This window comes from Cupriavidus sp. DL-D2, assembly GCF_039710735.1.
In the GTDB taxonomy this organism is placed as follows: domain Bacteria; phylum Pseudomonadota; class Gammaproteobacteria; order Burkholderiales; family Burkholderiaceae; genus Cupriavidus.
In genome coordinates this window covers 340,149-453,875 of sequence record NZ_JBDKXK010000004.1, presented here as the reverse complement: position 1 = coordinate 453,875, position 113,727 = coordinate 340,149, and the positions used below count along the sequence as shown (strand labels likewise).

At 64.9% G+C, this 113,727-nt stretch carries 103 protein-coding genes (2 of these 103 running past the window's edge); 56 read left to right on the top strand and 47 right to left on the bottom strand.

Annotation, left to right across the window (positions count from 1 at the left end; translation table 11 throughout):
* From ABDB81_RS04990 to ABDB81_RS04980, 3 genes are all read left to right on the top strand, one after another.
* Positions 1-912, top strand: the end of a protein-coding gene (locus ABDB81_RS04990) for an ATP-binding protein (RefSeq protein ID WP_137927520.1). The gene continues 981 nt to the left of window position 1, outside the view; the window shows 912 of its 1,893 coding nt (coding positions 982-1,893); the start codon falls outside the window, past its left edge; the stop codon is at positions 910-912.
* Positions 902-2,251, top strand: a complete 1,350-nt coding sequence (locus ABDB81_RS04985; protein WP_137927521.1) for a sigma-54 dependent transcriptional regulator — start codon at positions 902-904, stop codon at positions 2,249-2,251. Before ABDB81_RS04990 ends, ABDB81_RS04985 begins: the two co-directional genes overlap by 11 nt.
* Positions 2,252-2,706: 455 nt before the next feature.
* Entirely contained in the window at positions 2,707-3,303 is a 597-nt protein-coding gene (locus tag ABDB81_RS04980) for a helix-turn-helix domain-containing protein (protein ID WP_137927522.1), read from the top strand.
* Positions 3,304-3,486: 183 nt separating this feature from the next.
* Here ABDB81_RS04980 and ABDB81_RS04975 read toward each other — a convergent pair whose 3' ends face one another.
* Positions 3,487-4,650, bottom strand: coding sequence for an ornithine cyclodeaminase (locus tag ABDB81_RS04975; protein ID WP_346810032.1), 1,164 nt, complete (start codon positions 4,648-4,650; stop codon positions 3,487-3,489).
* 25 nt (positions 4,651-4,675) lie between these two features.
* The gene (locus tag ABDB81_RS04970) at positions 4,676-5,554 is read right to left on the bottom strand and encodes an arginine deiminase-related protein (RefSeq protein ID WP_346810003.1); all 879 of its coding nucleotides are present in this window, start codon (positions 5,552-5,554) and stop codon (positions 4,676-4,678) included.
* A gap of 160 nt (positions 5,555-5,714) precedes the next feature.
* Between ABDB81_RS04970 and ABDB81_RS04965 the strand changes: the two genes are divergently transcribed.
* Positions 5,715-6,137, top strand: a complete 423-nt coding sequence (locus ABDB81_RS04965) for an Lrp/AsnC family transcriptional regulator (RefSeq protein ID WP_137928498.1) — start codon at positions 5,715-5,717, stop codon at positions 6,135-6,137.
* On the opposite strand, the gene ABDB81_RS04960 is transcribed toward ABDB81_RS04965, so the two are convergent.
* Entirely contained in the window at positions 6,125-7,924 is a 1,800-nt protein-coding gene (locus ABDB81_RS04960; protein ID WP_346810001.1) for a chloride channel protein, read from the bottom strand. The two genes, ABDB81_RS04965 and ABDB81_RS04960, sit on opposite strands and share 13 nt — an antisense overlap.
* A 159-nt stretch (positions 7,925-8,083) precedes the next feature.
* Here ABDB81_RS04960 and ABDB81_RS04955 point away from each other — a divergent pair, with 159 nt between their 5' ends.
* From ABDB81_RS04955 to ABDB81_RS04910, 10 genes are all read left to right on the top strand, one after another.
* Positions 8,084-9,229, top strand: coding sequence for an HPP family protein (locus ABDB81_RS04955; protein ID WP_137928496.1), 1,146 nt, complete (start codon positions 8,084-8,086; stop codon positions 9,227-9,229).
* Between the two features lie 152 nt (positions 9,230-9,381).
* A complete protein-coding gene (locus ABDB81_RS04950; RefSeq protein ID WP_137928495.1) occupies positions 9,382-10,485 on the top strand; it encodes an AI-2E family transporter in 1,104 nt (367 codons plus the stop codon).
* On the top strand, positions 10,482-11,165 hold the full coding sequence (locus ABDB81_RS04945; protein ID WP_137928494.1) for a paraquat-inducible protein A: 684 nt from the start codon (positions 10,482-10,484) through the stop codon (positions 11,163-11,165). The genes ABDB81_RS04950 and ABDB81_RS04945 overlap by 4 nt, the downstream gene beginning before the upstream one ends.
* Positions 11,162-11,944, top strand: coding sequence for a paraquat-inducible protein A (locus ABDB81_RS04940; RefSeq protein ID WP_346809999.1), 783 nt, complete (start codon positions 11,162-11,164; stop codon positions 11,942-11,944). The genes ABDB81_RS04945 and ABDB81_RS04940 overlap by 4 nt, the downstream gene beginning before the upstream one ends.
* Complete coding sequence (locus ABDB81_RS04935; protein WP_137928492.1) at positions 11,931-13,565, top strand: MlaD family protein; 1,635 nt, start codon at positions 11,931-11,933, stop codon at positions 13,563-13,565. Before ABDB81_RS04940 ends, ABDB81_RS04935 begins: the two co-directional genes overlap by 14 nt.
* Entirely contained in the window at positions 13,562-14,167 is a 606-nt protein-coding gene (locus tag ABDB81_RS04930) for a PqiC family protein (RefSeq protein ID WP_160471596.1), read from the top strand. The genes ABDB81_RS04935 and ABDB81_RS04930 overlap by 4 nt, the downstream gene beginning before the upstream one ends.
* A 477-nt stretch (positions 14,168-14,644) precedes the next feature.
* Entirely contained in the window at positions 14,645-15,223 is a 579-nt protein-coding gene (locus ABDB81_RS04925) for a fimbrial protein (RefSeq protein WP_346809997.1), read from the top strand.
* 96 nt (positions 15,224-15,319) lie between these two features.
* Positions 15,320-16,096, top strand: a complete 777-nt coding sequence (locus tag ABDB81_RS04920; protein WP_346809995.1) for a fimbria/pilus periplasmic chaperone — start codon at positions 15,320-15,322, stop codon at positions 16,094-16,096.
* The gene (locus tag ABDB81_RS04915) at positions 16,093-18,684 is read left to right on the top strand and encodes a fimbria/pilus outer membrane usher protein (RefSeq protein WP_346809993.1); all 2,592 of its coding nucleotides are present in this window, start codon (positions 16,093-16,095) and stop codon (positions 18,682-18,684) included. The genes ABDB81_RS04920 and ABDB81_RS04915 overlap by 4 nt, the downstream gene beginning before the upstream one ends.
* Entirely contained in the window at positions 18,684-19,712 is a 1,029-nt protein-coding gene (locus tag ABDB81_RS04910) for a fimbrial protein (RefSeq protein ID WP_137926863.1), read from the top strand. Before ABDB81_RS04915 ends, ABDB81_RS04910 begins: the two co-directional genes overlap by 1 nt.
* Before the next feature lie 4 nt (positions 19,713-19,716).
* Here the strand turns inward: ABDB81_RS04910 and ABDB81_RS04905 are convergent, their stop codons facing one another.
* Together ABDB81_RS04905 and ABDB81_RS04900 are read right to left on the bottom strand one after the other, a co-directional pair.
* Positions 19,717-20,268, bottom strand: coding sequence for a nucleoside 2-deoxyribosyltransferase (locus ABDB81_RS04905; RefSeq protein WP_160471592.1), 552 nt, complete (start codon positions 20,266-20,268; stop codon positions 19,717-19,719).
* Between the two features lie 112 nt (positions 20,269-20,380).
* On the bottom strand, positions 20,381-21,199 hold the full coding sequence (locus tag ABDB81_RS04900) for a tetratricopeptide repeat protein (protein WP_237380031.1): 819 nt from the start codon (positions 21,197-21,199) through the stop codon (positions 20,381-20,383).
* A 275-nt stretch (positions 21,200-21,474) separates the two neighbouring features.
* Here ABDB81_RS04900 and modA point away from each other — a divergent pair, with 275 nt between their 5' ends.
* The 3 genes from modA to ABDB81_RS04885 are packed head-to-tail and all read left to right on the top strand — an operon-like array spanning position 21,475 to position 23,711.
* Positions 21,475-22,245, top strand: coding sequence for a molybdate ABC transporter substrate-binding protein (modA, locus tag ABDB81_RS04895; RefSeq protein ID WP_137926861.1), 771 nt, complete (start codon positions 21,475-21,477; stop codon positions 22,243-22,245).
* 19 nt (positions 22,246-22,264) lie between these two features.
* Entirely contained in the window at positions 22,265-22,981 is a 717-nt protein-coding gene (gene modB, locus ABDB81_RS04890; RefSeq protein ID WP_137926860.1) for a molybdate ABC transporter permease subunit, read from the top strand.
* A 7-nt stretch (positions 22,982-22,988) separates the two neighbouring features.
* Positions 22,989-23,711: an ATP-binding cassette domain-containing protein gene (locus ABDB81_RS04885; RefSeq protein ID WP_137926859.1), complete on the top strand. Its 723-nt coding sequence runs from the start codon at positions 22,989-22,991 to the stop codon at positions 23,709-23,711.
* Here the strand turns inward: ABDB81_RS04885 and ABDB81_RS04880 are convergent.
* From ABDB81_RS04880 to ABDB81_RS04860, 5 genes are all read right to left on the bottom strand, one after another.
* Positions 23,708-24,220, bottom strand: coding sequence for a class IV adenylate cyclase (locus ABDB81_RS04880; RefSeq protein WP_137926858.1), 513 nt, complete (start codon positions 24,218-24,220; stop codon positions 23,708-23,710). The two genes, ABDB81_RS04885 and ABDB81_RS04880, sit on opposite strands and share 4 nt — an antisense overlap.
* Before the next feature lie 5 nt (positions 24,221-24,225).
* Positions 24,226-25,032, bottom strand: a complete 807-nt coding sequence (locus tag ABDB81_RS04875) for a TOBE domain-containing protein (RefSeq protein ID WP_346809990.1) — start codon at positions 25,030-25,032, stop codon at positions 24,226-24,228.
* A 60-nt stretch (positions 25,033-25,092) separates the two neighbouring features.
* Positions 25,093-25,335, bottom strand: coding sequence for an RNA-binding protein (locus ABDB81_RS04870; RefSeq protein ID WP_137926870.1), 243 nt, complete (start codon positions 25,333-25,335; stop codon positions 25,093-25,095).
* An 88-nt stretch (positions 25,336-25,423) separates the two neighbouring features.
* The gene (gene fabI, locus ABDB81_RS04865; RefSeq protein WP_346809988.1) at positions 25,424-26,203 is read right to left on the bottom strand and encodes an enoyl-ACP reductase FabI; all 780 of its coding nucleotides are present in this window, start codon (positions 26,201-26,203) and stop codon (positions 25,424-25,426) included.
* Between the two features lie 2 nt (positions 26,204-26,205).
* Positions 26,206-28,368 (bottom strand): DUF3141 domain-containing protein, encoded by a 2,163-nt coding sequence (locus ABDB81_RS04860; protein ID WP_346810030.1) that lies wholly within the window; start codon positions 28,366-28,368, stop codon positions 26,206-26,208.
* Between the two features lie 429 nt (positions 28,369-28,797).
* Between ABDB81_RS04860 and ABDB81_RS04855 the strand changes: the two genes are divergently transcribed.
* Together ABDB81_RS04855 and ABDB81_RS04850 are read left to right on the top strand one after the other, a co-directional pair.
* A complete protein-coding gene (locus ABDB81_RS04855; RefSeq protein ID WP_137926854.1) occupies positions 28,798-29,745 on the top strand; it encodes a phosphate acetyltransferase in 948 nt (315 codons plus the stop codon).
* Between the two features lie 41 nt (positions 29,746-29,786).
* The gene (locus ABDB81_RS04850; protein WP_346809986.1) at positions 29,787-31,028 is read left to right on the top strand and encodes an acetate/propionate family kinase; all 1,242 of its coding nucleotides are present in this window, start codon (positions 29,787-29,789) and stop codon (positions 31,026-31,028) included.
* 150 nt (positions 31,029-31,178) lie between these two features.
* Here ABDB81_RS04850 and ABDB81_RS04845 read toward each other — a convergent pair whose 3' ends face one another.
* Complete coding sequence (locus tag ABDB81_RS04845; RefSeq protein ID WP_346810029.1) at positions 31,179-31,949, bottom strand: tyrosine-protein phosphatase; 771 nt, start codon at positions 31,947-31,949, stop codon at positions 31,179-31,181.
* A gap of 326 nt (positions 31,950-32,275) precedes the next feature.
* Here ABDB81_RS04845 and ABDB81_RS04840 point away from each other — a divergent pair, with 326 nt between their 5' ends.
* The 4 genes from ABDB81_RS04840 (at position 32,276) to ABDB81_RS04825 (ending at position 36,374) form a co-directional block, all read left to right on the top strand.
* Entirely contained in the window at positions 32,276-33,799 is a 1,524-nt protein-coding gene (locus tag ABDB81_RS04840) for a DASS family sodium-coupled anion symporter (protein WP_160471580.1), read from the top strand.
* Positions 33,800-33,842: 43 nt separating this feature from the next.
* On the top strand, positions 33,843-34,892 hold the full coding sequence (locus ABDB81_RS04835; RefSeq protein WP_346809984.1) for an Ldh family oxidoreductase: 1,050 nt from the start codon (positions 33,843-33,845) through the stop codon (positions 34,890-34,892).
* A 198-nt stretch (positions 34,893-35,090) separates the two neighbouring features.
* Positions 35,091-35,786 (top strand): transglycosylase domain-containing protein, encoded by a 696-nt coding sequence (locus ABDB81_RS04830; protein WP_137926850.1) that lies wholly within the window; start codon positions 35,091-35,093, stop codon positions 35,784-35,786.
* 108 nt (positions 35,787-35,894) lie between these two features.
* Entirely contained in the window at positions 35,895-36,374 is a 480-nt protein-coding gene (locus ABDB81_RS04825) for an MgtC/SapB family protein (RefSeq protein ID WP_137926849.1), read from the top strand.
* A 37-nt stretch (positions 36,375-36,411) separates the two neighbouring features.
* On the opposite strand, the gene ABDB81_RS04820 is transcribed toward ABDB81_RS04825, so the two are convergent.
* From ABDB81_RS04820 to ABDB81_RS04800, 5 genes are all read right to left on the bottom strand, one after another.
* Positions 36,412-36,654, bottom strand: coding sequence for a formate dehydrogenase subunit delta (locus ABDB81_RS04820; RefSeq protein WP_137926848.1), 243 nt, complete (start codon positions 36,652-36,654; stop codon positions 36,412-36,414).
* A 9-nt stretch (positions 36,655-36,663) separates the two neighbouring features.
* Positions 36,664-37,512: a formate dehydrogenase accessory sulfurtransferase FdhD gene (gene fdhD / locus ABDB81_RS04815; protein ID WP_137926847.1), complete on the bottom strand. Its 849-nt coding sequence runs from the start codon at positions 37,510-37,512 to the stop codon at positions 36,664-36,666.
* Positions 37,513-37,530: 18 nt separating this feature from the next.
* Positions 37,531-40,404: a formate dehydrogenase subunit alpha gene (fdhF, locus tag ABDB81_RS04810; RefSeq protein WP_137926846.1), complete on the bottom strand. Its 2,874-nt coding sequence runs from the start codon at positions 40,402-40,404 to the stop codon at positions 37,531-37,533.
* 77 nt (positions 40,405-40,481) lie between these two features.
* Positions 40,482-42,047, bottom strand: a complete 1,566-nt coding sequence (locus ABDB81_RS04805) for an NADH-ubiquinone oxidoreductase-F iron-sulfur binding region domain-containing protein (protein ID WP_346809982.1) — start codon at positions 42,045-42,047, stop codon at positions 40,482-40,484.
* Positions 42,044-42,595 carry a formate dehydrogenase subunit gamma gene (locus ABDB81_RS04800; RefSeq protein ID WP_346809980.1) on the bottom strand — a complete coding sequence of 184 codons (552 nt, stop codon included), beginning with the start codon at positions 42,593-42,595 and terminating at the stop codon, positions 42,044-42,046. The genes ABDB81_RS04805 and ABDB81_RS04800 overlap by 4 nt, the downstream gene beginning before the upstream one ends.
* 134 nt (positions 42,596-42,729) lie before the next feature.
* Between ABDB81_RS04800 and ABDB81_RS04795 the strand changes: the two genes are divergently transcribed.
* Positions 42,730-43,821, top strand: coding sequence for a helix-turn-helix transcriptional regulator (locus ABDB81_RS04795; RefSeq protein WP_137926843.1), 1,092 nt, complete (start codon positions 42,730-42,732; stop codon positions 43,819-43,821).
* 49 nt (positions 43,822-43,870) lie between these two features.
* Here ABDB81_RS04795 and ABDB81_RS04790 read toward each other — a convergent pair whose 3' ends face one another.
* The 4 genes from ABDB81_RS04790 to ABDB81_RS04775 form a co-directional block, all read right to left on the bottom strand.
* Complete coding sequence (locus ABDB81_RS04790; RefSeq protein WP_346809978.1) at positions 43,871-45,574, bottom strand: hemagglutinin; 1,704 nt, start codon at positions 45,572-45,574, stop codon at positions 43,871-43,873.
* Between the two features lie 173 nt (positions 45,575-45,747).
* The gene (ppk2, locus tag ABDB81_RS04785; RefSeq protein WP_137926841.1) at positions 45,748-46,698 is read right to left on the bottom strand and encodes a polyphosphate kinase 2; all 951 of its coding nucleotides are present in this window, start codon (positions 46,696-46,698) and stop codon (positions 45,748-45,750) included.
* Positions 46,699-46,833: 135 nt separating this feature from the next.
* Positions 46,834-47,871: a transporter gene (locus ABDB81_RS04780; RefSeq protein WP_346809976.1), complete on the bottom strand. Its 1,038-nt coding sequence runs from the start codon at positions 47,869-47,871 to the stop codon at positions 46,834-46,836.
* A 75-nt stretch (positions 47,872-47,946) separates the two neighbouring features.
* Complete coding sequence (locus ABDB81_RS04775) at positions 47,947-49,536, bottom strand: sigma 54-interacting transcriptional regulator (RefSeq protein ID WP_346809974.1); 1,590 nt, start codon at positions 49,534-49,536, stop codon at positions 47,947-47,949.
* A 300-nt stretch (positions 49,537-49,836) separates the two neighbouring features.
* Here ABDB81_RS04775 and ABDB81_RS04770 point away from each other — a divergent pair, with 300 nt between their 5' ends.
* From ABDB81_RS04770 to ABDB81_RS04750, 5 genes are all read left to right on the top strand, one after another.
* On the top strand, positions 49,837-51,228 hold the full coding sequence (locus ABDB81_RS04770) for a GntP family permease (protein ID WP_137926838.1): 1,392 nt from the start codon (positions 49,837-49,839) through the stop codon (positions 51,226-51,228).
* A 10-nt stretch (positions 51,229-51,238) separates the two neighbouring features.
* Entirely contained in the window at positions 51,239-52,015 is a 777-nt protein-coding gene (locus ABDB81_RS04765; protein ID WP_346809972.1) for a 3-hydroxybutyrate dehydrogenase, read from the top strand.
* A 337-nt stretch (positions 52,016-52,352) separates the two neighbouring features.
* On the top strand, positions 52,353-53,096 hold the full coding sequence (locus tag ABDB81_RS04760; protein ID WP_137926836.1) for an acetoacetate decarboxylase: 744 nt from the start codon (positions 52,353-52,355) through the stop codon (positions 53,094-53,096).
* Between the two features lie 84 nt (positions 53,097-53,180).
* Positions 53,181-53,963, top strand: coding sequence for a 3-hydroxybutyrate dehydrogenase (locus ABDB81_RS04755; RefSeq protein WP_137926835.1), 783 nt, complete (start codon positions 53,181-53,183; stop codon positions 53,961-53,963).
* 73 nt (positions 53,964-54,036) lie between these two features.
* The gene (locus ABDB81_RS04750; protein WP_346809970.1) at positions 54,037-55,236 is read left to right on the top strand and encodes a patatin-like phospholipase family protein; all 1,200 of its coding nucleotides are present in this window, start codon (positions 54,037-54,039) and stop codon (positions 55,234-55,236) included.
* 12 nt (positions 55,237-55,248) lie between these two features.
* On the opposite strand, the gene ABDB81_RS04745 is transcribed toward ABDB81_RS04750, so the two are convergent.
* From ABDB81_RS04745 to ABDB81_RS04715, 7 genes are all read right to left on the bottom strand, one after another.
* The gene (locus ABDB81_RS04745) at positions 55,249-55,986 is read right to left on the bottom strand and encodes a response regulator (protein ID WP_346809968.1); all 738 of its coding nucleotides are present in this window, start codon (positions 55,984-55,986) and stop codon (positions 55,249-55,251) included.
* 262 nt (positions 55,987-56,248) lie between these two features.
* Positions 56,249-57,457, bottom strand: a complete 1,209-nt coding sequence (locus ABDB81_RS04740; RefSeq protein WP_346809967.1) for an NAD(P)/FAD-dependent oxidoreductase — start codon at positions 57,455-57,457, stop codon at positions 56,249-56,251.
* Positions 57,458-57,612: 155 nt separating this feature from the next.
* Positions 57,613-58,020: a cupin domain-containing protein gene (locus ABDB81_RS04735; protein WP_137926832.1), complete on the bottom strand. Its 408-nt coding sequence runs from the start codon at positions 58,018-58,020 to the stop codon at positions 57,613-57,615.
* Between the two features lie 4 nt (positions 58,021-58,024).
* Positions 58,025-58,504, bottom strand: a complete 480-nt coding sequence (locus tag ABDB81_RS04730; protein WP_137926831.1) for a carboxymuconolactone decarboxylase family protein — start codon at positions 58,502-58,504, stop codon at positions 58,025-58,027.
* Positions 58,505-58,661: 157 nt separating this feature from the next.
* A complete protein-coding gene (locus tag ABDB81_RS04725; RefSeq protein ID WP_137926830.1) occupies positions 58,662-59,165 on the bottom strand; it encodes an Ohr family peroxiredoxin in 504 nt (167 codons plus the stop codon).
* A 22-nt stretch (positions 59,166-59,187) separates the two neighbouring features.
* Entirely contained in the window at positions 59,188-59,940 is a 753-nt protein-coding gene (locus ABDB81_RS04720) for an SDR family oxidoreductase (protein WP_346809966.1), read from the bottom strand.
* A gap of 154 nt (positions 59,941-60,094) precedes the next feature.
* Positions 60,095-61,066, bottom strand: a complete 972-nt coding sequence (locus ABDB81_RS04715; RefSeq protein WP_237380029.1) for a GlxA family transcriptional regulator — start codon at positions 61,064-61,066, stop codon at positions 60,095-60,097.
* Between the two features lie 521 nt (positions 61,067-61,587).
* Between ABDB81_RS04715 and ABDB81_RS04710 the strand changes: the two genes are divergently transcribed.
* Complete coding sequence (locus ABDB81_RS04710; protein ID WP_160471561.1) at positions 61,588-62,355, top strand: ATP-binding protein; 768 nt, start codon at positions 61,588-61,590, stop codon at positions 62,353-62,355.
* Here ABDB81_RS04710 and ABDB81_RS04705 read toward each other — a convergent pair.
* Positions 62,340-64,064, bottom strand: a complete 1,725-nt coding sequence (locus ABDB81_RS04705; protein ID WP_346809964.1) for an FAD-dependent oxidoreductase — start codon at positions 64,062-64,064, stop codon at positions 62,340-62,342. The two genes, ABDB81_RS04710 and ABDB81_RS04705, sit on opposite strands and share 16 nt — an antisense overlap.
* Before the next feature lie 134 nt (positions 64,065-64,198).
* Here ABDB81_RS04705 and ABDB81_RS04700 point away from each other — a divergent pair, with 134 nt between their 5' ends.
* Entirely contained in the window at positions 64,199-65,266 is a 1,068-nt protein-coding gene (locus ABDB81_RS04700) for a LysR family transcriptional regulator (protein WP_160471558.1), read from the top strand.
* Positions 65,267-65,353: 87 nt separating this feature from the next.
* On the opposite strand, the gene sodB is transcribed toward ABDB81_RS04700, so the two are convergent.
* Both sodB and xseA read right to left on the bottom strand, forming a co-directional pair.
* Positions 65,354-65,932: a superoxide dismutase [Fe] gene (gene sodB, locus ABDB81_RS04695; protein ID WP_137927714.1), complete on the bottom strand. Its 579-nt coding sequence runs from the start codon at positions 65,930-65,932 to the stop codon at positions 65,354-65,356.
* Between the two features lie 150 nt (positions 65,933-66,082).
* Positions 66,083-67,420: an exodeoxyribonuclease VII large subunit gene (xseA, locus tag ABDB81_RS04690; RefSeq protein WP_237380027.1), complete on the bottom strand. Its 1,338-nt coding sequence runs from the start codon at positions 67,418-67,420 to the stop codon at positions 66,083-66,085.
* A gap of 1,047 nt (positions 67,421-68,467) precedes the next feature.
* On the opposite strand from xseA, the gene ABDB81_RS04685 reads away from it, so the two are divergent.
* The 7 genes from ABDB81_RS04685 to ABDB81_RS04655 all read left to right on the top strand — a co-directional run bounded on the left by ABDB81_RS04685 (position 68,468) and on the right by ABDB81_RS04655 (position 73,804).
* Entirely contained in the window at positions 68,468-69,088 is a 621-nt protein-coding gene (locus ABDB81_RS04685) for a MotA/TolQ/ExbB proton channel family protein (RefSeq protein ID WP_137927712.1), read from the top strand.
* A gap of 18 nt (positions 69,089-69,106) precedes the next feature.
* Positions 69,107-69,538: a biopolymer transporter ExbD gene (locus ABDB81_RS04680; protein WP_160471554.1), complete on the top strand. Its 432-nt coding sequence runs from the start codon at positions 69,107-69,109 to the stop codon at positions 69,536-69,538.
* A 137-nt stretch (positions 69,539-69,675) separates the two neighbouring features.
* Positions 69,676-70,791 (top strand): tetraacyldisaccharide 4'-kinase, encoded by a 1,116-nt coding sequence (lpxK, locus tag ABDB81_RS04675; protein WP_346809961.1) that lies wholly within the window; start codon positions 69,676-69,678, stop codon positions 70,789-70,791.
* Positions 70,772-70,966 carry a Trm112 family protein gene (locus ABDB81_RS04670; protein ID WP_137927709.1) on the top strand — a complete coding sequence of 65 codons (195 nt, stop codon included), beginning with the start codon at positions 70,772-70,774 and terminating at the stop codon, positions 70,964-70,966. Before lpxK ends, ABDB81_RS04670 begins: the two co-directional genes overlap by 20 nt.
* A gap of 17 nt (positions 70,967-70,983) precedes the next feature.
* Complete coding sequence (gene kdsB, locus ABDB81_RS04665) at positions 70,984-71,793, top strand: 3-deoxy-manno-octulosonate cytidylyltransferase (protein WP_346809959.1); 810 nt, start codon at positions 70,984-70,986, stop codon at positions 71,791-71,793.
* A gap of 363 nt (positions 71,794-72,156) precedes the next feature.
* The gene (gene adk / locus ABDB81_RS04660) at positions 72,157-72,822 is read left to right on the top strand and encodes an adenylate kinase (protein ID WP_137927707.1); all 666 of its coding nucleotides are present in this window, start codon (positions 72,157-72,159) and stop codon (positions 72,820-72,822) included.
* A 223-nt stretch (positions 72,823-73,045) separates the two neighbouring features.
* Positions 73,046-73,804 carry a 3-hydroxyacyl-CoA dehydrogenase gene (locus tag ABDB81_RS04655; RefSeq protein WP_160471549.1) on the top strand — a complete coding sequence of 253 codons (759 nt, stop codon included), beginning with the start codon at positions 73,046-73,048 and terminating at the stop codon, positions 73,802-73,804.
* A gap of 10 nt (positions 73,805-73,814) precedes the next feature.
* Here ABDB81_RS04655 and ABDB81_RS04650 read toward each other — a convergent pair whose 3' ends face one another.
* Entirely contained in the window at positions 73,815-74,639 is an 825-nt protein-coding gene (locus tag ABDB81_RS04650) for a helix-turn-helix transcriptional regulator (protein ID WP_346809956.1), read from the bottom strand.
* 127 nt (positions 74,640-74,766) lie between these two features.
* Between ABDB81_RS04650 and ABDB81_RS04645 the strand changes: the two genes are divergently transcribed.
* Positions 74,767-75,534: a methyltransferase domain-containing protein gene (locus tag ABDB81_RS04645; RefSeq protein WP_346809954.1), complete on the top strand. Its 768-nt coding sequence runs from the start codon at positions 74,767-74,769 to the stop codon at positions 75,532-75,534.
* 9 nt (positions 75,535-75,543) lie between these two features.
* On the opposite strand, the gene ABDB81_RS04640 is transcribed toward ABDB81_RS04645, so the two are convergent.
* Positions 75,544-76,449 (bottom strand): LysR family transcriptional regulator, encoded by a 906-nt coding sequence (locus ABDB81_RS04640; RefSeq protein ID WP_346809953.1) that lies wholly within the window; start codon positions 76,447-76,449, stop codon positions 75,544-75,546.
* A 94-nt stretch (positions 76,450-76,543) separates the two neighbouring features.
* Between ABDB81_RS04640 and ABDB81_RS04635 the strand changes: the two genes are divergently transcribed.
* Positions 76,544-77,566 carry a bile acid:sodium symporter family protein gene (locus tag ABDB81_RS04635; RefSeq protein ID WP_137927702.1) on the top strand — a complete coding sequence of 341 codons (1,023 nt, stop codon included), beginning with the start codon at positions 76,544-76,546 and terminating at the stop codon, positions 77,564-77,566.
* A gap of 224 nt (positions 77,567-77,790) precedes the next feature.
* On the opposite strand, the gene ABDB81_RS04630 is transcribed toward ABDB81_RS04635, so the two are convergent.
* Both ABDB81_RS04630 and tsaE read right to left on the bottom strand, forming a co-directional pair.
* Positions 77,791-79,290 carry an N-acetylmuramoyl-L-alanine amidase gene (locus ABDB81_RS04630; RefSeq protein WP_160471541.1) on the bottom strand — a complete coding sequence of 500 codons (1,500 nt, stop codon included), beginning with the start codon at positions 79,288-79,290 and terminating at the stop codon, positions 77,791-77,793.
* The gene (gene tsaE, locus ABDB81_RS04625) at positions 79,284-79,838 is read right to left on the bottom strand and encodes a tRNA (adenosine(37)-N6)-threonylcarbamoyltransferase complex ATPase subunit type 1 TsaE (RefSeq protein ID WP_137927700.1); all 555 of its coding nucleotides are present in this window, start codon (positions 79,836-79,838) and stop codon (positions 79,284-79,286) included. The genes ABDB81_RS04630 and tsaE overlap by 7 nt, the downstream gene beginning before the upstream one ends.
* Positions 79,839-79,854: 16 nt before the next feature.
* On the opposite strand from tsaE, the gene queG reads away from it, so the two are divergent.
* Positions 79,855-81,093: a tRNA epoxyqueuosine(34) reductase QueG gene (queG, locus tag ABDB81_RS04620; protein ID WP_137927699.1), complete on the top strand. Its 1,239-nt coding sequence runs from the start codon at positions 79,855-79,857 to the stop codon at positions 81,091-81,093.
* A 115-nt stretch (positions 81,094-81,208) separates the two neighbouring features.
* Here the strand turns inward: queG and ABDB81_RS04615 are convergent, their stop codons facing one another.
* The gene (locus ABDB81_RS04615; RefSeq protein ID WP_137927698.1) at positions 81,209-82,102 is read right to left on the bottom strand and encodes an AEC family transporter; all 894 of its coding nucleotides are present in this window, start codon (positions 82,100-82,102) and stop codon (positions 81,209-81,211) included.
* 293 nt (positions 82,103-82,395) lie between these two features.
* Here ABDB81_RS04615 and ABDB81_RS04610 point away from each other — a divergent pair, with 293 nt between their 5' ends.
* The 6 genes from ABDB81_RS04610 (at position 82,396) to plsY (ending at position 86,893) form a co-directional block, all read left to right on the top strand.
* The gene (locus tag ABDB81_RS04610; protein ID WP_249359675.1) at positions 82,396-82,905 is read left to right on the top strand and encodes a chalcone isomerase family protein; all 510 of its coding nucleotides are present in this window, start codon (positions 82,396-82,398) and stop codon (positions 82,903-82,905) included.
* A 103-nt stretch (positions 82,906-83,008) separates the two neighbouring features.
* Positions 83,009-83,989 (top strand): tripartite tricarboxylate transporter substrate binding protein BugE, encoded by a 981-nt coding sequence (locus tag ABDB81_RS04605; protein ID WP_137927697.1) that lies wholly within the window; start codon positions 83,009-83,011, stop codon positions 83,987-83,989.
* Between the two features lie 315 nt (positions 83,990-84,304).
* Positions 84,305-84,784, top strand: coding sequence for a methylated-DNA--[protein]-cysteine S-methyltransferase (locus ABDB81_RS04600; RefSeq protein WP_346809949.1), 480 nt, complete (start codon positions 84,305-84,307; stop codon positions 84,782-84,784).
* Positions 84,781-85,689 carry a site-specific tyrosine recombinase XerD gene (gene xerD / locus ABDB81_RS04595; protein ID WP_137927695.1) on the top strand — a complete coding sequence of 303 codons (909 nt, stop codon included), beginning with the start codon at positions 84,781-84,783 and terminating at the stop codon, positions 85,687-85,689. Before ABDB81_RS04600 ends, xerD begins: the two co-directional genes overlap by 4 nt.
* 18 nt (positions 85,690-85,707) lie before the next feature.
* Entirely contained in the window at positions 85,708-86,199 is a 492-nt protein-coding gene (gene ybaK / locus ABDB81_RS04590; RefSeq protein ID WP_137927694.1) for a Cys-tRNA(Pro) deacylase, read from the top strand.
* A gap of 73 nt (positions 86,200-86,272) precedes the next feature.
* Positions 86,273-86,893, top strand: coding sequence for a glycerol-3-phosphate 1-O-acyltransferase PlsY (plsY, locus tag ABDB81_RS04585; protein WP_137927693.1), 621 nt, complete (start codon positions 86,273-86,275; stop codon positions 86,891-86,893).
* 183 nt (positions 86,894-87,076) lie between these two features.
* Here plsY and ABDB81_RS04580 read toward each other — a convergent pair whose 3' ends face one another.
* The gene (locus tag ABDB81_RS04580; protein WP_137927692.1) at positions 87,077-88,360 is read right to left on the bottom strand and encodes an ATP-binding protein; all 1,284 of its coding nucleotides are present in this window, start codon (positions 88,358-88,360) and stop codon (positions 87,077-87,079) included.
* Complete coding sequence (locus tag ABDB81_RS04575) at positions 88,357-89,091, bottom strand: response regulator (protein WP_137927691.1); 735 nt, start codon at positions 89,089-89,091, stop codon at positions 88,357-88,359. Before ABDB81_RS04575 ends, ABDB81_RS04580 begins: the two co-directional genes overlap by 4 nt.
* Positions 89,092-89,408: 317 nt before the next feature.
* Between ABDB81_RS04575 and ABDB81_RS04570 the strand changes: the two genes are divergently transcribed.
* From ABDB81_RS04570 to ABDB81_RS04555, 4 genes are read left to right on the top strand one after another with little or no spacing between them, the layout of a single operon-like run.
* Positions 89,409-90,908, top strand: a complete 1,500-nt coding sequence (locus tag ABDB81_RS04570) for an MdtA/MuxA family multidrug efflux RND transporter periplasmic adaptor subunit (protein ID WP_346809948.1) — start codon at positions 89,409-89,411, stop codon at positions 90,906-90,908.
* Between the two features lie 27 nt (positions 90,909-90,935).
* Complete coding sequence (locus ABDB81_RS04565; protein WP_160471533.1) at positions 90,936-94,094, top strand: MdtB/MuxB family multidrug efflux RND transporter permease subunit; 3,159 nt, start codon at positions 90,936-90,938, stop codon at positions 94,092-94,094.
* Entirely contained in the window at positions 94,094-97,399 is a 3,306-nt protein-coding gene (locus tag ABDB81_RS04560) for an efflux RND transporter permease subunit (RefSeq protein WP_137925012.1), read from the top strand. Before ABDB81_RS04565 ends, ABDB81_RS04560 begins: the two co-directional genes overlap by 1 nt.
* The gene (locus ABDB81_RS04555; RefSeq protein WP_346809946.1) at positions 97,399-98,883 is read left to right on the top strand and encodes an efflux transporter outer membrane subunit; all 1,485 of its coding nucleotides are present in this window, start codon (positions 97,399-97,401) and stop codon (positions 98,881-98,883) included. The genes ABDB81_RS04560 and ABDB81_RS04555 overlap by 1 nt, the downstream gene beginning before the upstream one ends.
* On the opposite strand, the gene ABDB81_RS04550 is transcribed toward ABDB81_RS04555, so the two are convergent.
* A complete protein-coding gene (locus ABDB81_RS04550; RefSeq protein WP_137925010.1) occupies positions 98,849-99,745 on the bottom strand; it encodes a LysR family transcriptional regulator in 897 nt (298 codons plus the stop codon). The two genes, ABDB81_RS04555 and ABDB81_RS04550, sit on opposite strands and share 35 nt — an antisense overlap.
* Before the next feature lie 139 nt (positions 99,746-99,884).
* Between ABDB81_RS04550 and ABDB81_RS04545 the strand changes: the two genes are divergently transcribed.
* Together ABDB81_RS04545 and dacB are read left to right on the top strand one after the other, a co-directional pair.
* A complete protein-coding gene (locus ABDB81_RS04545) occupies positions 99,885-100,346 on the top strand; it encodes a PACE efflux transporter (protein ID WP_346809945.1) in 462 nt (153 codons plus the stop codon).
* 108 nt (positions 100,347-100,454) lie between these two features.
* A complete protein-coding gene (gene dacB, locus ABDB81_RS04540; protein WP_346809943.1) occupies positions 100,455-102,074 on the top strand; it encodes a D-alanyl-D-alanine carboxypeptidase/D-alanyl-D-alanine-endopeptidase in 1,620 nt (539 codons plus the stop codon).
* Positions 102,075-102,235: 161 nt separating this feature from the next.
* On the opposite strand, the gene ABDB81_RS04535 is transcribed toward dacB, so the two are convergent.
* The 7 genes from ABDB81_RS04535 to ABDB81_RS04505 form a co-directional block, all read right to left on the bottom strand.
* A complete protein-coding gene (locus ABDB81_RS04535; protein WP_346809941.1) occupies positions 102,236-103,228 on the bottom strand; it encodes an L-threonylcarbamoyladenylate synthase in 993 nt (330 codons plus the stop codon).
* Positions 103,229-103,238: 10 nt separating this feature from the next.
* Positions 103,239-104,483, bottom strand: coding sequence for a 5-(carboxyamino)imidazole ribonucleotide synthase (locus ABDB81_RS04530; RefSeq protein WP_346809940.1), 1,245 nt, complete (start codon positions 104,481-104,483; stop codon positions 103,239-103,241).
* 72 nt (positions 104,484-104,555) lie between these two features.
* Complete coding sequence (purE, locus tag ABDB81_RS04525) at positions 104,556-105,053, bottom strand: 5-(carboxyamino)imidazole ribonucleotide mutase (protein WP_137925005.1); 498 nt, start codon at positions 105,051-105,053, stop codon at positions 104,556-104,558.
* 21 nt (positions 105,054-105,074) lie between these two features.
* Positions 105,075-105,983: a phosphoribosylaminoimidazolesuccinocarboxamide synthase gene (locus tag ABDB81_RS04520; RefSeq protein ID WP_346809938.1), complete on the bottom strand. Its 909-nt coding sequence runs from the start codon at positions 105,981-105,983 to the stop codon at positions 105,075-105,077.
* Between the two features lie 125 nt (positions 105,984-106,108).
* Positions 106,109-107,173, bottom strand: coding sequence for a class II fructose-bisphosphate aldolase (fba, locus tag ABDB81_RS04515; protein ID WP_137925003.1), 1,065 nt, complete (start codon positions 107,171-107,173; stop codon positions 106,109-106,111).
* A 112-nt stretch (positions 107,174-107,285) separates the two neighbouring features.
* Positions 107,286-108,725 (bottom strand): pyruvate kinase, encoded by a 1,440-nt coding sequence (gene pyk, locus ABDB81_RS04510; RefSeq protein ID WP_346809936.1) that lies wholly within the window; start codon positions 108,723-108,725, stop codon positions 107,286-107,288.
* A gap of 100 nt (positions 108,726-108,825) precedes the next feature.
* Positions 108,826-110,022 carry a phosphoglycerate kinase gene (locus ABDB81_RS04505; protein WP_137925001.1) on the bottom strand — a complete coding sequence of 399 codons (1,197 nt, stop codon included), beginning with the start codon at positions 110,020-110,022 and terminating at the stop codon, positions 108,826-108,828.
* A gap of 365 nt (positions 110,023-110,387) precedes the next feature.
* On the opposite strand from ABDB81_RS04505, the gene ABDB81_RS04500 reads away from it, so the two are divergent.
* The 3 genes from ABDB81_RS04500 to ABDB81_RS04490 all read left to right on the top strand — a co-directional run bounded on the left by ABDB81_RS04500 (position 110,388) and on the right by ABDB81_RS04490 (position 112,824).
* Positions 110,388-111,494, top strand: coding sequence for a helix-turn-helix transcriptional regulator (locus ABDB81_RS04500; RefSeq protein WP_346809933.1), 1,107 nt, complete (start codon positions 110,388-110,390; stop codon positions 111,492-111,494).
* Between the two features lie 151 nt (positions 111,495-111,645).
* On the top strand, positions 111,646-112,155 hold the full coding sequence (locus ABDB81_RS04495; protein WP_346809932.1) for a hypothetical protein: 510 nt from the start codon (positions 111,646-111,648) through the stop codon (positions 112,153-112,155).
* A gap of 42 nt (positions 112,156-112,197) precedes the next feature.
* The gene (locus tag ABDB81_RS04490; protein WP_346809930.1) at positions 112,198-112,824 is read left to right on the top strand and encodes a helix-turn-helix transcriptional regulator; all 627 of its coding nucleotides are present in this window, start codon (positions 112,198-112,200) and stop codon (positions 112,822-112,824) included.
* Positions 112,825-112,834: 10 nt separating this feature from the next.
* Here the strand turns inward: ABDB81_RS04490 and ABDB81_RS04485 are convergent, their stop codons facing one another.
* Together ABDB81_RS04485 and ABDB81_RS04480 are read right to left on the bottom strand one after the other, a co-directional pair.
* On the bottom strand, positions 112,835-113,158 hold the full coding sequence (locus tag ABDB81_RS04485; protein ID WP_137924998.1) for an AzlD domain-containing protein: 324 nt from the start codon (positions 113,156-113,158) through the stop codon (positions 112,835-112,837).
* Positions 113,155-113,727, bottom strand: the 3' portion of a protein-coding gene (locus ABDB81_RS04480; RefSeq protein WP_160471509.1) for an AzlC family ABC transporter permease. The gene runs 240 nt beyond the window's last position; 573 of the gene's 813 nt are visible here — the last part of the coding sequence; the start codon falls outside the window, past its right edge; the stop codon is at positions 113,155-113,157. Before ABDB81_RS04480 ends, ABDB81_RS04485 begins: the two co-directional genes overlap by 4 nt.

The following is a 113,727-nucleotide window of genomic DNA, read 5'->3' as shown; positions in this document are numbered from 1 at the left end:
CTGGGCGCCGCATGGAACGTGCGCCGTCGTATCGCCAGCGAGCGGCTGGCCGCACGCGCCGCGCTCGAAGCGGCCAACAGCGAGCTCGAACGCAAGGTGGCGGAACGTACGTCGGACCTCTCCACCACCAATCATCAATTGCAGGCCGAAGTGGCCGAACGCATTCGCACCGAAAACTATCTGCGGCAGGCGCAGGACGGCCTGTTGCAGGCCGGCAAGCTCGCCGCCGTGGGACAGATGTCGGCCGGCATTGCCCACGAACTGAACCAGCCGCTGGCCGCGCTGCGCACGCTGTCGGGCAATACCGGCAAGTTCCTGGCGCGCGGCGACTACGGTACGGCCCAGCAGAACCTGGAAAAGATCATCGGCCTGGTGGAGAGAATGGGCCGCATCACGGGCGCACTCAAATCCTTCTCGCGCAATCCTGCGGCCGGCCAGCAGCAGGCGGCACAGCTTGCCGACGCCGTGGACAACGCCCTGTTCCTGCTCGATACCCGCGTGGCAGCGGTGGCAGCACGCATCGAGCGCGATGTCGGCACGCACCTGTCCGTGGCCTGCGATCCGAACCGGCTCGAACAGGTGATCGTGAACCTGATCGGCAACGCGCTCGATGCGGTGAAGGACCAGCCGGCACCGCTGCTGTCGCTCCACGCGTTTGAGGCGGGCGGACTGGTTCACCTGACCGTGCGCGACAACGGGCCAGGGTTGTCCGAAGCCGCCTTCGCGCGACTCTTCGAACCATTCTTCACGACCAAGCCCGCAGGCGAAGGGCTTGGCCTCGGGCTGACGTTGTCCGCAGGCATCCTCAATGAGAACGGTGGAACGCTGACCGCCATCAATCATCCGGACGGCGGCGCGTGCTTCACGCTGGCGCTTCCACCCGCACGCGAGGGCCTACGTCATGTCGGCTGATCCGAACCAGCGTCAGGAGGGCGGACTCGCCGTCCTGATCGTCGAAGACGATGCCGACGTGCGCCTGGGATGCGAGCAGGCGCTCGGCCTCGAAGGCATCGCCACGCAGTCGGTGCCCAACGCCGAAGCGGCATGGCGCGAGATCGAGGCAGGCTTTGCCGGCATCGTGGTCAGCGACATCCATTTGCCCGGTGCCGATGGCATGTCGCTGCTGCGCGATATCGTGGCGCGCGACCCGGCCATGCCGGTCATCATGATCACCGGCCATGGCGATGTCTCGCTGGCCGTACAGGCCATGAAACAAGGCGCCTACGACTTCATCGAGAAACCGTTCTCGCCGGAGCGGCTCGTCGCCACCTCTCGCCGTGCGCTGGACAAGCGCCGGCTGGCGCTGGAAGTGGCGGACCTGCGTGCGCGCCTGGCCGGACGCGATGGGCTGGCAGCGCAACTCATCGGACATTCGCCGGCCATCGAACGGCTGCGCCGCATGATCGACAGCGTGGGCGATACGGCCGCCAACGTGCTGATCCACGGCGAGACCGGCACCGGCAAGGAACTCGTGGCGCGCTGCCTGCACGAAGCGAGCGCCCGCCGCGCGAAGCATTTCGTGCCGATCAATTGCGGCGGCCTGCCGGAGCAATTGTTCGAATCCGAAATCTTCGGGCATGAGGCGGGGGCCTTCACCGGCGCCGCACGGCGCCGCATCGGCAAGATCGAACACGCCGAAGGCGGCACGCTGTTCCTCGACGAGATCGAGAGCATGCCCATGCCGATGCAGATCAAGCTGCTGCGCGTGCTGCAGGAGCGCGTGATCGAGCGGCTCGGATCGAACCAGCCCGTGCCGGTGAACACACGTGTGGTGGCGGCCACCAAGGCAAACTTGCGTGCGATGGCCGACGCGAGCCAGTTCCGCGCGGACCTGTATTACCGGCTCAACGTGGTGACGCTGGAACTGCCGCCGCTGCGCGAGCGCCGCGAGGACGTGCCGCTGCTGTTCGAGCATTTCCTGGCCCAGGCGGCACTGCGTTTCGAGCGCGAGGCCGTGCCGGCGACCCCGGGCGAACTGGCTGCACTGGTTGCCTACCCATGGCCCGGCAACGTCCGCGAACTACGCAACCTGGCCGAACGCCACGTGCTGGGCCTGGGCTGCGATCCGACGCAAGGCACGACGGCACCCGCTGCACTGCCGTTGCCACAGGCCGTGGAGCAGTTCGAGCGCGCGCTGATTGCCGATGCACTACGTCGTCACGACGGCAACCTGACGCGTGCCGGCGATGCCTTGGGGGTGGCAAAAACCACGCTGTTCGACAAGGTCCGCAAGTACGGGCTGTCCGGCTAGGACGCCTGGCTCATGGCGGTTGTAGCAAATGTATGCCGTGGGGAACCGTGGCACGGAATGCAAGGTCTGTCATTCGTTGGGAAGCCATTCAGACATGTCTGCATACATGTCGCTCGTCATGCGGGGTGTCTACCGAATGGCATTGATGTTCGTTAAACAACAAAAGTGTGACGCCAATCATTGCTTTCCCTGTGGCGACGAATCATCTTGAAGTCATACTATTTGCATTCGGCATTCCGGGCATTGTTGGCGCGATGCTCGCCGAAGCGTAGCCGGCCACCTGAAGCCGTTGCTACGTCAACAGGTACCAAAGCAACAAAGGCCTGCCGGGGAGCGGGCCAAGCATCAGGGTCAGTAAAAAAAGGCAAGCCCGGCCTCAGGCCGGCGTGGCGTGTCCGAGGGCGCCACGCAGTGCAGATTGCACTGTGCTGTCGATCGACACTACGGGTGATTGGATGAAACTGGATCCTGAACTGGCTGAAAAGCCGTACTACAGCACGCGTACCGCCGCGAAGCTTCTCAATGTTTCGCTGGGCACCGTCCAGAAGATGGTCGAGCGAGGAGAACTCGGCGCCTGGAAGACCAATGGTGGCCATCGGCGCATCCACAAGGAAACGGTGCATCGGCTACTCGCCAACCGGGCCATGCCTGACGCCGGCGTCGAGCACGATCTCGACCTTGTGGTCTTCCATCCCAACCATAACGAAGCGCAGCGCATCAGCGCCCAGCTTGGAAAATGGTCGCTGCCGCTGAAAACGCAGGTGCTCGAAGACGTGGTCGACACGGTCATCATGTCTGTGGACGCTCATCCGCGCGTCGTCCTCTACTACGTGGAGGAGCTCAACGACGCGGAATCGGCAACGATCGAGAAACTGCAGAACTTCTTCGCGCGCCAGCGCGTGATCTTTGCGGTGATCACGAACCGTCAGGCCTATGAAGGCGTGGCCGATGCGCTGCAGCAATGGGGCATCATGGTCTTCCTGAAGACGCCCTCGCTGGAAGAGATCAAGGGCTTCCTGCGCGCCCAGCTGATGATGGGACGCGGCGGCTGAGATTCACCGATGAAACAACAACGGCCCGGATGACAAGTCCGGGCCGTTTTGTTTTGGGGGCTCCCCGCGCTGTCTTTTTGATTCCCTCTCCCGCCTTGCCTATGTTGGCTCCCCTCTCCCGCCTCTTTTTTTCTCCCCTCTCCCGCAAGGCGGGAGAGGGGTCGGGGGAGAGGGCGCGGCGGTTCAAATTGCCTCGGTCGTATCTTGAGATGCCATGCCCTCTCCCCCAGCCCCTCTCCCACTACGCGGGAGAGGGGAGCAAGAAGAGGTGCGGGAGAGGGGAGAATCAAACGACGGCAGTTGATCCCCCATCATCCACCCATACAAATCCCTCGGCTCCGGGGGCATTGCCACCAGTTCGATGAACTGCCCCGCATGCTGCGCGAGCGCTGTCGCGTGGAGCCAGCGCAGTGCCGAGTAGTCTTCCAGCGCGAAGCCGACCGAGTCGAACAGCGTCACGTCGTCATCGTCGCTCCGCCCTGGCGCATGGCCCGACAACACCTCCCACAGTTCATTGACCGGCGCTTCCGGCCACTGCTGCACCTCGCCCTCGATGCGCGACTGCGGCGCGTATTCGACAACGATGCGGGCGCGATGGAGGATGTCCGCGTGCAACTCCGTCTTGCCGGGGCAGTCGCCGCCCACGGCGTTCAGATGCACGCCGGGACGCACCATGTCAGGCGTGAGAATCGTCGCGCGGGTCTTGTCGGCCGTGACCGTGGTGACGATGTCCGCACCCTCCAGCGCCTCGTGCACCGACGAGACCGGCACGATCGTCAGTCCCGCCTGGCCTGCCAGATTGCGCATCAGGCGGCGCGTGGCCGCTGGATCGATATCGAACGCACGGATCGTGGAAATACCCAGCATCGCGTGGAACGCCAGCGACTGGAACTCGGCCTGCGCACCGTTGCCGATCAGCGCCATCGTCCGCGCACCGGGCTTTGCCATGGCGCGCGCGGCCAGTGCCGAGGTGGCGGCGGTGCGCAACGCTGTAGCCAATGTCAGGTCGGCCAGCAGCAACGGAAAGCCGGTCTGCACCTCGGCCAGCATGCCGCATGCCATCACCGTGGGCAACGCATGCATGGCATTGCGCGGATGGCCGTTGACGTACTTGAAGGCGAAATGCACGCCGTCGCTGACGGGCATCAGTTCGATCACGCCAACCGGCGAGTGGCTGGCAAGTCGTGCCGATTTCTCGAAAGCTGGCCACCGCAGGAAGTCTTGCCTGACAAAGTCGGCCATCTGCATGATTGACGTTTGCACACCAACGCCACGCACCAGCGCCGCAACGTCACTGGCATCGAGAAAGCGCGTCATCGCCTTCTCGCCGATCGATGCGTCTTTCATCATTTGTTTCATGATGGACTCCCGCTCACGCCGCGGCAGCGCGGCGCACCGGCGCACTCGTGCGATCGAGGCGCAGCGTCATGCAATACGCGCCGCCACCCGACATCATGTAAGGCGACAGATCCACCTCGTGAAGTCGATAGCCGCGCCGGCCCAACTCGTGGCGCAGGTGTGGCGTGGTGCGGGTCATCACCACGTGTTCTTCGCGACTCACTGCGTTCACGCTGAAGTGACGCAGGTCTTCGGCAGTGGCCTCGATGCGTTGCGAGGCGGGCACGCGCGCGCGCAGCGTGGCCAGCGCGGCCTCGCTCAGCGCGGGCGGGTAATAGAGAATCTCGCCACCGGCCAGCGGGCAGAAGCAGACGTCGAGGTGATAGCTCTGCTCGGTCGCCAGTTCCAGCGCCACCACTTCCTGGCCAAAGTGGCACGACATCGCTTGGGCCGCTTCCCGCGATGAGCGCGGACCGTAGCCCGCCCAGAAGTGGCCGCGCTGGGCATCCCAGATGCAGTCGCCCGCACCCTCCTGATAGCACCCTTCGGGCAAGGTCTCGACGCTATCGATCAAACCCCGCCGACGCAGATCCTCGAAGATGGCCGCGAATGGCGCTTCCTCGCCGCGTCGCTGCGGATAGCGAAAACGCGCGAGCACCGCGCGGCCATCGAGCACGACGGCGGCGTTGGCCGGGAACACCATGTCCGGCTGGCCCGGCGCACCTTCGGCCACTTCGACGGCAAACCCGGAATCGCCAAGCGCCTGACGCAACGCATCGAACGACGCCCGCGCACGACCGTGCATGCCAGCCGGGTCCCGCGCCCAGCCCGCGGGGTCCATCCACGGGTTGATGCTGTAGGACACGTCGTAGAAAGTGGGCGCGACCAGCAGGATGGTGGGGGTGTCGATCACGGCGGGCTCCTGGATAGTGGGTTTGTGAGGCGTTCTCCTGATGTGAATTGTGGTGCCCGCGCGCGTCAACGAATAGTTAGCAGACTGGACAAACTGCTACACCCCTTTGACAATTCGCCATATCGAACTGGCAATTTGCCAACGTCCCAAGGGGATCGCGATGGATGCGACGGATCGCCAATTGCTCGGATTGCTGCGTGACAATGCCCGGATGCCGGTCACGGCATTGGCCAAGGCGCTCCGCGTTTCGCGCGCCACGGTGCAGAACCGGATCGCGAAGCTGGAAAACGAAGGGCAGATCGTAGGCTATACGGTCCGCCTCAGGCCCGAGGCGGAGGCGCACCGTATCCGCGCGTGGATGACGGTGGCCGTGGAAGGTAACAAGGCGCAGCAGGTGCTGCAGGCGCTACGCGGTGACCCCAACGTGCAGACGCTGCACACGACCAATGGCCGCTGGGACATCATCGCCGAACTGCGCGCCGATACGCTGGAGCAGTTCGACCGGACGCTGGAACGTATCCGGCTGGTCGATGGCATCTCCGCCACCGAGACCAGCATCCTGCTATCGACTTACAAGCTCTGACCCGTACGCGGCACGGCAACCCCGCGCAAGCGTTCGCGCGATGTCTCTTCATGCAGTACGTCGCCACTCGGTGCCAGAAGATCTCGCAACGACACCATGCCCACCAGGCGCATCGACGCCAGGCTGTCGACTACCGGCAGCCGCGCCACACTCAACGCAGCCATCTGGCCTGCGGCAGCGCGTCCGGTCTGCGATGGCAGCAGCACGGCCGGCGTACCATCCTTCTGCCCCACCAGCAGGTTCGCGCATGGCACGCGATCCGCCGCATCGGTCGTGGCCGCCAGAATGGCGGTGCGATGCAGCACGCCCAGCACGCGCCCTCCTTCGATCACCGGATAGGCGCGGTGCGCCGCGTGCTCGCCAAAGTAGCGTTCCCGCGCCTCGGCCACCGACAGTGAACCTTCGATCGCCACCACGTCGCGCGTCATCAGGTCCGCCACATGGGATCGCTCCAGCGGGTCCACGCCGTATTCGCGATAGATATGCAGGCCGCGCCGCGCAATCTTCTCGGTCATGATGCCGCGCTTCATCGTCAGCACCGAAAATCCGTAAGCCACCGCCGTGGTCAGCAGCAGCGGCAGCAGCGCCTCGCTATCGTGCGTGAGGCCGAAGGCGAACACGATGGCCGTCAGCGGTGCGCCCAGCACGCTGCCGAGCACGCCCGCCATGCACACCAGCGCCCACAGCGCCGGGGAGCCGCCCGGCAGCACCGGCGCCAGCACCACGCCGAGTCCCGCGCCGAGCATCAACAGCGGCGCCAGCACCCCGCCCGACGTCCCCGAGCCCAGCGCGGCGATCCACATCACAGCCTTCACCGTCAGCAGCGCCACGGCCACGCCAATCGCCAGACGGTTGTTGAGCAGGTCACCGATCACGTCGTAGCCCACACCCAAGGCACGCGGCTCCAGGTAGCCGCCAATCCCCACCACCAGCCCGCCAATGGCCGGCCACCACATCCAGTGCACGCGCAGCCGGGCAAACGCATCCTCGGTGCGATACAGCGCGAGAGTCAGCACCGCGCCCAGTACACCGCAAAGCAGTCCAGCCGCCACACACGAGCCGAGTGCCACGGTGCTGGCCGGCGCGGTCTGCAGCGGGAACAGCGGTCCCGCCTCGAACACGAACGGGCGCAGGAAACCGGCCACGGCACACGCCAGCGCCACCGGCAGCAGGCTGCGCGGGCGCAGCTCGAACAGCAGCAACTCGATGGCCAGCAGCACCGCCGCCACCGGCGTGCCGAAGATCGCGGTCATGCCCGCGCACGCACCCGCCACCAGCAACGTCTTGCGCTCGGCGGCGGTCAGGTGCAGGTACTGCGCCAGCAGCGATGCAATCGAGCCGCCCGTCATGATGATCGGCCCTTCCGCACCAAACGGCCCGCCGCTGCCGATCACGATGCCCGACGACAGCGGCTTGAGCACCGCCACCTTCGGCGACATCTTGCTCTTGCCGAACAGCACGGCCTCGATGGCCTCCGGAATGCCGTGACCCCGGATCTTGTCGCTGCCGTAGCGCGCCATCAGCCCGACGATCAACCCGCCGATGACCGGCACCACGATGACCCACGCGCCGAGCGCATGGTGGGCCGGCGATCGCTCTGCGAACGACAGCGTCTGGAAGAAAAAGAGGTTCGTGAAGAAGCGGATCAGGTTCACCAGCACGAATGCAGCGCCGGTACTCACGGCGCCGATCAGCAGCGCGATACCGGCCAGCATCGGCAAACGGCCGTTTGAGGCGTAATCGCGCTTCTGGGCGTGATGTGACGCGGGGGAAACAGATGTGGACATGGTCGAGCAGGCCGGGGGCGGCTGGGTGATAATGCGGGGTGCACTGGCGGCGCAATATATCACGACGTGATATATTGCGCCGCACCATGCCGTGCCCAATGTGGCCGCACATAACGCCCCCTGACAACTCGAAACCGGCCGCCCCCGCCCCCTATCTCGATGCCTACCGCATTCGACCCTTCCCAAGCCGTTGCCGAAGCGCGCGCATGGTTGCGCACATTCGTGCCGATGCCGATTGCCGCCAACCGCCACGAGCGCCTCAAGAGTTGCCTTGGCGCGCTGATCGGGCTGGCGCTCACCGAGTGGATCTGCCGCCAGTTCCTGCAAGGTTTCAACCCGTGGTTCATCGCACCAATGGGCGCGTCGGCCGTGCTGCTGTTCGGCGTGCCGGCCAGTCCGCTGGCACAGCCGTGGTCGATCATCGGCGGCAATCTGGTGGCGGCCACGGTCGGCGTGGCGTGCGCGCGCTGGATTCCCGATCCCGGACTTGCAGCCGGCGTGGCCGTGGCCGGCGCCATTGCGCTGATGTTCACGTTGCGTTGTGTCCATCCGCCGAGCGGCGCGGTGGCCGTGACCGCGGTTTTCGGCGGCCCGGCCGTGCAGGCGCTGGGATTCGGCTTCGTGGTGATACCGGTGGCGATCAACTCGATGTTGCTGCTGCTGGTGGCACTGGCGTTCAACAACATGGCGCGCCGGCGATACCCGCACCGTCCGCCCGAACCAGCCGCGCAGCATCGCACCAAGGACGCGCCCCCCAGCAAGCGCGTGGGCTTCACACGCGCAGACCTGGACGCGGTGCTGGCGGCGCGCGGCGAATTCCTCGACATCGAGGAAGACGATCTCGAGGCCATCCTCGTAGCGGCCGAGCTGCGCGCGTATTCGCGCCGGTTTGGCGACGTCAGCTGCGGCGACATCATGTCGCGCGACGTGGTCTCGGTGCGCCCCGGCCAGATGGCCGCCGATGCCGCCGCGCTGCTGGCGCGCCATCACATCAAGGCGCTGCCCGTGGTGGATCGTCAGCGCCGCGTGCTCGGCATCCTGACGCAGAGCGATTTCTTTCGCGCTCATCGCATGAACTCGCGGCGCGTCAATGGCGCCGTGCGCGACCTGATGACACGCGCCGTGATCACTGCCCGCACGGATCAGCCGATCGTCGACCTGGCACACGGATTCTCCGACGGTGGCCTGCACCATGTGCCGGTGCTTGACGCTGACCGGCGCCTGGTGGGCATCGTGACGCAATCGGACCTCGTCGCCGCACTGCTCAGGAACACCGGCACCGCCGCCGCTCAGGCGGCGCAGTGATCGACCGCTGACACGGGCCCGCCTCGCATCTGGCGCGTGGCGGGCCCGCTTCGGCTGCACGTCCCGACCGGCGCGGGAAAACCCGGAGCCATCATCGAATTCCGCTATGCTTACGGCGTTTTCTCCACCTGGACGCCTGGCGGCGCGCGACGATGAGTTCCGGACAACTGATTGAGAAGCTTGCCGCGGTCTTCGCGCTGATCGCGTTGATTGGCGGTTCGCTGGTAGTGCTGGCACCCTTCGCCACTGCATTGGTCTGGGGCGCGATCCTGGCCTACAGTTCGTGGTACCCCTACACGGTACTGTCGCGCTGGCTCGGCAACCGGCGCGGGCTAGCCGCGCTGATCTGCGTGCTGGTGGCCGCCGTGATCGTGCTCGGACCGTTTGTCTATGCCGGCGCAAGCTTCTCTGCCCACCTCGACGAACTGACCGCCCTGGTCAACCGCTACACCGAGAACGGCTTTCCGCAACTGCCCGACTGGCTCAGCAGCCTCCCCTATGTGGGTCCGCAGTTGCAATCCTCGTACGAACAGGTCATCCACGCCGATTCCGAGATGGTGGCCAACCTGCGCAAGCTGATTGCGCCAGTGGGGCATCTGTTGCTGGGCGCGGGGCTGTCGATTGGTGGTGGGCTGGGCCAGTTGGCGCTCTCTATCGTGCTGGCGTTCTTCTTCTATACCGGCGGCGAACTGGCCGTGGACTGGCTGCGCGGCGGCATGCGCCGGATCAGCGGCGAGCGCGCCGACCACTTGCTGGCGCTGGCGGGCGGCACCGTCAAGGGTGTGGTCTACGGCGTGCTGGGCACCGCCTTCGTGCAGGCCGTGCTGGCCGGTGTCGGGTTCTGGATCGCGGGCGTGCCCGGTGCGGCCATCCTCGGCTTCATCACGTTCTTTCTCTCGGTGGTGCCGATGGGTCCGCCGCTGATCTGGATTCCGGCTGCGTTGTGGCTCTATCACACCGGGGAAACGGGCTGGTCGATCTTCATGGTGGTGTGGGGTGGCGTGGTGGTCGGCATGGCCGATAACGTGATCAAGCCCCTGCTCATCAGCAAGGGCACGAGCCTGCCGCTCATCTGGATCATGATGGGCGTGCTCGGCGGCGCGCTGGCCTTCGGCTTCCTGGGTGTGTTTCTCGGACCTACCGTGCTGGCCGTGGCCTACGCGCTGCTGCGCGACTGGACCATCGGTACGCAGGAGCGCCCGAGCGTTACGGCGGTCACCCCGGCGCCGCCTACACATCTCACGCCGGACGCATGACGCAGCACGGGCACCCGGGCACGCCGCACGCCCCGCAGGACCTGCACCGGCTGGTAGCCTGCGAGTATTGCGACGCGCTCTACGAACGCACCACGCTGGCACTGGGCGAGCGTGCCGTCTGCCTGCGCTGCGGCGGCGCGCTGTATCGCGAAAGCTCGCGCGCATACCACCGCCTGCTGCCGCTGGTCGTGACGGCACTGATCCTGTTCCTGATCTCGAACCTGTATCCGATCGTCGAGATGGATCTCAAGGGCGTGCGAACCGAGACCACGCTCTGGGGCGCCGTGATGGCCCTGCATGCCGATCACATGACGCTGGTGGCGATGCTCGTGTTCGGCACCACTATCCTGTTCCCGCTGTCCGAGATGCTGATGATGTGCTATCTGCTGGTGCCGATGGCGCAGCACCGCATGCCGCCCGGCTTCGACCGCATCGTGCGCGGCATCCGCCAGACGCGGCCCTGGGGCATGATCGAGGTCTTCATGATCGGCGTGCTCGTCACCGTGGTAAAGCTGTCGACGATGGCACAGGTCATTCCCGGCGTGGCGCTGTGGTCGTTCGGCGCGCTCGTCGTGGTGCTGGCCGCGATGCTGGCGTTCGATCCGCGCGAGCTCTGGCATTACCTGGAGCCCGCTGGTGCCGATGAAGTGCCGCCGCGCAAGCCGCAGGACGCCGCATGAGCGCGCCGCAAAAACCCGTCCGCCCATCGCGCACGGCCCAGGCCCGCGACCAGCTCGCACGCTCGCGCCGCGCAGCCGCCGGCGTGATGGCGGACCTGACCGACGACGACGAGCGCACGCCACTGGCCGAGGTGCCCACGGCGCATTCGCGCGGCCTGCTGTCGTGCCACGCGTGCGACCTCGTCAGCCCGGTCACGCTGGACGGCGAGGACTGTCCGCGCTGCGGTGCCACGCTGCATCGGCGCAAGCCGGCCAGCCTGACCCGCACCTGGGCCTTCCTGCTGGCGGCCTACATCCTGTACATTCCCGCCAACCTGCTGCCGGTGATGGTGACGGAGTCGATCCTCGGCACGCAGCGGGACACGATCCTGTCCGGGATCATCTATCTCTGGCTGTCCGGTTCGCACCTGCTGGCCGGCGTGGTGCTGATCGCCAGTATCGTGGTGCCGTTGCTGAAGATGATGATCCTGACGCTGCTGCTGGCGTCGGTGCATTTCCGATCGACCTGGCGTATCCGCCAGCAGACCAAGCTCTACGGGCTGGTGGAACTCATCGGCCGATGGTCGATGCTCGATATCTTCGTGGTGGCGTTGCTGGCCTCGCTGGTGCGGGCCGGAGCGCTGGCCACGATCATTCCTGGCGCGGGCGCCATGGCATTCGGCGCGGTCGTCGTCTTGACGATGCTGGCGTCGCTGTCTTTCGACCCACGTCTGCTGTGGGATTCACTCGACGTGCAAGCCCCATCGACATTGCAGGCCCCCGACAATGCCCGATCCTGAAAACGCTTCTCCGAACCCCGGCGTGCCGCAGCCCGCGCGCAAACGCCGCGCACGCTGGCTGCCATCGCTGGTCTGGCTGATCCCTATCGTGGCGGCCGTGGTCGGCATCTCGCTGCTGATCAACACGCTGGCCTCGCGCGGCCCCGACATTACCATCACCTTCCGCACTGCCGAGGGCCTGACGCCAGGCAAGACCGCCGTCCGGTACAAGGATGTGGACATCGGCCTGGTCAAATCCGTTCGCCTGGCGCCCGACCGCTCCCATGTGGTGGCCAATATCGAACTGACCAAGGACGCCGAGAACTTCGCCGTCAAGGACACCCGCTTCTGGGTAGTCCGTCCGCGCTTTGCGGTCAGCGGTGTGTCGGGACTCGAAACCCTGCTGTCGGGCGCGTACATCGGCGTGGACGCCGGCAAGTCCGCCGAAAGCACGCGCAGCTTCACCGGGCTTGAAGTGCCGCCTGTGGTGACCACCGATGCCTCGGGCCGGCAGTTCGTGCTGCGCGCGCAGGAGCTGGGCTCGCTGGATATCGGCTCTCCGGTCTACTACCGCCGCGTGCCAGTCGGTCAGGTAGTGGCCTACCAGCTCGAACCGAACGGTCGCGACATCACGCTGCGCGTCTTCGTCAACAAGCCGTACGACAAGCTCGTGACCGCCGACACCCGCTTCTGGCATGCCAGCGGCGTGGACCTCAAGCTCGATGCCGGCGGCCTGAAGCTTTCCACCCAGTCGCTGGTCACGGTATTGCTGGGCGGCGTGGCCTTCCAGGCGCCGGAGCGCACCACGGCAACCGACGCGGCTGCCGAGAACACCCAGTTCCTGCTCGCCGGGGATCAGGCGGAAGCCATGAAGGAGCCCGAGGAACTGGCCCCCACGCTGGCCGTGCTCAACTTCGACCAGTCCGTGCGTGGTCTTGCGCCGGGTGCGCCAGTGGATTTCCGCGGCGTCATCGTCGGACAGGTCCGCTCGATCGGCATCGAGTACCAGCGGGAGCGCAAGGCGTTCCGCATGCCAGTGGTCGTGGAACTGTATCCGTCGCGCATGGGCTTCCGCGAACGTGACGTATCGGATCAGGCGCGCCAGCGCAACATCGTCCAGGGGCTGATCCAGCGTGGCATGCGGGCGCAGCTTCGCAACGGCAACCTGCTGACGGGCCAACTGTACGTGGCGCTGGATTTCTTCCCGAAAGCGCCGCCCCCGAAGGACCTGAATCTCGACGCACCGCTGCCCGAGTTCCCGACCACGCCCGGCACGTTCGACGAGCTGCAGGCCAAGCTCGGCGATATCGTCAACCGCATCGACAAGGTGCCTTTCGACCAGATCGGACAGGAGGCGCGCACGGCCATGGTGTCGATGAACAAGATGCTCGACAGCGCGGACAAGCTCGTGGCACAGCTCAACGGCGACGTGGCCCCGCAAGTGCTGGCCGCGCTGCAGGACGCGCGCCGCACGCTCACCGCCGCCAATGGCACGCTGGCCTCCGATGCCCCGCTGCAGCAGGACACCCGGCGCATGCTGCAGGAGCTGACGCGCACGGCCACTTCGCTGCGGGCATTGACCGACTATCTGGAACGCCATCCCGAAGCGCTGCTGCGCGGCAAGACGGAGGACAAGAAATGAAACCCGCCATGACTTTGGCGACGGCGTCCCTGGCAGCGGTGCTGCTGGGATGCGCCTCGCCCGAACCACGCTACTACTCGCTCGCCTCGGCCCCCGTCGCGGCACCCGCTGCGCCGGTCACGCAGCCCATCTGGATCGAAGTGGCACCGGTACGCGTGCCCGAGCGCCTGAACCGGGCGCAACTCGTGGTGGCTGACAGCACGACCGGCGGCGTGAAAATGCTCGACCAGTCGCGCTGGTCGTCATCGCTGCCGGATGAGTTTCGCGACGCGCTTTCGCAGCAGCTTCAAACGAAGCTGGGCGCAGTCGATACCTACCAGCAAGGGCTCGCAGAAGTCAGCCCGCTCTATCGCGTGACCACCGAGGTGGTACGGCTCGACGCCGAACCGGGCGAACGCGCGATGGCCACCATCACCTGGACGGTTCGGCGCCAACCAGACGGCAAGGTCCTGAGCGGACGCACCGAAGCCGATCTCCCCGCGCCAGGACAGATCGATGGCGTGGTCGCCGCCTATCGCCAGGTCGTCGCCGCCACGGCCACCGACATCGCGGCACGCGTGCAAACCCTGCGCGCACAGACGGACACCGCCACCGCGCGATAGTCCTCCGGGCGCGCGGCATTTGCGCGCGCCCCGTGCTGCCCGCAGCGCATCCTTTCCCCCCCTCCCTTCCCCCCGCATTTCCCCCTTCCCGATCGGCCTGCCTGAGCTCGCAGTCCTCGTACGTCCGTCGCATTGTCGATGCATGCGTGGCGTGCGACGGGTATCAGACATTCTCGTCTCACAAGCCAATCCAATTACCTCAGGTCATTTCATGACATTTGTCAGAAATTTCCGTAAGACGTTTCTGCACCTCCAAATATCGATGACTAAACGACTTGATTTTTCGTAGAAGTCCGATTTCCGAAGCTGTTTCCGAGCCTTAGCCTTACGTTCGCCACGATGCATTGATCAGAAGCGATATCGAATCGCCGCACAGACCTTGTCAGCTTCTCAGACGGGTTCGGATTGAGTTGCCTTTCCTGCCGCTTCTGCCATTCGTGACGCAACTTGTTCCTCCACTCTTGAAGGCCAGTAAAAATGAGATATCTCAAGGCAACGCTCTTCGCAGCCGCGGCGTCCCTCGCCACCATCGCTCCCCAGGCGTTCGCTGCCGACGGCACCATCACCTTTACCGGCGCAGTCAGCGCCCAAACCTGTACCGTCGCCGGCCCGGGTGGCAACACCGACTTCTCCGTGACGCTGCCCACGGTGCGCGCCGCCGCGCTGAGTGCAGACGGTGATACCGCCGGCCGTACGCCTTTCAATGTCCAGTTCACGGGATGCAATCCCACGACGGGCAACGTTGCGGTGTACTTCGAGCCCAGCGCTTCGATGGACGTCGCCACCGGCCGTCTGCGCAACATGTTCCAAACCGTGCCAGCCACCGAAACCACCCCGGCTGTGAACCCCGCGGCGAACGTGCAGATCGGCGTGTTGAACGCTGACCTCTCGCAGATCATGATGGGTTCTGCCTTCGGCACGCAAAACTCCCAGACCGTCCCCCTGGCGGCCGGCGCCGCCACGCTGCGGTACTTCGCCCAGTACGTGGCAACGGGCGGCGGAGCCTCTGCCGGCCAGATCTCCTCCACCGCCACTTACTCGGTCGTCTATCCGTAAGGCTGCACGACATCACCGCGGCATGCATGTGCATGCCGCTTCTACCCATTCCCTCCTGTGACGCAGGAACCGGACGCACTTCGCCATAGAGCTGTCATGTCACGCATTTCGAGATTGCGAGTTTCGCTCGCCGGCCTCCTGTTGGCCTTCGCTTCCCATGCAACGTTTGCTTCGGTTGTCCTGACCGGCACCCGCGTCATCTACCCCGCCGCCGAACGTGAAGTCACCGTGCGGCTAAGCAACGAGGGCAAGGCACCGGCTTTGGTCCAGGCATGGATCGATGACGGCGACCCCAATGCATCGCCGGACGAATCGAAATCGCCGTTCCTGATCACGCCGCCCCTGTTTCGCCTGGATCCCCAGAAGGGCCAGTCGCTGCGCATCATCCACCTGCAACAACCGCTGCCGGCCGACCGCGAGTCGATCTTCTTCCTCAACGTCCTGGAAGTGCCGCCGATGGGCAGCAGCAATGCCGATACACCCCAGAATTCCCTGCAACTGGCCTTCCGGTCGCGCGTCAAGCTGTTCTTCCGCCCCACAGGTCTGAAGGGCGACGCGGACAGCGCGCCAGCCAAGGTCACATGGCGCTTCATCCGCAACGCCGAAGGCAAGCACGTACTCGCCGCTACCAACCCTACGCCGTATCACATCACCTTCACGCGCGTCGAAGCCACGCACGGCGCGAGCACGATGCGCGACGATAAAGGCGGCATGGCAGGCCCGGGCGAAACCATCGAATTCACCGGTGACGGCGCTCCCGCATTCGAAGGCCAGCCAGACCACGTCAAGTTCATCACGATCAACGATTTCGGCGGAGATGCAACGAGCGAGTTCAAGGCCAAGCGATCACTATTACCTGACACCAGCCAATGAACTCGCGCAACCGGAAGCCCAAGGCGTTCGCCCGCCGGTTCTCGGCGCACTGGCTGCTTGTCGCTGCCTTTCCGACGGTAGTCCTGGCCGAGGAACAGCGTCCCACCGTCAAGGTGGCGGAAGTCCAGTTCAATCCCGATTTCTTCCGTCGGCCAGATGGATCGAGCGTCGACGTAAGCCGCTACGCCAAGGGCAATGCGGTCACGCCCGGCGACTATCCGGTGGACGTCTACCTGAACGACCTCTGGGTCGGACGCCGGACCGTCCGCTTCCGTTCACCTGGCACCGCCGAAGGCGCCGTCGGCCCATGCATGGACCCGGCGCTGGTGAAGAGCCTCAATCTCGACGAGAAGGCGCTGTCGCCCGCGTACGCCGAGGGGAAGGACGCAGGCGGCGACGCTTGCGTGCAGCCTGCGGGGCTTTCCGAGGATATCGACTGGTCGTTCGATTTCAACGAGCTGCGGCTCAATCTGAATGTTGCGCAGGCGCTGCTGCGCCGCAGTCCGCGCGGCAGTGTGGACCCGTCGCTCTGGGATGCTGGCGTGCCGTCGGCCTCCGTGTCCTACAACGTCAACACTTTCCACGCAGCCGGCCAGACTTCCACCTACCTGGGCCTCGACAGCGGGTTGAACATCGGCCGTTGGCACGTACGCCAACGGTCATCGATGTCCTGGCAGGACAGTAGTCCCGGCACCGGCACCGGCTCCTACAAGTACCAGAACATCGCCGCCTATGTGCAGCACGACATCGAGTCGCTGCGCAGCCAGCTCACGCTGGGCGATGCCTTCACCGACGGTGCAGTGTTCGACAGCTACTCGGTACGGGGCGTCAACCTTGCCACCGACGACCGGATGCTGCCCGATTCCGCGCGCGGCTACGCGCCGGTGGTGCGCGGCGTGGCCCGCTCGAACGCCCGCGTCACGGTCACCCAGAACGGCAACAAGCTGTACGAGACCACCGTCGCGGCAGGGCCGTTCGAGATCGACGACCTCTATGCCACCGGCTACGGCGGCAACCTGCTCGTCACCGTCACCGAGGCGGACGGCAGCAAGAGCAGCTTCACGGTGCCCTACTCGTCCGTGGTACAGCTGTTACGCCCCGGCACCACGCGATACTCAGCCACCGTGGGGGAATACCGGAACCCCGCGATCAAGTCGAATCGACGGGAGAAGCTGGTACAGGCCACCGTGCAGCACGGCTTCAACAACCTGATGACCGGCTATGCGGGCATGGTCCTCTCCGAAGGCTACCAGGCTGGCATTGCCGGCGCTGCGCTCAACCTGCCCGTTGGTGCCGTCGCGCTCGATGCGACCTACGCACGCACAAGTATCGGTAACGCAGATGCCGAGACCGGCCAGAGCTTGCGGCTGAGCTACAGCAAGTACGTGCCGACGACCAGCACGAACATGACTATCGCTGCCTATCGCTATGCCACGAAGGGTTTCTGGTCGATGTCCGACGCATTCATCGCACGCAGCGACCCCGAACGCGGCGCGATGGTGGACCGCCCGCGCAGCCAGGTACAGATCACGTTGAACCAGAGCCTGGGCGAGCGATGGGGCAATATCTACCTCACGGGTTCCTCGATCAACTACTGGAACCGCGACAACGCCGCCCTGACGTTCCAGGCGGGCTACAGCAACGCGATGAACGTGTGGGGCCTGCCGCTTTCGTACAACATCTCTGCATCGCGCCAGCGGGATGCGATCACCGGCGCCTACAGCACGCAGGCATTCTTCAACGTGATTGTGCCGCTGGGACGCGCCCGGCATGCACCCATGCTCTCGCTGGGCTTCGTTCGCGACGGAGCGGGCGAGACCTCGCAGCAGGTACGCGTCAATGGCACCGCGCTGGACGACAACTCCTTTTCCTACGGCGTGAACGCCGACCGGAACTCGCGCACCACTACTGCCGGAGCAAACGTCCAGTACCGCAGCCCGTTCGCAACCTTTATCGGTTCGTATAGTGGCGGCGGCGGTTCCAGCCAATACTCTGCCGGCATGCAAGGCGCCCTTGTGGCGCACCCCGGCGGGCTGACCCTGGCGAACTTCCTGGGCGACACGTTTGCGATCGTCGAGGCCAAGGGTGCGACCGGCGCCGCGGTGTTGAACGCGCCGGGCGTGCGTATCGATCCGTTCGGCTACGCGATCGTTCCCTATCTCCAGCCGTACAACATGAATTCGATCGAGTTGGACCCGAAGGGTATCCCGCTGGATGTATCGCTGGATGCCACCAGCATGAACGTGGCTCCTCGCGCAAATTCCGCCGTGAAGATCGCGTTCGCCACGCTGTCCGGGCGTTCGGCCATCGTCTCGGCCGCCCTGCCGGATGGCAAGTCCCTGCCGTTTGGCGCCACCGTACTGGACAGCGCAACGGGCTCGGAAGTCGGCGCCGTGGGTCAGAGCGGCATCCTGTTTGCACGTGGCCTGGGCGACGGCGGAAAGCTGACGGTCAATTGGGGCAACAACGCCCGCGACAGCTGCGAGATCGAGTACAAGATGCCACCGCGCGATCCGGGTGCCACAAGCTATACCAGGATCCAGGGCGTTTGCCGACCGCTCGCTTCTACGGGTAAGAGGACAAAGTAATGCAGGCCAACTATCGTCAAGAGACTTCGCGTCGATCGGGCGTCGCCCGTCTCCTCCTTGCGGCGCTGCTGATTGGCGCCCCGGCAGCCACCATGGCGTGCTCCATCTCCACCGATTCGCGCTTGAGGTTCGATGCAATCTCCACGACGCGCGATGCTCCGGTGGGCACGACGCTGGGTCCTGTCGAAACGTCCCAAGTCACAGTGGATTGCAATGCCAACCCAAACCCCGCCGGAGATAGCGCGGGGTATGAGCTCCGGCTCTACCCGGCCCTGCCGCTGTCCAGCACGGTGCCAAATGTCTGGCAGACCACCACCCCGGGCGTTGGGATACGCGTGGTCAACACGACCGAGAACATGCCCCTTTCCACGAGTGCCAGCGGCTCGTACACGTTGTTCGCGCCCATTCTCGGGCAGACGGCCAGGTCCCGGCAGAGCTACGTATTCTCGTACCAGTTGGTCAAGACCGGTCCCATCACACCCAGCACAGGACGCGTGGCGCAGCAGCGCCTGTACGAGCTGTACAGCTACAACCGCAGAACCGGGGTCCGATCGAGGTTGCCAGAGCCGGTGAACATGAACTCGGTCAATTTCGCGGCGCGGTCCTGTGCCATGGCCACCCAGGCCCTCACGAAGCGTCTTCTGCCCATCGGCCAGTCGAGGCTCATCATCAACGGCATTGGCAACCTCGAGGGCTTCAGTCTCTATTTGACTTGCCCCGACACCACCGTGACGATTCTCGTGACGATGACTGACCACACCAACCCGGCCAACCGCAGCGACATACTGAGCCTGACGCCCGAATCCACGGCCAGGGGCGTGGGGCTGCGCATTCGCCGGCGCGGCACTACCCCCGTCTTTTACGGGCCGGACTCCGCGGAAGCCGGAAATGAGAACCAGTGGGCCTGGAGTCTAGGATCAACCAGCGGGCTGTCGACCCTTCCGATGACAGTGGAATATGTGAGGACAGGAAGAGTGCGAGGCGGCTCCGTACATGCAATAGCCAGCTTCACATTCAGCTACCAATAGCCCGTCAGTCCTCGGGGTCGCCATCGGCCTGCGCCTGGACGCGGCGGGCATTTCGACGGTGCTCTGCCTCGGCCATGGCGACAAGGCACGTCGCTGCGTCACCGTGCACGAGCTTGACGCTGCACGCGAGCATCAGGTTCATCGGCAAGCCGAAGTTTTCGACGACATACCCGCGCGCATCGCGTGCATCGCCGTCTGTATCGGTGGTCACGCGCGTGCGATCCAGCAGCGTTCCGGCATCTGTCGCGTAGCCCCAGACCGGCTTCTGCAGCGCTACCGCGAAACCCACTTCGAAGGCCGTGCCGCTATCCGGTTCTCCCGGGCCGCGAAAGTCATCGAGATTCGCCATCACGATGTCGGCGCGGCGTATCAGCGCCACGTTGGCCTCATAGATCCACTGCGCGGTGTCCGGCCCAGACAGGCCTTGCGGCGCCGACTTGTCGAGCGGATACAGCCCTTCGAAGCCATGCTGCGCACACAACGCCTTCAACTGCTCTCCCCACGCACGCGCATCCTTGCGAAACACGTCGAATCCGGCGAGATAGATGATTTTCATGGCAGCTCCCTGAGGTCGGGGGAAGGATACACCCCACGCAAATACTCTGGGCGTGCGCCCCTCTCCGACGCAGTGGGAGAGGGGCGCAAACCATGCGGGATCTACACGTCCCCTACGGATTCAGCGCCGGATGCTTCAATGCGTGCGCTGCCTCTGCCATGTGCTGTTGGTACTGCGCCTCGTCCTGCGCAAGCCCAAGCTCTCCGTTGCGGTAAGCCATCGCCAGCGCCTGCAGCGATGCTGGATGCGCCCGTTCTCCTGCGGCTTCATACCAGGACACGGCGCGTGCTTCGTCGCGGATCACGCCATTGCCCTCGCGGTAGGCATTTGCCAGCAGGAACATCGCCTGCGGCACGCCAGCGTCGGCCGCCACCTGAAACCAGCGGGCCGCACGCGCAGAGTCGACTTCGCGGCCATAGCCACCGCGATACAGCAATCCGAGGTAATAAGCCGCGCCCACATCGCCGGTGCGTGCCGCTGCGTCGAGCCACTGCCACGCGAGCGGTGCATCGGTGCGTCCCGATGCCAATCCACCGAGCATCGCTGCCTTCCCCAGCAGGAACTGCGCACGCACATTGCCCTTCTCTGCCGCCGCTCGTAGCCAGCGTTCGCCATCGGCCCGCGTCGCTACTTCCGTACGTACCATCAGCACTTCGCCCAGCGCGGCTTGCGCCGAAGTCTCTCCTGCGGAGGCCGCTTGCTGCAGCCGATCCAGCGCGCGAGCGTCGGCAACCGAAGTGGCCAGGCGCTGCCACTGGGCGATTTCCGTCTGGCGCGTCTCGGACTGATGGCGCCATACGGCAGCGCCTGCCACACCGGTCGTGGCAACCGCCACCGCCAGCGTGGCCGCCACGAACATCGGATGGATGCGAATCCCACGCCGTGGTGCGGAGCGGTGCGAGGAAACAGCGGGCATGGCGTTGGCTTGCATGGATGGCGTCGTTACTGGCTTGGTCTTGTGGTCTGGGCTGCAACCGGGAATTGTGAGAAGGCCGGATGGCAGGGGAGTGGCGAAACCGCGTCAAACTCATGACAGGATCGTCACAAATGTCCTAAAGATCACTTCCCACGATCGCGCCCCAAGACCACTATTTCCTTCGGCTGAACTGCCCTATCCATTCGGAGCATTGCACCCCGCTATATAGATGCGTATATTGCGGATAACCCATTCGTGCCGACTTCTTCTCTTTTCCTGCGATCCGATCCATGCGACTCCCCGCCTTTGTCCGCCGTGCCACGTCCGGCGCCGCCCTGGTTGCCCTGACGCTGGCCGCATCGCCCGTCTTCGCCGCCGACCTCGTCGTTTCCGCCGCCGCCAGCCTGACCAACGCGTTCAAGGTGCTGGCCGAGCAGTACGAGCGTGCCCATCCGGACACCAAGGTGGTGCTGAACTTCGGCGCGTCGGACGTGTTGATGCAGCAGATCGTCAAAGGTGCCCCGGCCGACGTGTTCGCCTCGGCGGACCAGGACGCGATGAACAAGGCCGAAGCCGAGAAGGTGGTGCAATCCGCCACGCGCAAAGACTTCGCCGCCAATGCCATCGTGCTGATCGTGCCGCACGACAGCAAGCTCGGCATCGCCACGCCGAAGGACCTGACGCGCGCCGACGTGAAGCGCGTGGCGTATGGCAACCCGTCGTCGGTGCCGGTGGGCCGCTATACCAAGGGCGCGCTCGAAACGCAGGGTCTGTGGAATGCCGTGGCCGCCAAGGGCGTGCCAGCCCAGAACGTGCGGCAGGCGCTGGACTACGTGGCGCGTGGCGAGGTCGATGCCGGCTTCGTATTCGCCACCGATGCGGCCGTGATGCCCGACAAGGTGACCGTTGCCGCGCGCGTGCCGACCACCACGCCCGTGACCTACCCGATCGCCGTGACCGCGCAGACGAAGCAGGCGGGCGCCGCCAACGCCTTCGTGCAATACGTGCTGTCGGCGGAAGGCCAGTCCACGCTGGCGAAGTACGGCTTCCAGAAGCCCTGATCCGATTCAACACACTGCCATGGATGCCGTCTGGATACCGCTGCTGTTGTCGCTCAAGGTTGCGGGCTGGGCCACGGTGCTCAACGCGATCCTCGGCGTGGCGGCAGCCTATGCCATCGCGCGCTGGCGCTCGTCGGCACGCGACATCGTCGATGCCATCCTGACGCTGCCGCTGGTGCTGCCGCCCACGGTGCTCGGCTACTACCTGCTGGTACTGGTGGGCCGGCGCGGCGTGTTCGGCGCGTGGCTCGAAAGTATGGGGATCGAACTGGTCTTCACATGGCAAGGTGCGGTGCTGGCATCCACGGTCGTTGCGTTTCCGCTCGTGTTGAAGTCCGCGCGTGCAGCGTTCGAAGGTGTCGATCATCAACTCGAGAATGCCGCGCGCGTGCTCGGCATTTCCGAGACCGCGATCTTCTTCCGCGTGACATTGCCGATGGCCTTGCCTGGCATCGTCGCCGGTGTACTGCTTGCATTCGCGCGTGCGCTGGGCGAGTTCGGCGCCACGCTGATGATTGCGGGCAACCTGCCAGGTCGCACGCAGACGCTTTCGGTAGCGATCTATGAAGCCGTGCAGGCTGGCAACGACGACACCGCCAACCTGCTGGTGCTCGTCACGTCGATCACGTGCATCGTATTGCTGGTGGTGGCCGCGCGGCTGGTGCCGCCTGCGCAGCGCGGCACGGCCAATTTGTTCGAGCGTCGCCGGTTCCGCCGCAACGCCGTGGGACGGTGAGACCGTCATGACGATGCACATCGCCATCCGCAAACACATGGCTGCGCAGGATCGCCGCTTCGCGCTCGATATCGCGTTCGAATCGGACAGCCGGCGCATTGCACTGTTCGGACCTTCGGGCGCGGGAAAAAGCCTGACCTTGCGCGCGATTGCCGGACTGATGGCGCCGGACAGTGGCCGCATCGTACTCAACGGCAACACGCTGTTCGATAGCGAGACCGGCATCGATGTCCGGCCGCAGGAACGTCGCGTAGCGTATCTGTTCCAGGACTACGCGCTGTTTCCGCATCTCACCGTCGCGCAGAACATCGCGTTCGGGCTCAAGCGCGGCTGGCGCAATCCGTCGCGGCGCGCGTTGCCGCCCGAGGCCGTGCGATGGATCGATGCTTTCGGCTTGCGCGAAATCGTCAACCAATATCCGGCGCAGATTTCCGGCGGACAGAAGCAGCGTGTGGCGCTGGCCCGTGCGCTGGCGGCGAAGCCCGATATCCTGCTGCTGGACGAACCATTTTCGGCGCTCGACCCTGCCCTGCGCGCGCGGATGCGTGAAGAACTACGCGCGCTGCAGGAAAGCCTGGACGTGCCGATGCTGATGATTTCGCATGATCCCGAGGATGTCGAAGCGCTCGGCGACCACGTGCTGGAAATCCGCGATGGCCGCATTCATGCCAGCGGTCGCGCGCACCGGCACCCACCCGTCTACGCACCCATCCACGCGCACGCGGTCTAGCCCTGCCGCAGCAGGTCCACGTAGGCGCCTTCCACCAGCGCCTCTGACGCCACGCCGAGTTGTGCCATCAAGGCATGCGCTTCTTCCACGCCTGCTTCGGCTGGCTCGCCATCGTGCAGCACCACTTCAAGCTCCAGGAAATCGCCAAGCCCCTCGACGCGGTCGAGATGGATGCGCGTGCGCCCGGCCAGGAACAACGTCCGGTGCTTGCGCACGCGCCCGCCTGTGCCATGCGCAGCGGTCAGCGCCTCGCGCAATGTGTCGGGCGATGACGTTGGCGAAAGAATGTAGAAGCTCTCCTTCGGGCCTGATGCATCGGGACGCGCATAGAAGATCAACTGGCCGCGTTCCGCATCGAAGGCACGCAGCTTGAGGCGGCCATTCGGGCAAGGAAAAAACGTGTCGTCCTGATCGATGAACTCGGGACCGTGCGTGGCGATGGCCGCCGCGCGTGGGGTCAATGCTTCGACGCTGCCGATCTGCGCCTTGATTTCGATATTGCGTGCCATCTCGTTCAGCCCATCGTGCCCAAAATCACGCTCGATGCCTTGAAGATCGCCAGCGCGCGCGTGCCCTCCGCAAGCCCAAGCTCGCTCACGGCGCCATTCGTGATGATGGCCGCCACCGTGCCGCCGCCATCGAGGTCGAGCACCACTTCCGCATTGACCGCACCGGGTGTCAGGCGTGCGACCACGCCGGGCAACTGGTTACGCGCGGACAGCCGCAGCGCAGGATCGGGCAGGCCGATCATCACCGACGATGCCTTGACGAGTGCAAATGCTTCGGCACCGGGTGCCAGCCCCAGCGTCTCCACGCTCTCGTGCGTAATGGTGGAAACAATGCGCTGTCCTCCGGCCAAGGCGAGCGTGACTTCGTCATTGACGGCGCCGCCGCGTACGTTATCGACGCGACCGAACAGCTTGTTGCGGGCACTGGTCTGGATCATGAATCGCTGGATCAGATGAAGGTCATCGGAACTGGCCTGTGCCATCGCACTGCCAGCCTTTTCGAGATGCGCGATAAAGCGCGCGTGCTCGGTCTCCATCGCATGATAGGTCGCAATCAGCCGCTCTGCCCGCTCGGTGAGCCGCGTACCGCCACCGCCCTTGCCGCCGGCTGCGCGCAGGACCAGCGGCTCGCCGGCGCTGTTGTTCATGGCGTCGATGGCGTCCCAGGCGCCCTTGTAGCTGATGCCCACCGCACGTGCGGCGGCCGTGATCGATCCGTGCTCGCCGATGGCAGCCAACAACGCGATGCGGTCCTTGCCGCCCCACGCCTGCTGGCCGGCGCGGAACCAGATGGCGCCCTGGAGTTCAAGCATGTGCGGAGATGTCCGAAAGTGAAGGATGCCGTATGGTAGCGCCACTCACGCCGATACGGTTCAGCTCTGGTGTGCCGGGATGTACCAGCGCATCACGCTGCCGGCGAAGTACTGCTTGTCGAGTTGTCGAAGCAGGCGCCACGCGGTGAACGCGTCGATTGCCAGATCGACCCATGCCCATGGACGATCGGGGTCGCCCTCACGCACGATTTCGATGGAATTGACCGGAGCGTAGATCTTGAGCTTCTCGCGCAGCATTTCCTCGGTCACATCGCGATGCAGCCCTCGGATCAGTACCTGCATTGCAGCCTCTGTCTTGTTGTCGGGGTGATGCATTCATTCTAGGCCGCACGCAGATGGCCGGTGCCATCCCATGCGGCTATCGCACGTTTCACGCCATGATGTGCACACCACCATCCACATAGACCGTGTTGCCCGACAAGCGGCGCGCATACGGCGTGGCCAGGTATGCGGTAGCAAAGCCCACGTCCATGATGTCCACCAGTTCGCCGATCGGAGCCCGGCCTGCGGCCTCGGCCAGCAGCAGGTCGAAATCCTTGAGACCCGAAGCGGCCCGCGTCTTCAGCGGCCCCGGCGAGATGGCATGGACGCGAATGCCTTGTGGGCCGAGCTCGTACGCCAGATAGCGGCAGGTGGCCTCCAGCGCGGCCTTCACCGGCCCCATGAGGTCGTAGTTCGGCACGACGCGATTCGCGCCGTCATAGCTCATGGCGAACAGCGTGCCGCCCGCCTTCATCAGCGGCACTGCGCGGCGGGCCATGCGTATGAACGAATGGCACGAGATGTCCATGGCCCGCGCAAATCCCGGCGCCGAAGAATGGATGAGGCCATTCTGCAGATCCTCCTTCGGCGCGTACGCCACCGAGTGCACCACCGCATCGAGCCGGCCCCACTCCTTGCCGATATGCGCGAACAGCGCATCCATCTGCGCGTCGTTCTCAACGTCCAGCGGCATGAGGATCGGCGCGCCAATCCGTTCCGCCAGCGGCGCCACGTGCGGCCGCGCCTTCTCGTTCAGATAGGTGAGCGCCACGTCGGCGCCCAGTTCGTGAAACGCACGTGCGCAGCCCCACGCAATGGAGTCTTCATTCGCCACGCCCACCACCAGCACACGGGCGCCGGACAATGGCGGATTGGGTACCTGGACCATGATCAAGCCTCCGTGGGTTTCGCCTTGCCGTTGCCGTGGTCGGTGCCGAGTGTGTCGGCCACTTCGCGATACCGCTTCAGCCAGTCGTCGTCGAGCGGCCCGCCGATGGTCAGCACGCGATGCGCCAGCACCATGATGCGGCGGCGCTCCTTCATGTCGGGCACGAGTTCCGGCAGCGCCTTAAGCGCGGCCTCCGGATCGAGACTGACGATGTAGCTCTGCCGCCTGACTGCCGCCTTGAACTGCGCAAGCGTAATTTTTTCCTCGGCCGGATTCTCGCGGGCCAGCTTGCGCAGCAGGTTGAACGGCCGCTCCTCGATGGCCGATTTGCCCTGCGTCACGTAAGACAGCACGCGCAGGAAGGCGTCGAGCGATGTGCCCTCGCCAATCTCGCGCCGTGCCTCGCGCTGTCGCAGGTCGGCCACTTCCTTGCGCAGTGCCGTGATGGCGGGTGATTCGGGGCGTTTCGGCGTGGCGCTCATACCGAGCATGGCTGGCAGCCACGGCGCGGCGTAGATCGATTCGAACATGCGCTCCTGCCAGGCATCGCGCGCATCGCGGTAGTCGTCCAGCGAGCGCACGATCTGTGCCGATACGGCCTGTTGCATCTGCAGGAACGGGTTGTCCGGCGACACCGGCTGGCGCGCCTCGCGCACGGCGGGCGCCATCGCGGCCACCCATTGCATCCACGGATTGCTGTCGCCGGTCACCGTGCGCTCCAGCCGCGAGGGATGCACCGAGCGAATCGCCTCGGCCGTAGTCTCGTTCGAAATCGCTCGCACGATCGGCGACGCGAACGTGTCGTAGAGATGCTGGTTGACCTCGGCCACGCGGCGCACCACTTCGAACGGCTGCTCGTCGTCGCGGCCATCGTCCAGCGCAAGGATGTCATCGATGGTTCGCCGCTCGAAGCGCACCAGATACCGCCCCTGAATCAGGTCACGGTGCGGCAGTTCGGGCGCAACGTCCTCGATCTTCGCTTCATAGAGACCCGGCGGCAACACGTCGATCAGGTCCAGCGCGCAGAACAGTTCCGAGTGTTCCTTGTTGGCAATGCTGCCAGACACGAAGATGCCAAGATGTCCAATCGACGGATGCAGGCAATAGACGATGGTCTGCTCGTTGGCCACGAGTTCTTCCACGCTTGGATACAGGTCGGGGATCCAGTTCAGCGCCTGCTGTGGCGGCGTGATGTTGTCCCCCCAGGACGCGAACACGATCACCGGCGAGCGCACGTTGCGCAGGTCGATCACGTGCTGGCCATCGTTGCTGCGCACCTCGCCCGCCGTCAGGTGATTGCCGACGAACAGGTTCTGCACGATCCAGTCGATCTCGGCGCGGTTCATCAGGAAGTGCCCGCCCCACCAGCGTTCGAACTCCAGAAAGCGCGGCCCTTCCGTGTCGGCCTTCGCGTAGACGTTGTAGAGCTTTTCCCACAGCGTGTTGGAAGGATTCAGGCTCTCGAAATTCTGCACGAGCCACGCGCCATCGAAGCGTCCGTTGCCCATGTCCGCCGCCAGCGACGACAGCCATGTGCCACCAAGCAGGCCGCCCGCATAGCGCATCGGATTCTTGCCGCGCACCCCAGACCAGTACGCCACGGGCGCGCCAGCCAGCAGGATCGGGCCCGTGACGTCGGGAGCGGCCGCCGCCAGCATCAGCAGGGCCCAGCCCGCCTGGCAGTTGCCCACCACGAACGGCCTGCCCGGCGCATCGGGATGTCGCCTGGCCACTTCACGCAGGAACAGGCCCTCGGTACGCGCCACGTCCTCGATGGTCTGCCCCGGACACGGATCGCGGAAGAACGTGATGAAGTAACAGGGATGCCCCGAGCGGATCGCGTTGCCGATCTCGCTATCGCTTTTGAAACCGCCGATGCCGGGACCGTGGCCTGCGCGCGGGTCCATCACCACGAACGGGCGATTGGTCATGTCGGTCGGATGCTCGGGCGGCGGCACGATCCGCAGCAATGCGTAGTTGACGGGGCGCGGCAAGTCTCGCCCGTCCATCAAGACTTCGTGCTCGAACACGAGTACCGCAGGGAATCCACCGCGCTCATGTTCGACGGTCTCGGCGGCGCGGCGCCGCAGGATGTCGAAGAACAGGATGGAGCGCTGCCATGCATCGACGCCATATTCCCAGGCGGCGTGCGCCAGCGGGTTCATCGGAACGGGTGGGAAGGCGGTGAACAGCGATGCCGGATCGAACGTCGGGGGAGACGAGGGCGAGGAAGAACTATCGGTGGGGGCGGTGGTAGCAGGAGTGTCCTGCGGCGTCGACTGCCCAGCCACAGGCTGGCGTGCATTCATTTCCGTTTCTCCTTGGGGATTGGCGGATCAACTGGCGTGCAACGGGGACGAATCCAGAGGTGAAATGTGCGTGCTGCGATGCAACACAACAAAATCTACCAGCGAAGATCGCGGATGACAACCGCCCTGCCCATCCCTGCGCGCTGACCGCACCGAATATGCCGGTCACCAAGTCGACCCCACGCCACGCGTGTTCGCCTATACTGCCCGCAGACGTTTGCGCAACGCAGCATCTACCCGCACCAGGATGCTGGCTCGCCACCCTTCCCGTTACGGAATCCTGCCATGTCGATCCCATCGTCCACGGACAAGTACGCCCTGCTCCTCGCACGCTGCGCGGACCAGCCGCCGATTCCCACCGCCGTCGCGCACCCCTGCGATCACTCCTCGCTCGACGGCGCCCTGGAAGCGGCCCGACTCGGCCTTATCGTGCCCTTGCTCGTAGGACCCGCCGCACGCATCCGGCAGGTGGCCGAAGCACACGGGCTGGAACTGGGCAACACCCCCATCATCGACGCCCCACACAGCCATGCCTCCGCCGAAGCCGCCGTGGAGGCCGTGCGCTCGGGCCAGGCCGAACTGCTGATGAAAGGCAGTCTGCACAGCGACGAACTACTGCACGCCGTGACGCGCAGCACCAGCGGCCTGCGCACCGCGCGGCGTCTGTCGCATGTCTTTGCGATGGACGTGCCGAGCTATCACAAGCCACTGTTCATCACCGACGCCGCCGTCAATATCTTTCCCACGCTCAACGACAAGGCCGATATCGTGCGCAACGCCATCGACCTCGTTCGCGTGCTGGGCATCGAGCGCCCCAAGGTGGCCATCCTCTCGGCCGTGGAAACGGTGACCGACAAGATTCCCTCGACCATCGATGCGGCCGCGTTATGCATGATGAGCCTGCGCGGCCAGATCGAGGGCGGCATTCTCGATGGCCCGCTGGCCTTCGACAACGCCATCAGCAAGGCAGCCGCCGAGACCAAGGGCATCCAATCCGAAGTGGCCGGTGACCCCGACATCCTGCTGGTACCCGACCTCGAAGCCGGCAACATGCTGGCCAAGCAGTTGACCTTCCTGGCAGGTGCCGAAGCCGCCGGCATCGTGCTGGGCGCGCGCGTGCCCATCATCCTGACCAGCCGTGCCGATAGCGTGCGCGCGCGTATCGGCAGTTGCGCAATTGCCGTGTTGCTGGCCCATGCGCGCCGCGTCATGGACGCCGCAGTCAAAGTCTGACTTCCGCGAGAATCCGCAAGCATCCGCATCAAGGAGCGAGCATGAGTACCGCACCACCCGTGCAACCCGTCCATCCGGTCATCCTGGTCGTCAACGCCGGATCCTCCAGTATCAAGATTTCTATCTATGTGGTGCCCGACGCCGCGCACGACAATGTGGATGTACAACCCACGCTGGCCGCGCACGGGCAGATCGAAGGTATCGGCGTGAAGCCGCATCTCATCGCGCGCATGGCCGATGGGCGCGTGGTGGCCGAAGAGCATTTCCCGGTGGAGCAGGTAGCCGACCACAACGCCGCATTCCGGCTGATCCGCCTGACACTAAGCGTGGGATTGCGCGACTCTCCACCCGTGGCAATCGGACATCGCGTGGTGCATGGCGGCGTCCACTACACCGATGCCGTGCGCATTGACGACGAAGTCATCGCCACGCTGGAGGAATTGGTGCCGCTTGCGCCGCTGCATCAGCCGCACAACCTGACCGCCATCCGCGCGATTCGTGGCGCAGCGCCCGAGCTGCTGCAGGTAGCGTGTTTCGATACCGCATTCCATGCGGGCCATGATCCGCTGGCGCAGTTGATGGCGCTGCCGTACGAATACTACGAGCGCGGCGTGCGACGTTATGGCTTCCATGGCTTGTCGTATGCCTTTATCGCGCGGCAGTTGCGGCAGGTGGCGCCCGAGATTGCGCGGGGCCGCGTTATCGTCGCGCATCTTGGCAATGGCGCCAGCCTCTGCGCCATGCGCGATGGCAAGAGTGTGGAATCGACAATGGGCCTGACCGCACTCGACGGCATGCCGATGGGTACGCGCTGCGGATCGATCGATCCCGGTGCGGTCCTCTACCTCGCCGCGCAGGGCATGAGCCCCGAGGAGATCCAGTCGATGCTCTACGGCAAGTCCGGCCTGCTCGGCATCTCGGGCATCAGTAGCGACATGCGCGCACTGCTGGCCAGCGATGCGCCACGCGCGAAACTCGCGGTCGATTTCTACGCATACCGTGCCGCGCAGGAAATCGGCAAACTGGCCGTCACGCTGGGCGGTCTCGATGGGTTGGTCTTCACGGCTGGCGTCGGCGCCAACTCGCCAGAAGTGCGCGCGCGAATTTGCGAACACCTTGCCGATATCTTCGGCGTGAAGCTGGATGTTGCGGCCAACAACGAGAACCGTCAGCGTGTGAGCCGCGATACCAGCCGCATTCCCGTGCTGGTGGTGCCGACCGATGAGGAAGGGATGATTGCGCTGTCGACGGCGCGGTTGCTGCGGGAAGGTGTTGAGCGCTGACAAGCGGTCTCTCCCGCGCAGTGGGAGAGGGGCTGGGGGAGAGGGCCGGAGGCTCTGCTTGCCGGCCACGTCGCGATTTGCACCGCTGGCCCTCTCCCCCGCCCCTCTCCCGCAAGCGGGAGAGGGGAGATAACCATCGAAGAGAAAATTTCAGTCGAGATAGTGCCCGCGCAAGCGATCCAAATCGATCTTCAAATAATCGCCAACGAATCCTTCGATGCTCCCGTAGCGCTTGGCAATGGCATCCATCGACGCTTCCAGATATTCGGGCCGAACATCGAGCAAGGGCTTCATGACATCGGCGGACACACCGTACTGGCCCACGCTGGCGAGGATTCGTTCATTGAGCCCGGCGTTCCAGTGGTTCGACTCCAGGTAGTTCGCCACGATATCGTCGTGCGCCACGCCGAGAACACCGAGCAATAACAGCGATGCAAAGCCCGTGCGGTCCTTGCCTGCGGTGCAGTGGTACAGGAGCGTCTTGCCGGCTTCCGCATGGCGCAGGAATGCACCGAACGCATCGCCATAGCGCACCGGAAAATCGCGATAGACATCGACCATGAATGCATGCATCTGCGCGGGCGAGCTGGCCTTCACGCGCGGCATCAGCACGTCCATCGACATCGTGCCATCCAGTACCGGCACAGCAAGCCACTGGAATCGCTGACCGAACACCGACTCTGCTGGCGACTTCTCTCCGGCCGAGCGGAAGTCCACCACGATGTCGAGTGCCAGCGCGTGCAGGCGGTCCAGATCGGCGGCGCAGGCCAATGCGGGATTGGCGCTGCGATACAGCTTGCCGTGTTTCACGCGACGTCCGGCCCGCGCAGCCAGCCCGCCAAGGTCGCGTGCGTTGGAGATGGTCTCCAGTTCCAGCCCCGGCCGCAGTGCGGCGATCACCTGGTTCATGGTTTGCGTCATCGCATGGTCGTTTTGATTGGTCATCTCGCCTTGAGCGGCTGAATAAGCCCGCATTCGAAATTGTTCAGCATCGGCGTCAATTCTTTCAGATCGAACGCCACGCGTACATCGTACGCGCGATGGCCGCCCGCGAACCGTTGCCAGACCTGCAATGCGGCGTTTCCCTTGACAACATCTGACTCTCCAGCGATTTGATTTAGCGCAAATTCGAGGGGGTGGCGCCCTTGGAACTCTATCAGCAGATTTCCATAATGGACGCATGTCGAACGCGGCGATCCTGCGTCGCGACGCGTTCGACAGGCTGATCCATATCAAGGGATTTCAAGATGCCTGATCCGCAACCCTCCCCCGCCGCACCTGGCGGCTCCACTGCTGCCGTGGCAGCGCCTGCAGCACCGCAACTCCGTATCCACTGGGGCCTTTACCTCGCTGTCGCCGTACTGCTCGGCGTGCTCTGGATCGATACGCCCGAAGGGCTTCCGCTTGCGGGCCATCGCATGCTGGCCATCCTTGCATTTGCCGTGGTCGTCTGGATCACCGAGGCCGTGACCTACGAGACCAGCGCCATCATGATCACCTCGCTGATGGCGGGACTGATCGGCTTTGCACCGACGGTGGCCGACCCCAATACGATGTATGGCACGTCACGCGCGCTCGGCATGGCGCTGGCCGGATTCTCGAACACCGCACTGGCGCTGGTCGCCGCCGCACTGTTCATTTCCGCCGCCATGACGGTCACCGGACTCGATCGGCGCATCGCGCTGGTCACGCTGTCCGCCATCGGCACCAGTACGCGCCGCATCCTGCTCGGCACCATCGCCGTGACCATCATCCTGAGCCTGGTCGTGCCGAGCGCCACCGCGCGCAGCGCGTGTACCGTGCCGATCATGATGGGAGTGATCGCCGCGTTTGGCGTGGACAAGAAGTCGAACATCGCAGCCGGCATCATGATCATGGTGGCGATGGCCACCAGCGTGTGGAACGTCGGTATCCAGACCGCCGCCGCGCAGAACCTGCTGACGGCGGGCTTCATGGACAAGCTGCTTGGCGAGCGCGTGACCTGGCTGCAATGGCTGATCGCCGGCGCACCCTGGGCGCTCATCATGTCTGGCGTGCTGTATTTCCTGATCCGCTGGCTGCTCCCGCCCGAAACGGATGCGATTGCCGGCGGCAAGGAAGCCGTGCAGCGCGAACTCCACGCTCTCGGCCCCATGACCGGTCCGCAGAAGCGGCTCGCGGCTGTGGCCATCGGCCTCCTGCTGTTCTGGGCCACCGAAGGCAAGCTGCACTCGATGGACACGGCCACTGTCACGTTCGTGGGCCTGGTGATCCTGATGATGCCGCGCATCGGCGTGATGGACTGGAAGACGATGCAGCAGCGCACGCCGTGGGGCACGCTGATCGTGTTCGGCGTCGGTATCAGCCTGGGCACCGCGCTGTTGACCACCGAGGCCGGGCAATGGCTCGGCAGGTTCGTGGTCACGCATACCGGGTTGGCCGAGCACGGCGCAATCATGGTCTTCGCGGTGCTTGCCGCGTTCCTGATCCTGATTCACCTGGGCTTTGCCAGCGCCACCGCGCTGACGGCCGCCATGATGCCGATCCTGATCTCGGTGCTGCAGACGCTGCCGCCCGGCATCAACCAGATGGGCATGACGATGCTGCTGGGCTTCACGGTGAGCTTCGGCTTCATCCTGCCCATCAACGCGCCGCAGAACATGGTCTGCCTGGGCACAGATACGTTCAACGGGCGGCAGTTCGCCAAGATCGGGATTCCGGTCACGATCATCGGCTACCTGCTGATGCTGCTGTTCGCAGCCACCTACTGGCGCTGGCTGGGATGGATGTGATGCTGCCCTGAGCGCCCTCTAACCTTTCAAGCCGCCCTCAATCATGAAGCTCTCGCTCAATAGCGCGCGTACCTTCGCGCGCCAACTCCTGACCGCACAGAATGTGCCCGAGGACATTGCTGACGATGTGGCCGAGCACCTGGTCGAGTCCGACCGGTGCGGCTACGTCAGCCACGGCCTGTCGATCCTTCCCAACTACCGCCGGGCGCTTGACGGCAACAACGTCAACGCCACCGGGCGCGCCGAGTGCGTGCTCGACCGCGACATGATGATGGTCTTCGACGGGCACGGCGGCTTCGGCCAGCACGTGGGCAAGGCCGTCATGCAGCAGGCCATCGAACGCGTGCGCCAGCATGGGCACTGCATCGTCACGCTGCGGAAGTCTCACCATCTTGGCCGCATGGGCCACTACGGCGAGATGGTGGCCGCGGCCGGATTCGTGCTGCTGAGTTTCACCAACGTGATCAACCGCCCGCCCGTGGTGGCGCCCTTCGGCGGCCGCGTGCCGCGCCTGACCACGAATCCCCTCTGCTTTGCGGGGCCGATGCCGAATGGCAGGCCGCCGCTGGTGGTGGATATCGCCACCAGCGCCATCGCCATCAACAAGGCCCGCGTGCTGGCCGAGAAGGGTGAGCCGGCGCCCGAGCACAGCATCATCGACGCCGATGGGAATCCGACGACAGACGCCTCGGTCATGTTCGGCGAACATCCCGGATCGCTGCTGCCGTTCGGGCAGCACAAGGGCTATGCACTGGGCGTGGTAGCCGAACTGCTGGCGGGCGTGCTGTCCGGTGGCGGCACCATCCAGCCGGAGAATCCGCGCGGAGGGGTGGCCACCAACAACATGTTCGCGCTGCTGCTCAATCCCGAGTTCGACCTGGGGCTGAACTGGGAGCGCGGGGAGGTGGAGGCGTTCGTCCAGTACCTGCACGACACGCCTACCGCTCCGGGCTGCGACCAGGTGCAGTATCCCGGCGAGTACGAGGCCGCCAACCGGGCGCTGACGACCACGCATCTCGATATCAATCCGAATATCTGGCGGAATCTGGAGACGTTGGCGGGGGAATTGGGGGTGGAGGTGCCGAAGGGGTAACCGAGAGCGCTTGATATGCCTGTGGTGTGCGCCCCTCTCCCATGCAATGGGAGAGGGGCTGGGGGTGAGGGCTGGAGGGTCTGCTTGCCGGCCGTGTCGCAATTTTTGCGGCTGGCCCTCTCCCCCGCCCCTCTCCCGCGTAGCGGGAGAGGGGAGTAAACCGGAAGGCAGCCATGAGGCAATGGCACAATACGCGCCATGCAACGTCTCTGGTCTGTCTTCGTCAAGCTGGTGCTGCTCGCCCTCGTGGGTGGCGCGCTGCTGATTGCGTTTGCCGTGCTGATGGCCAGCCGGCAACTTCCTTCGCTCGATGCGCTCACGGCGTTCCGGCAGTCGCCGGGCTACGTCAGGCTCGCTGACTTCCCGCACACCTTGCCCGAGGCCGTTGTTGCCATCGAGGACGATCGCTTCTATCTGCACGACGGCGTCGACTATGTGGGCGTGATGCGTGCCGGCGTCGCCAATCTTTCCGACGAGCTGTCGCAGGGCGCATCGACCATCACGATGCAGGTGGCGCGCAATTTCTTCCTGTCGCGCAAGAAGACGTACACGCGCAAGCTCTACGAGATCCTGCTTGCGTACCGGATCGAGAATGCGTTGAGCAAGGACGAGATCCTTGAGCTATACCTGAACAAGATCTACCTGGGCCAGGGCGCGTATGGTTTCGGGGAAGCTGCCGATACCTATTTCGGCAAATCCGTCGGGCAACTGACGCTGGCCGAATGCGCGATGCTGGCCGGTCTGCCGAAGGCACCTTCGGCCAACAACCCTGTGGTCAACCCGCGCCGCGCACGGCAACGGCAGGCGTATATCCTGCTGCGCATGAAGGACCTCGGACGCATTACGGGTGCCCAATACGACGCTGCGCTGCTGGAGCCGCTCCGGTTGAAGTAAGCCGCAACCGGCACCCGTGTCAGCCGCCGCCCGACGGCGGCCGTGCATCCTGCGTGATAGCCTCACCTCACCACCGGCGCACGCCGGGACGCGCATAACGAGGCGGCCATGGATGGAATCTGGGGCGAGGTATATAGCACGCTGCGGGCGGAGTTCGCGGACGTGAACAATGTCAGCGAACTCACGAAGATCCTGGTCAGGCTGACGCTGGCCTGCCTGCTCGGCGGCCTGATCGGCTGGGAACGCGAGTCGGCGGGCAAGGCAGCGGGCCTGCGCACACACATGCTCGTGGCGATGGGCGCGGCACTGTTCGTACTGGTGCCGTTGTTGGCAGGCACCCCGCTGGCGGACATGAGCCGCGTGCTGCAGGGCCTGATCGCCGGGATCGGCTTTCTGGGCGCGGGTGCCATCATCAAGCACACCGACGAAAAAGAGATTCGCGGCCTGACTACGGCAGCGAGTATCTGGACCGTGGCAGCCATCGGCGTGGCCTGCGGCCTGGGCCGGGAATCGACAGCCGTGATCGCCACGCTGTTCGGCCTGGCGATCCTGCAACTGCTCTTTCGCATGGAGAAGCGCGCGTCGTAACGCACCCGCGCGTCAACGCCATGCCATGCCTCGCGCCTCAGGCAGCGGCGCGCAGTGTCACCTCGAACTTGTCGCGATGACGTGCCACGGCTTCGATCACGATGGGGTCGACCCCTTCCCCGCCCGCATCCACATGCGTCAGGAACGCGCGCTTCATGCGTGGTTCCCAGAATTTTTTTACATGGTTGGCGATGTCGGCCAGCGCCTCGTCATGGTCGGGCATGGCTTCGAAGAAGCTGCCGATCTGGTTGGCCATCTTGACCAGGTTTTCGATATGCATTGCCGGACCCTATGCCATATGTAGTCGTTGAGGATGCGTATAGACGACGAGGCTACCGCCCCGCACGAACCCGGCCAGCGTGATGCCCGCACTATCAGCCAGCCGCACCGCCATCGCGGTAGGCCCTGACACCGCAGCCAGCACGCCCGCACCGATGGCCGCCGTCTTCTGCACCATTTCATAACTCGCGCGGCTCGTGACGATGACCGCCCCGTGCGCGATATCTTCCTGCCCGCCACGCGACAACGCGCCCGCCAGCTTGTCGAGCGCGTTGTGGCGGCCTACATCCTCGCGCACCAGCGCCAGCTCGCCATCGGCACGCATCCAGCCCGCCGCGTGCGTGGCACCGGTATCGCGCAACAACGCCTGCCGCTTGTGCAACGCCGCGAACGCATGCTCGAACACCGCCGGATCGAAGACCGCCGCGCTCTGCACCGGCTGCGGCACGCGCATCACTTCGTCGAGCGATTCGGTGCCGCACAGTCCGCAGCCCGTGCGGCCCGCCATCGCACGGCGACGCCCTTTCAGCGCGACGAATGCACCCGTGGCGATATCGAGCCTGACCGTGATGCCCTGCTCGCTGGTCTCCACGTCGATGCCGTAGATATCGCCGGCACGTTCCACGATGCCTTCGCTGAGACTGAATCCGATTGCGAAGTCTTCGAGATCGGCCGGCGTCGCCAGCATCACCGCGTGCGAGATGCCGTTGAACTCCAGCGCGACCGGCACCTCTTCGGCCAGGTGGTCCACTTCCGTGCCCGCCTTGCCATGCCGCCAGCGGCGCACCTCGAAGGTGCGCTGCGCGGGCATTTCTGCGGTGCCGGCGGCGCTGTCGGGTGACGGCACATCACGCTTCATCGCGTTGCGCTCCCCTGATCAACCGGCCGGCGCCGTTTCACCGGCCGCACGCAGGTGGGCCAGTTGCTCCTCATTGAATGCCTGGTAGTTGCGCTGCCATGTGGAAGGCTGCGCGACCGGCATCACCTGTACCGCCGTCACCTTGTACTCGGGGCAGTTGGTGGCCCAGTCCGAGTTGTCGGTGGTGATGACGTTGGCGCCCGACTCCGGGAAGTGGAATGTCGTGTAGACCACGCCCGGCTGCATCCGGCTGCTGACGATGGCACGCAGCACCGTCTCGCCCGCGCGGCTCTGCACGCCGACCCAGTCGCCGTCCTTGATGCCACGTTCCTCGGCATCGTGCGGATGAATCTCCAACCGGTCCTCGTCGTGCCAGTGCACATTCTCCGTACGCCGCGTCTGCGCGCCCACGTTGTACTGCGACAAGATGCGACCAGTGGTCAGGATCAGCGGGAACTTGCGATTCACCTTCTCGTCGGTGGCCACGTACTTGGTGATGATGAACTTGCCCTTGCCCCGCACGAACGCATCGACGTGCATCGTCGGCGTGCCCTGCGGCGCTTCGGCATTGCACGGCCACTGAATGCTACCGAGTTCTTCAAGCTTCTGGTAGCTCACGCCCGAGAACGTCGGCGTCAGCGCCGCAATCTCGTCCATGATTTCCGACGGATGCTTGTAGTTCATCGGATAGCCCAGCGCATTCGACAGCAGGATCGTGGCTTCCCAGTCCGAGTAACCGGCCTGCGGCGGCATCACCTTGCGCACGCGCGAGATGCGGCGCTCCGCATTGGTGAACGTGCCGTCTTTCTCCAGGAACGACGAACCCGGCAGGAACACGTGTGCGTACTTGGCCGTCTCGTTCAGGAAGATGTCCTGCACGACGATGCATTCCATCGACGACAGTGCTTCGGAAACGTGCTGCGTGTTCGGGTCGGACTGGACGATGTCCTCGCCCTGGCAGTACAGGCCCTTGAACGTGCCGCCCAGCGCGGCTTCGAACATGTTGGGAATGCGCAGGCCCGGCTCCGGATTGATGTCCACGCCCCATGCCAATTCGAACTCGGCTCGCACCGTGGAATCCGATACGTGGCGATAGCCTGGCAGCTCATGCGGGAACGAGCCGATATCGCACGAACCCTGCACGTTGTTCTGGCCACGCAGCGGGTTCACACCCACGCCTTCGCGGCCGATGTTGCCCGTAGCCATGGCGAGGTTGGCGATGCCCATCACCGTGGTGGAACCCTGCGCATGTTCGGTCACGCCCAGGCCGTAATAGATCGCCGCGTTACCGCCCGTGGCATAAAGACGTGCGGCACCGCGCAGCGTATCGGCAGGCACGCCGGTGACGGCTTCCATCGCTTCCGGCGAGTTCTCGGGCAGTGCCACGAAATCACGCCACTGCTGGAACGCGCGATCTTCGCAACGTTCGGCGATGAACTGTTCGGCCAGCAGCCCTTCGGTGACGATCACATGCGCCAGCGACGTGACCAGCGCCACGTTCGTACCCGGACGCAATTGCAGGTGATAGTCGGCGCGGACGTGCGGCGAATCCACCAGATCGATCTGGCGCGGATCGACGACGATCAGCTTGGCACCGGCACGCAGGCGGCGCTTCATGCGCGAGGCAAACACCGGGTGGCCGTCGCTCGGATTCGCACCGATCACCATGATCACATCGGCCTTGGCCACCGAGCGGAACGTCTGCGTACCCGCCGATTCACCCAGCGTGGTCTTCAGGCCGTAACCGGTCGGCGAATGGCAGACCCGTGCGCAGGTATCGACGTTGTTGTTGCCGAACGCGGCACGCACGAGCTTCTGCACGAGATAGCCTTCCTCGTTCGTGCAGCGCGACGACACGATGCCACCAATCGAATCCTGGCCATGCTGGGTCTGGATGCGGCGGAACTCCGAGGCCGCATAGTTGATGGCTTCTTCCCACGACACTTCGCGCCACGGATCGGTGATCTTCGCGCGAATCATCGGCTTGAGGATGCGGTCCTTGTGCGTGGCGTAGCCCCATGCAAAGCGGCCCTTCACGCAGGCGTGGCCTTCATTGGCGGCGCCGTCCTTGTACGGGACCATGCGCACCACTTCATTGCCCTTCATCTCGGCCTTGAACGTGCAACCCACGCCGCAGTAGGCACAGGTCGTGACCTTGCTGTGCGACGGCTGGCCCAGCTTGATCACCGACGTTTCGGTCAGCGTGGCCGTCGGGCAGGCCTGCACGCAGGCGCCGCACGACACGCAATCCGATTCCATGAACGACTGGCTCGTACCGGGCGACACGCGCGAATCGAAGCCGCGTCCGCTGATGGTCAGTGCAAACGTGCCTTGCGTTTCCTCGCAGGCGCGTACGCAGCGATTGCAGACGATGCACTTGGACGCGTCATACGTGAAGTACGGATTGGACTCGTCCTTCTTCAGATGCGTGTGCGTGGCGATCGGTGCGGCACCGCCTGCACCATCGGCATAGCGCACTTCGCGCAGACCCACCACGCCGGCCATGTCCTGCAGTTCGCAGTTGCCGTTGGTGGGGCACGTCAGGCAGTCCAGCGGGTGATCGGAGATATACAACTCCATCACGCCACGGCGCAGGTCGCCGAGCTTGCCGCTTTGCGTGCGCACCTTCATGCCGGCTTCCGCAGGCGTGGTGCACGATGCCGGATACCCGCGCCGGCCCTCGATTTCCACGAGGCACAGGCGGCATGAGCCGAACGGTTCCAGCGAGTCGGTGGCGCAGAGCTTGGGCACACCGATGCCGGCCTCTGCTGCGGCGCGCATCACGGAGGTGCCAGCGGGTACAGTGACGGCTACACCGTCGATCTCCAGCGTGACCAGTGTGTCGGTCTCGATGGCCGGAGTACCAAAGTCGAAATCGTCGCGTGCTTGCAAGGGACGTCTCCCGAAATACTGCTTGTGAGGATGCGCATCCCTGAGGGATACGTCAGTCTGTATGGTGCGTGGTCAGCCTAAGCCGCCTGCGCCGGCTTGGGTTGCAATCCAAAATCTTCCGGAAACTCGTTCAGCGCGGAGAGCACCGGGTACGGCGTCATGCCACCCATGGCGCAAAGCGAGCCGCTCAGCATCGTGTCGCAGAGGTCGCGCACCAGCGCCACGTGCTTCACGGGCTGGTCGCCGGCCATGATGCGGTCGATGACTTCCACGCCGCGCGTCGATCCGATGCGGCACGGTGTGCATTTGCCGCAGGACTCGATCGCGCAGAACTCCATCGCATACCGGGCCATCTTCGCCATGTCCACGGTCTCGTCGAACACGACGATGCCACCGTGGCCGACCACTGCACCGAACGCGGCGTATGCCTCGTAATCGAGCGGCACATCGAAGCGCGATTCCGGCAGGTACGCACCCAGCGGGCCGCCCACCTGTACCGCGCGGATGCTGCGGCCGCTGCGCGTGCCACCGCCGAAATCCATCAGCAGTTCACGCAGCGTGATACCGAATGCCTTTTCCACAAGACCACCCTGGCGGATGTTGCCAGCGAGCTGGAACGGCAGCGTGCCGCGCGAGCGGCCCATGCCGAAGTCCTTGTAGAACGTGGCGCCGCGCGACAGGATGATCGGCACCGTGGCCAGCGAGATCACGTTGTTGATGACCGTGGGCTGGCCGAACAAACCCTTGAGCGCCGGCAATGGCGGCTTGGCGCGTACCACGCCGCGCTTGCCTTCCAGGCTCTCCAGCAAGGCCGTTTCCTCGCCGCACACGTAGGCACCTGCGCCCTTGCGCACTTCGAGATGGAACCGCTTGCCGGTGCCCCGGATGTTGTCACCGAGCCAGCCGGCCTGCATGGCCGTCTCGATGGCCGCTTCCGTCGCGGCAATCGCATGCGGGTACTCGGAACGCGTGTAGATGTAGCCCTGTTCGGCGCCAACGGCCAGGCCCGCAATCGTCATGCCTTCGATCAGCACGAACGGATCGTCCTCCATGACCATGCGGTCCGAGAACGTGCCCGAGTCGCCTTCGTCGGCATTGCAGACGATGTACTTGACCGGCGACTGCGCGCCCAGCACCGTCTTCCACTTGATGCCAGTGGGGAACGCCGCGCCGCCGCGACCGCGCAGGCCGGAGTCGAGCACTTCCTGCACGATCTGCTCGGGCGACATCGACAATGCGCGGGTCAATCCCGCAAAGCCTTCATGCCCGATGTAGTCATCGATCGACAGCGGATCGGTGATGCCCATCCGTGCAAAGGTCAGTCGCTCCTGATTCTTCAGGAACGGGATCTCGTCGGTCAGGCCGTGTGCCAATGCGTGCTGGCCGCCTTTGAGGAATCCCGCATCGAACAGCGCCGGCACATCATCCTCGGTGACCGGGCCATAGGCCACGCGGCCCGCGTCGGTCTGTACTTCGACCAGCGGTTCGAGCCAGAACATGCCGCGCGAGCCGTTGCGGACGATGCGTACCTCGGCACCGCGCTGTGCGGCTTCGCGTGCGATGGCCTGCGCCACTTCGTCGGCATCCAGCGCCAGCGCGGTGGAGTCGCGCGGCACGAAGATCGTGATCGGGTTCGTGCTCATGCGCGTACCTCCTCGTTTTCGCGTACTGCGTCGATCAGGCGATCGAAGCGTCGGGCATCGACCCGCCCATGCACCCGCTCACCAATCATCATCGCCGGGCCGGTTGCGCATTGGCCCAGGCAGTAGACCGGTTCGAGCGTGAACTGGCCGTCAGCGGTGGTCTCGTGGAAATCGCAGCCGAGCGACTGGCAGGCATGCGCGGCCAGGCCATCGGCGCCGACCGATTGGCATGCCTCGGCGCGGCACACCTGTACGACGTGGCGTCCGGCGGGCTGCTCGCGGAAGTGGTGATAGAACGTGATCACGCCATGCACCTCGGCGCGCGAGAGGTTCAGCGCCTTTGCGATGACGGGCACCGCGCTGGCGGGAATGAAACCCTGGCTGTCCTGGATGTCATGCAGGATCGGCAGCAATGCACCGGGCATGTCGCGCCGCGCCTCGACGATGCGCGCAATGGCGTCGCTGGCCGCAATCGTCGAGTTCGCTGCGTGGGCCGCGGCGGCATCGTCGCTGCCGGCTGCCGCCTGGGGAATGGCGTTTTCTGGCATCTTGTCTCCTGTTTCTTGTCGGCCCCGATATCGGCTTTTTTATTCATATTCGGGATCACCGCAGCGGGCTTTTTATCCGCTTTATGCGACTATAGGACCGTGTTTTGCCCCATTCAATATGCTATTTTCCGCATATGCTACGTATCTCGATCCTTCCCCACCTGCAGATCCGCGACGACACCGCCCTGGCGCCCGCGCCAGCGCTGGATGTGTCACGCCTGGTCGCCCTGCTGAGCCTTATCGAATCCACCGGCAACATTGCGCAATCGGCAGAAGCCATGACGTTGTCTTATCGCTACGCTTGGGGAATCCTGCGTGACGCGGAGACGCTTTTTGGCGGCGCGCTCATTGCCAAGACCCGGGGACGGGGATCGACGCTGACGCCGATGGCGCAACAACTCGTGTGGGCCAGCAAGCGCATTGCAGCGCGCCTCACGCCTACGCTCGACAGCCTGGCCTCCGAGCTGGAGATCGAACTCAAGAAGCTGATGGCAGCCTCAGACCCCGCCGTGCGCATTCACGCCAGCCACGGTTTCGCGGTTGCTGCACTGCGGGATTTTCTCGACGAGCAGAAGGTGCGGCACGACCTGAAGTACTGCGGCAGTCTGGAAGCCGCAGCCGCGCTGGCCGAGGGCGCCTGCGACGTGGCGGGGTTTCACGTACCGATCGGGGAATTCGAGGAAGAAACGCTGCGCGGCTTCACGCGTTGGCTGCAGCCGGACAAGCATTGCCTGATCCATCTCGCCACCCGCCAGCAAGGGTTGTTCGTGCGTCCCGGCAATCCGCTCGGCGTTACGTCGCTCGAAGACCTCACGCGCGCGGACGTGCGCTTTGTGAATCGCCAACTGGGTTCGGGCACGCGACTGCTGCTGGATCTGATGCTGGCGCGGCGCGGCATCGACACCAGCCGCATCGAAGGTTTCAGCAACGGGGAATTCACCCATGCAGCGGTGGCCGCCTATATCGGCAGCGGCATGGCCGACGTGGGCTTCGGCGTGGAAACCGCCGCCCGCCGTTTCGGTCTGGAGTTCGTGCCCGTGCTGCAGGAACGCTACTTCTTTGCCCTGCAGAAGGAGGCGCTGCACAGCCCCGCCATGCAAGGCGCGGTCAGCGCCATGAAAAGCGCGACCTTCCGCGAACGCGTCAACGCGCTACCGGGCTACAACGGCGCGCTGACGGGCCTGGTGCAGACGTTCGCGGCAGCGTTTCCCGGGGTGGATTTGTAAGGCAGGGCAAGCACGCAACGTGTGCGCTTGTCCTGCCATCACAATCCCATCAATACACCACCACCGACAACGTCACGCCGGCCGGTACGCGCACCTTGTCGCTATACACGCCGTTGGCATCGCTACGCGGGGCAATGTAGCTGCCGAGGCCCAGCAGGGAGGCGGGCGCCGTGGCGGGGAGTTTGCGCAGCGTGGTGTACTTGCTGGCCGATGGGTCTATCGCGGGCAGCGTGAATGTGCCGTCGGTCCAGGCGGGATAGCCGTAGTCAAGCGGGGTGCGGGCGGCGGGCATGCTGCTGTTGGTCGTCGCGCGCCAGTTCACGAATGCCTTGTCGAACGTCCAGCCCGCATGGGCGGCGATGGCATCGGACAGTACCTGCTTCGAACCCACGGTCTTGCGGGTCAGCAGGTCGCGGAGGAACGCCACGCCAAGCTGGCGGTTCAGGAAGCCGCCGAAACTGCCGGACACCGCATAGCTTTCGCAGGTCACACCGAAGCCGGTGAAGTCGAGCAGATTGCAGTTGTAATCGCTGTAGCGGTAATAGTCAGGCAGGCGCACATCCCCAATGGGGCTGTAGCCGGACACGATGATGCCGCTCAGGAAGTCTTCCATCTGCATGGCCGTCATCTCTTCCAGCCACGCGTCGTACGCATACTCGGCACCCATGGTCACCTGGCGACGGTAGAAGTTCTGCATGTGCGTGCCTTCATGCGCCATCGTGGTCTTGATCGACTGCATGCCTGCCGCCGCGCCCAGCGACAACGTTTCGCTATCCAGATACAGCGAAATCGCTTCGTTGCTGTTGGCTTCCTTGGTCTTCAGGAAGTTGTGCACGCCCCAGAAATAGCCGACCGTACCATACGGCTTGGCGTCGTGATTGAAGTTCAGCACCACGATGTCGATGGGCCGGCCAGAGGGCAGCAGCGTACCGCTGAAGTTGTTGGCACCCCAGACCGCGCCGCCCACCTGGACCAGCCGATCGTAAAGCAGGCCCGGGCCGGCAAACGTGGTGGCGAGATCGAGCACCATCGTATCGGTCACGGCGCTCGCCTCGGCCACTTCCACCCAGACGTTGACCGTGGTGCCGTCGCTGGCCGTCACCTGTTTGCGCAGCGTGGCCGGACGCGACGTGCCATCGGTGTGATACCAGCTACGCGTGGCGCCTTCCGTCATGCCCTGGGTGCCGAGCGATGCGGCCAACGGTGCCGGCGCAGCCAGCGTGTTTTTCATGGCGCCCGATGCAGGCGTGCTCTGGGCCCAGCCTGCGCGATTGAATTCGCGGATCGCACGCTGAGTGGCTTCCTCGTTCGACACCACGCTGAGCGACTGGGGCGAGATCATCTCCGCCGCTACCTGCGACGAAAGACCCGTGGGCATGCTGACGGCAGCGGACCCCAGGTTGGTCAGTTGCATGGCGATGGTCTTGCCGGCCACGCCCGTGATCGAATACTGCACGTCCACGGCGTTGGCCGTGGCATTGGGATAGCCCCAGGTGCCGACACTGGTGCCGGCATAGGCGCCGCTGGTCGCGGCCCCGCAACCCGAACACGTCTGCGAGAGACCCGAGACCAGTTGCGGTGCATCCGATGTCGTGACGGGCGCTGCCGCAGCCTGGGCCGTGGCGGCTTGGCCGCTATCGTCGCCACCGCCACCACCGCAGGCAGTCAGTACCAGGGCGGCGGCAGCGGCCAGGCCGCTCAGGGCGTGGGGAGCAGGGAAGCGCGCTCCGGGGCGCGGGGACGAACGACGCATCGAGGAACTCCAGAAACATGTGCGAACTCCGGAATGTCCCGGAGCGGTCTCTCAATAACGACGCGTGAAGCTCTTTTTTGAGCATCGATTGCGTCGTGCGGACCATGTTTCGTCCCTACGATCGTTTCAATCTGTTGTCATCCGCACCCAGCGCGGCCGGGGAATACCGGGTGTCAGTACACCTCGGGAATGACCATCTCCGACGGCACGGGCAGACGCGTGTAGTCGGCGTGTCGCTCGCGGTCCGGCAGCACGATGGTGGCCGCTGACGGCTCCACGTACGGCATCTGCTGCAGCAGGTGATGGATGCAGTTGAGCCGTGCGCGCTTCTTGTCCACCGCCTGCACCACCCACCAAGGCGCCTCGGCAATATGCGTGCGCTCGAGCATGATTTCCTTGGCACGCGTGTAGTCTTCCCAGCGGCGGCGCGACTCCAGGTCCATCGGGCTCAGCTTCCACTGCTTCAGCGGATCGTGGATGCGGCTCAGGAAGCGCAGGTGCTGCTCGTCGTCGGTGATCGAGAACCAATACTTGATCACCTGGATGCCCGAGCGCACCAGCATGCGTTCGAACTCCGGCACCGAGCGGAAGAATTCCTCGTACTGGTCATCGGTACAGAAGCCCATCACGCGTTCCACGCCGGCGCGGTTGTACCAGCTACGGTCGAACAGCACCATCTCGCCGGCGGCGGGCAGATGCGAGACATAGCGCTGGAAATACCACTGCGTGCGTTCGCGGTCATTGGGCGCCGGCAGCGCGGCCACGCGGCAGACGCGCGGGTTCAGGCGCTGCGTGATGCGCTTGATGACACCACCCTTGCCCGCCGCATCGCGTCCTTCGAAGAGGATCACGACCTTGTGGCCCGTGGCCACCACCCAGCTCTGCAGCTTGACCAGTTCGCCCTGCAGGCGGAACAGTTCGCGGAAGTACATGTGGCGCTCGGCACGCTCGGCCTCGTCGCCATTGAGATTGCTGTTGTCGCCCGGCCCGCCAATGTCTCCGGACAATACCCGCTGCACCAGCATGGGATCGCGGTCCTCAAGTTCAAGCTCGAGTTCCTCGTCGTAATAGTCCGCCACCTCGCGGTGAATGCGCTGGATCAGCGTTTCGTCGTTGTAATCCATGGATATCCTCCGTCACCCGCGCCCGAACGGACGCATGGCTCACGCCAACCATGCTACGCCTGCGAGATGGCAAATAGGTGACTTGTCATAAATGTCACGCATGGCTGCCCGATCACTCGCCCGATCGTTCGATTGCTACTGGCTCTGCTGCTTCCTGAACGCCCACCGTCCGGCCAGCGCGGTAAAGCTGGCAACCAGTGCCACCAGTACCCAGAAGCCGTGGGGATGTTCCGCAAGCGGAATCCCGCCCACGTTCATGCCGAAGAAACCGGCCACGATATTGATGGGCAGCGCCAGCACCGTGACCATCGTCAGGGTGAACAGTGTGCGGTTGGTCTGCTCGTTCAGCTTGGCGGCGATTTCTTCCTGCAGCAGCTTGATCCGCTCCACCAGCGCCGCCAGATCGTTCAGCACCAGCGAGAACTCTTCGGTGGATTCGCGCAACTCCTGCAGATCGGTTTCCTGCAGCCACGCGGGCGGACGGTTCAGCAGGCGGAACAGCGCGCCCGGTTCCGGCGCCAGCAGCCGCTGCAACCGCACCAGGCCACGCCGCATGGCGCCGACATCCGTGCGGTTCGAGCGCAGCCGCTGCGCCAGCAACTGGTCTTCGATCTGGTCGACGTTGACGCCGGTCTCGCGCACGATCTGCACCAGCACATCGGCCTGATCGCGCAGCAGATGCACGACCAGATCCAGCGGGGAGCGGAACGCTTCGCCACGCCGCACGGCTGCGCGCAGGCGATCCACGGATCGCAGCGGCCGGGCACGCGCGGTGACCAGCAGCCGGTGATCGGCGTGCGCCCAGAGCGTGGAGATATCGGTCGAGGTCACGCCGAAGTTGTAGATCACGTCGTTGACCACGGCCAGCAACGCCGCATCCTGACGCTCGATGCGCGTGGAGTGCGACCCCTGCCGCAGGGCCTCGAAGAAATCCTCGGGCAAGCCAAGCTGACTACGCATCCAACGTTCGCAGGCACTATGCGCGAGATTGAAGTGCAGCCAGACGAAGGGACGCGCCTGACCTTCCTGCGCCACCACAGCCGGGGCGTGCAGCCACGCGGCCGCCTCGCGCGAATCGATCTCGCGCACCGGCTCGCCCGGGACAAACAGGAAACCGCTGATCAGCCCGACCGGGTCGGATCCATAGCCGGCCTCGACAATGCCCGATTGCATGAACTCTCCTCTGACCTCTGTCCTGACATTTCTCACGCGCGACGTTAGCACGCCGGCGTGACGATGCCTCGACGTTCAGGAGGCGCGCGGCCTGGCGCGCGATGCGGCGAGCTTCTTGTAGAAGGCGGCACGGCTGATGCCGACGCGTGCGGCGGCGTCGGCCACGCGGCCCTCGCAGGCATCGAGGGCCTGGGCGAGGAAGGTGGCTTCGAAGTCGGCGAGGGCTTCGGCGTAGGTGGTGGGGGTGGTCGACGTGAACGCAGGCGATGGCGGTGTTTGAACTGCCTTGCCCTCATCCCCTCTCCCGCTTGCGGGAGAGGGGAGCAAACCTTCAGCGCCAATCTCTCCCGTGGTGTTCTCCCCTCTCCCGCCTGCGGGAGAGGGGCCGGGGGAGAGGGCCAGCGCGTCAACACCCGCCACCACCTTCCTCCCCCCCAGCAACGGCGCCAACGTCTCCGCATCCAGATCATCCTCATCGCACAGCAACACCACGCGCTCCAGCACGTTGCGCAGCTCGCGCACGTTGCCCGGCCAGTCGTAGTCACGCAGCAGTGCCAGCGCATCGTCGTTGAGCCCGATCGGATTGCGCTCGGCCCGCAGACACAACTCCTCGATGATCGCGTAGGCCAGCGGCAGCAGATCGGCACGGCGGTCGCGCAGCGGCGGCAGGTCGATCGTCAGCACGTTCAGGCGATAGAACAGGTCGGCACGGAACTGCCCGGCCTGCACCAGCGCGGGCAGGTCGGCGGATGTCGCGGCAATGATGCGCACATCGCTGCGCACGATGCGGTTCGATCCCAACGGTTCGAACTCGCGATCCTGCAACGCGCGCAGCAGCTTGCTCTGCAGCGACAGCGGCATGTCGCCGATCTCGTCGAGAAACAGCGTGCCGCCGTCGGCCAGTTCGAACTTGCCGACGCGGCCTTTGCGGTCCACGCCCGTGTAGGCACCGGGTGCGGCGCCGAAGAACTCCACTTCGAGCAAGGTATCGGGAATGGCGGCCACGTTGACCGTGACCAGCGGTTGCTCGGCGCGCGCCGAACCGGCATGGATGCCGTGCGCGAGCAGTTCCTTGCCCGTGCCCGTCTCCCCCAGCAGCAGCACCGGAGATTCCGCCAGCGCCGCGCGGCGCGCGTGGCGCTTGACCTCCTGCGCGGCCGGGCTTGTGCCCACGAAGCTTGCAAAGGTGTACTTGGCCCGGCGCGCATGGTCCAGCGAGCGGCGCGCTGCCGCCAGTTCCGATTGCACGCGCGAGTAATGGGCAAAGATCGGCGTCAGGGCCTTGAGTTCGTCGAACAGTGCGAAGCCCACGCCGCCGATGGTGCGACCGGAGTCGTCCTTGATGGGCAGGCGCGTGACGATCATCGGCTCGCGGTCGGTCTCCAGCAGGTCCAGCAGGATCGGTTTGCCTGTGCTCACCACCTCGCGCATCAGGCTGTTCGGAATGACCTGTTCGCAGTCGAGTCCGATGGCCGCCTGGGGATCGGTGAAGCCAAACCGTGCCGCGTAACGTTTGTTGATCCACACCACGCGTGCGTGCTCGTCCACGACGAACGTGCCCTCGCTGAAATTCTCGAAAGTGCGGAACAACGTCTCCATGGCGCGTCGCGCCACATCGTCGTAGTCGAACAGCAGGGCGCCACCTGGCTCGGCGATCTTTTGCATGGGGGGATTTGTCTCGTTTTCTTATCAGTCTCTGATTGGAGACCGAGTGTCTCACATTGGAGATTTCCACGCGTTGGGACGCGCTTGTTCTGTCTCAAGGAAGAGACATGAGCAGCAAGGTTACACTTTCCAAGGCTTTATGCGCCTTTTTCATAACTTTTTGGTGCGGGCACGGAGCCTGCTAAGGAAGCGTCCCCCGGTCCTCTTTCCGGGGGACGCTTCATATTTGGCGGCACCCCGGGCAGCAGACGGCAATCCCAGGCGGCCCGACCGCATTCAAGAACAAGCAATGGAGACCCCATGTCATTTGTAGTAGTGATCGCCGCGCTGGCGTTCCTGATGTTTGCCGCCTATCGCGGCTACAGCGTGATCCTGTTTGCCCCGCTGGCCGCGCTCGGCGCCGTCCTGCTGACCGATCCGTCGGCCGTCGCGCCGATGTTCGCCGGTGTCTTCATGGAGAAGATGGTCGGCTTCGTGAAGCTGTACTTCCCCGTGTTCATGCTCGGTGCCGTGTTCGGCAAGGTCGTCGAACTCTCCGGTTTCTCCGAAGCGATCGTCGCTGCTGCCATCCGCTACATCGGCCGCTCGCGCGCCAATGCCGTGATCGTGGCCGTCTGCGCGCTACTGACCTATGGCGGCGTCTCGCTGTTCGTGGTGGTGTTCGCGGTCTATCCGTTCGCCGCCGAACTCTATCGCCAGAGCAACATTCCCAAGCGGCTGATGCCGGGCGCCATTGCACTGGGCGCGTTCTCGTTCACCATGGATTCGCTGCCGGGTACGCCGCAGATCCAGAACATCATCCCGACCACGTTCTTCAACACCACCTCATGGGCCGCGCCGGTGCTGGGCGTGATCGGCTCGCTGTTCATCATCGCCGTGGGCCTGACGTATCTGGAATGGCGCCGTCGTGCCGCCGCCGCACGTGGCGAAGGCTATGGCACCAACCTGCTCAACGAACCGCAACGCGTGGAAGGCGGCAAGTTGCCGTCGCCGCTGCTGGCCATCCTGCCGCTGATCGTCGTGGGCGTATCGAACTTCTGGCTCACGCGCATGATTCCGCTGTGGTACGGCCAGAGCCACACGGTGTCGATGCCGGGCCTGGCCAAGCCGGTGGAAACCAAGATTGCCGGCGTGACCGCCATCTGGGCCGTCGAAGGCGCGCTGATCCTGGGCATTCTCGTGGTGCTGGTGACCGCATTCAGCACGGTAAAGGCCCGCTTTGCAGAAGGCACGAAGGCCGCCGTGGGTGGCGCGCTGCTGGCGTCGATGAACACGGCGTCGGAATACGGCTTCGGCGGCGTGATCGCCGCGCTGCCCGGCTTCCTCGTGGTCAGCGATGCGCTGCGCAGCATTCCCAACCCGCTCGTCAACGCCGCCGTGTCGGTCAGCACGCTGGCGGGTATCACGGGCTCGGCATCGGGTGGCATGAGCATCGCGCTGGCCGCGATGTCCAACGCTTTCATCCAGGGCGCGCAGGCAGCAAATATTCCGCTGGAAGTGCTGCACCGCGTGGTGTCGATGGCCAGCGGCGGCATGGACACTCTGCCGCACAACGGCGCGGTCATCACGCTGCTGGCAGTGACCGGCCTCACGCACCGCGAGGCGTATCGCGACATCTTCGCCATCACCATCATCAAGACACTGGCCGTGTTCTTCGTGATCGCCGTGTTCTACACGACCGGCCTCGTCTAAGGAATTCGCAATGTTCACCCTGCAAGGCAAGACCGCACTGGTCACCGGCTCCACAAGCGGCATCGGCCTCGGTATCGCCCAGTCGCTGGCACAGGCTGGCGCCAACATCGTGCTGAACGGCTTTGGCGATATCGACGCTGCACTGGCCTCGATCACCGCCACCGGCGCCCAGGCGATTCATCATCCCGCCGACATGCGTCGCCCGGACGAAATCGCGGCCATGTTCACGCTGGCACAGGAACGCTTCGGCAGCGTGGATATCGTCGTCAATAACGCCGGCATCCAGCACGTGGCACCCGTCGAGGATTTCCCGGTTGAAAAGTGGGATGACATCCTCGCGATCAATCTTTCGTCCGCATTCCACACCACTCGCCTGGCACTGCCGGGCATGCGCGCCAGCAACTGGGGCCGCATCGTCAATATCGCATCCGTACACGGACTAGTGGGCTCGGCAGGCAAGTCCGCCTACGTGGCAGCCAAGCACGGCCTGGTGGGACTGACCAAGGTGACGGCACTGGAAGCCGCCGGCACCGGCGTAACCTGCAACGCCATCTGCCCCGGCTTCGTGCTGACGCCGCTGGTGGCTGCACAGATCGACGCCATCGCCCAGCGCGACGGCATCACCACCGAAGCGGCACAAGCCCGCCTGCTCGCCGACAAGCAACCCTCCGGGCAATTCGTCACCCCGGAACAGCTCGGCAACCTCGTGCTGATGCTGTGCTCGCCGATGGGCGATCAAGTGCGCGGTGCGGCCTGGGCGATGGATGGAGGCTGGACGGCGCAGTAAGCACTACGGTTTTTAATGCAGCACTGAGAGCCCCGGCGGAAGTCGGGGCTCTTTTTGTTTGTGATGGTCTTCAAACGCTGCGGGTTTTCTCCCCTCTCCCACGTGCGGGAGAGGGGAGAAAAACCAGCAGCGTTGGAGATACCCTCCCCTCCCCAAGCGCCTTGCACGTATCACCTGGCAATCATCGGCTAGTCCGATCATACGTAAGCATCCACCCGTCGATACCGACGTGTAATGGCTTCCCATTGCCCTGCCTTCCAGAATGAACCTGGGCCGCAGCAAGCCGCTGTCATCGGGACAGCGCGTTGCGGCACGGCATTGCCAGGAGGCCACGCACATGGACGTTCAGACCATCCGGGAGCGCGCGTATGCCACGCCGCTAGTCAGCCCGGCCTACCCGATGGGACCCTACCGGTTCCTGCAGCGGGAGTACTTCATCGTCTCGTACCGCACCGATCCGGCGTTGCTGCGCCAGGTGGTGCCCGAACCGCTGCAGGTTGCCGAACCCGTGGTGCACTACGAGTTCATCCGGATGCCGGACTCCACCGGCTTCGGCAGCTACACCGAATCGGGACAGGTGATCCCCGTGACGTTCCAGGGCCACGCCGGCAACTACACCCACTCGATGTTCCTGGACGACCATCCGCCGCTTGCGGGCGGGCGCGAGCTGTGGGGTTTTCCGAAGAAGCTGGCCAACCCCCGCCTGTCGGTCGAGACCGATACGTTGCTCGGCACGCTGGATTACGGCCCGGTACGCGTGGCCACCGGCACGATGGGCTACAAGCACCAGTGCATCGATGCTGACAAGGTGCGCCAGTCACTGGTGACGACGCCGAATTACCTGCTCAAGATCCTGCCCCATGTCGATGGCTCGGCGCGTGTGTGCGAGCTCGTCTGCTACTTCCTTACGGACGTGGAGGTCAAGGGCGCATGGACCGGCCCCGCCGCGCTCTCGCTGTTTCCGCACGCGCTGGCGCCGGTTGCCCAGTTGCCGGTGCTCGAAATCGTCGGCGCGAAGCACTACGTGGCCGACCTGACGCTCGGCCTCGGCGAGGTGGTCTACGACTACCTCCAGCCTTGACGCCGCACACCCTGCATTCCCGTTTCCCTTCAGTGCCCCGGTGTCCATGACGGGCGCCGGCAATTTATTCATCCGGAGAACAACATGAAGCTTCAAGGCAAATCGGCCATCGTCACGGGCGCGGCCAGCGGCATCGGCAAAGCCATCGCGGAACTACTGGCATCCGAGGGTGCGGCGGTCGCCATCGCCGACCTCAACGAGGAAGCAGCGCGCAAGGTGGCCGAGGGCATCGAGGCCAACGGCGGCCGTGCCATCGGCGTGGCGATGGACGTCACCAATGAGGAAGCCGTCGACCGTGCCACCGACCTGGTGGCCGAACAATTCGGCGGTGTCGATATCCTCGTGTCCAATGCCGGCATCCAAATCGTCAACCCGGTGCACGAATACAACTTCGACGACTGGAAGCGCATGCTGTCCATCCATGTGGATGGCGCCTTCCTGACCACGCGCGCCGCGCTGCGCCACATGTACCGCGACAACCGTGGCGGCACGGTGATCTACATGGGTTCGGTCCACTCGCACGAAGCATCCCCGCTCAAGTGCGCCTACGTGACCGCCAAGCACGGCCTGCTGGGTCTGGCGCGCGTGGTGGCCAAGGAAGGCGGCGCGCACAACGTGCGCTCGCACGTGATCTGCCCCGGCTTCGTGCGCACGCCGCTGGTAGACAAGCAGATTCCCGAGCAGGCGCGCGAGCTTGGCATCAGCGAGGAAGAAGTGGTGCGCCGCGTGATGCTGGGCGGCACCGTCGATGGCGTCTTCACCACTGTCGATGACGTGGCGCAGACCGCCCTCTTCCTGTCCGCTTTCCCATCCAACGCGCTGACCGGCCAGTCCTTCGTGGTCAGCCACGGCTGGTACATGCAGTAAGCCGACTGCGCCCCGCTGTCATGAATCATGAAGCGAGAGCGGGGCAAATGACCCATGGCTCAAGGAATCGAACATGTTCCACGAAAAGCAGGACCTGCAGGGGTCTTCCGGCACAGCCACCGCGCGCCTGGAGATCGACCGGGGATATGCCGTCAAGGCGCTCGTGCTGCAAGGTGGCGGCGCGCTGGGCGCCTATCAGGCAGGCGTCTATGAGGGCCTGGCCGAAGCGGGCATCGAACCGAACTGGGTGGCGGGCATCTCGATTGGTGCGCTGAACGCAGCCATCATCGCGGGCAATGCACCGGGACAACGCGTGGCCCGGCTACGCGAATTCTGGGCGCATATCTGCCGGCAGCCGTGGCTGCCCAGCCTGTTCCCGTACGAAGTGATGGCCGACAGCGCGCAGCACTGGCCCGATCCGCTGCGCATCTGGTTCGACGGCATCGAGGCGGCCCGGGCGCTCGTGGAAGGCCAGCGCGGCTTCTTCTCGCCGCGCGTCTGGCCCACCGGTTTCGCGCAACCTTCGGCGATCAACAGTGCGAGTTACTACGACACCACGCCGTTGAAAGCCACACTGGAGCGCTTTGCCGATTTCGACCGCATCAATCGTCACGAAGAGATGCGCGTCTCGGTGGGTGCGGTCAATGTGCACAACGGCAACTTTGTCTACTTCGACAATACGCAGATGCGCCTGCGCGCCGAACACTTCATGGCTTCCGGCGCGCTGCCGCCCGGCTTTCCGGCCGTGGAAATCGATGGCGAGCACTACTGGGATGGCGGACTCGTCTCCAACACCCCGCTCTCCGTGATCCTGAAATCGCAGCCGCGCCGCAACGCGCTGATCTTCCAGGTGGACCTGTGGAGCGCGCAAGGCGCCCTGCCGCATACGCTCGCGGATGTGGCCACGCGGCAGAAGGACATTCAGTATTCCAGCCGCACACGCTTCATCACCGACTACATGAGCGAGCAGCAGAATTTCCGTCGCCTGCTTGCCGATGTGCTGGCACTGGTACCGCCGGAACGCCGCGAAACCGACGCCTACCGTCAGGCGGCGGAAAGCGCGTGCGATGCGCGCCACAACGTGATTCAGTTGATCTATCGTGACAAGTCGTTCGAAGGCAGCGCGAAGGATTTTCAGTTCGGACCACTGACGATGGCCGAGCACTGGAAGAGCGGGCGCGAGGATATCCGCGGGACCCTGCTGCATCCGGAGTGGCTGGCCATGCCGACGCACGACAATCCGTTCGTCTCGCACGACATCCACCGCCAGTAGCCTCCGCCTGATTCAGTAGCCCGGCGCCCACTGCGGCGCCGTTCCCGATTCCGCTCCCATGTGGCGGCGCTGCGCCGTTGTTGCAGGCTCGCGCATCATGGGCAGTTCAAGCTCCAGTTCCAGCGCCATCTTCACCAGATCCGCGAATGTGCGGGCCGCCATCTTGCGCATGGCACGGCTGCGGTGGATCTTGATGGTCACCTCGCTGATGCCGATGGTGGCCGCGATCTGCTTGTTCATGAGTCCGGACGCGGCCAGCGTCATGACTTCGCGCTCCCGGTCACTGAGCGTGGCCAGCCGCGAGCGCAGATCGTCGCTGCATTGCAGGACGTGCCGCTTCTTGCGGTCGGCGGAAATGCCTTCCGCCACGGCGTCGAGCAAGTCCTGGTCCCGGAACGGCTTGGGCAGGAAATCCACCGCGCCAGCCTTCATCGCCCGCACCGACATCTCGATATCGCCATGGCCCGTGATGAACACCACGGGCAGGCACATGCCGCGCCGCTCCATTTCGCGCTGCACCTCCAGTCCATTGGTGCCGCGCAGCCGCACGTCCATGACCACACATCCTGGCGCCGTGTCGATGGTGGTCGTCAGGAACGCCTCGGCCGAGAGAAACGCGCGCGTGCGCAGGCCCACGGACCGCAGCAGGTCCTGCAAGGCGTCATTCATGCCCACATCGTCATCGACGATGTAGACCACAGGTTCACAGGCCGCGCGGCCACCAGCAGGATTCGAGGGCGATGCTTTCACGATGCAACTCCGGATTTCGGAAGGGCTTGAGACTTATGTGCGCATCGGTCAGATGAAACCGGGAAGAAATGTTGCATCCGCCATGCGCTTTATATAGGGCAAGTCTATGCAGCGCTGCAGGGCGTCACAAGCCACGCTGGGGGGAAGCGGCGTTTCCGATTGCGCACCAATCGACGGAGCACGAAAACAAGGAAGGATGGACGAAAAAAAACCGGCGCCCCCGGAGGTGGAAGGCGCCGGCCAACGGGATGAAGACGGTGCTTCAGGCGTAGCTGATCTCGGGGTCTCCAGCGGCCAGCGCCTGCTCGCGATCGGCGGCGGGTGGGTAGATCCACTGCGTGTTGATCATGATCTTGCGTTCCTTGCCCTCGGCGCGTACGAGCTTGACCTGTCGATCCCAGCCTTCGGTGTAGACCGCGCCCCAGCTACCAAGATCGAGACAGGTGGCGTAGAACGCCTGGCGATACGGCTTCGTCGGCAGGCCCAGCAGATCCGCTGCGACGTTGTAGCCGGCAAAGCGCCCCATGAACAGCGCGTGCTGGCACGACATCAGCGAGTAGTGGCCGTCGTCATCGGTCAGCGCACGCACCACGTCACCGGCGCCGAAGACATCCTTTGCACCGGTCACGCGGAGATCCTCGGTCACTTCCAGGCGACCCTGTCGATCGACGGTCGGCACCACCTGCGTGGTGAGCGCGCTGGCCACCATGCCGCCCGTCCAGATCACGGTGGCGGCATCGATGCGCTCGCCCGTGGCAGTCACCACGCCATTGGCATCGAACGACACCACGCCACCGCCAATACGGGTCTCGATATTCAGTTGCTCGAGCGCCTCCACAATCTGCGGACGCGGACCCGGGCCGAGATCGGGACCGATGGCATCGGCGCGCTCGACGATGACGATGCGCGGACGCATGGTGTCGCCAAAGATCTTGCGCAGCCGCTCCGGCAATTCCGTTGCCACTTCCAGACCGGTAAAGCCACCGCCCACGACGACGAACGTGTTGCGCGCCGCGGTGTCGGGCTTTGATGCAAGACCCTCCAGGTGCTCGCGCAGCTTCACGGCCTCGTCGAGCTGATCCACGGCGAACGCGTGTTCGGCCAGGCCCGGCAGCGGCGGACGGAACAGGCGGCTGCCGCTGGTCAGCACCATGCGGTCATAGGGGAACGCTAGCGTCTGGCCGGTGGCCGTCTGGATATCGACGATGCGATCCGCCGGATGGATACGCTCCACCGTGCCCTCGATGAACTTCACGTTGATGGCATTCAGGATCGGCAGGAACGGTACGGCCATCTGCTCGGGATGCGTCTCGTGCAGACGCGGCCGCACATGGAGTTCGGCACGCGGCGACACCAGCGTGATTTCCACGTCGTCAGCCTTGTCGCCTTGCTGGTCGACAACGCGCGCGGCACCGAGTGCCGTCCACAGTCCGGCAAAGCCGCCGCCAATGATCAGGATCTTTCGTGTCATGGTTGTCCTCTCGTATTCAGTACTCGGGTAATCGGGTGGAAATGCAAGGCAAACGTCTCCCCCTTTCCAGGACGCCATCGCGCCGGTCAATGAGAAGACAGGAGGGGGAAAGCGACGGGCACGGCCAGACGCAGCCGTGCCTGTGGGACAGCGGGCTACTTTTCCAGTGTCAGGATCGGAGCGCCCTGCTTCTTGAGGAGGAAGACGACGAACTTCGCCTTCTTGGTCTTGCTGGCATTGCGGCCCACCGTGTGGACATCATCGGGGCCTTCGTAGAAGGTGTCGCCGGGTTTCAGCGTCACCTCCTTGCCGCCCTTCACACCCATCACGATGCTGCCTTCGAGCACGTAGATGAAACCGTGCGCGTCGTGGCGATGCACGGGATCGGCACCGCCTGGCCCGTATTCCACGACGATCATCTGCACTTCCTTGCCGGGGTAGTCAGCCAGCGGCTTCACGAGCAGGTCCTTCACCTGCACATCGTCCGTCGCGGCGTGTGCGGCCGGGGCCGCCATCAGCACCGACAGCGCCACCGCCGCCGTCATGGATAGAAGCGCTTTCATGGCATTACTCCAGGTTGGCCTTGTCGAGGCCGAACGCCTTGTCCGACGATCCCGGCACAATGCGGAATGCTACGTTCAGGCGGTTCCATGCGTTGATCGAACCGACCAGGAACGTCAGGTCCGACAATTCCTTCTCGCTGAACTGCGTCAGCACGCGCTCGTAGATGTCGTCAGGCACACCCTGGGCGCCCAGATGCGTCACGGCCTCGGCCCACGCCAACGCGGCACGCTCGCGCGGCGCGAACAGCGTGGACTCGCGCCAGATAGCCACGTGGTAGAGGCGCAGCTCGCGCTCACCGTGAATCTTGGCCATCTTGGTGTGCATGTCCACGCAGAATGCGCAACCGTTGAGCTGGGACGCGCGGATCTCCACCAGTTCGCGGATATGCGGCTCGATCGTGGTCTTCTGGAACAGTGCGCCGAGCTCCATGAGCTTGCGGGACAGTTCCGGCGATTGTTCGAAGAAGTTAATACGTTGCGTCATGATTCCTCCTGGTGGACTGATGGGAGCGATGACATCCTGCATCGCACGAGATGCATCGTAGGTGTTGGCGGCGCGGCGCGGTAGTGCCGCCGAGGAGCCCACTCTGTTGCCGGCCGCGCACCAATCACAACGGCTGCGCACCTGTGCCGCGAGCCGCTCAGACCAGCACCGTGATCACGCTGTGCATGCCCTCGCGCGCCAGCTTTGCATAGGGGCACATGCGCTCGGTGTTGCGTACCAGTTCCTCGGCCACCGCCTTCTCCACGCCCGGCAGCCGAACGCAAATCTCGGCCGTCAGCGCATAGCCGCCATCGACCGGGTCGCGCCCGAACGCAACCTGCACGACCACCGTGATGCCTTGCACCTCGATACGTTCGCGTCGCGCAATCAGGCTGAGTGCCCCGTGAAAGCAGGCGGCAAAGCCCGCCGCAAAGAGTTGCTCGGGATTGGTGCCGCCGCCCGGGCCACCCAGCGCCGCGGGCAGGCGCAGGTCGAGAACAAGGTTGCCATCGTCGGACCGGGCCACGCCCGATGCACGGCCATGCGCCGCTTCGCCGCCGGATACCGTCACCGTCGTCGAGTAAAGCGGCGTAAAACCTTCACCGTGGTATCGGTCGAGCAACGTCAGCGGTGGGGGTTGAAGGTGTGCTTCCTTTTCCATGAAGTCTCCTCCGGCGCCGGGTTTATTTTTTCTGGGACGTCCGCATCCATTCCTCGAAGCCGATGCGGCCCAGGCGTGCCTGGCCTTCCGGCACGAGCGTGCCTTCCTGCAGTTCGGCGCCGAAGTAGCGCGCTGCAGGATCGGGGGCAACGGTGCGCTTGTCGCCGATGGCCGTGAGATAGCGCTGCACAAGGTCGCTCATCTTGAATCGCTCGGGGCCGGCAATCTCGACGATGCCGTTGACGGGTGCAGCCAGCGCGGCGTCGGCCACGGCTTCCGCCACATCGTCGGAAGAAATCGGCTGGATCAGCGCAGTGGTGATCGGAACGGCGTCTCCCTCACCCGCCGACTGCGCGATGGCGCCGAGGAATTCGAGGAATTGCGTCGCGCGCACGATCGTGAACGGGATTCCCGCGCGGCGGATCAGTGCTTCCTGCGCATTCTTGGCGCGGAAGTAGCCGCTCTGTTCGAGCTTGTGGGTGCCCACCACCGAAAGCGCCACATGATGTGCCACGCCGGCGGCCTTCTCCGCCTCGGCCAGGTTGCGGCCCGAGGTCTCGAAGAAGTTCAGCACGGCCGTGTCTTCAAAGGACGGCGAGTTGGCCACATCGACCACGACCTTTGCCCCGGCCAGCGCCTGTGCCAGCCCTTCGCCGGTCAGCGCGTTGACACCATTCTTCGGCGAGGCAGCCACCACCTCATGGCCCTGCGCCACCAGCCGCTTCACCACTTTCGTACCAATCAGTCCCGTACCGCCAATCACAACGATCTTCATGATGCTCCTCCGTCTACGAAAAATGGAATGACTCCATGCTCATGCTAGGCATTGGTCCTGGCACGCACCAGACCGACGCATGGCGCACGGTGTTTCCCATTTCGCACCAATCAAGGATCGAGGATCGTGGTGCGGAAGCAGTTGCAAGAGGCGCCTAGCGGTTCACCTTGAGCCGGTATTCGCTCGGCGACAACCCGAAGTGCCGCTGGAAGGCCACGCGCATGCGCTCCTCGCTGCCGAAGCCGCAATCGCGCGCGATCAGGTCGATGGGACGGGTCGGGTCCTGAAGCAGCCGGCGCGCCGCTTCCATGCGGAAATGCTCCACGCCCTTGGCCGGGGTGCGCCCCGTCTTTTCCTTGTAGACGCGCGCAAAGTTGCGCGGACTCATGCCCACATGCTCGGCCAGTTGCTCCACGCCGAGCGCTTCGCAAGACAGGTTCTGCACGATCCACAAATGCAGCGATTCGAAGACCGGCACCTGCCGGCTTTGCGAGATCAGGATCTCGCTCAACTGCGGCTGGCCGCCCGGCCGCTTCATGTACACGGCCAGTTCCTTGGCAGAGTTGAGCGCCACCTCGTGGCCGTAGTCGGCCTCCACCATCGCCAGCGCCAGGTCGATGCCGGTGGTCACGCCAGCCGAGGTCCACAGGTTCTGCTGTTGCACGAAGATCGCGTCGGGATCGAGGTCGACCGTGGGAAACAGTTCGCGAAAGCGGTCGAGCATGGCCCAGTGCGTGGTGGCGCGCTTGCCGTCGAGCAGCCCGGCATAGGCCAGCAGGAACGCCCCGCTGCACACCGACGCCACGCGCCGCACCGTGCCCGATGCCGAATGCAGCCAGGCGATCAGCGGCGCGGAGTTGCGCGCCACCTGGAGGATGTCCGGCGAGCCCGGCACGATCACCGTATCGATCACGCGCGGATCGTAGGTGCCGATCGCCTCGGTCTGCATCACCGTGCCTTCCACCGATGCCATCACCCCGCCGTCAAAGCTCGCGGTCAGGCAACGGTAGCCCGCCATGCCGCGCGCACGGGCGTAGTTGCTGGCAGCCCAGAACACGGTCTGAGGGCCGGCAAGGTCGAGAAGGCTCACATCGGGGTATGCCACAAACAGAATGTTGCGTGGCATGTCGTCAGCGGTCCCTGAAACGGGGGGCAGGTTGGAATCCATGGGGGGCGGGGCGGAGGGCAATCGAAGGTAGTGCAACCGGACGGTTTCCGGCTATGCGCATGATACGCAACTTGCGCACCTGTGCCACCGGCCGCCTCATGGGCACACGGAACATGTCTAACTCCATCCTCGAATCGGGAAATGCCAGGACACTGCGAGGCGGCGATTCTGAGGCCGCGGCTGGTCCGTCACAAGGCACGAGGACGGGAGCCACTGTTTCCAATTTTTCACCAATCGGGATTTCGGACTGCCAAGGGTGCACCGCGCGGCAGAATTACTGGCAGAAAAACAGGGAACGCTGTCATTTACGGCAAACGCACGCGAAATTACCATCTTTTTGCCGCTTCGCGGTCAGGGTGTGTACGGAGGAGGTTTTTCCGGCACCCGCTGAAACAGAGAGATTCCGAAATGAATGCAGTACGTGTGGCGGTGATGTTTTTTTGCAATGCGAGGCCGCGCTCGCTGCCTGACTCCGCCCCATGCCCGCCATGCAGCCTGAACACGTAAACCGCCTGGGCATCCTCGGCCGATCCGTGGCGATGATCGTCCACGAGGCCATGCAGCCGATGGCGTCGGTCGTCACGCGCGGGCAGGCAGCCCTTCGATGGATGCGGCAGGACACGCCGGACACCGCGGCAGCCATCGCCTCGCTGGAGCGCATGGTCAGCGATGCACAGCGCGCAGCGGCAGTGCTTGCCGAACTGCGCTCGCTGGCGTCTCCTCCCTCGGTCGCCGCGCGCCCACGCGAGCGGTTGCCGCTCAATGGGCTGCTGCGCGATACCGTGCGATGGTTCGACGAGGAGTTGCGCCGTCAGCAGGTGCGTCTGCAGGTGGACCTGCCGCCCGACGATGTGTGCGTGACCGCCGACCGCACCGCGTTGCGCCAGGTATTCCTGAACCTGCTGCTCAATGCACTGGAAGCGATGGCGGACTGCCCGGCGGACGCGCGGGCGGTGTCGGTGACGCTCGCCGTCATGGACGGATCCGCCGAGGTGGCGATCGTCGACGCGGGCTGCGGCATCGCGCCGGACGCCGCCGATACGCTATTCCGCGCCTTCTACACCACCAAGCGCGATGGCATGGGCATGGGCCTGGCGATCTGCCATCGCATCGTCACGACGCACGGCGGCAGCATCCACGCAGAGAGCCAGCCGGGAGGCGGCGCGCGCTTCGTGGTGCGCCTGCCGCTGGCCAGTACGCCCTCCGATCCGCATCACGATCCAGACGCGCCTCAGGCTGCTTCCTGAGCCGCGGCGAGATACCCGTGGATCTGCGAGACCACCGCGGCCCCTTCGCCCACGGCGGTGGCCACGCGCTTGGTCGATCCGGACCGCACGTCGCCGATGGCGAACACGCCGGGCACGCAGGTCTCGAGCGTATGCGTGGGCAGTCCGGCATGCGTGCCGGTCAGCACGAAACCCTTTTCATCCACCTTCACCCGGCAACCGCCGAGCCATCCCGTATTGGGCTCGGCGCCCGTGAACAGGAAGACATGTTGTACGGCCTTTGTTTCCCGCACGCCCGTATCGCGATGCCGCAGCACGGCACCCGTGAGCTTGCCCTCCCCGAGCAGATCCGCCACCTCGGTGCGCGTATGCACGGTGATATTGGGCTGCGCCGCAATGCGGTCGATCAGGTAGCGCGACATGCTCTGCTCCAGGCTGTCCGCCCGGATCACCACATGCACATGCGCGGTATGCGTGCCGAGAAACACCGCCGCCTGTCCGGCCGAATTGCCGCCACCCACCAGCACCACCTCCTGCTGCGCGCAGAGCCGCGCTTCCACGGGCGATGCCCAGTAATAGATGCCATGTCCTTCGAAATCCGCGCGATGCGGAATCGGCGGACGGCGATAGGCCGCGCCCGAGGCGATGATGACCGTGCGCGCCTGGATCACGTCTCCGGTCCTGGTCAGCAAGCGATGGATCGATCCGCATTCGAGCCGCTCCACTTCCACCGGACTGGCAATGTGGGCCCCGAACTTCTGGGCCTGGGCATGGGCATTGGTCGTCAGCGCCTGACCGGAAATGCCGGCCGGAAAGCCCAGGTAATTCTCGATGCGCGCGCTGGCACCGGCCTGGCCGCCCGGCGACAGCGCGTCGAGCACGATCACGCGCAGGCCCTCGGATGCCGCATAGACCGCAGCGGCCAGTCCCGCCGGACCCGCACCGATGATGGCGACGTCGTAGACCAGCGTGGCATCGATCTCCGGCAGCAGTCCCAGGCAGCCAAGCACCTGCTTGATGTCGGGGCGGCGCAGCACGCTGCCGTTGGGACAGATAACGAGTGGCAGATCGGACGGCGACGCTTCGAACCTGCCAAGCGTGGCGGCAGCGCCCGCGTCCACATCGATATCGAGCAGCGAGTACGGATAGTTCTGGCGACGCAGGAAGGCCTGCAGGTCGAGCAGCGCGGGATCGCTGCCGTGCCCGATCAGCGTCGGACCCCGGCCGCGCTGGATCAGCCCCGCGCGACGCAGCAGCAGTGCCTGCATGATCATCTCGCCGAGCATGGCTTCGGCCACCATCAATGCGCGCAGGCAGGCCGGGCGCACGACGATGGCACGCACATCCTCCACCGCAACGGCGTCCACCATTTCCGGCATGCCCGAGAGGTGGCCGATATCGGCCGAGAAATTGCCGGGACCATGTTCGGTGACCAGCGCGCTGTCGCCAATGCCATCGGGCTGCATGATGCGCACGCGCCCTTCGAGCACCAGCAGCATCCCGATGGCCGGATCGCCGGGACGCACCACGGTCTCACCAGCACGCCACGTGCGCTCGCTGCCATAGGGCGTGATACGCGCGATATCGGCATCCGACAAGTGCGGATGCATCTGCTGGCGATTATTGAGGGCGTGATTGATTGGGGCGTTGGCGGATTCCATGGCGGCACGCTCTGCGGTGAAGTTGTCCTTGCAAGCAGCGTAGCAGCGCGCGTCGTCCACCTCACTCATGCACTCGGACGCACCAGTAGTACTTACGTATGCGTGCCTGCCATGCACGGATTCTCCGCCTGCCTCCCAAGCCAGTCCCAGCCTGGGATTCCAGCGCCCACCCCATGCATTGTCCATTTTCGGAAACGCCAGTGATGCCAGACAAGAACCAATCCCCGCCGTCACCCGACGCGGCATCGGGCCCGACATCGGACACACTCGACCGCGCGTTCCGCATCAGCCTGCCCAACCGCGCCGATGCGCTATCCACCAGTTTCGCTGCCAGCTATGCCGGCATCATGGCGTTCATGGCGGTAGCCAGCGAAGGCAGCTTTGCACGCGCCGGCGAGCGGCTCGGCATTGGACGCTCGGCAGTCAGCCGCAACGTGCAGAAGCTGGAGACACAGCTCAGCACACGGCTGTTCCTGCGCACTACGCGCACGACGCAACTCACGCGCGAAGGCCAGCGCTTCTACGAGAACTGCAGCCAGGGCGTGACGCATATCGTCGAGGCGATGAACGACATGCTCGAACTGCGCGAAGGCCCGCCGCGCGGCCTGATCCGCATCAGTTCGACGGTTGGCTTCGGCCGCAAGATCGTGGCACCGCTGCTCGACAAGTTCATGACCGCGTACCCCGACATCGCCGTGGACCTGCTGCTCGACGACCGCCCCACGGACTTCGCCGCCGACCAGATCGACATCGCCTTCCGCAACGGCCGCATCGAAGACTCGAGCATCATCGCCCGGCAACTGATCCCGATGCAGATGGCGCTGTGCGCGGCGCCTTCCTATGTGCGCACGCACGGGCTGCCGCAGACGCTGGAAGATCTACGCCACCACCACTGCATCAATTTCCGCTTTGCCAGCGGGAGAATCTTCGAATGGGAGTTCAAAGTGGATGGCCGCGTGCGCAAGTACATGCCCACAGCGCGCCTCACCTTCAACGACGCAGACCTCGTGCTCGACAGCGTACTGCGCGGCTGGGGCATCGCGCAGGTCGCCGGCTACCAGATCTGCGACCACCTGGCCGCCGGCGAACTCGTGGTGGCGCTAGGCGCCCACATGCCCGACGATCGCGGCCACTACATCTGCTACCTGAGCCGCCAGCACCTGCCCACCCGCATCCGCGTGTTCATCGACTTCATGATCGAGCACATCCGCGCACTGCAGTTGAACTGCCTGACGCATTTCAATGCGGAGGACGGACCGATGGCGGCGTGAAGGACTGGCAGGTACGAATGAACCGCACCTAATAAAAAACCCCGGGAGACCCGGGGTTCTTCATGGACTGGCTGAGTAACTTGCCGATCAGGCGAAGTTCTTTGCAGCGAAGTCCCAGTTCACAACGTTCCAGAATGCCTCGACGTACTTCGGACGGGCGTTGCGGTAGTCGATGTAGTAGGCGTGTTCCCACACGTCGCAGGTCAGCAGTGCCTTGGCATCGGTGGTCAGCGGCGTGGCGGCGTTCGAGGTGGACACCAGGTCCAGTGAGCCGTCGGCCTTCTTGACCAGCCAGGCCCAGCCCGAACCGAAGGTGCCGACGGCAGTCTTCGTGAACTCTTCCTTGAACTTGTCGAACGAGCCCCACTTGGCGTTGATCGCGTCGGCCAGGGCGCCGGTCGGTTGACCACCGCCGTTCGGCTTCATCGATTCCCAGTAGAACGTGTGGTTCCACACCTGGGCTGCGTTGTTGAACACGCCACCCGACGACTTCTTGACGATCTCTTCGAGCGATGCGTTTTCGAAGTCCGTACCCTTGATCAGGTTGTTCAGGTTCGTGACGTACGTCTGGTGATGCTTGTCATGGTGGAACTCCAGCGTCTCCTTCGAGACGTGCGGAGCCAGGGCATCATGGGCGTAGGGAAGCGGGGGGAGCTTGTGTTCCATTGTTCTGTCTCTAGGTTTTGGTGGGGAGAATTGCCGATTGTAGGTGACTTGCCAGACCCGCGCAAACGACGCCGGAAAGCCCCCTGGGGTCATGTTAGTTTCGCCCGCATCGATTGAGAATCAGTCGCAGTGTGACTGCATCGGCCGCATTCAGAACGTGCCGAGCTTGGTTTGCACACCAGCGATTTCCAGGTCTGCAGTACCTTCGGCGAGATGGGCCTCGACGATACTTCCGGCACGCAACGCATGAGGCGAACGCAGCGCGTGACCACGGCTATCGAGCAGTACCGCGTAGCCACGCTCCAATGTGCGCTGAGGCGCGAGCAGTTCCAGCGCCCCGGATACGCGAGCCAGGCGTTGCGCCTCGCGTTCGTGGCGGCGCTCGGCTGCCGCGTCGAGCCGGTTGGCCAGCCGGTCCACGGTGGCCTGGGCCGCAACGGTGTCCGGCTTGCACGCACGCCAGCGCATGGCTAGCACATCATGGCGATGGCGCTGCGCGGACACCGTATCGCGCAAAGCCGCGCGCAGATGCCGCGAGAGGTTGTCCACGTGCGCGCGTCGCTCCTGCAGTTGCGCCTGCGGGCTGCGCAGCCTGCGGCCCAGCCACTCCAGGTGCTGGGCGCGGCGTTCCATCTGCCGGTCCATGCTCTGCGCCAGCGCGTCACGTGCGCGGCGTGCCGCCTGCAGCAGGTGCGCGCGATCCGGGCTGACCAGTTCGGCCGCACCAGTGGGCGTGGGTGCGCGCACGTCGGCAACGAAATCGGCAATCGTGAAATCGGTTTCGTGGCCGACGCCCGACACCACCGGCAACCGGCTGCGCGCCACGGCATGGGCCACCACTTCCTCGTTGAACGACCAGAGATCCTCGATGCTGCCGCCGCCCCGGCACAGGATCAGCACGTCGCACTCGTCACGCGCGTTGGCCGCGTCGAGCATGGCAGCGATCTTCTCGGCGGACCCCGCACCCTGCACCGGCGCGGGGTATACGATCACCGGCACATGCGGGGCACGTCGCTGCAGCGTGGTCAGCACATCGCGCATGGCTGCTGCCTGCAGGGAAGTCACCACACCAATCGCACGAGGGTGCGCAGGAATCGCGCGCTTGCGTTCGGCATCAAACAGACCGGCCTGCGCGAGTTTCTCCTTGAGCCGCAGAAAGGCTTCGTAGAGATTGCCCAGCCCCGCGCGGCGCATGGCTTCCACGCCGAGCTGCAGTTCGCCGCGCGCCTCGTACATCGACACCACGGCGCGCACTTCCACCGCCTCCCCCTCGCGCGGCGTGAAGTCCACGTGCTGGTTGCGGCCTCGAAACATCACGCAGCGGATTTGCGCCCGCGCATCCTTTAGCGAGAAATACCAGTGCCCGCTGGCGGCGCGTGTGAAGTTGGAGATCTCTCCCCTGACCCAGGACAACGGAAAGCTGCGCTCGAGCACGCCGGCAATCGCGTGATTCAGTTCACTGACGGGAATCACCTCGCGTGTCCGCATGGGCGGCTGAGACGGCGCAAAACGCGAAAGGTTCTCGTTCTCTGGCATGGTGAACAGCCGCTCAGGCGGCGTGCGATGGACATGTCCACAGCATAACGGGTATGTCAAGAGGCATGGGTCATGTCGCACGTGGTTCCGTGCAGCCCGCATGGCAAGGCACAAGCCATTGATTCTTATGAATTTTCCGGCGAAGCTAAAAAACAGGCAATGTAAGAGAAAACCTTACGCGTCAACCACTTACCCAAATCGCAGGCGGCTTGTTCACAAAGTTATCCACAGCAACTTTGGATAAATGATTTGTCAAGAGCCCCAGCTGTGGACAACGTATACGCCGGCATCAAATCCACTCCCTGGCAACACGCTTTGCGAAGCAGACGGAACGTGCTCGGAATCGACCCAGCTCCCGCAGGTTTGCGCAATTTTTAGGCAATCCGGCACGGCTCCATAGCAATCAAGGGTTTACGTCGCTTCTCCCGCGCTTATCCACAGCCCTTCCACAAACCTCCACGGCGCGAATGTGGAAATCGGCCTGGCCGAGGCCAACCCTGGCGCACTGCGCCGTGGAGGCCGTCTGCACAATATTTACGCAGCCGCGCAATTCCCTTTATCAATCAATGAGTTGCGACGGTTCTCCGAAAGCTTTCCACAGCCGGTCCACAGCACTATCCCTTCCGATTGTGGATAGCCGTCCCGAGAGATGGGCGAGCACACCCGAAACGCATTCGGAACAAGCAGAATACGGCATCTGCACAAAAAATAGGCAGGACCCATCACTTCCTTTGCATTCAATGGCTTAGGAAGCTTTTCCGTAGCCTGTCCACAGCCGGTCCACATAACTGTCCAGCTTTGGTGTGGAAAGCCGCAGACAGCACGCGCCGGAGTGGCTTGCCGCTGTCCCGTGCGCGGGGTAGAGTGGCGCCTGAAATTTTTTCGAGCATTGCCGCTGCGCAGCCTGAACTGGCGCGCATCAAAGGCTGCCGCGTAGTCCGGTTCATCCAGGCGTTTTATTTCGGGTCTGTCGTTCGTCCGTAGATTTCGGGGGTCCACGTGTTTTCCATCATTCAAGCGGCCGGCTGGCCGATCTGGCCATTGCTGCTCGCCTCGGTCATCGCACTGGCGCTGATCGTCGAACGTTTCATTTCCCTCAAGCGCGGCAAGATCCTGCCGCCGCGGATCTATGACGAGGCGCTGTCCGCTGCCCAGCAGCGCAAGGCCACGCCCGAGGTCGTCAACAACATCGAGAAGAATTCCCCGCTGGGCCGCGTGCTGGCCGCCGGCCTGCGCCACGTGGTACTGCAGCCGCAGACCTCGCGCGACGCCGCCAAGGACGTGGTCGAGGAAGCCGGCCGCGCCGTGGCCCATGACCTGGAGCGCTACCTGAACGCGCTCGGTACGATCGCTTCAGTGGCACCGCTGATGGGCCTGCTGGGCACCGTCATCGGCATGATCGAGATCTTCGGCAGCCAGGGCGGCACGGGGGCCAATCCCGAGCAACTGGCCCATGGCATTTCCGTGGCGCTGTACAACACCGCCTTCGGCCTGATCGTGGCGATTCCCGCCCTGGTCTTTTGGCGCTACTTCCGTCGCCTGGTCGATGACTACGTGGCCGAACTGGAATTCCGCGCCACCGCATTCCTCGACGCCATCCTGCCCCAGCGGCGGGCCTGACGCGCACCGGATACCGTCATGCGCTTCCGTTCCCGCCAGCGGCGCGAGGAGCCGGAGATCAACCTGATCCCGCTCATCGACGTGCTGCTCGTGATCCTGATCTTCCTGATGATCACGACCACGTACTCGCGCTACACCGAACTGCAGATCCAGTTGCCCACCGCCGATGCCGAGCAGGCGCAGCAGCGCCCGTCCGAGATCGTGGTATCGATTTCGGCACGCGGCGTCTACTCCATCAACAAGCACGTCATGGAGCAGAAGGACGTCACGAGCCTGGCCGATCAACTGCGCAACGCCGCAGGCCCGACCGGCAACGGCCCGCCGCCCGTGGTAATCGTCAACGCCGACGCCCAGGCCACGCACCAGGCCGTGATCAATGTGATGGAAGCCGCCCGCGTAGCCGGGTTGTCGCGGCTGACTTTCGCCACGCAGGCGTCGCAGTCGCGTTGACACGCTGACGCAGCAGGCCCCGCGCCGCGCGCCGATGGACGGCAAACTTGCCGCATGCGCTGCGCAGTGCCCATAATGTCTGCATTCGACTGATGCCACCCTCGCGGTGGCATCGTCCTTCTCCATCGATCCCCTTCATGCCCGCTCCCCGACACACCCTTGCCGAGTTCGTCACCGCCCAGTGGCAACGCCGCGGCTGGTTTGCCTGGCTGATGTGGCCGCTCTCGCTGCTGTTCGGGCTGATCGCGCGCATCCGGCGCCATGGCTACCGGCAGGGCTGGTTCAAGTCCACGCGCCTGCCGATGCCGGTCATCGTGGTGGGCAATGTCACCGTGGGCGGCACCGGCAAGACCCCGGCCGTGATTGCGCTGGCCCATGCGCTGGCCGAGGCGGGACTGCGCCCCGGCGTGGTCTCGCGCGGCTACGGGGTGACGCTGAAGCATCCGCGCCGCGTCAAACCCACATCGCAGGCCAAGGACGTGGGCGACGAACCGCTGCTGATTGCGCGCGCCACCGATGTACCGGTCTGGGTCTTCCCGGACCGCGCGCTGTGCGCACAGACGATGCTGGTCTCGCACCCGGGCGTGAACGTGCTGCTGCTCGACGATGGCCTGCAACACTACCGCCTGCAGCGCGACTTCGAAATCGTCATGTTCGATGGCCGCATGGGTGGCAACGGCATGCTGCTGCCGGCCGGCCCGCTGCGCGAGCCGCTCTCCCGGCCGCGCGATGCCACGCTGATCAACGACCCGAACTTCAAGGCCACGCCTGACAAGCCCGATGTCTACGGCATGCGCCTGGAACTGGGCGAGGCGTGGCAACTGGCGGATCCCACGATGGTCCGCCCGCTGTCGCAGTTCGCCGGCCGGCGCGTGCTGGCTGCGGCGGGCATTGGCAACCCGGAACGCTTCTTCGCCAGCCTGCGCGGCGCGGGGGTCTCGCTGGCCACCACGCTGCCGCTGCCGGACCACTATGACTTCGCCGATGACCCGTTCGTCGGCAACGATGATGCGCTTGCTGCAGAGGTGATCCTGATCACAGAGAAGGATGCCGTAAAATGCGAGCGCTTCGACGACCCGAGGATCTGGGTCGTACCCACCACGCCCGTGATTGATGCGGGCCTGATCGACAAAATCCGCCGCGCCGTGATGGCGCGCAACCCGGCCGTCGCCACACCCGTTACCACGGGGCAATCCACAGGCGCGGCCAACGGTATCGACAAGGAACACCAGGATGGACAACCGGCTGCTTGAAATCCTCGTCTGCCCGCTTTGCAAGGGCAAGCTGGAATACGACCGCGCCGCCCAGGAACTGATCTGCCACGCCGACAAGCTGGCCTATCCGATTCGCGACGGCATTCCGGTCATGCTGGCCGACGAGGCCCGCCAGTCGGTGCCCGGCCGCGTGGTGGAACCCTCGGGCAACTGACCGGCCCGTATCGCATCATGAGCCTTCCCGTTTTTACCGTCGTGATTCCGGCCCGGCTGGCCTCCACGCGGTTGCCGAACAAGCCGCTGGCCGATATCGGCGGACATCCGATGATCGTGCGCGTGGCCGAACGTGCGCATGCCTCATCGGCACAACGCACCGTGGTGGCCACGGATTCGCCCGAAGTGGCCGCTGCCTGCGCCGCCCATGGCGTGGAAGCCGTGATCACGCGTGCCGATCATCCGTCGGGCACCGACCGCCTGTCTGAAGTAGCCTCCCTGCTCGGCCTGCCCGACGACGCCATCGTCGTGAACGTGCAGGGCGACGAGCCGCTGATCGAGCCGACGCTGATCGACGAAGTGGCGCTCCACCTGGCTGCCCATCCCGATTGCGCGATTGCCACGGCAGCGCATGCGCTGTCCGATATCGCCGAAGTGTTCAATCCGAACGTGGTCAAGGTGGTGTGCGACCAGGCCGGTCGTGCGCTGTACTTCTCGCGTGCGCCGATTCCGTGGGCACGCGATGCGTGGTCCGGCGTGCCGGCCCAGCCAGCCGCCACCGCCGAGGTGCCGCTGCCGGACATGCCGGTGCTGCGCCATATCGGGATTTACGCCTACCGCGCCGGCTTCCTGCGCCGCTTTCCGACGCTCGCCATCTCGCCGATTGAGCAGGTCGAGGCCCTGGAACAGTTGCGCGCGATGTGGCACGGCGAGCGGATTGGCGTGATGGTAACGGCCGCTGCGCCCGCGCCGGGTGTGGATACGCCGGCTGACCTGGAACGTGTGCGTGCATTGTGGGCGCAGGGCATGGCCCAGGACGGACCCTGACCGGGCAGGCGCCCGTTGACCATGGTTGTCCGCCGAAGTTCATACTGCTGCAACCTGCATGCAGGCCGAATCACGGCGGCCCATGGCATAATGCCTGCCGATACAGAGCCTCTGGCCGCGCCCGCGTGGCCGCAAAGGCTCGGTGGGGAGATAGAGAGCGAGCCAGCCCGGTGCGCACCGCTGACCAACGTCCAGAGGACGAGGCAGCCGCTGCAGCGCTTCGGGCCCCGCACCTGAGCGGACGCCAGCATATGCCTCGGCCATCACGTCGAGCACTGCCGCGCGTAAGTCCTGCGTCAAGTTGCGGCGTTACCCTCCGTCCATCCCCGCCAGACCGAATTCAAATACCTTGAGGACCCGTAAATGCGTTTGATCCTGTTGGGCGCGCCTGGCGCCGGCAAAGGCACGCAAGCCAAGTTCATCTGCGAGAAGTTCGGCATTCCGCAAATCTCCACGGGCGACATGCTGCGCGCCGCGGTGAAGGCCGGTACGCCGCTGGGCATCGAAGCCAAGAAGGTGATGGACGCGGGCGGACTGGTGTCGGATGACATCATTATCGGCCTGGTGAAGGACCGTCTTAAGCAGCCCGATTGCGAGAAGGGCTACCTGTTCGACGGTTTCCCGCGCACGATTCCCCAGGCCGAGGCCATGAAGGAAGCCGGCGTGGCCATCGACTACGTGCTGGAAATCGACGTGCCGTTCGACGCCATCATCGAACGCATGAGCGGCCGCCGCGTCCACGTGGCGTCGGGCCGTACCTATCACGTCCGCTTCAACCCGCCGAAGACCGCCAACGTTGACGACGAGACCGGCGAGCCGCTGATCCAGCGCGACGACGACAAGGAAGAGACGGTGCGCAAGCGTCTGGATGTCTACTCGCAGCAGACACGTCCGCTGGTCGATTACTACTCGGACTGGGCCGCCAAGGGCGACGCCTCGGCCAAGGTCGCCCCGCCGAAGTACCGCAAGATCGCCGGTGTGGGCGACGTGGACAAGATCACGGCCAGCGTGTTCGAAGCGCTGAAGTAATCTGGTGCTTGGTTGGTGGTGGTGAAAAAAGCTCAGCTTCGGCTGGGCTTTTTTGTTTTTGGGCTTCTCTACCCGCCTGTTTTGCTCCCCTCTCCCGCTAGGCGGGAGAGGGGAGCAAAACCAAGCGCGGGAGAAACTGCTTAGTGGTCGTGCGGGTTTCCTGAGCCCACAATTTACGTTAACGTAAACGGCACTCAAACCTACACCACAAGGAGACAGGCGGATGGATATCCAGGGCAACGTTTTCATCGTTACGGGCGGCGCGTCGGGGTTGGGCGCGGGTACGGCGCGGATGCTGGCGGCGGCGGGCGGCAAGGTGGTAATCGCCGATCTCAACGAGGCCGCCGGTACCGCGCTGGCGCAGGAACTGGGCGGGCAGTTCGTCAAATGCGATGTCAGTTCGGAAGCCGATGGGCAGGCTGCTGTGGATGCTGCGCAGAAGCTTGGCAGGCTGGCAGGGCTGGTGAACTGCGCGGGCATTGCCGTGGCGTCCAAGACGGTTGGCAAGAACGGTCCGCATCCGCTCGATGCCTTCGAGAAGACCATCCGCGTGAACCTGATCGGCACCTTCAACATGACGCGCCTGGCTGCAGCGGCGATGGTGCAGAACACGCCGGACGCCGAAGGCGAGCGTGGCGTGATCATCAATACCGCCTCGGTGGCGGCGTTCGATGGCCAGATCGGGCAAGCTGCCTATGCGGCGTCGAAGGGTGGCGTGGTCGGCATGACGCTGGCCATTGCGCGTGATCTCGCGCGTGACGGCGTGCGCTGCATGACCATTGCCCCGGGCCTGTTCGAGACACCGATGCTGATGAGCATGCCGCAGGAAGTGCAGGATGCGCTCGGCAAGATGGTGCCGTTCCCACCGCGTCTGGGCCGCCCCACCGAGTACGCCAAGCTGGCGCAAGCCATCATCGGCAACACGATGATGAATGGCGAAGTGATCCGCCTTGATGGCGCGATTCGGATGCAGCCGAAGTAAGATCGAAGCGCTACTCCGCCGGCATCAGCATCGCCAGCATCATCCCCGGCGCGGCGGGCGGCACGAGCGTCAATTGCTCGAAGGTAATCAGGCCGCGCGCCGGGTGGTGAAACCCGCGCCGGCCGCCCTGCCGCTCCTCCACGTCCTGCGAACGCCATGCGTTGGCAAACGCCGGACTGTCCGCCATCAATTGCTCGATCAGCGCACGCGTTGGCGGGTCTTCGGCATGGCGCAGACTATGCACACGGAATTCCGCCACGAGCCGCGCCGCCCGGTGCGGCCAGTCGGCCACTAATGCCTGCAGCCCTGGCGACAGGAACATCGCGCGCAGCAGGTTCTTCTCGCCCGACGCCTCATCGAGCCATCCCACGAACAGTTCAGCCGCCGCCTGATTCCAGGCCAGCGCCGTCCATTGTCGATCCAGCAGATACGCCGGCACGCCGATGGCATGAACGCTGGCCAGCAAGGCGGGCGGCACGCCGGGGTCGGCTTCGGATCGCGGCTCGGGCTTGCCGGCGAGCGCAAACAGGTAGGCCCGCTCCGCGCGGGACAGCCGCAGCGCCTGCGCCAGGCTGTGCAGCGCGCGCCCCGACATCGTCACAGGCCGGCCCTGCTCCAGCCAAGTCACCCATGTCGCACTCAGTCCCGCCAGTTGCGCCACTTCCTCGCGCCGCAGACCCGGCGTGCGGCGGCGCCGGCCCACCGGCAGGCCGACTTCGGCTGGCGACAGCCGCTCGCGGTGACTGCGCAGAAAGGCGCCCAGTTCGCCATCGCGCGAAACGGATGAGGCTGGCGATACGGGCTGCGAGGGGAAATCGAGCGGTTCCACAGACATGGTGGTGATTCTTATACCAGGATAAATCGGTAACTTGTACCGGGAAAAAGCGAGGTCTACAGTACGTGAACCCCGGGCCCAGGGCAATGAAATCCGAATCCCCCTCCACAAGAACGAGGCACCTCCCATGCAACAACAAGAACTCGTCGCCGCCCAGTTCGGCGCCACCGCCAGTGCGTACCTGACCAGCGCCGTCCACGCCCAGGGCGCGGACCTCGAACAACTCAGACAGGCATTGGCTCACCTGAAGCCCGTGGCTCACAGCCGCGTGCTGGACCTCGGTTGCGGCGCGGGCCACGCGAGCTTTGCTGCAGCCTCGATGGCAAACGAAGTGGTGGCTTACGATCTCTCCGCCGAAATGCTCGGCGTGGTGGCGGCAGCGGCAACGGATCGCGGTCTCGCCAACATCCGCACGCAGCAAGGCGCCGCCGAAACCCTCCCATTTGACGACGCCAGCTTCTGCGCGGTGGTATCGCGCATGAGCGCGCATCACTGGCGCGACGTGCCCGCCGCCCTGCGTGAAATCCGTCGCGTGGTGAAGCCAGGCGGCAAGGTGGTACTGATCGATATCGTCGGCGCCGAGGACCCGCTGTGCGATACGTGGCTCCAGTCCGTCGAACTGCTGCGCGATCCGTCGCATATCCGCGACTACACGCCCACGGGCTGGACGCAACTGTTCAGGGATGCCGGCTTCGATGTCGAGGTCTCGCCGGTCTGGCGCATCGAGATCCAGTTCGCCAGTTGGGTGGCCCGGATGCGCACGCCCGAGGTGGCGCAAGCCGCCATTCGCCACCTGTGGGACAAGGCACCTGCCGAAGTGCGTGAGCGCTATCGCGTGCAGGCCGATGGCAGCTTCGCACTGGAAGCGGCGCTCTTCACCGCCTTGCCCCAGTAAGCCGGCAAGTCAGTCAGTCACCGCTTCGGCTGGAATCGGCATGGTCTGGACCATGTTCCAGACTGCGGCGGCGGCTGGCGATAGCGAGCGGTCCTCACGTCGGACCATGACGATGTTGCGGTCCTCGCGCGGCGTCAATGGCCGCGCGACCAGCGGCGACGCCGCCGGCAACGGCAACGAGAACGACGGCAGCACCGAGGCGCCGATCCCCGCCTCTACCATCCCGAATACGCTGGCTGAATGCCCCAGCTCCTGCACCACGTGGGGCACCACGCCATGGCGAGCCAGGATGCGATCGATCAACGGCCGGCTGCCGGACGCAAAGTCGAGCAGCACCAGCCGCTCCCCATGCAGTGCACGCCAGGGCACCGATTCGGCCTGCGCCAGTGGATGATCGCGGCGGCAGACGAAGCAGAATGGATCGGTCGCCAGCGGCGATATCGTCAGGCCGTCGCGGGTCAGCGGATCGATCAGCACGCCGAAATCCACAGCCCCCGCACGGATCTGTTCCAGGCCGTCGGCCTGCACGTTGTCGCGGACATATAGCCGGATTTCCGGATACTCGGCCGCGCAGGCCGACACGTACATCGGCATCAGCCGCGCCGAGATCGTAGGCGCGCTGGCGATCACCACCCTCCCCCGATAGTGCTCGCCGAGCTGGCGTGTTTCTTCCAGTGTGTCGTCAAGCTGGCCCAAAAGTCGCTCCAGCGCAGGCACGAGCGCGGTGCCGGCGTCGGTCAGCGTCACCTCGCGCGTGGTGCGGTCGAGCAAACGTATCCCAAGCGCATCTTCGAGTTCCGCCACACCGCGACTGACGGCCGGCTGAGTGAGGCCAACGGCATCGGCCGCGCGGCTGAAACTGCCATGCGCCGCCACCGCCAGGAAAACCCGCAACTGCCGCAGTGTGTAATTCATGCAACTACGAAATATATGGATGCAATAAATGAATTTGCATTCTAGACAAGACAAGCGAACAATACCAAGCGGAAACCCTTAAGCACTATCCCCAATGTCAGCCATCCTCGCCCCTTTCAAAAAGATCTACGACCTTATCGACGGGTTCGTGCTGATCATGCTCTGCGCCATCGGCGTGGCGCTGCTCGCACCCGAAATCGGTGCCGGTGACGGCCCGCTGCAACTTGGCACCGTGACCAGTCTTGGGGTCGCGCTGGTGTTCTTCCTGCACGGCGCGGCGCTGTCGCGCGACAAGCTCGTGTCCGGTGCCAAACACTGGCGCCTGCATGTGTTCGTGCAGTCGTTCACGTACATCGTGTTCCCGATCGTGGGTGTGCTGCTGATGTTGTCGCTGCGCAACCAGTTGCCGCCTGAGTTGTTGCTGGGCGTGTTCTACCTGTGCGCGCTGCCGTCCACCGTGTCGTCCTCCGTAGCCATGACGTCGATGGCACGCGGCAACGTGCCGGGCGCCATCTTCAACGCCACCATCTCCGGCCTGATCGGCATGGCGCTGACCCCGCTGCTGATGGGTCTGGTGATCAGCGCCAGCGGCGCCTCGATGCCGCTGGGTCGCGCACTGATGGGCGTGGCGCTGCAACTGCTGCTGCCGTTTGCGCTGGGCCAGGCGGCACGTCCGCTGATCGGCAAGTGGCTGGCCACCAAGAAGCAGATCACCACCAAGATCGACCGCGGCGTGATCGTGCTGATCGTGTATTCGTCGTTCTGTGATGCCACCGCTGCGGGCCTGTGGCACCAGTATTCGTGGCAGACCATTGGTGCCGTGATGGGTATCGCCGCCGTGATGTTGTTCGTGATTCTCGGCACGACCACCTTCGTCGCACGTCGCCTTGGTTTCTCGATCGAGGACGAGATCACTGCCGTGTTCTGCGGCTCGAAGAAGAGCCTGGCCAACGGTATCCCGATGGCCAAGATCCTGTTTGCCGGACACCCGGCTCTGGGCCTGCTGGTGCTGCCGCTGATGGTGTATCACCAGTTGCAACTGATCGTCTGCTCGGTCATCGCGTCGCGCTATGCGCAGCGGGACGATGTGGAGGAACGGGGGGCGGTGCGGGCTTGATTTGAGTTTGCTGCGGTAATGAAAAAACGGCCTTTGGCGCCGTTTTTTTGTTGCTGCTTGCTCCTGCCTTGTTTGTACTCCCCTCTCCCGCATGGCGGGAGAGGGGTTGGGGGAGAGGGCTGGAGGGTCTGCTTGCCGACCACATCGCCATTTGAACTGCTGACCCTCTCCCCCGCCCCTCTCCCGCTCGCGGGAGAGGGGAGAAAACCGGGAGTAATTGAGCACTACACCGACGGATTCTTTGACAGCGGCGGGTTCTTCGCGAAATACGCCTTGATGCCGCGCAGGATGGCGTTGGCCAGTTGTTCCTGGTGGGCGTCGTCGTTGAGCTTGCGTTCTTCCTCGGGATTGCTGATGAAGGCGGTCTCGATCAGGATCGATGGGATGTCCGGTGCCTTGAGCACGGCAAACCCGGCCTGTTCCACGCTGCCCTTGTGCAGCCGGTTGATGCCGCCGATCTCCTGCAGCACGGCCTTGCCGACCTGCATGCTGTCGTTGATCTGCGCCGTGGTGGAGAGATCGAGCAGCACGCGCGAGACCTGGGCATCCTTGTTGCCCATGTTTGTGCCGCCGATCAGGTCGGCGTTGTTTTCCTTGTTCGCCAGCCAGCGCGCAGCGGAACTCGATGCGCCGCGCTCGGACAATGCAAACACCGAGGCGCCGCTTGCCGTGGGCTGCACGAAGGCATCGGCGTGGATCGAGACAAACAGGTCCGCCTGCACGCGGCGGGCCTTCTGCACGCGCACGTTCAGCGGCACGAAGAAGTCCGAATCGCGCGTCATCATGGCGCGCATGTTCGGCTCGGAATCGATCTTCTTGCGCAGGCGGTGCGCGATCTGCAGCACCACGTCCTTCTCGCGCGAACCCGCTGCGCCGGTGGCGCCGGGGTCTTCACCACCATGGCCCGGATCGAGCGCCACGGTCAGCAGGCGGCGCATCTTGAACTGGCTTGGCGGCGGTACGTTGGTTTGTGCCACCGGCGGCGGCACCGCCACGGCGGCGGGCTTCTCGGGCGTGGGCTTCGGCTTCACGGTTGCCACCACGGGCGGCGGCGCGGTCGTGGCCGGCGGCAACTGGCCGCGATCCTCGAACTTGCGGACGATGGCGCCAATCGCGTCTTCCTCCGCACCGGCCGGGGCGCCTGCGATCTGCTGTTCGGCGCCGTGCGGCGGTGGCGTGGAGGCAAAGCGGCGCTGCTTGTCTTCGGTATCGCGCACCAGTTTCCAGAGCGGATCGGGCGGATTGACCGGATACAGGTCGAACACCAGCCGGTTGCGATAGTCGCCAATCGGCAGCAGCGTGAACACCTGCGGGGAAACGTCTTCCTTGAGATCGAACACCATCCGCACGACCTTCGGGCGGTTCTGGCCCACGCGCACGGACTGGATGTATGGGTCATTCGACGTGATCTTGGCGACCAGCTCGCGCAGCGTGGGCGAGAGGTCCAGCCCGTCGATATCGACCACCAGCCGATCCGGGTTGCGGATCATCTGGTGGACAGCGACGAGCTTTTCGTCGGATTCGATGGTGACGCGCGTGTAGTCCTCGGCGGGCCAGACGCGCACGGCGACGATGCCGGCGCCCGACGCAATCTGCGGGCCGGCCAGCGTCAGCACAACCGTCCCGGCGCTGACCTTCAGGGCCTGCGCCATCCATTTGCGGCGGGCCTGGAACAGTCCGTCGGGTCCATCGGGTCGGTCGGTGGCAAGTCGCTTGATCAGCATGCGTTCAGCAAGGTAAGTCCAAGGGCAGTATAGGCGCGCAGGGTGGCCATGCGACGATCGGCGCCCGCTTCGGCATCGTTATCGGCTGGATTGGCGCCATTTTCAACCGCGGATTGCACACGGTTGTCCGATTGGAGCAACACGTGCAGGTCGGGTTCCCCTAACAGTCGCCCCGCTTTCTCGGGCCACTCCACCAGGTTGAAGGCCGGTTCGGCGAAACAGTCCCGGAAGCCAGCGTCGATCCATTCCTCGGGATCGGCAAAGCGGTACAGGTCGAAGTGGTAGACGGTGAGCGGCGAGCCGTCGGCGCGCGCCACGGCGTAGGGCTCGCACAGCGTGTAGGTGGGGCTGCGCACCTTGCCGGCGTGGCCCAGCGCGCGCAGCACGGCGCGTGAGAGCGTGGTCTTGCCCGCGCCCAGGTCGCCGGAAAGCTGCACATGGACCGTGCACGGCGGCATATTGCGGACGGCTCCGGCCAGCGCAGCGCCGAACCGTTCGGTGGCGGCTTCGTCAGGCAGCGGCAGGATGCGTTCTTCGAGCAGGGGCATTGCGTACAATTCAGGGATGATCGACCGTGCAGTGCCCGCCCCGTCCCCCGAATCTACAGAGACAGATCCCGCGCCGGCGCATGCCAGTCCAGCTTCCGAAGCCTCCGATGCTTCGCAGGCGGACCTGGCTGCGCTGGCGGCGTCCGTTCGCGCCTGGGGCGCCGAACTCGGTTTCGATGCGGTCCGCATCGCGGACGTGGACCTTCGGCATGCCGAAGCGGGCCTGCTGGCGTGGCTGCAGGCGGGCTACCACGGCGACATGGATTATATGGCGAACCACGGTACAAAGCGCGCCCGTCCCGGCGAACTCGTGCCCGGTACGGTACGTGCCATCGTGGCCCGCATGCCCTACCTGCCCGCGCAGGGTCCGGACGACTGGCGCGGCCACGAACAGGCCCGGCTCGACGACCCGGCCACGGCCGTGATCTCGCTCTACGCCCGGGGCCGGGACTATCACAAGGTGCTGCGCAACCGCCTGCAGCAACTGGCCGCGCGCATCGAGACCGCCATCGGCGCGTTCGGCTACCGCGTCTTTACCGATTCGGCACCCGTCATGGAAGTGGCGCTGGCCAGCCAGGGCGGACTCGGCTGGCGAGGCAAGCACACGCTGCTGCTGGATCGGGAGGGTGGCTCGATGTTCTTCCTCGGCGAGATCCTCGTCGATATCCCGCTGCCGGCCGATCCCGCCACGGAACCGCATTGCGGCCAGTGCCGCCGCTGCATCGACGTGTGTCCCACGCAGGCTATCCTGGCGCCCTACCGGCTCGATGCGCGCCGTTGTATTTCTTACCTGACGATCGAGCACAAGGGCGCCATCCCGGAAGCATTGCGCGCGCCGATGGGCAATCGCATCTACGGCTGCGACGACTGCCAGGTAGCGTGCCCCTGGAACAAGTTCGCGCACCGCGCCACGCTGCCCGATTTCGATGTGCGCAACGGCTTCGACGCGCCCGACATGGTGGACCTGTTCAACTGGACCGATGCGGAGTTCAACCAGCGGCTCGAAGGTAGTCCGATTCGACGTATCGGACACGAGCGGTGGCTGCGGAATCTGGCAGTGGGCCTGGGGAATGGACTACGGAGTGCGGGGGCAAATGATCCGGTGCTGGCGGAGCGGATTCGTGCGGCGCTGATGGCGCGTCTGGATGAGGCGACACCGCTGGTGCGTGAGCATATCGAGTGGGCGCTGGGGCAGGAAACCTCGCCACTCCCAACTGTTTTGGTTCCCCTCTCCCGCGAGCGGGAGAGGGGTTAGGGGAGAGGGCCGGCGTTTCGCCCGTCACAAGCCTGGTCAGGACTTGATGCGCTGGCCCTCTCCCCCGCCCCTCTCCCGCACGCGGGAGAGGGGAGCAAAACACGGCAGGGAAAATTCATTCCACCAGCACCAACCAGAACGGCGTGGTCACCACCGCCGCAATCGTCATCGCGGAAATCGTCGCGGCCACCATCGGCCCATTGCCGCCCATCCGCACAGCCAGGATGTACGCGCTCGATGCGGTGGGCAGCGAGGCGTAGAGCACCACGATCTGATACTGCAGCGTCGTCAGCGGCAGATACTTTCCGACGATCCACGCGAAGCACGGCATGGCCAGCAGCTTCACGCCGGTCCACCAAGCCATCGGCCCCAGCGTGCCGGTGGCGCCGCTGATCTGCAATCCCGCGCCCACGGTCATCAGGCCCAGCGCCGTCGATGCGGAGCCGAGCCGGTTCAGCGTCATCGCCACCACATCGGGCGGATGCAGCCCCAGCAGGTTCGTGATGAGCCCCGTGGCCGTGGCCAGGATCAGCGGGTTGCGCGCCAGCTCGCGCAGCAGCTTCGCCTCGCCGTGGCGGGCCAGCGCCCAGACGGCCACCACGTTGCACGCGGGCACCGTGACGCCCACCACCAGCGCCATCAGCGCCAGCCCCTCGCCGCCGCCGAGCCGCGCGGCCAGCGCCAGGCCGATATACGAATTGAAGCGGAACGCGGTCTGCAGGCCCGAGGCGAAATCCACCGGGTCTGGCCGCAACACGAACTTGACCAGATAGCCGGTGGCGATGCCGAAGGTCATCGTGGCCACGGCCAGGCCCAGCATGGCGGAGGTGGAGGAGAAATCGAACGTGGCGCTGTTGGTGGACTGCAACAGCAAAGCGGGGAACAGCACGAAGTAGACCAGGCGTTCCACGCCACCCCAGAAGGCCCGGTCGAACGGGGTGTAGCGCACCAGCAGCCAGCCGATGAGGATCAGGCTGAAGTCCGGCACCAGCAGCAGCGCGGCAGACATGTCTCGAATGTTTCTCTAGTTATCGTGGGTTCTGACGACCCGCTTCGTCGAAAGTGAAGGCTAGGGCAGATACGGATGGGTATTTTTTCAGAATTCCTGCAGCATGGCACGCTGAATTTCGTCTTGCCCGCAGTCCTGCCCGCACTGGCAGCCGCGGTTGTTTGCCGTCTTACATCGTCGTAGCCATGAAGTCCGCGCAGTCCCGAATCCTCCGCACGCGGCACGTCCGCCGCCTTGCCGCCTCGCTGTGTACCGCGCTGGTGCTGGGTGCGCTGTTGCCCACGGCTTCGGCCATGGAGATCGGCGGCGTACGGTTCGACGATGCGGCGCGCCTGGGTGGCAAGGAACTGCCGCTCAACGGCACCGGGCTGCGGCAGGCCTTTATCGTCAAGGGCTATGCGGCGGGACTCTACCTGCCGGAACGCGCGCGCAATGCCACGCTGGCGCTGGTCACGCCTGGTCCGAAGCGGTTGCAGATCCGGCCGCTGCGCGAGGTGGAAACCACGGCATTCGTAAAAGCCCTCAACGAAGGGCTGCGCGAGAATCATTCGGAACTGCAGCTCAAGCTGTTGTCCGACCGGGTGTCGCAACTGGAGCGCACGATGGCCCAGATAGGCCCGGCGCATCGCGGCGACATCATCAATTTCGATTTCACGCCTGACGGCGGCACGGCCATCACGCTGAACGGCATCCCTCGCGGACAAGCGATTCATGGCGAGGATTTCTACCAGGCTGTGCTGCGCATTTTCCTGGGTGAGCACCCGGTGGACCGCAACCTCAAGCGCGGACTGCTGGGCGGCTGATCCGGTAAGCCGGCGTGCCATGGCAACCCGCCCATGGCGCTCCAGTTGATGCAACCTCGCCGGACGCGATCCGTCCGGCCTTATGACGGGAGACTCTCTTCTCATGCAAGCTCGCAAAACCATCCTGACCGTGGCCATCGCCGCCGTTGCCTCCGTGGCATCGGTCGCACACGCCCAGACCGCCTACCCCACCAAGCCGATCCGCCTGATCATTCCGTTTGCACCAGGCGGCACGACCGACATCGTCGGCCGTGGCGTGGCCGACCAGATGAGTCGCATCCTGGGCCAGCCCGTGGTGGTGGAAAACCGCGCCGGTGGCGGTGGCTCGATTGGTGCCGACGCCATCGCCAAGTCGGCCCCGGACGGCTACACGATCGGTATCTCCACGGTGTCGACCATGGCCGTGAACCCGGCCTGCAACCCGAAGCTGTCGTACGACCCGATCAAGGACTTCAAGCCCATCGCCAACGTGGCGAACGTGGCGAACGTGATCGCCGTCAACCCGAGCTTCCCGGCCAAGGACTACAAGGAGTTCCTGGCCGTGCTGAAGGCCAACCCGGGCAAGTACTCGTTCGCATCGTCGGGCACCTGCGGCTTCGGCCACATGCTGGGCGAGCAGTTCAAGGTCTCGACCAAGACGTTCATGGTCCACATCCCGTACCGTGGCGCGGGCCCGGCACTGAACGACGTGCTGGCCGGCCAGGTGCCGATCATGGTGGACAACCTGCCGTCGTCGATGCCCTACATCAAGGCCGGCAAGCTGCGCCCGATCGTGGTGGCCTGGAACAAGCGCGTGGAGGGCCTGCCCGACGTGCCGACCTTCGGCGAAATGGGCCTCAAGGAGCCGAACGACCCGGCCTGGTACGGCCTGGTGGCACCGGCCGGCACGCCTGACGACGTGATCGCCAAGCTGAACGCCGCCGTGGTCAAGGCCCTGCAGGACAAGGGCTTCGCGGAGCGCCTGCGCACCGCTGGCGCCGAGCCGTCGGGCAACACCCCGGCCCAGCACGCCGCCGAAATCAAGAAGGAATTCGACAAGATGAAGAACCTGGTGAAGGTTCAGAACATCAAGCTGGAGCAGTAAGGGCATCAGGCTGCTGCTGACTCGCTCCCCTCTCCCGCACAGCGGGAGAGGGGTTGGGGGAGAGGGCAGGCGGTTGAAATCCTGACGCATACAGGCAAGGACCACAGCGATGTGGTCCTTGTTTGTTTTTGTGGCGCGCGCTGCGGCTGGCCATATCGGCAATTTGAACGGCTGGCCCTCTCCCCCGCCCCTCTCCCGCCACGCGGGAGAGGGGAGCAAACCGAGGGGACCGCTCGCGGGAGAGGGGAGCAAACCGGGAGTAGTGGCAAGCCAAAATCAGCATAGAATTCCGTATTTCCGCCCTCTCTCACCGCCATGTCTCCCAAGTTCGATGCCATCCTGCCTGCGCCGTTCGGCAAGGTTGGCGTGCGCGTCATTGGCGATCAGGTGCATGAGATCGTCTACCTGCCTGACAGCTTCGACGAGATTGCTCCCGTCGGCACATTGCTACAGCGCGTGGCGACGCAGCTTGCCGCCTACTATGACAACCCCGACTTCGTTTTCGACCTGCCGCTGGCCGCGCGCGGCACCGACTTCCAGCGCAAGGTCTGGGGGGTGATTTCCGCCGTGCCGCGTGGCGGGCTGACGACCTACGGCACCATCGCCAAATCTCTGCAAAGCATGCCGCGCGCAGTGGGTCAGGCATGCGGACAGAACTGGTTTCCGATCGTGATTCCGTGCCATCGCGTGGTGGCCGCCAATGGGCTGGGTGGTTTTGCGCACCATGGCGAGGAAGGCTTCCACCTGGGCGTCAAGCGCTGGCTGCTGCGTCACGAAGGTGCGATGTTGCTATGACGGCGGGGCTCGACGATGACCTGTCACTGGTCGACCGCTTCTGCGACGCGCTGTGGCTCGAAGACGGACTCTCCCGCAACACCATCGACGCCTATCGCCGCGACCTCGCGCTGCTGACGCGCTGGCTGCACGAGAGCGAAACGTCCACGCTGCTGGCCGTGGACGACACCGCGCTCACCGCCTACTTTGCCGCGCGCCACAGCGAGACGCGGGCGTCTTCGGCCAATCGCCGCCTCACGGTGTTCCGGCGCTTCTACCAGTGGTCGCTGCGCGAGCACATGATCGAGGCCGATCCCTGCCTGCTGCTGCGTCCTGCCAAACAGCCACCGCGTTTTCCGAAGACGCTGTCCGAAGCCAATGTCGAGGCACTGCTGGAAGCCCCCGACACCGATACGCCGCTGGGCCTGCGTGACCGCACCATGCTCGAACTGATGTACGCGAGCGGCCTGCGCGTGTCCGAACTCACCAACATGAAGACGATCGAGATCGGACTCAACGAAGGGGTAGCGCGCGTGGTGGGCGGCAAGGGCAACAAGGAGCGGCTGGTGCCGTTCGGCGCGCAGGCCGGCGACTGGCTGCGCGACTACCTCGCCGAAGCCCGCCCCGCCCTGCTCGCGGGCCGCGCCTGCGACGAACTGTTCGTCACGCAGCGCGGCGAGGGCATGACGCGCCAGGCGTTCTGGCACCTCATCAAGAAACATGCGCGCGAGGCCGGCATTCACGCGCCGCTCTCCCCGCACACGCTGCGGCACGCCTTTGCCACGCACCTGCTGAATCACGGCGCGGACCTGCGCGTGGTGCAGATGCTGCTGGGCCATGCCGATATCTCGACCACGCAGATCTACACGCACGTGGCGCGCGAGCGCCTGCGCGAACTGCACCTGCAACACCATCCGCGCGGCTGACGTGCGGAAGTCCCGATCATGAGCAAAAGCAAGCACGTCTCCGAAACCCCCGCCACGCAAATGCTGCGCAAGCAGGGTGTCACGTTCGGCGAACATCCCTACGATTACGTGGATCACGGTGGCACCGGCGAATCGGCGCGCCAGCTCGGCGTGCCCGAGCACAACGTGATCAAGACACTGGTGATGGAAGACGAAGCCGCGCGGCCGTTGATCGTGCTGATGCACGGCGACTGCTCGGTCTCGACCAAGAACCTCGCGCGGCAGATTGGCTGCAAGAGCGTGCAGCCGTGCAAGCCCGAGGTGGCCCAGCGCCATAGCGGCTACATGGTCGGCGGCACGTCGCCGTTCGGCACGAAAAAGCGCATGCCGGTCTATGTGGAAGCCTCGGTGCTGGCGCTGGACACGATCTACATCAACGGCGGACGTCGCGGCTATCTGGTCAGCATCGCGCCATCGGCGCTGACTGATCTGCTCGAAGCCAAGCCCGTCGAGTGCGCCCTGCCCGACTGATCCGCCCGCTATCCCGGCGCCGCGCTACAATCGCGCCAGCCCAAAATCAGAGCCGTCCCACGCCACAAGACCCATGTCGCCCACCATCGCCAACCTGCTGTTTGCCGTCCTCGCCTACCTGATCGGATCGGTGTCCTTCGCCGTCGTGGTCAGCAAGGCCATGGGCCTGCCCGATCCCCATACCTATGGATCAGGCAACCCCGGCGCCACCAACGTGCTGCGTAGCGGCAGCAAGAAGGCTGCCATCCTGACGCTGATCGGCGACGGCCTGAAAGGTTTTGTGGCCGTCATGCTGGCCAAGCACCTGGGCGCCAGCTACGGCCTGGACGACACCGGACTCGCGCTGGCCTCGCTGGCCGTGTTCCTGGGTCACCTGTTCCCGGTCTTTCACCGCTTTGCGGGCGGCAAGGGCGTCGCCACCGCAGCCGGCATCCTGTTCGCCATCGAGCCGCTGCTGGGCGCCGGCACGCTGGCTACCTGGCTCATCATCGCGGTCTTCTTCCGCTATTCCTCGCTGGCCGCCCTGATGGCCGCGATCTTCGCGCCGTTCTTCTACGTGCTGATGTTCGGCGTGGATATCATCGCCGGCGCGGTCCTCGTGATCAGCGTGCTGCTGATCGCGCGCCATCGCAGCAATATCGCAAAGCTGCTGGCGGGCAAGGAAAGCCGCATTGGGGAGAAGAAGAAGGTTTGAGGGGTTAGCGGCGGTAGCTATCCCGTCGGTGTTCTCCCCTCTCCCACTGGGAGAGGGGCGGGGGAGAGGGCAAGCGGTGCAAATTGCGAGTTGATCGGCAAGCAGGGCTTCCGGCCCTCTCCCCCAACCCCTCTCCCGCATGGCGGGAGAGGGGAGAAAACAATCGGTGAGAGAAAGGCGAACCTAAGCCGCCTGCGCCAGCGCTGCAAACGGAAACACCATCTCCACGCGCAACCCGCCTTCTTCGCGGTTGCTGATCGATAGTCGCCCCCCGCCCTGCCTGACCAGCCGATCCACGATCGCCAGGCCCAGCCCCGAATGCGCATTGCCGCCGCGTGCCGGATCGAGCCGGACGAAAGGCATCGTCACGCGCTCGATGGCGTCTTCGGGAATGCCGGGGCCCTGGTCCTCCACGGTCAGGCGCCAGCCTTCATGCGTGCGCGCCGTGGCCACATAGACGGGCGGCTCGCCGTAGGCATAGGCGTTGTCCACGAGGTTGCCGATGATGCGGTCAAGCTGCGTGGCGATCATGCGGAAGCCGTCGCCGGCCATGAGTTCGAGCACGACATGGCGCTCCTGCTCCAGAAACGACGCCGCCAGTTCGTGGATGCGTTTATCCACCGGCACAGGCCGTGCGGTCGGTTCGCTGCTCTGGGCAAACGTCAGGAACTGTTCGACGATGGCCGACATCGATTCCACATCGCGCGTCACGCCCGCAGCGGCCTTGGGATCGGACAGCATCTCGGCGCGCAGCCGCAGCCGGGCCAGCGGGGTCTTGAGGTCGTGGGCAATGCCCGCCAGCATCGTGTTGCGTTCCTGGTCGATGCGGAACAGGTCCGCCACCATCCGATTGAAACGCTCGATCAACTGGCGCAGCTCGTGCGGACCGCGCTCGCGCAGCGGCGGCACGGCCTGCTGGCGCGACAGCTTCTCCGCCGCTTCCGCCATGTCGCGCACCGGGCGCTGGATCTGCCACGCCACGAACAGCGCGAAGATAATCGCCACGCCCACCACCAGCACCACGCCCGGCATCAGGCGGTTATCGGGCGGCGGATTGTGGACGAACAGGATCGGCATGGCGATCCAGCGATTGCGGTTCGGCAGCTTGATCCACAGGCGCGGCGTGGACAGTTCGTCCTCCAGCCGCACTTCGGTGCCCTGCGGCAAGCGCCGCGTGAACTGCTCCACCAGCCGGCGCGGACGGCCAGGGTTAGGCTGACCGGCCTGCTGATCGACACCCGGCGTCTCGGACACCTCGATCAGACTCGGCAGCGCCACGGGCGGCTTGGCATCAAGCGCCCGTTCGATACTGTCGAGCTGGAACATCATCTGATCGACGGAATAGTCAATCTGCTGCTGGCGGCGATCCATGCGCAGGATTGCCAGCCACGAGAAATGGCTGATCACGAGCACGGCAGCAATCAGCAGCGCCATGCGGCCGAACAGGGTGTCGATGCGGAGCTTCATTGCAGGATGCTGTCCTCGGCCTCGTCGGGCACGAACGTGTAGCCACGCCCGCGCACGGTCTGGATATAGCGTGGACGCTGCGCATCCTCATCGAGCAGCCGGCGCAGGCGCCAGATCTGCACGTCAATGCCGCGATCGCTGATGCCGTTGGCCGTGCCGTACATCAGTTCGACAATGCGCTCACGCGACAGCACTTCCAGCGGATGCATCAGCAGCAGCTTGAGCAGCGCGAACTCGGTATCGCTGATCGACACGGCCTGCCCCGCACGCTCCAGCGACCGCTGACGGAAATTCACGCGGAACGGGCCGAAGGCGATGGATTCGCGGTCTTCCGGCGCGGCGGCGGGCCGGGCCAGCTTGCGGCGCAGCACGGCGTTGATGCGCGCCAGCAGCTCGCGCGGCGAGAAAGGCTTGCCGAGGTAATCGTCGGCGCCGATTTCCAGGCCGACGATGCGGTCGATCTCGTCGCTGCGCGCGGTCAGCAGGATCACCGGAATGTCGTCGTTCTTGGCCCGCAGGTTGCGCAGCGCGGTCAGACCATCGACCTTGGGCATCATCAGGTCGAGCACGATCAGCGCGGGCCGCTCGCGTTCGAGGCGGGCCTGCAGGCCGTCGCCGTCGTGCAGCACCGAGACGGCAAAGCCCTGGGACGTCAGGTATTCGCGCAGGAGGTCGCGCAGTTCGGGATCGTCGTCGACGACGAGGATCTGGGTAGGCTGGTTCGTTCGCATAGCCGAATGATAGACAGGCCAGCCGCCACATATTGCAAATCGGCCCGGCCGTTTTGTTTCTGGAGGTTACACCCGCGTCGCTGGTAATCCGCTGTAATAAAACCGTCCAGCCCTGAAATAGGTGGGGTGACGGCCGCACATTATGCTTGCATCCCATGACGCGCCTCGACTGGCGCCATCCCACCATTCGGCGGGTCGCCCTGTCATCGCGATGCGGCATACTGCTGCCACTTCTCCGTCACAGGCGGCTGCCCCGCTGTGCGAATACCGTTTGGCACGCACCTCTTTTTTGTCGTGCCGCTCCCAGGATTCCGGTCATGTCTCACCCAGAACAAGGTCAACCCACCCCGCCCAACCCACCCCGCCACCGGGTGCCTCGCAGCCGGCGCACCTGGATTGCCGCTGCCATCGTCGTGGTGCTGGCCGGTGCCGGCTGGTACTGGCTCGCCCATCGCAACGCCGCCCAGCCCCCTGCGGCCGGGGCGCCGGGCGCGGGCATGGGTGCCCAGCGCGGCGGTCCGGGCGGACCGGGTGGACCCGGAGCAATGCCGCGTTCTCCCGTGGTGGTCAATACCGTGGCCCGCCGCGACATGGACGTGACGCTGAACGGGCTGGGCAATGTGACGCCTGTGGCCAATGTCACGGTGCGCGCGCAGGTGTCGGGGCCGCTGCTCAAGGTGCTGTTCAAGGAAGGCCAGATGGTCAAGGCCGGCGACGTGCTGGCCGAGATCGATCCGCGCCCGTTCCAGGCCACGCTCGACCAGGCCACGGGCCAGCTGGCGCGTGACCAGGCGCTGCTGCAGAACGCGCGGCTCGACCAGCAACGCTACAAGACGCTGCTCGGTCAGGATTCGATTTCCAAACAACAGGTGGATACGCAGGACGCGCTGGTGCGCCAGTACGAAGGCACGGTCAAGACCGATCAGGGCAATGTGGATACCGCGCGCATCCAGCTCGGCTACACGCGGATCGTGGCGCCTACCTCGGGCCGCATCGGTCTGCGTCAGGTGGACCCGGGCAATATCGTGGGCACCAGCGACGCCAATGGTATCGCGCTGATCACGCAGATCCAGCCGATCACCGTGCTCTATACGATCCCCGAAGACAACCTTCCCACCGTGCTGAAAAAGCTCAACGCGGGCGAGAAGCTGTCCGTGCAGGCATGGGATCGGCAGATGCGCAATCAGTTGGCCGACGGCACGCTGCTGACCACGGACAACCAGATCGACACCACCACCGGCACGGTCAAGCTCAAGGCCATTTTCGAGAACAAGGACGGGATGCTGTTCCCGAACCAGTTCGTCAATGTGCGCACGCGCGTGGACACCATGCAAGATGCCGTGGTGGTGCCCGTGGCGGCCATCCAGCGCGGCCAGCAAGGCACGTTCGTCTATGTGGTGGGCGATGACAACGCCGTGAAGGTACGTACCGTGACGCTCGGTCCGACCGACGGCGCGCGCACGGTCGTGCTCAAGGGCGTGGATGAAGGCGAGCGCGTGGTGGTGGATGGCGCGGACCGGCTCAAGGAAGGCATGGTCGTCGAGGCCGTGGACCCGGCCGCACGCGCTGCGGCGCTGACGCCAGCGAGTTCGGCGCGTGCGCGGGGCCGGCGCGGCAACTGGGGCGGCGCCAGCGGCGCGCACGGTGCGGGCGGTGCAAGTGGTGCGCACAGCCAGCACGGCGGTGCGAGCGATGCGGCCGGTATAGCCGGTGCATCGGGCGAGCGTCGCCGTCGCGATGCCGATGCGAACCCGAATCCCACCACGCCCACGCCAGCGAATCCCGCCGGCAGCGTCGGCCAGCGGCCGCAGCAGTAACGGCTACGCCAGGAGTTCAGACGCGGCATGAATCCTTCACGCATATTTATCGAGCGGCCCGTTGCCACGGCCCTGCTGATGCTGGCCATCCTGTTGTCAGGGTTGCTGGCATTCCGGCTGCTGCCGCTCTCGGCCCTGCCTGAAGTCGATTACCCGACGATCCAGGTCACCACGCTCTACCCCGGTGCCAGTCCCGATGTAATGACGTCGGCCGTCACGGCACCGCTTGAACGCCAGTTCGGACAGATGCCGGGCCTCAAGCAGATGTCCTCGTCGTCCTCGGGCGGCGCATCGGTCATCACGCTGCAGTTCGAACTGACACTGTCGCTCGACGTGGCGGAGCAGGAAGTGCAGGCCGCCATCAACGCAGGCGGCAACCTGCTGCCCGCCGACCTGCCGATGCCGCCGGTCTACAGCAAGGTCAATCCCGCCGACGCGCCGATCATGACGATCGCGATGACCTCCGACACCCTGCCGCTGCCCAAGCTGCAGGACATGGTGGATACGCGCGTGGCCGCCAAGATCTCGCAGATCCAGGGCGTGGGCCTGGTCACGATCAGCGGTGGCCAGCGCCCTGCCGTGCGCATCCAGGCCAACCCGACGGCGCTGGCATCGCTGGGCATGTCGATCGACGACTTGCGCACTGCCGTGGGCAGCGCCAACGTGAATGGCGCCAAGGGCAGTTTCGATGGGCCTTCGCGCGCCTCCACCATCGACGCCAACGATCAGCTCAAGTCCGCCGACGAGTACAGGCAGATCATCATCGGCTACCAGAACGGCGCGCCGATCCGCATCACGGACGTGGCCGAGATTGTCGACGGCCCGGAGAACAGCCGCCTTGCCGCCTGGGCCAATGCCAAGCCCGCCATCGTGGTGAACATCCAGCGCCAGCCCGGCGCCAATGTGATCGACGTGGTGGACCGCATCAAGACACTGCTGCCGCAGTTGCAGTCGGCGCTACCCGCATCGGTGAACGTGCAGTTGCTGACGGACCGCACCACCACCATCCGTGCCTCGGTCAAGGATGTGGAGTTCGAACTGCTGCTGGCCATCGCCCTCGTGGTGATGGTGATCTTCATCTTCCTGCGCAACGTCTCCGCCACGATCATCCCGGGCGTGGCCGTACCGCTCTCGCTAGTGGGCACCTTTGGTGTGATGTATCTCGCCGGCTTCTCGATCAACAATCTCACGCTGATGGCGCTGACCATTGCCACGGGCTTCGTGGTGGATGACGCCATCGTGATGATCGAGAACATCATGCGCTACATCGAGGAAGGCGATCCTCCGATGACGGCGGCGTTGAAAGGCTCCAAGCAGATCGGTTTCACCATCATCTCGCTTACGTTCTCGCTGGTGGCCGTGCTGATTCCGCTGCTGTTCATGGGCGATGTCGTGGGCCGGCTGTTCCGCGAGTTCGCGGTCACGCTCGCGGTCTCCATCCTGATCTCGGCCGTGGTCTCGCTGACGCTGACGCCGATGATGTGCGCACGCCTGCTGCGCCATGTGCCTGAAGCCGAGATGAACCGCTTCCACCGCGCCACGGGTCACTTCTTCGATCGCGTGATCCACCACTACGGCCGCGCGCTGGAATGGGTGCTCGCGCGCCAGACCGCTACGCTCGTGGTCGCCATCGGCACACTGGTGCTGACCGGCCTGCTCTACCTTGTGGTGCCCAAGGGGTTCTTCCCGGTGCAGGACACCGGTGTGATCCAGGCCATCACCGAAGCCGCGCAGACCAGTTCGTTCCAGTCGATGGGCCGCAAGCAGGAAGCCGTGCAGAAGGTGATCCTGCAAGACCCGGCGGTGGCGAGCGTATCGTCTTTCATCGGCGTGGATGGCACCAACCAGACCATCAACGCAGGCCGCATGCTCATCAACCTGAAGCCCAAGGGCGAGCGCGACACGATGGCCGTGGTCACGCAGCGCCTGCAGGATTCGGTGCAGAAGCTGGGCGGCATCTCGCTCTACATGCAGCCCGTGCAGGACCTGACGATCGAGGATCGCGTGGCGCGCACGCAGTACCAGTTCACGGTGGAAGATCCCGATCCCACCGTACTCGCCGAATGGGTTCCCAAGCTCGTCGAGCGATTGAAGCAGGAACCCGAACTGCGCGATGTGGCGAGCGACCTGCAGAACAACGGCCTGCGCGCGTTCGTGGAAATCGATCGCGATGCCGCGGCACGCTTCGGCATCACCACTGCCGTGATCGACAGCGCGCTCTATAGCGCCTTCGGTCAGCGCCTGATCTCGACGATCTTCACGCAGGCCAGCCAGTACCGCGTGGTGCTGGAAACCATGCCCGAGTTCCGCACGAGTCCCGCCGCGCTGGCTGAACTGCGCCTGCCGTCTTCGTCGGGCGGACAGGTGCCGCTGGGTTCCATCGCACGCATCTCCGAGCGCACCGGCCCGCTGGTGATCAACCATCAGGGTCAGTTCCCCGCTTCGACCATCTCGTTCAACCTCGCGCCCGGTGCTTCGCTCGGCGCGGCAGTGGACAAGATCACACAGGTGGAAAAGGAAATTGGATTGCCGATCTCGATGGCCACCGAATTCCAGGGTGCTGCGCTGGCGTTCCGTGCCTCGCTGTCGAATACGCTGTGGCTGATCCTGGCCGCCGTGATCACGATGTATATCGTGTTGGGTGTGCTCTACGAGAGCACGATCCATCCGGTGACGATTCTCTCGACGCTGCCCTCCGCAGGCGTAGGTGCATTGCTGGCGCTGCTCGTATTCCGGCAGGACCTCGGCATCATCGCAATCATCGGCATCATCCTGTTGATCGGTATCGTGAAGAAGAACGCGATCATGATGATCGACTTCGCACTCGAAGCCGAACGCGAGCAGGGTATGAAGCCGTACGACGCGATCTTCCAGGCATGCCTGCTGCGCTTCCGTCCGATTCTGATGACGACGATGGCCGCGCTGCTGGCCGCACTGCCGATGATGCTCGGCTCGGGTATCGGCTCCGAACTGCGTCGTCCGCTCGGTATCACGATGGTGGGTGGCCTGCTGGTCAGCCAGGTGCTGACGCTGTTCACCACGCCGGTGATCTACCTCGCCTTCGACCGTCTGGCGTTACGTCTCAAGAACTGGCGCGAGCGCCGCTTTGGCCGCGATGACGATGGCGACGAAGGTCCGCGCCAGCACGGCCCCATCGTGCCGCGTCCGCAGGAGCCGAACGCCTGATGAATCTTTCGGCCGCCTTTATCCATCGTCCGGTCGCCACCGCGCTGCTGACCATCGGCATCCTGCTGGCGGGCATCGCGGCCTTCCGGCTGTTGCCTGTCTCGCCGCTGCCGCAGGTGGACTTCCCCACGATCTCGGTCTCGGCATCGTTGCCCGGCGCCAGCCCCGAGACCATGGCCGCCACGGTGGCCACGCCGCTCGAACGTGCGCTCGGCACCATCGCCGGCGTCACGGAAATCACGTCGAGCAGTTCGCTGGGTTCCACACGCGTGACGCTGCAGTTCGATCTCTCGCGCGATATCGACGGCGCTGCACGCGATGTGCAGGCCGCCATCAATGCCTCGCGCGCCACGTTGCCGACGAGCCTGCCGAACAATCCGACCTATCGGAAAGTGAACCCGGCCGACGCGCCGATTATGATCATCGCGCTGACCTCGCCGACGATGACGCGCGGCCAGCTCTACGATGCGGCGTCGACCATCCTTTCGCAGAAGCTGTCGCAGGTGGAAGGTGTGGGCCAGGTCACCATTGGCGGTGCGTCGCTGCCAGCGGTGCGCGTATCGCTGAATCCCACGGCGCTGAACAACTACGGCATTTCGCTCGAGGATGTACGCAATACGATTGCGGCGACCAACGCCAATCGTCCGCTCGGCATCCTCGACAACCGCGACCGCGCGTGGCAGGTCTATGCCAACGACCAGGCGATGACGGCGAAGGAGTACATGCCGCTGATCATCCGCTACGCCACGCCGGGCACGTACTCGTCCACCTCGGCCGGTGCGCTGATTGCGAGCACGGCCAACGCCACGGCAGGCGGCAACGTCAGCACGAAGACCGTCAACGGCGTGACCACCACCACGATCACGACGAGCAGTGGCACGCAGACCATCAGCTCTGGCGCCACGGGCGGCAACGTGACCAATCCGGGGCCCAACTCCTTTGCGGTGCCGGTGCGCCTGCAGGACGTGGCCAGCGTGACGGACTCCGTGCAGGACATCCGCAATGCCGGTTCGGCCAACGGCCAGCCTTCGGTGCTGCTGGTGCTGAACCGTTCGCCCGGCGCCAACATCATCGAGACCGTGGACCGCGTCAACGAGATGCTGCCTACGCTGCGCAAGATGATTCCCAGCGCAATCTCGATGGACGTGATGATGGACCGCACGCCCACCATCCGCGCGTCGCTGCGCGAAGTGGAGCACACGCTGATGATCTCGGTGGCACTGGTCATCATGGTCGTGTTCGTGTTCCTGCGTAACGTGCGTGCCACGCTGATTCCGAGCGTGGCGGTGCCGGTGTCGCTGGTCGGTACGTTCTCGATCATGTACCTGTGCGGCTTCTCGCTGAACAACCTCTCGTTGATGGCGCTGACGGTGGCCACCGGCTTTGTGGTGGACGATGCCATCGTGGTACTGGAGAACATCTCGCGCCATATCGAGGAAGGCATGAAACCGATGGCCGCCGCGCTGCGCGGTGCGCGCGAGGTGGGCTTCACGGTGCTGTCGATGAGCTTGTCCCTGATCGCCGTGTTCATTCCGCTCCTGCTGATGGGCGGCATCGTGGGCCGGCTGTTTCAGGAGTTCGCCATCACGCTGTCGGTCGCCATCCTCGTTTCGCTCGTGGTCTCGCTGACCACCACGCCGATGATGTGCGCGCGCCTGCTGCGCTCCCCACACGAAGAGCGTCCGGGCCGCTTCCACCGCTCGACGGAACGCGTGTTCATGTGGTTCCAGGATGGCTATGCGCGCACGCTTGGTGTGGCGCTGCGCCACGGACCCATCGTGTGGATCGTGCTGCTGCTGACCATCGCGCTGAACGTCTATCTCTACATCGTGGTGCCGAAGGGCTTCTTTCCGCAGCAGGACACTGGGCGCGTGATCGGCTTTATCCGCGCGGATCAGGCCACGTCGTTCCAGTTGATGCGCACCAAGCTCGACAACTTCATCAAGATCGTGCAATCCGATCCGGCTGTGGTGAACGTGACCGGCTTCACCGGTGGATCGCAGCGCAATACCGGGCAGATGTTCGTGACGCTGAAGCCGCTCTCAGAACGCAGCGAAACGGCGGACCAGATCATTGCGCGGCTGCGTGTGAAACTGGCGAAGGAGCCCGGTGCGAGCCTGTTCCTGACGCCGGTGCAGGACATCCGCGTCGGCGGTCGGCAGAGCAGTTCGGCGTACCAGTTCACGCTGCAGTCCGATGACCTCGAAGTGCTGCGTGCATGGGAGCCCAAGGTGCGCGCGGCCATCTCGAATATCAAGGGACTGGAAGACGTGGATACCGACACCAACGACAAGGGCCTGCAGACATCGGTCATCATCGACCGCGACGCGGCATCGCGGCTCGGCGTGACCGCGCAACAGGTGGATGCCATCCTCAACGATGCATTCGGCCAGCGGCTGGTCTCCACGATCTACCACCCGCTGAACCAGTACCGCGTGGTGATGGAACTGAGTCAGGAATACCTGCAAGGACCGAACGCGCTCAAGGATATCTACATCATCACGGGCGGCGGGAACCGCGTGCCACTGTCGGCATTCGCACAGGTCACGCCGTCGAGCACGCCGCTTGGTGTGAACCATCAGGGACAGTTCGCCGCATCGACGATCTCGTTCAACCTCGCCGAAGGCTTCTCGCTCTCCGAAGCCACCGACGCGATCAAGCTGGCGATGGCAAAGATCGGCGCGCCGGAGACCTTGCAGGCCAATTTCCAGGGCGGTGCCAAGGCGTTCCAGGATTCGCTCAAGAGCCAGCCACTGCTGATCCTGGCCGCGATCATCACGATCTATATCGTGCTGGGCGTGCTGTACGAAAGCTATGTACATCCGCTGACGATTCTCTCGACGCTGCCATCGGCGGGTGTGGGCGCGCTGCTCGCGTTGCTGCTGTTCAAGACCGAGTTCAGCATCATCGCGCTGATCGGGGTGATCCTGCTGATCGGCATCGTCAAGAAGAACGCGATCATGATGATCGACTTCGCCATCGATGCCGAGCGACGCGAAGGCTTGTCGCCGCGCGATGCCATCTATCGCGCATGCCTGCTGCGCTTCCGTCCGATCATGATGACCACGGCTGCTGCACTACTTGGTGCGATTCCGCTGGCCATCGGTCGTGGCGACGGCGCAGAACTGCGCGCGCCGCTTGGTATCTCGATTGTGGGTGGGCTCGTGGTCAGCCAGTTGCTGACGCTCTACACGACACCCGTGGTCTACCTGACGCTGGATCGCTGGCGTCTGAAAGTCAACGCCTGGCGTGCCCGACGCCAGCGCGGCGATGGCGATAGCGCCACGCCGCACCTCGAACACTGATGAGGGCATTTGCCATGTATCGCCGCCATTTTTCGATTTCAGTTGTCGCCCTGGCCTGCGCCCTGCTGGCCGGCTGCGCAGTGGGCCCCGACTATCGTCGCCCCGATGCGCCCGTCCCCAAGGCATTCAAGGAAGCCACGGATGCCATGCCCGTCTGGACCGGCGACTGGAAGACTGCCGAGCCGCAGGACATGATGTCGCGCCCCGACTGGTGGCGCGCGTTCGACGATCCCGTGCTCGACGGGCTGATGTCGCAAGTGCAGGTCTCCAACCAGAACATCAAGGCCGCCGAAGCGGTCTATCGACAGGCCACGGCATCGCTGGCTGCTGCGCGCGCAGGCTACTTCCCGACGGTGGGTGCCAGCGCGGGCCTCTCGCGTGGCGCATCGAGTTCGGCTGGCCGCGTCACCAACGGCCAGAGCGCGACGCTCTCCGCATCGTGGGAAATCGACGTGTGGGGCCGCATCCGTCGCCAGGTGGAGAGCGCCGAAGCCGGCGCACAAGCCAGTGAAGCGGACCTTGCCTCGACGCTGCTATCGACACAGGCCACGCTCGCGCAAAGCTACTTCCTGCTCCGCGTGGCCGATGCACAGCGCGCGTTGCTCCAGCGCACGGTGGCCGACTACCAGAAGTCCCTGCAACTGGTGCAGAACCAGTACAACGCGGGCACTGCACAACGCTCCGATGTGCTGCAATCCGAGACGCAACTGAAATCCGCACAGGCGCAACTGATCGATATCCAGATCACGCGCGCGCAGTACGAGCACGCGGTGGCAGTACTCGTCGGCAAGCCGCCAGCGGATCTGGGCATAGCCGTCGCCGAAGCAGACGTCACGCTGCCGCGCGTGCCAGTGGCCGTGCCCTCCACACTGCTGGAACGTCGCCCCGACATCGGCGCTGCAGAGCGCCGCATGGCATCGGCCAATGCCGATATCGGCGTCGCGCAAGCCGCGTACTACCCCACGCTGTCGCTGTCCGCGTCGGGCGGACTCACCGCCAGCACGCTCGCGCGCTGGCTCTCTCTGCCGGACCGCATCTGGTCAGTGGGCGCCGGACTCGCCGGCACCGTCTTCGACGGCGGCCTGCGCAGTGCCGCCAAGGCGCAAGCCGTGGCCGCATACGATCAGACCGTCGCCAATTATCGCCAGACCGTACTCACCGCTTTCCAGGAAGTTGAAGACAACCTCGCCGCCACGCGTCTGCTCGAAGAGGAAGCCACTGTCCAGAACGATGCACTGCGCTCGGCGCGCGAAGCCCTCTCGCTCGTCAACAACCGCTACAAGGCGGGCACGGCAGGACTGCTCGACGTACTGACCGCACAGACCGCCGCCTACACGGCCGAGCGCACGGCGCTATCGATCACCGGCCGCCAGTACACGGCAGCGGTGACGTTGATCAAGGCGTTGGGGGGTGGGTGGCATGGGGTGGATATGGGGGAGCAAGGTCGTACTACCGCTCCGGCACTGGCAACGCCTGCTGGCTGACCCGTTCCTTGAGCCAGGTCGCCGCCTTCCCCAACGGGCGCTGTTTGTGCCAGATCAGTTCGAGCGGTACGGGCCAGTCCTGATCCTGGAAGGCCAGCTTCGGCGAGACGAGTCCGGCGGCGGCTGGCGAGTTGGCCACGACGTGCCATGGCACGAAGGCCCAGCCCAGGCCGCGCTTGACCAGTTCGACGATGACCCATTGGCTTTCCACCCACCAGACTTCGGCTGCCACGCGCAGGCGTTTTTTTTCCTCGCTGTCGCTGCGGGTGGCGACCATCAGTTGCCGATAGCGTTTCAGGTCTTCGAAATCGACGCGCGCCTGTCCGGCCAGAGGATGGTCGGGCGCGCAGACGATGGGGAGCGGCACCCATCCCAGTGCATGGAAGCCAAGTTCGGGGGGAAGGATTTCCTGGCGCCACATGATGCCGATGTCGGCGCACTGACTCAGCACGAGGCGGCTCACGTCCTCCATTAGCGGGAACAGCAGTTCCAGTTCGACGGACGGAAAGCGTCGAGAAAATTCCTCGAGCATTCCGCCCAGCGTTTCCTCGGGATACAACTCGTCCACAGCGAGCGTGAGGCGCGACTCCACACCTTCGCCCAAGCTCTTGGCCACGCCCCGGAAATGTTCGCAGCGCTCCAGGATCACGCGCGCCTCAACAAGCAGCCGCTCACCGGCGGGTGTCAGCACCGGGTAACGGCCGGTACGGTCGAACAGCGTGGTATCGAGGTCGATTTCGAGATTGGCCACGGCGGCACTGACCACCGACTGGGCCTTGCCTATGTGGCGCGCGGCGGCGGAAAACGAGCCGGTTTCGGCGGCGGCGGCGAATGCCTGGAGTTGATCGATCGAGAGGCTCATGGGGTGCGTCCTATGTGGCGATTCCGCCTATCCATCGGAAATTCAGATACTACCTAACTTGTGATTGCCGGTGTGGCCGATAGAATGCCACCCATCGCCGCGATCTTGCGGAAAGCTTTGCCCCAATTCAGGAGGTTTTATGCGCACCACAGCAGACCGTATCCGTCACACGATCGGTTTCGAGGTGATTGGCTTGATCACGTTCGCCCCGCTGGCGAGCCTGGTCTTCGGCTACGAGTTGCACCAGATGGGCATCGTCGGCGCGGTGGCCGCGTTGATCGCCGCCACCTGGAACTTCATCTACAACATCATGTTCGACCGCGCGATGCTGCGGTTCACTGGCCAGCTCAAGAAAAGCGCAATGGTTCGCGTGCTGCACGCCATCCTGTTCGAGGGTGGCCTGCTGATCGTGTTCCTGCCGTCGGTGGCGTGGTACCTCGGTATCGGCCTGTGGGACGCCTTCATCATGGACATCGCCGTGGCCGGCTATTACATGGTCTACGCGTTCTTCTACAACTGGGCGTACGACGCGGTCTTCCCGATCCCGAATGCCACGCCGATCAAGTCATCGGCCACGCAGGATTGCCAGGCCGCCAACTGAGTTCGACCCGGCCACGCGGCGCGTGGTCGACCTCCCATCTGAAAAGCGGCCCGAAACGGCCGCTTCACGTCATCCGCGAGGCATGGGGCATGCGTTAACATGCTCGCCATGCCCAAGTCTTCCCCCCGTACCCCATCTTTCTCCAGCCGCCTGTCGTCCGTCATCGTCGTCGGCGTGCTGTCGGTCTTCGGCTTCTCCGCCGTCCAGGCTGCCCCTGCCGCCAAAGCCAAACCTGCAAAGACGTCGAAGGCTGCGAAAGCGTCGAAGGCCGCCAAGGTGGCCGGCGCCACCGGCGCTGCAGCTATTGCCACGCGCGCCGCTGCCGAAGCCCATGATCCGGCCGCTTCCCGGACCGGATTGCCGGCCACCGTGACAACGGCCCTGCGCCGCGCGCACGTGCCGCTATCGGCCACCAGTTTCTATGTGGTCAAGCTGGGTGCACCGCAGGCGCGCGTGAGCTGGAACGCCGAGACGCCGATGAACCCGGCCTCGACGATGAAGGTGGTCACCACGTTCGCGGGCCTGCAACTGCTGGGCCCCGACTACCGCTGGCAGACCTCGCTCTACGCGGACGGCCAGCCCGGCCCCGATGGCATCGTCAACGGCAACGTCTACCTGCGCGGCAGCGGCGATCCCAAGCTCGTGCCCGAAGAGATGGCCAAGCTCGTGGCCAAGGCGCGTTCCACAGGCGCCACGGCTATCAATGGCGACATCGTGCTGGACCGCAGCTACTTTGCCGATGGCCTGAACGGCGGCGACTACTCGATCGACGGCGAGACGCAGCGTGCCTACAACGTGAACCCGGACGCACTGCTCTACGCGTTCAAGACGCTCTCGTTCACGATCACGCCCGACGCAGCCAATCGCAGTGTCGGCGTGGCCGTCACGCCCGCCCTGGCGCAGTTGCGCGTGGATAACCGCCTGACGCTGGCCAACGGCCGCTGCGGCGACTGGAAGTCACGCGCCACGCCGAGCATCATGCCGCAGCCCGATGGCACCATCGTCGCGTCGTTCGATGGCACCTACTCGGCCGATTGCGGCGAGCACATCGTCAACCTGGCTACGCTGAGTCACAGCGATTTCATCTGGGGCGGCTTCGTGGCCGAATGGCAGGCTGCAGGCGGCAGATTCCAGCGTCCGCCTGGCCTGCGCAGCGGCGCGGTGCCGCGCGGCGCGTTCCTGCTGGCGCGACACTATGGCCAGCCGCTGTCCGACATCGTGCGCGATATCAACAAGTTCTCGAACAACGTGATGGCGCGCCAACTGTTCCTGACCGTCGGCGCCGAGATCGATCGCAACGGCCCGGCCAGCACCGACAAGTCGGCACGCGTGATCAAGCGCTGGCTGACACGCCAGGGACTCGACATGCCGGGACTGGTGCTGGAAAACGGTTCGGGATTGTCGCGCGAGGAACGCATCAGTGCGTATGACATGGCGCGCCTGCTGCAACAGGCGGTGGCCAGCAATGTCGGCCCTGCCCTGCTCGATTCGCTGCCGATCCTTGGCGTGGACGGCACGCTGCGCAATCGCCTGACGCGCGCGAATGCGGCTGGCAATGCGTATCTGAAGACGGGGACGCTGGCCGATGTCCGTGCGCTGGCTGGGTATGTGGATGCGCTCAACGGCGAGCGCTTTGTGGTGGTGGCGTATATCAACCACGCGAACGCATCGGCCGCGCAGGAAGCGCACGATGCGTTGATGCAGTGGGTGTACAAGGGAGCGCCTTGATCGGCTGAAGGTCTCGATGCTCCCCTCTCCCGCGCAGTGGGAGAGGGGCTGGGGGAGAGGGCCGGAGGGTCTGCTTGCCGAGCACGTCGCGATTTGCACCGCTGGCCCTCTCCCCTGCCCCTCTCCCGCATGCGGGAGAGGGGAAAAACCTACACAGTCAATCAGTTGCTCTCAAACGCTGCCGCCGCCCGGCCCAACCGGTCGCGCACGCCATCCCACTCATGGGACCCCGGCACCGGCTCGAACACCAGCCGTTGAAAACCTTCCTTGTCCAGGCGACGCAGCAGGCCGTAGAGCGCCTGCGCATAGGCGTCCGGCGTGGTCGGTGCCTGCACGAATACGCAGCGCGTATCGATGCTCGCCGGTGAGCGCGCAACGAACGCCAGGCGGCCATCGGCAGGCAGCGCATCCAGATAAGACGGCAATACCTCTGCGGTAGCCAGCGTCAGCGTGGTGCGCGGTGCGTAGTGCGCCTTCAACGTGCCCGAGGCGCGCGGCGCGGCGGCATCGGGAGGCAGCGGCGGTGTGCCGAGCACGTCCGCCATCATCTGTGCCGTGATCGCACCCGGTCGCAACAGCACCGGACCCATCGTATCGAGTCGCGACAGATCGACGATCGACGATTCGATGCCGATGTCCACGTTGTCGCCTTCCAGCACATACACCGCACCACCAAACTCATCGCGCACATGCTCGGCCGTGGTCGGGCTGACCTGGCCGAACTTGTTGGCCGAGGGCGCAGCGATACCGCCACGGCCGCGCTTGAAGCGACCCAGCAGCGCCTGCGCCACGGGATGCGACGGGCAACGCAATCCGATGCTGTCCTGCCCCCCAGCCACGGCAGCGGGAATATGCGCGGCCCGCTTGAGGATGATCGTCAGCGGGCCGGGCCAGAAGGCGTCGATCAGTGCGCGGGCGGCGTCGGGGACGTCGTCAGTCCAATAGCCGATGTCCGCGCCATCCACCACATGCACGATCACAGGATGGTTCGATGGCCGGCCCTTGGCGGCGAAGATGCGCGCCACGGCCTCGGGACTCTCGGCGTCGGCACCGAGCCCGTAGACGGTCTCGGTCGGGAACGCCACGAGTTGGCCATCTTCGAGCAAGCGAACAGCTTCTTCAAGCTCGGCGGCGGTGGGCATGCGTGAAGACATCAGAAAAACCTTACAGCGGGATATGCAGCGCCTTGGCGGCCGTGTCGAATGCCTCGGCAGCTTCGTCGGCGTGCTCGCCCACGCAGTTCACGTGACCCATCTTGCGCGATGGCCGCGCATCGTTCTTGCCGTACAAGTGCAGCTTGGCGCCAGCCGTGCCCATCACCTCGTCCCAGGCCGGCGTGCGTTCCAGGCCGAACTCGAACCAGCAATCGCCCAGCAGGTTAAGCATCTTGCCCGCCGAGTGCTGGCGCGTGCTGCCCAGCGGCAGGCGGGCCATGGCACGCACCTGCTGCTCGAACTGGCTCGTCTCGCACGCATCCATCGTGATGTGACCGGAGTTGTGCGGACGCGGCGCCATCTCGTTGGCCACGAGCGTGCCATCGGTCAGCACAAAGAACTCGATGCAAAGCACACCGACGTAGCCCATCTCCGACGTGATCGTCGCCGCCGCCGCGCGGGCGCGCGTGGCGATGTCATCGGACACGCTGCTCGACGGCATCGTCGTGGAAAACAGGATGCCATCGCGATGCACGTTCTCGGCCAGCGGCCACGTGGCCGTGGTGCCATCGGCGGCGCGCGCCGCCAATACGGAAACTTCATAGGCCAGCGGCAGCATCTGCTCCAGCACGCACGGCACGTGCTGCATGGCCTTCCATGCGGCGCGCACATCCTCGCGCGTCTTCACGCGGGCCTGGCCCTTGCCGTCGTAGCCCATGCGCGCGGTCTTGAGGATGCCAGGCAGCACGATGTCGGGCACGTTGTCCACATCGGCATCGTGCTGGATCACCCAGTGCGGCGCCGCCGGCACGCCAGTGCGTTCGGCGCACGACGCGAAGAACTTCTTCTCGCCGATGCGGTTCTGCGCGATCGACACGCAGTAGCCGCGCGGCGCCACGAACACGCCTGCCTGCTCCAGGCGGTCCAGCGAGATCGACGGCACGTTCTCGAATTCGGTACTCACCGCCGCACACAGCTTCGCCATCTCGGCCAGCGCAGCCTCGTCGGTGTAGGTCGCGCAGATATGGCGATCCGCCACGTTGCCGGCCGGGCTGTCCTGATCGGGATCGAGCACGCAGACGCGATAGCCCATCGACTGCGCCGCATGCGTGAACATGCGACCGAGCTGGCCGCCGCCGAGCATGCCGAGCCAGGCGCCAGGCAGGATCGGCGAGTTCGGGGTATCGACGCCAAACTCGGCGCGCGATTCCTCGGTATGCGCTTCGGACAGGTAGGGATGGATATCGGTCGGCATGGCTCAGGCTTCTCTGACTACGGAGGTGTCGCGGACGGCCGGCAGCCGACCGTCCACAGGTTCAGCAAAGGTTCAAACAGGCAGCTTCATCGCCCGTGCGGCTTCGGTCTGCTTCGCGCGGAATGCCTCCAGCGCGCTGGCCAGCGCGTCGTCGGTGGTGGCCAGCGTGGCGATCGCGTGCAGCGCCGCATTGGCAGCACCGGCTTCGCCAATCGCGAACGTGGCAACCGGCACGCCCTTGGGCATCTGCACGATCGACAGCAGCGAATCCTCGCCACGCAGATACTTCGACGGCACCGGCACGCCGAACACCGGCACGATGGTCTTGGCGGCGATCATGCCCGGCAGGTGCGCAGCACCGCCGGCACCGGCGATGATCGCGCGGATGCCACGGCTGCGCGCCGACTCGGCGTACGCGAACATGTCGTCGGCCATGCGGTGCGCGGACACCACCTGGGCTTCGAATGCCACGTTGAAATCCTTGAGCATGGCCACGGCGTGCTGCATCACGTCCCAATCGGAACTGCTGCCCATCACCACGCCCACCACGGGCTTTGCTGCTTCAGTCATTTCTCATCCAATCCGTGTGTCTTACAGCAGTGCCTCGCCGGTCAGGCGGGTCAGCGCTTCCTTGTACTTGTCGGCGGTCTTCTGCACCACGTCGTCCGGCAGTTGCGGCGCCGGCGCGGTCTTCGGCCACGGCTTGCCGTCGATGCGCACGGCTTCCAGCCAGTCACGCACGAACTGCTTGTCGAAGGACGGCGGGTTGGTGCCCACCTGATACGAATCCGCCGGCCAGAAGCGCGACGAATCGGCGGTCAGCACTTCGTCCATCAGTGTCAGCGTGCCGTCCTCATCCAGGCCGAACTCGAACTTGGTATCGGCAATGATGATGCCGCGGGTGGCGGCGTACTCGGCTGCTTCCTTGTACAGGCGGATCGAGATGTCGCGCATCTGTGCGGCCAGCTCCTTGCCAATGCGCTGCTCGGTTTCCTCGAACGAGATGTTCTCGTCGTGCTCGCCCAGATCCGCCTTGGCCGCTGGCGTGAAAATCGGCTCGGGCAGCTTCTGCGAGTTCTGCAGACCGGCCGGCAACGCGATGCCGCACACCTTGCCCGTGGCCTGGTAGTCCTTCCAGCCGCTACCGGCCAGATAGCCGCGCACCACCGCTTCCACCAGGATCGGCTTCAGGCGCTTGACCACCACGGCGCGACCCTTCACCTGCGCCACTTCGTCAGGCGACACCACGCTCTCGGCGGTCACGCCGGTCTCGTGGTTCGGCACGATGTGCGCGAGCTTGCGGAACCAGAAGTTCGCCATCTGGTTCAGGACGCGGCCCTTGGCCGGGATCGGCTCGCCCATGATCACGTCGAACGCCGACAGGCGGTCGGTGGTCACGATCAGCAGCTTGTCGTCGCCCACGGCGTAGTTGTCGCGGACCTTACCCTTGCCGAGCAGCGGCAGGGACTGGATGGAGGATTCGTAGAGGGCGTCGGACATGATGTGAAAGCGGCTGCGGCTGAAAACAAGCGGGGCTTCCTGCATAACGCCACGTTACGCGAAGCCCCATGAAGAACGAACGCCCCGCGCGCAAACCTTGCGCAGACGGGGCGGAGAAACACGATTTACTGCACGACCTGGGCGAGCTTGCCGGCCTTGTACTGGCCAGCGATATCCACCAGCGACAGGCCCTTGATCTTGCTGGCCTGACCTTCGCAGCCAAATGCCACGTAGCGGGCCTTGCACACCTGCTTGGCTGCTTCGCGGGCCGGCTTCAGGTATTCGCGCGGGTCGAACTTGCTCGGGTTCTCGGCAAAGAAGCGGCGGATGGCGCCAGTCATCGCCAGACGGATGTCGGTGTCGATGTTGATCTTGCGCACGCCGTACTTGATGGCTTCCTGGATTTCTTCCACGGGCACGCCATACGTTTCCTTCATGTCGCCACCGAACTTGCGGATTTCTTCCAGCAGTTCCTGCGGCACCGACGACGAACCGTGCATCACCAGGTGGGTGTTCGGAATGCGCGCGTGGATTTCCTTGATGCGGCTGATGGCCAGGATGTCGCCCGTGGGCTTGCGCGTGAACTTGTAGGCGCCGTGCGAGGTGCCGATGGCGATGGCCAGGGCGTCCAGCTGGGTCGCCTTCACGAAGTCCGCAGCCTGCTCGGGATCGGTCAGCAGCATCGAGTGGTCCAGCACGCCTTCGGCGCCGATACCGTCTTCCTCGCCCGCTTCACCGGTTTCCAGCGAGCCCAGGCAGCCCAGTTCGCCTTCCACGGTCACGCCCACGGCGTGGGCCAGTTGCACGACCTTGCGCGTCACGTCCACGTTGTACTCGTACTCGGCCGGGGTCTTGCCGTCTTCACGCAGCGAGCCGTCCATCATCACCGACGAGAAGCCCAGGTCGATGGCGCCCTGGCAGATCGCCGGCGACTGGCCGTGATCCTGGTGCATCACCACGGGGATGTGCGGGTAGGCTTCCACCGCGGCTTCGATCAGGTGGCGCAGGAAGTGCTCGCCGGCATATTTGCGGGCGCCGGCCGAAGCCTGCATGATCACCGGAGCGTTCACCTCGTCGGCGGCCTGCATGATGGCCTGGACCTGTTCGAGGTTGTTCACGTTGAACGCCGGCAGGGCGTAGTTGTTCTCGGCGGCATGGTCCAGCAGCTGGCGCATGGAAACGAGTGGCATGTCTGACTCCTGAATGTAAAAGCTTGAGGTTCTGAATTCTTGTCGATGCGGCACCGGGCAGGTTCGCGCATCCTCGGTGCCGCGTCTGTCCGCGGCACCACACCGGACGTTGTTACTTGCTGCCCACGCGCACGATCTTGAGCGTGTTCGTGCCGCCGGCCTGGCCCATCGGCTCGCCGATCGTCAGCACGATGAAATCGCCGTGCTGCACCACGCCCTGCGCGAGCAGCAGTTCTTCTGCCTGCTCCAGCGCCTCGTCGCGGTCGGTGCTCGACTGCAGCGGCAGCGCCACCACGTTGCGGTACAGCTGCATCTTGCGCTGCGACGCCAGGTTCGGGGTCATCGCGTAGATCGGCACGTGGATGCGGTGGCGGCTCATCCACAGCGCCGTGGCGCCGGAATCGGTCAGCGCGGCAATCGCCTTCACTCCTAGATGATAGGCCGTGAACAACGCACCCATGGCGATCGACTGGTCGATGCGCGAGAACGTCTGGTTCAGGAAATCGGTGTCGAGCTGCACCACTTCCGACTTCTCTGCCTCCATGCAGATCGCCGCCATCGCTTCGACCGTTTCCACCGGATAGCGCCCGGCAGCGGTTTCGGCGGAGGTCATCACGGCATCGGTGCCGTCGAGCACGGCGTTGGCCACGTCGGAGACCTCGGCGCGCGTCGGCACCGGGTTCACGATCATGCTTTCCATCATCTGCGTGGCCGTGATCGTGAGCTTGTTCGCTTCTCGCGCGAGGCGGATCATGCGCTTTTGCAGCGCCGGCACGGCAGCATTGCCCACTTCCACGGCCAGGTCGCCACGGGCGACCATGATGCCGTCCGACGCGTTAAGGATTTCCTCGAGCACGCCGGGCCGGATCGCCTCGGCACGCTCGATCTTGGCGATCATGCGTGCCTTATGGTTGTGCTGCTGCCCGGCCACGTTCGCCAGCTGGCGCGCCATTTCCATGTCCGTGGCGTTCTTCGGAAAGCTCACGGCCAGATAGTCCGCGCCCAGCGCCATGGCGGTCTTGATGTCCTCCATGTCCTTGGCGGTCAACGCCGGCGCCGACAACCCGCCACCCTGGCGGTTGATCCCCTTGTTGTTCGACAGCTCGCCGCCCACGCGCACCGTGGTGAAGATCTCGCTGCCGAGCACGCGGTCCACCACCAGCACGATCAGGCCGTCGTTGAGCAGCAGTACGTCGCCCGGGCCCACGTCGCGCGGCAGGTCCTTGTAGTCCAGCCCAGCGCGCTGCTCGTTGCCGACCTGGCAATTGGAATCGAGCACGAACGAATCACCCACCTTCAGCGTGACCTTGCCGTTCTCGAACTTGCCCACGCGGATCTTGGGGCCCTGCAGGTCGGCCATGATGGCCACCTCGCGCCCGCAGGCCGCAGCCGCTTCGCGCACCATGGCCGCACGGTCGATATGATCCTGCGCGGTGCCATGCGAGAAATTCAGGCGCACCACATCGACACCGGCCCCGATCATGCGGGTAAGCACTTCCAGCGTGCTGGAGACAGGACCAATGGTGGCGACGATCTTGGTGGAACGGGACATGCGGGCGGCTTCCTTCAATGGGGGCGTAAAGGGGCTTCGAACAGTCGGGTCATAGTGTTACTTGCCGGGGCCGGGATATGGCCGGCCCCGCTGCGCCGCATCAGCCTGCGGCGCGTTGTTCCAGCACTTCGAAGGCCGGCAGCTTGCGGCCTTCGAGGAATTCTAGGAAGGCACCGCCACCCGTGGAGATATAGTCCACGCGGTCGGCAATACCGTACTTGGCGATGGCGGCCAGCGTATCGCCACCGCCTGCAATCGAGAACGCCTTGGATGCGGCGATGGCCTCGGCCAGCACCTTGGTGCCGTTGCCGAACTGGTCGAACTCGAACACGCCAACCGGACCGTTCCAGACGATGGTGCCAGCGGACTTCAACTGGTCGGCCAGCATGGCGGCGGTCTTCGGACCGATATCCAGGATCATGTCGTCGTCGGCCACGTCCTTGACGTCCTTGACCGTGGCGGCGGCCGTGGCGCTGAATTCCTTGGCGCAGACCACATCGACCGGAATCGGCACCGAGGCGCCGCGGGCGGCCATGATGTCGATGATCGCGCGGGCGTCGCCCACGAGGTCGGCCTCGGCCAGAGACTTGCCGATCTTCAGGCCGGCGGCCAGCATGAACGTATTGGCGATACCGCCCCCGACCACGAGGTTGTCGACCTTGTCGGCCAGCGCCTTCAGGATGGTCAGCTTGGTCGAGACCTTGGAGCCGGCCACGATGGCTGCCAGCGGACGGGCCGGCTGACCCAGCGCGCGGCCCAGCGCATCGATCTCGGCGGCCAGCAGGGGGCCGGCGCAGGCGATGGGAGCGTACTTCGCGATACCGACGGTGGTGGCTTCGGCACGGTGGGCTGTCCCGAATGCGTCATTGACGTACACGTCGCACAGCTTGGCCATTTTCTGGGCCAGTTCGTCGCTGTTCTTCTTCTCACCCTTGTTGACGCGGCAGTTTTCCAGCAGCACGACTTGCCCCGGCGCCACGTCCACACCATCGACCCAGTTTTGCACCAGACGCACGGGCTTACCCAGCAGTTCGGACAGGCGCGTGGCGATAGGCGCAAGCGAATCCTCGGGCTTGAACTCCCCCTCGGTCGGGCGACCCAGATGCGAAGTCACCATCACCGCGGCGCCTGCTTCAAGACTGGCCTGGATGGCCGGCACCGAGGCGCGGATGCGCGTGTCTTCGGTAATGTTTCCTGCGTCGTCTTGGGGCACATTCAGATCGGCGCGGATGAACACACGCTTGCCGGAAAGCTTGCCTTGGGAAATGAGATCGGAAAGACGCAGAACAGAGGTCATGGCGAGGAGCGCAGAGGCATGAACGGCACGCGGCCGCACATAAATTTCGGGGAAACCGGCATTTTACCTGATCGTCGTTGCGGATTTGCGGGTTCGGCCCCTTGCGGCTCATACAACACTCGCATCGTAGTTGACCCCCCACTTCATAGGGGTATTGGACTAGTTGCAGTCCCCGCCGCTTCCGGTAATGTATGGCCCAATGTATTAAACATATGCATTGTCAGACACCCCGACCATTTTTGATTTTTTTAGTACATTATGTGGGGCAACCGACCTAGATCGGACGTTTGACGCACGACCATTCCCGCGGCCAGTCCGGTACAGCGGGAAGGACTGTTGTCGTTGGAATGCTAAGGGGTAGTCACATGGACCAAGCAGCTGTCCACGGTGCCATCCGTGGGTTGTACGAGGGCATTCTGGATCCAGGGGCGTGGCAGCAAAGTCTCCGTGCGGTGACCAATATGGCCGGTTCCGCGCATGCGTCGATGATGGTGTGGGATACCGTGACTGATCAGGTCACCGTCAATGAAGTCGTCAACCCCGTCACCGAACTGTTCACCGCCTACGAAGCCGAATTCCAGGTCATCGATCCGGCCAAGTCCTTTGCGCCCCGCCTGGTGCCGGGGGCCTGGTACATCGACGCGCGTGACCTGGGGCCGCAGGCCATGGCGCGCCACCCGTTCTATCGCGACTTCTTCAACCGCTTCGACCTGCGCTCCTATGTGGCATGCCTGGTCGAGCGGCAGCCGCACTACGAAGTCTATTTCTCGATGCAGCGAGCGATGTCGCAGGAGGCGTTTTCCGGCGAGGACACCCGCAAACTCGATTGGGTCGTGCCCCACATGCGTACCGCCATCGCGATGCGCGAGCGCACGCTGGCGCTGTCCACGCTGGCGTCCCTTTCCTCGCGGCTGATCGAGCGGCTGGCGTTTGCCCTGATCGTCTACACGCCCGACCGCCGCCTGCTGCTGGCCAACACCGCCGGTGAGCGCTGGGCGCGCCGCCTGGACCCTGCTGGCAAAACGGCCGGCTGGCAACTCTCGCGCCATTTCCCGGATATGCTTCAGGCTGCCTGCGACCCCGCCACGCCGCTCGGCGCCCAGGCCGCCCGGGCGACGGACAGTCTCGGCAACCACGCCGAGGTGCTGGTGCTGCCGATACCCCCCGCCCATGCGTTTGCCTCGCAGTGGCAGCAACCGGCAGCCATGGTGGTGGTGCACGAGGCCGGCGCCCCTTCGGTGCTGCTCGACACCGCGCTACGAAACCTCTACGCGCTGACGCCCGCCGAGACACGGCTTGCATCCCGCGTTGCCACCGGCGAAGCCTTGCCCGAGGCCAGCCGCCAACTGCGCATCCGGCACGAGACCGCGCGCACGCAACTCAAGTCGATCTTCCTGAAGACCGGCTGCACCAGCCAGCCCCAACTGACGCACCTGCTGACGAAACTGTCGGCGGCCCTTGACGGCGGCTGAACGCCACCGGCGCTTTTCGCGGTAACTCTCCTCCCCCCGCAGGCAGGCCAATCCCGGTCTTTGCGCGGCCCCTCGGGGGCACGTGCACCTATGCGGCGGCAACCATGAGAACAAGAAATGAGACAGGAAGAGCAGGATGAAGGAAGGTGACATGCACGAGACAATTCGCGGTCTTTACCAAGGAGTGTTCGACCCGCTCGCGTGGCAACGCAGCCTCTTTGCGCTTTGCCGTTTCAGCGACAGCACGCAGGCCTCATTGTTGATCGTGGATGCCGGCCGGCACACCGTGCTGGCCCGCCATACCGTCCATGGCGTGGCGGGAGATCCGTCGCAGTGGTCGCGTTCGCCGGGCCTGATCTCCGGCCTGCCCGCCGCGGGTAGCCTGCCGGTGGGCAGTTGGCATATCGACCGGCGCGAATTGCCGGTCCCGGTCTCGGCCCGGTATCCGCTGGACGGACGCGCGCTCGAAGAACCGCCGCCGGCTTCCGTCATGGCTTGCCTGGTAGACCGGCAATCCAGCCATGAGGTGTACCTGGCATTCCAGCGGCCTGCCAGTGAAGTCGTGTTCTCGGAGGACGATGCAAGAAAGCTCGACTGGGCCATCCCGCACCTGCGAGAAGCCATGGCGCTGCGCGAGCGCATGCATGGCGTGGCAGCCTAGGGGCATGTTTCGGCGGATCTGCTGAACCGGCTGCCGTTTGGCGTGATCGTCTTTGGAGAATCGGGCAAGCCGTTGATGCACAACCCGGCAGGCGAGCCATGGATACGCCGGCTGCAACCGGGCGGCGGCGAGCCTTCCAACGGCAATATCAATGGCAATGGCAGCGGCATGCCCAATGCCAATCACACCAGCAACGGCAACGGCCCGGCCTGGCGCCTGTCGCGGCCCTTCGGCGAAGTCTTCCGGGCGGTGGGAGATCCTGGCAGGCTACAGCCCACCCAGGCCGTCCAGGCCATTGGCGCCGATGGCCGTGCCGCGCAGATCGTAGCCCTGGCGATGAAGCCGGCCGCGTATCTGTCACCCGACTGGCAAGGCCATCCGGTGCTGGTCACCATCCACGAGAACCACGGCGTACCCCGCGCGGTGCCGTCCGTGCTGCGGGATCTTTACGCACTGACGCCTGCGGAGTGCCGGCTGGCGCTACTGCTGACCACGGGGATCGGGTTGCCCGACGCCTGCCTGCAGCTCGGCATCAAGCGCGAGACCAGCCGCTCGCAGCTCAAGTCGATCTTCACCAAGACGAACACGAGCACACAGGCCCAGCTCGCTCACCTGCTCACGCGGCTCGGCAGCGTGCTGAGCGAGCCGGTCATGCACGACGATCGCTAGCCACTCGCCGCTAACCCAGCAGCCGCAGCGCGGTATAGACGATCATCCCCACCGCGATCATCCCCACCATGCGGCGCGTCAGCACGTAGCAGAGCGTGGCCGCAATGCCGGCCATCAGCTTGTCGTTGGTCGGCGAAATCGTGAAATGCCCCTCGAAGGTCAACAGGTCCGGCAAGATGATGGCCGCCAGCGCGGCAGCCGGCGCATAGCGCAGCGCACGCTGGATGCGGTCGGGCACGGTCACGCGCTCCCCAGCCATCAGGAACAGCGCCCGCGACAGCACGGTGACAACGGTCATGCCGAGGATGGCGATCCAGGTGTCGATGGCGCTCATGTGCGGTCTCCCGGTTGCGGGGCGCCTGCCTCGCGGCCTCCGCCGCCACGCTTGATGGCGCGCAGCGTGGCCCGGTTCGCCATCTCGTCGCTGGCCATGCCGGCGGCAATCGCGGCCAGCACCGCCAGTACCAGGGCCAGCCGGTACGGCAGGTCGAAGCAGAGCAGCGCCACCACGGCGGCCACCACCACCGCCATCAGCGTGGAACGCGAGTTGATCGTCGAGACCATCACCGGAATCAGCGCCAGCGTGCCGGCCAGCGCCAGGCCCCAGCTGTCCGGGAACATGCTCGCCAACAGGATGCCGATCAGCGACGAGACCTGCCACGTGGCACAGTTGGTCAGCGCCATGCCCCAGAAATACCCTTCCTTGCCCGGCGCGTAGCCCGGCTCGGCATAGCGCTGCATGAAATAGACGAAATGCAGGTCGCCGTTGAAGAATCCCAGCAGCGTGCGGCGCCACATCGGCAGATAGCTGAAATGCGGCAGCAGCGCGGCGCTGAAGATCAGGAAGCGCAGGTTCACCACGGCAGCGGTCAGCCAGACCGTCCAGATCGGCAGGCCGGCGGC

Coding starts and splice junctions, on each gene's coding strand:
- ABDB81_RS04985 (WP_137927521.1), top strand. CDS start 902: ATGTCGGCTGATCCGAACCAGCGTCAGGAGGGCGGACTCGCCGTCCTG.
- ABDB81_RS04980 (WP_137927522.1), top strand. CDS start 2,707: ATGAAACTGGATCCTGAACTGGCTGAAAAGCCGTACTACAGCACGCGT.
- ABDB81_RS04975 (WP_346810032.1), bottom strand. CDS start 4,650: ATGAAAGACGCATCGATCGGCGAGAAGGCGATGACGCGCTTTCTCGAT.
- ABDB81_RS04965 (WP_137928498.1), top strand. CDS start 5,715: ATGGATGCGACGGATCGCCAATTGCTCGGATTGCTGCGTGACAATGCC.
- ABDB81_RS04960 (WP_346810001.1), bottom strand. CDS start 7,924: ATGTCCACATCTGTTTCCCCCGCGTCACATCACGCCCAGAAGCGCGAT.
- ABDB81_RS04955 (WP_137928496.1), top strand. CDS start 8,084: ATGCCTACCGCATTCGACCCTTCCCAAGCCGTTGCCGAAGCGCGCGCA.
- ABDB81_RS04950 (WP_137928495.1), top strand. CDS start 9,382: ATGAGTTCCGGACAACTGATTGAGAAGCTTGCCGCGGTCTTCGCGCTG.
- ABDB81_RS04945 (WP_137928494.1), top strand. CDS start 10,482: ATGACGCAGCACGGGCACCCGGGCACGCCGCACGCCCCGCAGGACCTG.
- ABDB81_RS04940 (WP_346809999.1), top strand. CDS start 11,162: ATGAGCGCGCCGCAAAAACCCGTCCGCCCATCGCGCACGGCCCAGGCC.
- ABDB81_RS04935 (WP_137928492.1), top strand. CDS start 11,931: ATGCCCGATCCTGAAAACGCTTCTCCGAACCCCGGCGTGCCGCAGCCC.
- ABDB81_RS04930 (WP_160471596.1), top strand. CDS start 13,562: ATGAAACCCGCCATGACTTTGGCGACGGCGTCCCTGGCAGCGGTGCTG.
- ABDB81_RS04925 (WP_346809997.1), top strand. CDS start 14,645: ATGAGATATCTCAAGGCAACGCTCTTCGCAGCCGCGGCGTCCCTCGCC.
- ABDB81_RS04920 (WP_346809995.1), top strand. CDS start 15,320: ATGTCACGCATTTCGAGATTGCGAGTTTCGCTCGCCGGCCTCCTGTTG.
- ABDB81_RS04915 (WP_346809993.1), top strand. CDS start 16,093: ATGAACTCGCGCAACCGGAAGCCCAAGGCGTTCGCCCGCCGGTTCTCG.
- ABDB81_RS04910 (WP_137926863.1), top strand. CDS start 18,684: ATGCAGGCCAACTATCGTCAAGAGACTTCGCGTCGATCGGGCGTCGCC.
- ABDB81_RS04905 (WP_160471592.1), bottom strand. CDS start 20,268: ATGAAAATCATCTATCTCGCCGGATTCGACGTGTTTCGCAAGGATGCG.
- ABDB81_RS04900 (WP_237380031.1), bottom strand. CDS start 21,199: ATGCAAGCCAACGCCATGCCCGCTGTTTCCTCGCACCGCTCCGCACCA.
- modA (WP_137926861.1), top strand. CDS start 21,475: ATGCGACTCCCCGCCTTTGTCCGCCGTGCCACGTCCGGCGCCGCCCTG.
- modB (WP_137926860.1), top strand. CDS start 22,265: ATGGATGCCGTCTGGATACCGCTGCTGTTGTCGCTCAAGGTTGCGGGC.
- ABDB81_RS04885 (WP_137926859.1), top strand. CDS start 22,989: ATGACGATGCACATCGCCATCCGCAAACACATGGCTGCGCAGGATCGC.
- ABDB81_RS04880 (WP_137926858.1), bottom strand. CDS start 24,220: ATGGCACGCAATATCGAAATCAAGGCGCAGATCGGCAGCGTCGAAGCA.
- ABDB81_RS04875 (WP_346809990.1), bottom strand. CDS start 25,032: ATGCTTGAACTCCAGGGCGCCATCTGGTTCCGCGCCGGCCAGCAGGCG.
- ABDB81_RS04870 (WP_137926870.1), bottom strand. CDS start 25,335: ATGCAGGTACTGATCCGAGGGCTGCATCGCGATGTGACCGAGGAAATG.
- fabI (WP_346809988.1), bottom strand. CDS start 26,203: ATGGTCCAGGTACCCAATCCGCCATTGTCCGGCGCCCGTGTGCTGGTG.
- ABDB81_RS04860 (WP_346810030.1), bottom strand. CDS start 28,368: ATGAACCCGCTGGCGCACGCCGCCTGGGAATATGGCGTCGATGCATGG.
- ABDB81_RS04855 (WP_137926854.1), top strand. CDS start 28,798: ATGTCGATCCCATCGTCCACGGACAAGTACGCCCTGCTCCTCGCACGC.
- ABDB81_RS04850 (WP_346809986.1), top strand. CDS start 29,787: ATGAGTACCGCACCACCCGTGCAACCCGTCCATCCGGTCATCCTGGTC.
- ABDB81_RS04845 (WP_346810029.1), bottom strand. CDS start 31,949: ATGACGCAAACCATGAACCAGGTGATCGCCGCACTGCGGCCGGGGCTG.
- ABDB81_RS04840 (WP_160471580.1), top strand. CDS start 32,276: ATGCCTGATCCGCAACCCTCCCCCGCCGCACCTGGCGGCTCCACTGCT.
- ABDB81_RS04835 (WP_346809984.1), top strand. CDS start 33,843: ATGAAGCTCTCGCTCAATAGCGCGCGTACCTTCGCGCGCCAACTCCTG.
- ABDB81_RS04830 (WP_137926850.1), top strand. CDS start 35,091: ATGCAACGTCTCTGGTCTGTCTTCGTCAAGCTGGTGCTGCTCGCCCTC.
- ABDB81_RS04825 (WP_137926849.1), top strand. CDS start 35,895: ATGGATGGAATCTGGGGCGAGGTATATAGCACGCTGCGGGCGGAGTTC.
- ABDB81_RS04820 (WP_137926848.1), bottom strand. CDS start 36,654: ATGCATATCGAAAACCTGGTCAAGATGGCCAACCAGATCGGCAGCTTC.
- fdhD (WP_137926847.1), bottom strand. CDS start 37,512: ATGAAGCGTGATGTGCCGTCACCCGACAGCGCCGCCGGCACCGCAGAA.
- ABDB81_RS04805 (WP_346809982.1), bottom strand. CDS start 42,047: ATGAGCACGAACCCGATCACGATCTTCGTGCCGCGCGACTCCACCGCG.
- ABDB81_RS04800 (WP_346809980.1), bottom strand. CDS start 42,595: ATGCCAGAAAACGCCATTCCCCAGGCGGCAGCCGGCAGCGACGATGCC.
- ABDB81_RS04795 (WP_137926843.1), top strand. CDS start 42,730: ATGCTACGTATCTCGATCCTTCCCCACCTGCAGATCCGCGACGACACC.
- ABDB81_RS04790 (WP_346809978.1), bottom strand. CDS start 45,574: ATGCGTCGTTCGTCCCCGCGCCCCGGAGCGCGCTTCCCTGCTCCCCAC.
- ppk2 (WP_137926841.1), bottom strand. CDS start 46,698: ATGGATTACAACGACGAAACGCTGATCCAGCGCATTCACCGCGAGGTG.
- ABDB81_RS04780 (WP_346809976.1), bottom strand. CDS start 47,871: ATGCAATCGGGCATTGTCGAGGCCGGCTATGGATCCGACCCGGTCGGG.
- ABDB81_RS04775 (WP_346809974.1), bottom strand. CDS start 49,536: ATGCAAAAGATCGCCGAGCCAGGTGGCGCCCTGCTGTTCGACTACGAC.
- ABDB81_RS04770 (WP_137926838.1), top strand. CDS start 49,837: ATGTCATTTGTAGTAGTGATCGCCGCGCTGGCGTTCCTGATGTTTGCC.
- ABDB81_RS04765 (WP_346809972.1), top strand. CDS start 51,239: ATGTTCACCCTGCAAGGCAAGACCGCACTGGTCACCGGCTCCACAAGC.
- ABDB81_RS04760 (WP_137926836.1), top strand. CDS start 52,353: ATGGACGTTCAGACCATCCGGGAGCGCGCGTATGCCACGCCGCTAGTC.
- ABDB81_RS04755 (WP_137926835.1), top strand. CDS start 53,181: ATGAAGCTTCAAGGCAAATCGGCCATCGTCACGGGCGCGGCCAGCGGC.
- ABDB81_RS04750 (WP_346809970.1), top strand. CDS start 54,037: ATGTTCCACGAAAAGCAGGACCTGCAGGGGTCTTCCGGCACAGCCACC.
- ABDB81_RS04740 (WP_346809967.1), bottom strand. CDS start 57,457: ATGACACGAAAGATCCTGATCATTGGCGGCGGCTTTGCCGGACTGTGG.
- ABDB81_RS04735 (WP_137926832.1), bottom strand. CDS start 58,020: ATGAAAGCGCTTCTATCCATGACGGCGGCGGTGGCGCTGTCGGTGCTG.
- ABDB81_RS04730 (WP_137926831.1), bottom strand. CDS start 58,504: ATGACGCAACGTATTAACTTCTTCGAACAATCGCCGGAACTGTCCCGC.
- ABDB81_RS04725 (WP_137926830.1), bottom strand. CDS start 59,165: ATGGAAAAGGAAGCACACCTTCAACCCCCACCGCTGACGTTGCTCGAC.
- ABDB81_RS04720 (WP_346809966.1), bottom strand. CDS start 59,940: ATGAAGATCGTTGTGATTGGCGGTACGGGACTGATTGGTACGAAAGTG.
- ABDB81_RS04715 (WP_237380029.1), bottom strand. CDS start 61,066: ATGCCACGCAACATTCTGTTTGTGGCATACCCCGATGTGAGCCTTCTC.
- ABDB81_RS04710 (WP_160471561.1), top strand. CDS start 61,588: ATGCCCGCCATGCAGCCTGAACACGTAAACCGCCTGGGCATCCTCGGC.
- ABDB81_RS04705 (WP_346809964.1), bottom strand. CDS start 64,064: ATGAGTGAGGTGGACGACGCGCGCTGCTACGCTGCTTGCAAGGACAAC.
- ABDB81_RS04700 (WP_160471558.1), top strand. CDS start 64,199: ATGCCAGACAAGAACCAATCCCCGCCGTCACCCGACGCGGCATCGGGC.
- sodB (WP_137927714.1), bottom strand. CDS start 65,932: ATGGAACACAAGCTCCCCCCGCTTCCCTACGCCCATGATGCCCTGGCT.
- xseA (WP_237380027.1), bottom strand. CDS start 67,420: ATGCGGACACGCGAGGTGATTCCCGTCAGTGAACTGAATCACGCGATT.
- ABDB81_RS04680 (WP_160471554.1), top strand. CDS start 69,107: ATGCGCTTCCGTTCCCGCCAGCGGCGCGAGGAGCCGGAGATCAACCTG.
- lpxK (WP_346809961.1), top strand. CDS start 69,676: ATGCCCGCTCCCCGACACACCCTTGCCGAGTTCGTCACCGCCCAGTGG.
- ABDB81_RS04670 (WP_137927709.1), top strand. CDS start 70,772: ATGGACAACCGGCTGCTTGAAATCCTCGTCTGCCCGCTTTGCAAGGGC.
- kdsB (WP_346809959.1), top strand. CDS start 70,984: ATGAGCCTTCCCGTTTTTACCGTCGTGATTCCGGCCCGGCTGGCCTCC.
- adk (WP_137927707.1), top strand. CDS start 72,157: ATGCGTTTGATCCTGTTGGGCGCGCCTGGCGCCGGCAAAGGCACGCAA.
- ABDB81_RS04655 (WP_160471549.1), top strand. CDS start 73,046: ATGGATATCCAGGGCAACGTTTTCATCGTTACGGGCGGCGCGTCGGGG.
- ABDB81_RS04650 (WP_346809956.1), bottom strand. CDS start 74,639: ATGTCTGTGGAACCGCTCGATTTCCCCTCGCAGCCCGTATCGCCAGCC.
- ABDB81_RS04645 (WP_346809954.1), top strand. CDS start 74,767: ATGCAACAACAAGAACTCGTCGCCGCCCAGTTCGGCGCCACCGCCAGT.
- ABDB81_RS04640 (WP_346809953.1), bottom strand. CDS start 76,449: ATGAATTACACACTGCGGCAGTTGCGGGTTTTCCTGGCGGTGGCGGCG.
- ABDB81_RS04635 (WP_137927702.1), top strand. CDS start 76,544: ATGTCAGCCATCCTCGCCCCTTTCAAAAAGATCTACGACCTTATCGAC.
- ABDB81_RS04630 (WP_160471541.1), bottom strand. CDS start 79,290: ATGCTGATCAAGCGACTTGCCACCGACCGACCCGATGGACCCGACGGA.
- tsaE (WP_137927700.1), bottom strand. CDS start 79,838: ATGCCCCTGCTCGAAGAACGCATCCTGCCGCTGCCTGACGAAGCCGCC.
- queG (WP_137927699.1), top strand. CDS start 79,855: ATGATCGACCGTGCAGTGCCCGCCCCGTCCCCCGAATCTACAGAGACA.
- ABDB81_RS04615 (WP_137927698.1), bottom strand. CDS start 82,102: ATGTCTGCCGCGCTGCTGCTGGTGCCGGACTTCAGCCTGATCCTCATC.
- ABDB81_RS04610 (WP_249359675.1), top strand. CDS start 82,396: ATGGAGATCGGCGGCGTACGGTTCGACGATGCGGCGCGCCTGGGTGGC.
- ABDB81_RS04605 (WP_137927697.1), top strand. CDS start 83,009: ATGCAAGCTCGCAAAACCATCCTGACCGTGGCCATCGCCGCCGTTGCC.
- ABDB81_RS04600 (WP_346809949.1), top strand. CDS start 84,305: ATGTCTCCCAAGTTCGATGCCATCCTGCCTGCGCCGTTCGGCAAGGTT.
- xerD (WP_137927695.1), top strand. CDS start 84,781: ATGACGGCGGGGCTCGACGATGACCTGTCACTGGTCGACCGCTTCTGC.
- ybaK (WP_137927694.1), top strand. CDS start 85,708: ATGAGCAAAAGCAAGCACGTCTCCGAAACCCCCGCCACGCAAATGCTG.
- plsY (WP_137927693.1), top strand. CDS start 86,273: ATGTCGCCCACCATCGCCAACCTGCTGTTTGCCGTCCTCGCCTACCTG.
- ABDB81_RS04580 (WP_137927692.1), bottom strand. CDS start 88,360: ATGAAGCTCCGCATCGACACCCTGTTCGGCCGCATGGCGCTGCTGATT.
- ABDB81_RS04575 (WP_137927691.1), bottom strand. CDS start 89,091: ATGCGAACGAACCAGCCTACCCAGATCCTCGTCGTCGACGACGATCCC.
- ABDB81_RS04570 (WP_346809948.1), top strand. CDS start 89,409: ATGTCTCACCCAGAACAAGGTCAACCCACCCCGCCCAACCCACCCCGC.
- ABDB81_RS04565 (WP_160471533.1), top strand. CDS start 90,936: ATGAATCCTTCACGCATATTTATCGAGCGGCCCGTTGCCACGGCCCTG.
- ABDB81_RS04560 (WP_137925012.1), top strand. CDS start 94,094: ATGAATCTTTCGGCCGCCTTTATCCATCGTCCGGTCGCCACCGCGCTG.
- ABDB81_RS04555 (WP_346809946.1), top strand. CDS start 97,399: ATGAGGGCATTTGCCATGTATCGCCGCCATTTTTCGATTTCAGTTGTC.
- ABDB81_RS04550 (WP_137925010.1), bottom strand. CDS start 99,745: ATGAGCCTCTCGATCGATCAACTCCAGGCATTCGCCGCCGCCGCCGAA.
- ABDB81_RS04545 (WP_346809945.1), top strand. CDS start 99,885: ATGCGCACCACAGCAGACCGTATCCGTCACACGATCGGTTTCGAGGTG.
- dacB (WP_346809943.1), top strand. CDS start 100,455: ATGCCCAAGTCTTCCCCCCGTACCCCATCTTTCTCCAGCCGCCTGTCG.
- ABDB81_RS04535 (WP_346809941.1), bottom strand. CDS start 103,228: ATGTCTTCACGCATGCCCACCGCCGCCGAGCTTGAAGAAGCTGTTCGC.
- ABDB81_RS04530 (WP_346809940.1), bottom strand. CDS start 104,483: ATGCCGACCGATATCCATCCCTACCTGTCCGAAGCGCATACCGAGGAA.
- purE (WP_137925005.1), bottom strand. CDS start 105,053: ATGACTGAAGCAGCAAAGCCCGTGGTGGGCGTGGTGATGGGCAGCAGT.
- ABDB81_RS04520 (WP_346809938.1), bottom strand. CDS start 105,983: ATGTCCGACGCCCTCTACGAATCCTCCATCCAGTCCCTGCCGCTGCTC.
- fba (WP_137925003.1), bottom strand. CDS start 107,173: ATGCCACTCGTTTCCATGCGCCAGCTGCTGGACCATGCCGCCGAGAAC.
- pyk (WP_346809936.1), bottom strand. CDS start 108,725: ATGTCCCGTTCCACCAAGATCGTCGCCACCATTGGTCCTGTCTCCAGC.
- ABDB81_RS04505 (WP_137925001.1), bottom strand. CDS start 110,022: ATGACCTCTGTTCTGCGTCTTTCCGATCTCATTTCCCAAGGCAAGCTT.
- ABDB81_RS04500 (WP_346809933.1), top strand. CDS start 110,388: ATGGACCAAGCAGCTGTCCACGGTGCCATCCGTGGGTTGTACGAGGGC.
- ABDB81_RS04495 (WP_346809932.1), top strand. CDS start 111,646: ATGCACGAGACAATTCGCGGTCTTTACCAAGGAGTGTTCGACCCGCTC.
- ABDB81_RS04485 (WP_137924998.1), bottom strand. CDS start 113,158: ATGAGCGCCATCGACACCTGGATCGCCATCCTCGGCATGACCGTTGTC.